The 115,343-nt window shown below is 46.2% G+C and carries 106 protein-coding genes and 3 tRNA genes (2 of these 109 cut by a window edge); 68 read left to right on the top strand and 41 right to left on the bottom strand.

Annotation, left to right across the window (positions count from 1 at the left end; all coding sequences use genetic code 11):
- Positions 1-880, top strand: the 3' portion of a protein-coding gene (locus tag H3S94_RS08640; protein ID WP_246786449.1) for a mechanosensitive ion channel family protein. Its footprint begins 1,490 nt before the window's first position; 880 of the gene's 2,370 nt are visible here — the last part of the coding sequence; its start codon lies off the left edge, out of view; its stop codon occupies positions 878-880.
- Positions 881-882: 2 nt separating this feature from the next.
- Positions 883-1,149 (top strand): hypothetical protein, encoded by a 267-nt coding sequence (locus tag H3S94_RS08635; RefSeq protein WP_198231267.1) that lies wholly within the window; start codon positions 883-885, stop codon positions 1,147-1,149.
- Positions 1,150-1,297: 148 nt separating this feature from the next.
- On the opposite strand, the gene H3S94_RS08630 is transcribed toward H3S94_RS08635, so the two are convergent.
- Positions 1,298-1,384 (bottom strand) — tRNA-Leu (locus tag H3S94_RS08630).
- Positions 1,385-2,517: 1,133 nt separating this feature from the next.
- Between H3S94_RS08630 and ilvA the strand changes: the two genes are divergently transcribed.
- The 5 genes from ilvA to H3S94_RS08605 all read left to right on the top strand — a co-directional run bounded on the left by ilvA (position 2,518) and on the right by H3S94_RS08605 (position 8,456).
- The gene (gene ilvA, locus H3S94_RS08625) at positions 2,518-3,786 is read left to right on the top strand and encodes a threonine ammonia-lyase IlvA (RefSeq protein WP_077992619.1); all 1,269 of its coding nucleotides are present in this window, start codon (positions 2,518-2,520) and stop codon (positions 3,784-3,786) included.
- A gap of 41 nt (positions 3,787-3,827) precedes the next feature.
- Complete coding sequence (locus H3S94_RS08620; protein ID WP_198231265.1) at positions 3,828-4,358, top strand: hypothetical protein; 531 nt, start codon at positions 3,828-3,830, stop codon at positions 4,356-4,358.
- Between the two features lie 766 nt (positions 4,359-5,124).
- Entirely contained in the window at positions 5,125-6,675 is a 1,551-nt protein-coding gene (locus tag H3S94_RS08615) for a DEAD/DEAH box helicase (protein WP_246786448.1), read from the top strand.
- Between the two features lie 397 nt (positions 6,676-7,072).
- Positions 7,073-7,933: a 3-mercaptopyruvate sulfurtransferase gene (gene sseA, locus H3S94_RS08610; RefSeq protein WP_198231263.1), complete on the top strand. Its 861-nt coding sequence runs from the start codon at positions 7,073-7,075 to the stop codon at positions 7,931-7,933.
- A 1-nt stretch (position 7,934) separates the two neighbouring features.
- Positions 7,935-8,456, top strand: a complete 522-nt coding sequence (locus tag H3S94_RS08605) for an N-acetyltransferase (protein WP_198240788.1) — start codon at positions 7,935-7,937, stop codon at positions 8,454-8,456.
- Between the two features lie 368 nt (positions 8,457-8,824).
- On the opposite strand, the gene H3S94_RS08600 is transcribed toward H3S94_RS08605, so the two are convergent.
- The 19 genes from H3S94_RS08600 to pcaD all read right to left on the bottom strand — a co-directional run bounded on the left by H3S94_RS08600 (position 8,825) and on the right by pcaD (position 27,462).
- On the bottom strand, positions 8,825-9,541 hold the full coding sequence (locus tag H3S94_RS08600; protein WP_198240787.1) for an ABC transporter ATP-binding protein: 717 nt from the start codon (positions 9,539-9,541) through the stop codon (positions 8,825-8,827).
- A complete protein-coding gene (locus H3S94_RS08595; RefSeq protein ID WP_077992609.1) occupies positions 9,538-10,287 on the bottom strand; it encodes an ABC transporter ATP-binding protein in 750 nt (249 codons plus the stop codon). The genes H3S94_RS08600 and H3S94_RS08595 overlap by 4 nt, the downstream gene beginning before the upstream one ends.
- A complete protein-coding gene (locus H3S94_RS08590) occupies positions 10,284-11,273 on the bottom strand; it encodes a branched-chain amino acid ABC transporter permease (RefSeq protein ID WP_198240786.1) in 990 nt (329 codons plus the stop codon). The genes H3S94_RS08595 and H3S94_RS08590 overlap by 4 nt, the downstream gene beginning before the upstream one ends.
- Entirely contained in the window at positions 11,274-12,137 is an 864-nt protein-coding gene (locus tag H3S94_RS08585; protein WP_198240785.1) for a branched-chain amino acid ABC transporter permease, read from the bottom strand.
- A gap of 23 nt (positions 12,138-12,160) precedes the next feature.
- A complete protein-coding gene (locus H3S94_RS08580) occupies positions 12,161-13,336 on the bottom strand; it encodes an ABC transporter substrate-binding protein (RefSeq protein ID WP_198240784.1) in 1,176 nt (391 codons plus the stop codon).
- Between the two features lie 43 nt (positions 13,337-13,379).
- The gene (gene pobA / locus H3S94_RS08575) at positions 13,380-14,552 is read right to left on the bottom strand and encodes a 4-hydroxybenzoate 3-monooxygenase (RefSeq protein ID WP_198240783.1); all 1,173 of its coding nucleotides are present in this window, start codon (positions 14,550-14,552) and stop codon (positions 13,380-13,382) included.
- 216 nt (positions 14,553-14,768) lie between these two features.
- Positions 14,769-15,812 (bottom strand): 3-carboxy-cis,cis-muconate cycloisomerase, encoded by a 1,044-nt coding sequence (locus tag H3S94_RS08570; RefSeq protein ID WP_198240782.1) that lies wholly within the window; start codon positions 15,810-15,812, stop codon positions 14,769-14,771.
- Between the two features lie 80 nt (positions 15,813-15,892).
- Positions 15,893-17,296: an MFS transporter gene (locus H3S94_RS08565; RefSeq protein ID WP_198240781.1), complete on the bottom strand. Its 1,404-nt coding sequence runs from the start codon at positions 17,294-17,296 to the stop codon at positions 15,893-15,895.
- Positions 17,297-17,317: 21 nt separating this feature from the next.
- The gene (locus tag H3S94_RS11995; protein ID WP_255520163.1) at positions 17,318-17,446 is read right to left on the bottom strand and encodes a hypothetical protein; all 129 of its coding nucleotides are present in this window, start codon (positions 17,444-17,446) and stop codon (positions 17,318-17,320) included.
- A gap of 432 nt (positions 17,447-17,878) precedes the next feature.
- Entirely contained in the window at positions 17,879-18,496 is a 618-nt protein-coding gene (locus H3S94_RS08560; protein ID WP_198240780.1) for an NIPSNAP family protein, read from the bottom strand.
- A 15-nt stretch (positions 18,497-18,511) separates the two neighbouring features.
- On the bottom strand, positions 18,512-20,245 hold the full coding sequence (locus H3S94_RS08555; RefSeq protein WP_198240779.1) for an FAD-binding protein: 1,734 nt from the start codon (positions 20,243-20,245) through the stop codon (positions 18,512-18,514).
- 2 nt (positions 20,246-20,247) lie between these two features.
- The gene (locus tag H3S94_RS08550) at positions 20,248-21,996 is read right to left on the bottom strand and encodes an FAD-dependent oxidoreductase (RefSeq protein WP_198240778.1); all 1,749 of its coding nucleotides are present in this window, start codon (positions 21,994-21,996) and stop codon (positions 20,248-20,250) included.
- 18 nt (positions 21,997-22,014) lie between these two features.
- The gene (locus H3S94_RS08545; protein WP_198240777.1) at positions 22,015-23,052 is read right to left on the bottom strand and encodes a Gfo/Idh/MocA family protein; all 1,038 of its coding nucleotides are present in this window, start codon (positions 23,050-23,052) and stop codon (positions 22,015-22,017) included.
- A gap of 45 nt (positions 23,053-23,097) precedes the next feature.
- The gene (locus H3S94_RS08540) at positions 23,098-23,931 is read right to left on the bottom strand and encodes a sugar phosphate isomerase/epimerase (RefSeq protein WP_198240776.1); all 834 of its coding nucleotides are present in this window, start codon (positions 23,929-23,931) and stop codon (positions 23,098-23,100) included.
- 34 nt (positions 23,932-23,965) lie between these two features.
- Positions 23,966-24,763 (bottom strand): shikimate dehydrogenase, encoded by a 798-nt coding sequence (locus H3S94_RS08535; protein WP_077992581.1) that lies wholly within the window; start codon positions 24,761-24,763, stop codon positions 23,966-23,968.
- 141 nt (positions 24,764-24,904) lie between these two features.
- Positions 24,905-25,531: a protocatechuate 3,4-dioxygenase subunit alpha gene (gene pcaG, locus H3S94_RS08530; RefSeq protein ID WP_077992579.1), complete on the bottom strand. Its 627-nt coding sequence runs from the start codon at positions 25,529-25,531 to the stop codon at positions 24,905-24,907.
- Position 25,532: 1 nt separating this feature from the next.
- Positions 25,533-26,252 carry a protocatechuate 3,4-dioxygenase subunit beta gene (gene pcaH / locus H3S94_RS08525; protein WP_077992577.1) on the bottom strand — a complete coding sequence of 240 codons (720 nt, stop codon included), beginning with the start codon at positions 26,250-26,252 and terminating at the stop codon, positions 25,533-25,535.
- A gap of 24 nt (positions 26,253-26,276) precedes the next feature.
- On the bottom strand, positions 26,277-26,672 hold the full coding sequence (gene pcaC / locus H3S94_RS08520) for a 4-carboxymuconolactone decarboxylase (RefSeq protein WP_077992575.1): 396 nt from the start codon (positions 26,670-26,672) through the stop codon (positions 26,277-26,279).
- Positions 26,665-27,462 carry a 3-oxoadipate enol-lactonase gene (pcaD, locus tag H3S94_RS08515; RefSeq protein WP_198240775.1) on the bottom strand — a complete coding sequence of 266 codons (798 nt, stop codon included), beginning with the start codon at positions 27,460-27,462 and terminating at the stop codon, positions 26,665-26,667. Before pcaD ends, pcaC begins: the two co-directional genes overlap by 8 nt.
- An 89-nt stretch (positions 27,463-27,551) precedes the next feature.
- On the opposite strand from pcaD, the gene pcaQ reads away from it, so the two are divergent.
- Positions 27,552-28,475: a pca operon transcription factor PcaQ gene (gene pcaQ, locus H3S94_RS08510; RefSeq protein WP_077992572.1), complete on the top strand. Its 924-nt coding sequence runs from the start codon at positions 27,552-27,554 to the stop codon at positions 28,473-28,475.
- 129 nt (positions 28,476-28,604) lie between these two features.
- Here the strand turns inward: pcaQ and pqqE are convergent, their stop codons facing one another.
- From pqqE to H3S94_RS08480, 6 genes are all read right to left on the bottom strand, one after another.
- Positions 28,605-29,699 (bottom strand): pyrroloquinoline quinone biosynthesis protein PqqE, encoded by a 1,095-nt coding sequence (gene pqqE, locus H3S94_RS08505; protein ID WP_077992571.1) that lies wholly within the window; start codon positions 29,697-29,699, stop codon positions 28,605-28,607.
- Positions 29,696-30,001 carry a pyrroloquinoline quinone biosynthesis peptide chaperone PqqD gene (pqqD, locus tag H3S94_RS08500; RefSeq protein WP_225868089.1) on the bottom strand — a complete coding sequence of 102 codons (306 nt, stop codon included), beginning with the start codon at positions 29,999-30,001 and terminating at the stop codon, positions 29,696-29,698. Before pqqD ends, pqqE begins: the two co-directional genes overlap by 4 nt.
- The gene (gene pqqC / locus H3S94_RS08495; RefSeq protein WP_149866650.1) at positions 29,998-30,756 is read right to left on the bottom strand and encodes a pyrroloquinoline-quinone synthase PqqC; all 759 of its coding nucleotides are present in this window, start codon (positions 30,754-30,756) and stop codon (positions 29,998-30,000) included. Before pqqC ends, pqqD begins: the two co-directional genes overlap by 4 nt.
- Positions 30,749-31,684 carry a pyrroloquinoline quinone biosynthesis protein PqqB gene (gene pqqB / locus H3S94_RS08490; RefSeq protein WP_198240774.1) on the bottom strand — a complete coding sequence of 312 codons (936 nt, stop codon included), beginning with the start codon at positions 31,682-31,684 and terminating at the stop codon, positions 30,749-30,751. The genes pqqC and pqqB overlap by 8 nt, the downstream gene beginning before the upstream one ends.
- A 389-nt stretch (positions 31,685-32,073) precedes the next feature.
- Entirely contained in the window at positions 32,074-34,521 is a 2,448-nt protein-coding gene (locus tag H3S94_RS08485; protein WP_198240773.1) for a membrane-bound PQQ-dependent dehydrogenase, glucose/quinate/shikimate family, read from the bottom strand.
- 286 nt (positions 34,522-34,807) lie between these two features.
- Positions 34,808-35,845: a LacI family DNA-binding transcriptional regulator gene (locus H3S94_RS08480; protein ID WP_198240772.1), complete on the bottom strand. Its 1,038-nt coding sequence runs from the start codon at positions 35,843-35,845 to the stop codon at positions 34,808-34,810.
- 1,386 nt (positions 35,846-37,231) lie between these two features.
- Here H3S94_RS08480 and H3S94_RS08475 point away from each other — a divergent pair.
- The 3 genes from H3S94_RS08475 (at position 37,232) to H3S94_RS08465 (ending at position 42,073) form a co-directional block, all read left to right on the top strand.
- The gene (locus H3S94_RS08475) at positions 37,232-39,259 is read left to right on the top strand and encodes a hypothetical protein (RefSeq protein ID WP_198240771.1); all 2,028 of its coding nucleotides are present in this window, start codon (positions 37,232-37,234) and stop codon (positions 39,257-39,259) included.
- Positions 39,243-40,847, top strand: a complete 1,605-nt coding sequence (locus tag H3S94_RS08470) for an autotransporter outer membrane beta-barrel domain-containing protein (protein ID WP_198240770.1) — start codon at positions 39,243-39,245, stop codon at positions 40,845-40,847. The genes H3S94_RS08475 and H3S94_RS08470 overlap by 17 nt, the downstream gene beginning before the upstream one ends.
- A 533-nt stretch (positions 40,848-41,380) precedes the next feature.
- Positions 41,381-42,073 (top strand): glutathione S-transferase family protein, encoded by a 693-nt coding sequence (locus tag H3S94_RS08465; RefSeq protein ID WP_198240769.1) that lies wholly within the window; start codon positions 41,381-41,383, stop codon positions 42,071-42,073.
- A 585-nt stretch (positions 42,074-42,658) separates the two neighbouring features.
- On the opposite strand, the gene H3S94_RS08460 is transcribed toward H3S94_RS08465, so the two are convergent.
- Positions 42,659-42,733 (bottom strand) — tRNA-Asn (locus tag H3S94_RS08460).
- Between the two features lie 599 nt (positions 42,734-43,332).
- Between H3S94_RS08460 and H3S94_RS08455 the strand changes: the two genes are divergently transcribed.
- The 3 genes from H3S94_RS08455 to H3S94_RS08445 all read left to right on the top strand — a co-directional run bounded on the left by H3S94_RS08455 (position 43,333) and on the right by H3S94_RS08445 (position 46,367).
- Positions 43,333-43,406 (top strand) — tRNA-Cys (locus tag H3S94_RS08455).
- 790 nt (positions 43,407-44,196) lie between these two features.
- Entirely contained in the window at positions 44,197-44,871 is a 675-nt protein-coding gene (locus H3S94_RS08450; protein WP_077992558.1) for a protein-L-isoaspartate O-methyltransferase, read from the top strand.
- Between the two features lie 104 nt (positions 44,872-44,975).
- The gene (locus tag H3S94_RS08445) at positions 44,976-46,367 is read left to right on the top strand and encodes a TolC family outer membrane protein (RefSeq protein ID WP_198231245.1); all 1,392 of its coding nucleotides are present in this window, start codon (positions 44,976-44,978) and stop codon (positions 46,365-46,367) included.
- An 894-nt stretch (positions 46,368-47,261) separates the two neighbouring features.
- Here the strand turns inward: H3S94_RS08445 and H3S94_RS08440 are convergent.
- Together H3S94_RS08440 and H3S94_RS08435 are read right to left on the bottom strand one after the other, a co-directional pair.
- On the bottom strand, positions 47,262-47,414 hold the full coding sequence (locus H3S94_RS08440; protein WP_198240768.1) for a hypothetical protein: 153 nt from the start codon (positions 47,412-47,414) through the stop codon (positions 47,262-47,264).
- A gap of 800 nt (positions 47,415-48,214) precedes the next feature.
- Positions 48,215-48,988, bottom strand: a complete 774-nt coding sequence (locus H3S94_RS08435; RefSeq protein ID WP_198240767.1) for a hypothetical protein — start codon at positions 48,986-48,988, stop codon at positions 48,215-48,217.
- A gap of 543 nt (positions 48,989-49,531) precedes the next feature.
- On the opposite strand from H3S94_RS08435, the gene H3S94_RS08430 reads away from it, so the two are divergent.
- Both H3S94_RS08430 and H3S94_RS08425 read left to right on the top strand, forming a co-directional pair.
- On the top strand, positions 49,532-50,302 hold the full coding sequence (locus tag H3S94_RS08430) for a DUF2497 domain-containing protein (protein WP_198240766.1): 771 nt from the start codon (positions 49,532-49,534) through the stop codon (positions 50,300-50,302).
- A gap of 384 nt (positions 50,303-50,686) precedes the next feature.
- Positions 50,687-53,410, top strand: a complete 2,724-nt coding sequence (locus H3S94_RS08425) for a valine--tRNA ligase (protein WP_198240765.1) — start codon at positions 50,687-50,689, stop codon at positions 53,408-53,410.
- Positions 53,411-53,470: 60 nt separating this feature from the next.
- Here H3S94_RS08425 and H3S94_RS08420 read toward each other — a convergent pair whose 3' ends face one another.
- On the bottom strand, positions 53,471-53,719 hold the full coding sequence (locus H3S94_RS08420; RefSeq protein ID WP_149866648.1) for a hypothetical protein: 249 nt from the start codon (positions 53,717-53,719) through the stop codon (positions 53,471-53,473).
- Between the two features lie 322 nt (positions 53,720-54,041).
- On the opposite strand from H3S94_RS08420, the gene H3S94_RS08415 reads away from it, so the two are divergent.
- The gene (locus H3S94_RS08415) at positions 54,042-54,836 is read left to right on the top strand and encodes a tetratricopeptide repeat protein (protein WP_077992548.1); all 795 of its coding nucleotides are present in this window, start codon (positions 54,042-54,044) and stop codon (positions 54,834-54,836) included.
- A gap of 706 nt (positions 54,837-55,542) precedes the next feature.
- Here H3S94_RS08415 and H3S94_RS08410 read toward each other — a convergent pair.
- The 5 genes from H3S94_RS08410 to xth form a co-directional block, all read right to left on the bottom strand.
- Positions 55,543-56,289: an amino acid ABC transporter ATP-binding protein gene (locus H3S94_RS08410; protein WP_077992546.1), complete on the bottom strand. Its 747-nt coding sequence runs from the start codon at positions 56,287-56,289 to the stop codon at positions 55,543-55,545.
- Between the two features lie 12 nt (positions 56,290-56,301).
- On the bottom strand, positions 56,302-57,015 hold the full coding sequence (locus tag H3S94_RS08405; protein ID WP_077992544.1) for an amino acid ABC transporter permease: 714 nt from the start codon (positions 57,013-57,015) through the stop codon (positions 56,302-56,304).
- 2 nt (positions 57,016-57,017) lie between these two features.
- Positions 57,018-57,770, bottom strand: coding sequence for an amino acid ABC transporter permease (locus H3S94_RS08400; RefSeq protein ID WP_077992543.1), 753 nt, complete (start codon positions 57,768-57,770; stop codon positions 57,018-57,020).
- Positions 57,771-57,900: 130 nt separating this feature from the next.
- Positions 57,901-58,806: a transporter substrate-binding domain-containing protein gene (locus H3S94_RS08395; protein WP_077992541.1), complete on the bottom strand. Its 906-nt coding sequence runs from the start codon at positions 58,804-58,806 to the stop codon at positions 57,901-57,903.
- Positions 58,807-58,950: 144 nt separating this feature from the next.
- The gene (gene xth, locus H3S94_RS08390; protein ID WP_198240870.1) at positions 58,951-59,727 is read right to left on the bottom strand and encodes an exodeoxyribonuclease III; all 777 of its coding nucleotides are present in this window, start codon (positions 59,725-59,727) and stop codon (positions 58,951-58,953) included.
- A 1,094-nt stretch (positions 59,728-60,821) separates the two neighbouring features.
- On the opposite strand from xth, the gene rpsL reads away from it, so the two are divergent.
- The 37 genes from rpsL (at position 60,822) to H3S94_RS08205 (ending at position 89,456) form a co-directional block, all read left to right on the top strand.
- Complete coding sequence (gene rpsL, locus H3S94_RS08385; RefSeq protein ID WP_002964366.1) at positions 60,822-61,193, top strand: 30S ribosomal protein S12; 372 nt, start codon at positions 60,822-60,824, stop codon at positions 61,191-61,193.
- 18 nt (positions 61,194-61,211) lie between these two features.
- Positions 61,212-61,682: a 30S ribosomal protein S7 gene (gene rpsG / locus H3S94_RS08380; protein ID WP_077992538.1), complete on the top strand. Its 471-nt coding sequence runs from the start codon at positions 61,212-61,214 to the stop codon at positions 61,680-61,682.
- 30 nt (positions 61,683-61,712) lie between these two features.
- Positions 61,713-63,797, top strand: a complete 2,085-nt coding sequence (gene fusA, locus H3S94_RS08375; protein WP_077992537.1) for an elongation factor G — start codon at positions 61,713-61,715, stop codon at positions 63,795-63,797.
- Between the two features lie 64 nt (positions 63,798-63,861).
- On the top strand, positions 63,862-65,037 hold the full coding sequence (gene tuf, locus H3S94_RS08370; RefSeq protein WP_077991855.1) for an elongation factor Tu: 1,176 nt from the start codon (positions 63,862-63,864) through the stop codon (positions 65,035-65,037).
- Positions 65,038-65,103: 66 nt separating this feature from the next.
- A complete protein-coding gene (rpsJ, locus tag H3S94_RS08365; RefSeq protein WP_075870855.1) occupies positions 65,104-65,412 on the top strand; it encodes a 30S ribosomal protein S10 in 309 nt (102 codons plus the stop codon).
- A gap of 27 nt (positions 65,413-65,439) precedes the next feature.
- Positions 65,440-66,177 carry a 50S ribosomal protein L3 gene (gene rplC / locus H3S94_RS08360; RefSeq protein WP_077992535.1) on the top strand — a complete coding sequence of 246 codons (738 nt, stop codon included), beginning with the start codon at positions 65,440-65,442 and terminating at the stop codon, positions 66,175-66,177.
- A 2-nt stretch (positions 66,178-66,179) separates the two neighbouring features.
- Positions 66,180-66,800 (top strand): 50S ribosomal protein L4, encoded by a 621-nt coding sequence (rplD, locus tag H3S94_RS08355; RefSeq protein ID WP_077992534.1) that lies wholly within the window; start codon positions 66,180-66,182, stop codon positions 66,798-66,800.
- Positions 66,797-67,090 carry a 50S ribosomal protein L23 gene (locus tag H3S94_RS08350; protein ID WP_077992532.1) on the top strand — a complete coding sequence of 98 codons (294 nt, stop codon included), beginning with the start codon at positions 66,797-66,799 and terminating at the stop codon, positions 67,088-67,090. The genes rplD and H3S94_RS08350 overlap by 4 nt, the downstream gene beginning before the upstream one ends.
- 20 nt (positions 67,091-67,110) lie before the next feature.
- Entirely contained in the window at positions 67,111-67,944 is an 834-nt protein-coding gene (gene rplB / locus H3S94_RS08345; RefSeq protein WP_077992531.1) for a 50S ribosomal protein L2, read from the top strand.
- 15 nt (positions 67,945-67,959) lie between these two features.
- Positions 67,960-68,238 (top strand): 30S ribosomal protein S19, encoded by a 279-nt coding sequence (rpsS, locus tag H3S94_RS08340; protein WP_075870482.1) that lies wholly within the window; start codon positions 67,960-67,962, stop codon positions 68,236-68,238.
- Between the two features lie 2 nt (positions 68,239-68,240).
- The gene (rplV, locus tag H3S94_RS08335; RefSeq protein ID WP_075870483.1) at positions 68,241-68,630 is read left to right on the top strand and encodes a 50S ribosomal protein L22; all 390 of its coding nucleotides are present in this window, start codon (positions 68,241-68,243) and stop codon (positions 68,628-68,630) included.
- On the top strand, positions 68,630-69,340 hold the full coding sequence (rpsC, locus tag H3S94_RS08330) for a 30S ribosomal protein S3 (RefSeq protein WP_077992529.1): 711 nt from the start codon (positions 68,630-68,632) through the stop codon (positions 69,338-69,340). Before rplV ends, rpsC begins: the two co-directional genes overlap by 1 nt.
- Positions 69,341-69,378: 38 nt before the next feature.
- Entirely contained in the window at positions 69,379-69,792 is a 414-nt protein-coding gene (rplP, locus tag H3S94_RS08325; RefSeq protein WP_077992527.1) for a 50S ribosomal protein L16, read from the top strand.
- A gap of 12 nt (positions 69,793-69,804) precedes the next feature.
- Positions 69,805-70,005, top strand: coding sequence for a 50S ribosomal protein L29 (gene rpmC / locus H3S94_RS08320; RefSeq protein WP_077992526.1), 201 nt, complete (start codon positions 69,805-69,807; stop codon positions 70,003-70,005).
- 12 nt (positions 70,006-70,017) lie between these two features.
- Positions 70,018-70,257 (top strand): 30S ribosomal protein S17, encoded by a 240-nt coding sequence (gene rpsQ / locus H3S94_RS08315; protein ID WP_077992524.1) that lies wholly within the window; start codon positions 70,018-70,020, stop codon positions 70,255-70,257.
- Positions 70,258-70,403: 146 nt separating this feature from the next.
- Complete coding sequence (gene rplN / locus H3S94_RS08310) at positions 70,404-70,772, top strand: 50S ribosomal protein L14 (RefSeq protein ID WP_008039971.1); 369 nt, start codon at positions 70,404-70,406, stop codon at positions 70,770-70,772.
- Between the two features lie 12 nt (positions 70,773-70,784).
- Positions 70,785-71,099, top strand: coding sequence for a 50S ribosomal protein L24 (rplX, locus tag H3S94_RS08305; protein ID WP_077992523.1), 315 nt, complete (start codon positions 70,785-70,787; stop codon positions 71,097-71,099).
- Positions 71,092-71,649, top strand: a complete 558-nt coding sequence (rplE, locus tag H3S94_RS08300) for a 50S ribosomal protein L5 (RefSeq protein WP_077992521.1) — start codon at positions 71,092-71,094, stop codon at positions 71,647-71,649. Before rplX ends, rplE begins: the two co-directional genes overlap by 8 nt.
- 24 nt (positions 71,650-71,673) lie before the next feature.
- Positions 71,674-71,979 (top strand): 30S ribosomal protein S14, encoded by a 306-nt coding sequence (rpsN, locus tag H3S94_RS08295; RefSeq protein WP_077992517.1) that lies wholly within the window; start codon positions 71,674-71,676, stop codon positions 71,977-71,979.
- Between the two features lie 14 nt (positions 71,980-71,993).
- Positions 71,994-72,392 (top strand): 30S ribosomal protein S8, encoded by a 399-nt coding sequence (rpsH, locus tag H3S94_RS08290; RefSeq protein ID WP_077992515.1) that lies wholly within the window; start codon positions 71,994-71,996, stop codon positions 72,390-72,392.
- 37 nt (positions 72,393-72,429) lie between these two features.
- On the top strand, positions 72,430-72,963 hold the full coding sequence (gene rplF, locus H3S94_RS08285; protein WP_077992513.1) for a 50S ribosomal protein L6: 534 nt from the start codon (positions 72,430-72,432) through the stop codon (positions 72,961-72,963).
- A 12-nt stretch (positions 72,964-72,975) separates the two neighbouring features.
- Positions 72,976-73,338, top strand: a complete 363-nt coding sequence (gene rplR / locus H3S94_RS08280; protein WP_077992511.1) for a 50S ribosomal protein L18 — start codon at positions 72,976-72,978, stop codon at positions 73,336-73,338.
- A 100-nt stretch (positions 73,339-73,438) separates the two neighbouring features.
- A complete protein-coding gene (gene rpsE / locus H3S94_RS08275) occupies positions 73,439-73,999 on the top strand; it encodes a 30S ribosomal protein S5 (protein WP_077992509.1) in 561 nt (186 codons plus the stop codon).
- A gap of 33 nt (positions 74,000-74,032) precedes the next feature.
- On the top strand, positions 74,033-74,239 hold the full coding sequence (gene rpmD / locus H3S94_RS08270) for a 50S ribosomal protein L30 (protein ID WP_077992507.1): 207 nt from the start codon (positions 74,033-74,035) through the stop codon (positions 74,237-74,239).
- 20 nt (positions 74,240-74,259) lie between these two features.
- Positions 74,260-74,727 (top strand): 50S ribosomal protein L15, encoded by a 468-nt coding sequence (rplO, locus tag H3S94_RS08265; RefSeq protein WP_198240764.1) that lies wholly within the window; start codon positions 74,260-74,262, stop codon positions 74,725-74,727.
- 228 nt (positions 74,728-74,955) lie between these two features.
- Positions 74,956-76,302, top strand: coding sequence for a preprotein translocase subunit SecY (secY, locus tag H3S94_RS08260; RefSeq protein WP_198240763.1), 1,347 nt, complete (start codon positions 74,956-74,958; stop codon positions 76,300-76,302).
- Positions 76,299-76,877 carry an adenylate kinase gene (locus tag H3S94_RS08255; RefSeq protein WP_077992500.1) on the top strand — a complete coding sequence of 193 codons (579 nt, stop codon included), beginning with the start codon at positions 76,299-76,301 and terminating at the stop codon, positions 76,875-76,877. Before secY ends, H3S94_RS08255 begins: the two co-directional genes overlap by 4 nt.
- 185 nt (positions 76,878-77,062) lie before the next feature.
- Complete coding sequence (gene rpsM / locus H3S94_RS08250; RefSeq protein ID WP_075870498.1) at positions 77,063-77,431, top strand: 30S ribosomal protein S13; 369 nt, start codon at positions 77,063-77,065, stop codon at positions 77,429-77,431.
- Between the two features lie 129 nt (positions 77,432-77,560).
- Positions 77,561-77,950 carry a 30S ribosomal protein S11 gene (rpsK, locus tag H3S94_RS08245; protein ID WP_075870499.1) on the top strand — a complete coding sequence of 130 codons (390 nt, stop codon included), beginning with the start codon at positions 77,561-77,563 and terminating at the stop codon, positions 77,948-77,950.
- A gap of 93 nt (positions 77,951-78,043) precedes the next feature.
- Complete coding sequence (locus H3S94_RS08240; protein WP_198231238.1) at positions 78,044-79,057, top strand: DNA-directed RNA polymerase subunit alpha; 1,014 nt, start codon at positions 78,044-78,046, stop codon at positions 79,055-79,057.
- Between the two features lie 23 nt (positions 79,058-79,080).
- Positions 79,081-79,506, top strand: a complete 426-nt coding sequence (rplQ, locus tag H3S94_RS08235; RefSeq protein ID WP_077992496.1) for a 50S ribosomal protein L17 — start codon at positions 79,081-79,083, stop codon at positions 79,504-79,506.
- 893 nt (positions 79,507-80,399) lie between these two features.
- Positions 80,400-81,794, top strand: coding sequence for a DegQ family serine endoprotease (locus H3S94_RS08230; RefSeq protein WP_198240762.1), 1,395 nt, complete (start codon positions 80,400-80,402; stop codon positions 81,792-81,794).
- 48 nt (positions 81,795-81,842) lie between these two features.
- Positions 81,843-83,123, top strand: a complete 1,281-nt coding sequence (locus tag H3S94_RS08225) for a replication-associated recombination protein A (protein ID WP_198240869.1) — start codon at positions 81,843-81,845, stop codon at positions 83,121-83,123.
- Between the two features lie 111 nt (positions 83,124-83,234).
- Entirely contained in the window at positions 83,235-83,906 is a 672-nt protein-coding gene (locus H3S94_RS08220; protein WP_077992493.1) for an OmpA family protein, read from the top strand.
- A 220-nt stretch (positions 83,907-84,126) separates the two neighbouring features.
- Entirely contained in the window at positions 84,127-85,209 is a 1,083-nt protein-coding gene (gene recA / locus H3S94_RS08215) for a recombinase RecA (protein WP_077992491.1), read from the top strand.
- A gap of 817 nt (positions 85,210-86,026) precedes the next feature.
- Entirely contained in the window at positions 86,027-88,693 is a 2,667-nt protein-coding gene (gene alaS, locus H3S94_RS08210; protein WP_198240761.1) for an alanine--tRNA ligase, read from the top strand.
- Positions 88,694-89,273: 580 nt separating this feature from the next.
- Complete coding sequence (locus H3S94_RS08205; protein WP_198240760.1) at positions 89,274-89,456, top strand: hypothetical protein; 183 nt, start codon at positions 89,274-89,276, stop codon at positions 89,454-89,456.
- A 217-nt stretch (positions 89,457-89,673) separates the two neighbouring features.
- On the opposite strand, the gene H3S94_RS08200 is transcribed toward H3S94_RS08205, so the two are convergent.
- Positions 89,674-91,491 carry a glucan ABC transporter ATP-binding protein/ permease gene (locus H3S94_RS08200; RefSeq protein ID WP_077992481.1) on the bottom strand — a complete coding sequence of 606 codons (1,818 nt, stop codon included), beginning with the start codon at positions 91,489-91,491 and terminating at the stop codon, positions 89,674-89,676.
- A gap of 209 nt (positions 91,492-91,700) precedes the next feature.
- On the opposite strand from H3S94_RS08200, the gene H3S94_RS08195 reads away from it, so the two are divergent.
- From H3S94_RS08195 to H3S94_RS08180, 4 genes are all read left to right on the top strand, one after another.
- The gene (locus H3S94_RS08195; protein ID WP_198240868.1) at positions 91,701-92,684 is read left to right on the top strand and encodes an RluA family pseudouridine synthase; all 984 of its coding nucleotides are present in this window, start codon (positions 91,701-91,703) and stop codon (positions 92,682-92,684) included.
- Positions 92,681-93,358 carry an HAD-IA family hydrolase gene (locus H3S94_RS08190; protein WP_198240759.1) on the top strand — a complete coding sequence of 226 codons (678 nt, stop codon included), beginning with the start codon at positions 92,681-92,683 and terminating at the stop codon, positions 93,356-93,358. Before H3S94_RS08195 ends, H3S94_RS08190 begins: the two co-directional genes overlap by 4 nt.
- A complete protein-coding gene (locus H3S94_RS08185) occupies positions 93,351-94,139 on the top strand; it encodes an ATP12 family chaperone protein (RefSeq protein WP_198240758.1) in 789 nt (262 codons plus the stop codon). The genes H3S94_RS08190 and H3S94_RS08185 overlap by 8 nt, the downstream gene beginning before the upstream one ends.
- 91 nt (positions 94,140-94,230) lie before the next feature.
- On the top strand, positions 94,231-94,659 hold the full coding sequence (locus tag H3S94_RS08180) for an organic hydroperoxide resistance protein (RefSeq protein WP_077992475.1): 429 nt from the start codon (positions 94,231-94,233) through the stop codon (positions 94,657-94,659).
- A gap of 927 nt (positions 94,660-95,586) precedes the next feature.
- Here the strand turns inward: H3S94_RS08180 and H3S94_RS08175 are convergent.
- The 3 genes from H3S94_RS08175 to H3S94_RS08165 all read right to left on the bottom strand — a co-directional run bounded on the left by H3S94_RS08175 (position 95,587) and on the right by H3S94_RS08165 (position 98,098).
- Positions 95,587-96,132, bottom strand: a complete 546-nt coding sequence (locus tag H3S94_RS08175; RefSeq protein WP_077992473.1) for a hypothetical protein — start codon at positions 96,130-96,132, stop codon at positions 95,587-95,589.
- 142 nt (positions 96,133-96,274) lie between these two features.
- Entirely contained in the window at positions 96,275-97,684 is a 1,410-nt protein-coding gene (gene glnA, locus H3S94_RS08170; RefSeq protein ID WP_198231227.1) for a type I glutamate--ammonia ligase, read from the bottom strand.
- A 75-nt stretch (positions 97,685-97,759) separates the two neighbouring features.
- Positions 97,760-98,098 carry a P-II family nitrogen regulator gene (locus tag H3S94_RS08165; RefSeq protein ID WP_198231226.1) on the bottom strand — a complete coding sequence of 113 codons (339 nt, stop codon included), beginning with the start codon at positions 98,096-98,098 and terminating at the stop codon, positions 97,760-97,762.
- Positions 98,099-98,322: 224 nt separating this feature from the next.
- Between H3S94_RS08165 and H3S94_RS08160 the strand changes: the two genes are divergently transcribed.
- Positions 98,323-99,867, top strand: a complete 1,545-nt coding sequence (locus H3S94_RS08160; protein ID WP_246786447.1) for an NAD(P)H-hydrate dehydratase — start codon at positions 98,323-98,325, stop codon at positions 99,865-99,867.
- Between the two features lie 130 nt (positions 99,868-99,997).
- On the top strand, positions 99,998-101,239 hold the full coding sequence (locus H3S94_RS08155) for a porin (RefSeq protein ID WP_077992466.1): 1,242 nt from the start codon (positions 99,998-100,000) through the stop codon (positions 101,237-101,239).
- A gap of 937 nt (positions 101,240-102,176) precedes the next feature.
- Here the strand turns inward: H3S94_RS08155 and uvrA are convergent.
- Complete coding sequence (gene uvrA / locus H3S94_RS08150; RefSeq protein ID WP_198231224.1) at positions 102,177-105,095, bottom strand: excinuclease ABC subunit UvrA; 2,919 nt, start codon at positions 105,093-105,095, stop codon at positions 102,177-102,179.
- A 236-nt stretch (positions 105,096-105,331) separates the two neighbouring features.
- Between uvrA and H3S94_RS08145 the strand changes: the two genes are divergently transcribed.
- Positions 105,332-105,829, top strand: a complete 498-nt coding sequence (locus H3S94_RS08145) for a single-stranded DNA-binding protein (RefSeq protein WP_077992462.1) — start codon at positions 105,332-105,334, stop codon at positions 105,827-105,829.
- A 431-nt stretch (positions 105,830-106,260) separates the two neighbouring features.
- Here H3S94_RS08145 and H3S94_RS08140 read toward each other — a convergent pair whose 3' ends face one another.
- Entirely contained in the window at positions 106,261-106,893 is a 633-nt protein-coding gene (locus H3S94_RS08140; RefSeq protein WP_198240757.1) for a MarC family protein, read from the bottom strand.
- A gap of 402 nt (positions 106,894-107,295) precedes the next feature.
- Here H3S94_RS08140 and gyrA point away from each other — a divergent pair, with 402 nt between their 5' ends.
- The 7 genes from gyrA to H3S94_RS08105 form a co-directional block, all read left to right on the top strand.
- On the top strand, positions 107,296-110,016 hold the full coding sequence (gene gyrA / locus H3S94_RS08135) for a DNA gyrase subunit A (RefSeq protein WP_198240866.1): 2,721 nt from the start codon (positions 107,296-107,298) through the stop codon (positions 110,014-110,016).
- Between the two features lie 41 nt (positions 110,017-110,057).
- Positions 110,058-110,552, top strand: coding sequence for a pantetheine-phosphate adenylyltransferase (coaD, locus tag H3S94_RS08130; protein ID WP_077992461.1), 495 nt, complete (start codon positions 110,058-110,060; stop codon positions 110,550-110,552).
- A gap of 37 nt (positions 110,553-110,589) precedes the next feature.
- Positions 110,590-111,147, top strand: coding sequence for a peptidylprolyl isomerase (locus tag H3S94_RS08125; RefSeq protein ID WP_077994567.1), 558 nt, complete (start codon positions 110,590-110,592; stop codon positions 111,145-111,147).
- 10 nt (positions 111,148-111,157) lie between these two features.
- Positions 111,158-111,670, top strand: coding sequence for a peptidylprolyl isomerase (locus H3S94_RS08120; RefSeq protein ID WP_198224406.1), 513 nt, complete (start codon positions 111,158-111,160; stop codon positions 111,668-111,670).
- 849 nt (positions 111,671-112,519) lie between these two features.
- Positions 112,520-113,596 (top strand): tRNA preQ1(34) S-adenosylmethionine ribosyltransferase-isomerase QueA, encoded by a 1,077-nt coding sequence (gene queA, locus H3S94_RS08115; RefSeq protein WP_198240756.1) that lies wholly within the window; start codon positions 112,520-112,522, stop codon positions 113,594-113,596.
- Positions 113,597-113,601: 5 nt separating this feature from the next.
- A complete protein-coding gene (gene tgt / locus H3S94_RS08110) occupies positions 113,602-114,729 on the top strand; it encodes a tRNA guanosine(34) transglycosylase Tgt (protein ID WP_198231221.1) in 1,128 nt (375 codons plus the stop codon).
- 67 nt (positions 114,730-114,796) lie between these two features.
- Positions 114,797-115,343, top strand: the 5' portion of a protein-coding gene (locus tag H3S94_RS08105) for an LLM class flavin-dependent oxidoreductase (protein ID WP_198240755.1). It continues 440 nt past the right edge of the window; only the first 547 of its 987 coding nucleotides appear in the window; the start codon lies at positions 114,797-114,799; the stop codon falls past the right edge of the window.

The raw sequence follows: 115,343 nt of genomic DNA, 5'->3' as shown, positions 1-115,343 counted from the left end.
TCTGGTTGCCGGTATCCTTCTCAACATCATTGTCATTGTCGTCTGCGTGCCGCCCATTATTATGCAATTGGGCTTTTCCGCTTCGGATATTTTTTCAGCCTTCGTCCATATCATGACCGGCTTCGAGATCGGAAACGTTTCCATTTCGCTCGTTGGCATTTCTATCGGCATCATTTTCTTCCTGATAAGCTGGTTTTTAATCCGCTGGTTTATCGGCTGGCTTGATGGAACGGTTCTCGCCCGCGGAAAAGTAGATTCGGGTGTAAGAAATTCCATTCGCACTGTTGTCGGTTATGGAGGTGTTGCACTTTCGGCTTTAATCGGCCTCTCGGCGGCGGGTTTCAACCTGAGCAGTCTGGCATTGATTGCCGGTGGTCTTTCACTTGGTATCGGCTTCGGACTTCAAAACATTGTCCAGAATTTTGTTTCAGGCCTTATCCTTCTGGCCGAACGCCCGTTCAAAGTCGGCGATTATGTCGAAACCGGTACAATTGTGGGAATTGTCAAACGTATCAGCGTTCGGGCGACAGAAGTTGAAACATTGAAGCGGCAAACCATAATCGTGCCGAATTCAAGCCTTATAAACAATAATGTCGGCAACTGGACACATCGCAATAAAATCGGTCGTGTTGATGTTACCTTTACTGTTCCTGCCATGTCGGATCCTGAACACATTGTTGAAGTATTGATGGATGTTGCCAATGCAACCGACGGAGTTTTGAAAAACCCTGGTCCATGGGTGAGCTTTTCAAGTTTCGATAGCAATAATTTCAACTTTACTTTGGCAATTTATGTGCCTGATATAACGTCGACAATCGGCGTTACAAACAAGGTTCGCTTTCAGGCCTATAAACGGTTTTCCGACGAGGGGATTACGTGATTATGAAAAAATATTTGCTTGCAATTATTGCTTTTGCCTCTTTCGCGTCGCATGAAGGTTTGGCGGCAACGATAAAAAATACAGATCAGAAAACACAATCTCTTGTGGTTGCCGAAGGAAGTTCGCGTCGCGATGTTTCATTGAAAGCCGATCAGACAGTCGATATTTGTCCGAAAGGATGTTTTGTGACCTTCCCGAATGGTGACAGGTTTGCGATCAAGGCAACAGATACGATTGAAATCAACGGAAGCCGGGCAAGTTTCAAATAACCTGTTCGGAGTTTCAGGCTGATAGTTTTGTAAATAGCTGTCATACTGTTTCCGCTGGCATAAGCGGCATTTTTCGCGAAATAAAATCGCGCAATAAAACCCGCAAAGCGATGTTCTAAACAATAGGAGCATAAGAACTTCAGGATAATGGTGCGGACGGCGGGACTTGAACCCGCATGATCTAAAGATCGAGGGATTTTAAGTCCCTAGCGTATACCAATTTCGCCACGTCCGCAGCACTTGCCCTTATAGGGAACGAATATTAAAAAGTGAAGCCAAAATTTTTATTAAAATCCGCTCATTCATGATAGCCACAACATTTTTCGTGCTAGCGCGATCATGCAATATTTTTTGTCTTCCGATCAAAAAAAGCATAAGACATGTTTATAATGTTTTATTCCTTTTACTAAAGGTGATCGCTCGCAATAAAACCTGATAAACAATAAATCCCGATAATATGTTTTATTAATAAAAGCGACAAATGACGTGGATGTTGAATTGCTCTTCTCTCTGTTGTCCGGCGTGAGCAAAGCGCTTTTATGAATGCGAGCTTCTTTATCAAGGAACTGGAAAAATAAAGTCATACAAGACCACTATTCCAAATTTATTCAGGTAAAGCCGCAAGCAATCGGGAATATTTATGCGGAATAATTGGGAAAAATAAAATGACGGGACAAATTCCCGTTCAATATTTTATCGGAAACATATTTTTGGGGGAATGAAAGGGGAAGATCATTCCAAAATGATTCCGTCTGACGGGAAAAGCACGAAAGATAGTTCAAAATAATAAATCGGTTATTTGATAAAGTTTTAACAATACAAGATAAGATTAACGCAGTTTCCATGACATTTTCAGGAAACTTTGCTGATCTTGACCGGATTTTCCGAACTTATCAGGAGCAAAGTTTACGTGTGTATAATTTTGAAAAACACGTCATTCGGTGCAAAGTATCAAAATGGTTTTTCTTTAAAAGGGGAGTGTGGCTTGTTGAAAGTGTTAGCGCAACGTTAAAATAGCTTGGGCTTTGCTGCGGCATAGCGAACAATTAATCTGATAAACGCGATCATATGAATTGTGACTTGGAGCAAGCCGGTTTTATGAGCTGTTGACGGTCGCGAAAAAAGCCATTCACGATCGCAGCCGCTCGGCACCGTTTATTTTCGACTTTGTTAACATGTCGCGGACGTTTTTATCGCGCCAATTTCAAACAGCGGGTTTCTGTTTTACGATAAACAATTTGTGTCTCCGGCCTATTGGACCGCGAATTTTTGTTGAATATAATTGTGTTTGTTCTAATCTGGCGCAATCGGCTTTTGGAGACAAATAAAGCCGGCTCGAATTATATGGAATAGAAAGCATTTTATATCATGAGTGAATTTGTTCAGGACGTGGCAAAAGCTGCGAAAGCTTTGCGCAGTCTTTTTGATGAGACCCCGCTTCAGCGGAACGAGTATCTAAGCCAAAAATATGATGCAGAAATTTACCTCAAGCGTGAGGATCTGACACCGGTTCGTTCCTATAAAATTCGTGGTGCTTTCAATTTCATTTCGCAAATGCTCGATAAGGTCGCACCGGAAGCAGCTTTTGTTTGCGCTTCTGCCGGCAATCACGCTCAAGGTTTGGCTTTTGCCTGCCACCATTTCAAACGCAAGGGCGTCATTTTTATGCCGGTGACAACCCCCCAACAGAAGATTGATAAAACACGCACATTCGGTGGCGAATTTATTGAAATTCGCATGATCGGTGACACATTCGATCAATGTTATGCAGCCGCACGAGCATTTGTTGCAGAAGGGGGCGGGGTTATGGCACCGCCTTTTGATGATATGCGGATCGTAACCGGACAAGCGACAGTCATGTATGAAGCTGCTAAACAATGGCAAGAGCTTGTCGGTGATGAAAAGCCGGATCTGGTCATTATTCCGGTCGGTGGCGGCGGGCTTGCCAGTGGTATCAGCCATTTCATCCATGAAAGCGGTTGGACAAAAACCCATATCCGTTTTGCAGAACCGGAAGGAGCAGCGAGCCTCTATACCAGCCTCAAAGAAGGTAAGCGCGTCAAACTGGAAGATGTTGATACATTTGTCGATGGCGCGGCTGTTGCGCAGATCGGTGAACTGAACTTCAAGATGCTGAAGAAGTTTTCGCCTTATGATGTGTTGATCGTTCCGGAAAACCGTTTAAGTGCAACAATGATTGAAATGCTCAATGTAGAAGGCATTGTGCTTGAACCGGCTGGCGGTCTTTCAATTGATGCATTGAAGAGTATTTCTCCGCAGGATTTGAAGGGCAAAAAAATTCTGCTTATCGTTTCGGGTGGCAATTTCGATTTTGAACGTTTGCCGGAAGTGAAAGAACGCGCCTTACGCTATCAAGGATTGAAAAAATATTTTATTTTCCGTTTTCCGCAACGCCCTGGGGCATTGCGCGGTTTTCTTGACCAGTTGGGGCCGGATGATGATGTTGCGCGCTTTGAATATTTGAAAAAATCGGCGCGTAACTTCGGTTCTGTTCTCATTGCTATCGAAACCAAGCGGTTCGAGAATTTTGCTGTTCTTGAAACAAAGTTCAAAGAGCTGGGCTGGGCCTATCGTGATATTACCAATGACCGGGTGTTGTTTGATTATATCATCTAGTTGAAAGCGACAATTATATCGAATCTTGAAGGTTGTTTCCAATGAAGTTTGTTTCTTTACTGTTTCTTGGTTTTGCTTTGTTTTTGTCAGGCACGGGAATGTCCGGTGCGGCAGAACCCAATTCTATCCAGAAAGCCGAACTTGATGGCCTTGTTGCGGAAATCAATAATGCAGCACAACGGAAAGATTTGAACTTCATTGCCAATAATATGCCTGAACGCCTTTTCAAGGAGATGGCGCTCAGGCTGAAGACCGATGAACAAACGCTCAAGCAAAATTTTGTCAAACAACTGGATAGCCAGTTTTCTAATCTTTCGGCTGGCGGCTATCGTCTTGACGGGGAAAAAATAGAATACCGGCAGACTGCAACCGGCATTCCTTATGCGCTCATACCAACGCATATCGAAACAAAAGATACTATTGCCGAATATCCTACACTGGCAATTCTTGATAACACCAAATGGCATCTCATCTATGGTGGTCAGAAGACGGTACAAAATCCGGTATTTCTGGAAATTTATCCGGACTATCAGGACGTAAACATTCCGCAGGAAAAAATTACCCGTAAATAGGAATTTTTCGCGCCTATTTCAAAACGTTCAAGGCGGGCGTTCCTCGCGTGTTGGTCATAAGCCAACTTTTTAAACTCGCTAATCAATATTGCCAGAATCCGGTTCGCATTGCCGACAAATACACTCAAAGTGAAGCCAAAGGCGACCGCGTTTGAAGAGCAAAAAGCCTTTACGCCTGCGGGCGAGTTCTATTTTCAATTCTTCGGCCATTGGATGCGCTTCAAGGTCAGCTCGACCTTCATCGGATTGACTGACTGAAACGCGGTAAACGCTTTATAAATCGGGCTGATAGCTGTTTGCGATAGGCAGCCGGCATAAATTGAACCCACTCCGTTTTCTGATAGGCAGTGAGCTGCTTATATGTATTTTTGTTCCCGTCGATGAAGCCCTCGTAAGTCATGCAGGTCTATGCAGGTCTATGCAAGGCATACGGGCTTCACAGGTCGTACATGTCTTCACAAATTATACAGGGCATCATAAGGCGCGAAGAAAAATGGTTTAACATCACGGAAACCGGTTGCATTTCAGACGGTATTGAACGATAAGGTCGCTCGTGATGCTTGGGTTGGATTGCCAACTTTCTATTTAAGGGACTTTGTAGCATCATTCATCCCGGTTCGGGGTGTTCATTGGTCGCGCAAGTCGCTGCGAGGTTTATCCCCAAGCGTTTCGTCCTTGGTTTTGATTGTTCTGATTTTCCTGTTGCGCGGAAGTTTCGGATTTTACATAGCCTGCCTGTGAAAAGCTGGCAGGGAAAGATTTTATTTTGAAAACACAAAATTCAAATGCCTTCGAGGCATTGGGTGTATCGCCTGTTCTTGCCAAAAATTTGCTGAAAGCCGGTATGACCGAGCCGAAACCTATTCAGGAACAGGCCATTCCTTCCATGCTTGCAGATTGTGACCTGTTGGGCATTGCCCAGACCGGTTCTGGCAAGACACTGGCTTTCGGCTTGCCGATTTTGACGAAGATTCTTGCGCTGGGCGACAAACGCCGCCCGAAAACCGCTCGTGCGTTGATCTTGGCTCCCACGCGTGAACTTGCTGTACAGATTGAAGAAGCCATTCACATGGTCGCCAAAGGTACACATCTTTCCACCGCTCTCATTCTTGGCGGTGTATCGAGAAATTCCCAGATCAGGCGCATGGCACAAGGCGTTGATGTTCTTATTGCAACGCCCGGCCGGCTTATGGATCTGGTGCGTGAAAAATGTGTCGATCTGTCGAAGACGGATTATCTCGTTCTGGATGAAGCTGACCGTATGTTGGATATGGGCTTTATCAAGGATGTGCGTGAAATCGCCAAGCTAGTCGCGAAAGGTCGCCAAACGGCACTATTTTCTGCGACAATGCCGAAAGAGATTGAAAAACTGGCAGAGACGCTTCTTCATGACCCCGTCCATGTAGAAGTCGCCCGACAGGGGACAACAGCGGCAGAAATCAATCAGGTTCTTCATAACGTCAACCGGCGCGACAAGAAAGATGTTCTCAATAAACTTCTGACCAATCCGGCCTTAAGTTCGGTGATTGTGTTTACACGCACTAAACACGGGGCAGATGCTGTGACAAGAAACCTTGCAAAAACCGGTTATTCGGTTGCTGCAATTCACGGAAACAAATCGCAAAATGCACGTCAAAAAGCATTAAAAGGTTTTCGTGATGGCACAGTGCGGGTACTTGTCGCGACCGATATTGCCGCGCGGGGCATTGATGTGCCCGGTATCAGCCATGTTATCAATTACGAGCTGCCGGATGAAGCGGAAAGCTATGTACACAGAATTGGCCGAACCGGTCGTAACGGTGCACATGGCGAAGCAATTACGCTTTACGATGAAGCGATCGAGAGTGCACGGCTGAAAGCGGTTGAACGTGTCATTCGTATGAAATTGCCGCGTGAAGATGTGCCGCCTCAATTCGGACCTTTACCGGAAAAACCGCACAACGACCATGGGCATAATGAACAGAACAGGGCTGATAATGCTGCCGACGGGCGTCGCGAAAACAACCGGACACATCGGCGCAAGCGCGTTTTGCGGAAAACTGCCGACGAGACGCGCATGTTCGCAAATGATTTCGATAACGGGGCTGGCGATAAGGAAGCAACAAGCAGAGAAGAGAGCCACAGATCCTTAAAAAGAAGCCGTAAAAATTTCGGCAGCAGGAATAATGCCAAGCGCAATCGCGACTTTGATGGCGCAAAAACCGGATCGGAAAAGTCGGATACGCGAAATAACAAACCGGCAAGCCCGAAAAGGAAAAAAACAGCCAGCCGTAAAAAGCCGGTGAGACTGAGAAAATCGGTAAGACGTGCAGCATGAGTTTGTCACGCAACTGTTGCCAAAACAGCCGCGCAAAAAGCTGATATTCTTAGCGTTTTAATCTGTTCAAAATGAAGCCCGAAGGCAAATTATAGCCTTTCGGGCTTTTTCATTTTCCTGAAAAAGTGAAAAAATAAAAGAATAAATGGATTTGATTGGCCGAACGGAACAGAGTTTCCTTGTCAGCAATATAGGGGAACACGTTTTAATGAATGGAAAAAACGGCCTGTCGGTTTTCGCGACATATAAAAATTAAAAAAAGCTATTTTTAAAACATTGAATTTCGGGAGATAGAACTTGCATAGGAGAAGGAGTCCGCTACTATATTCAGGAGTTTTTGAAAATATCGCTTTATGCGATGATCGTTTTTTAATATCAGGGAAGATCGAATTTTATTATGACTGACCATAGTGAATTTATTGTTTCGGACGATTGGTTGAAAGCGCGCCTCGGCGAACCGAACCTCTCGGTTCTGGATGCATCATGGTACTTGCCTGCCGCCAAGCGTAACGCACGCGAAGAATACGAGAAGTCGCATATACCGGGAGCCGTATTTTTCGATCATGATAAAGTCTGTGACGAAACATCGGGTCTTCCCCACACGCTACCAAGTCCGCAGAATTTTGCAGGCTTCGCTAGTGCGATGGGCGTCAATGCCGATGACATCATTGTCGTCTATGATAGTATCGGCTTTTTCTCGGCACCGCGGGCATGGTGGATGTTTCGGGTTATGGGGGCAAAAAATGTCTATGTCCTCGATGGTGGCTTCAGCAAATGGAAAGAAAAGCACTATCCTGTCACAAGTGAACCCACACAGGTCAAGAAAACCGTTTTCAAAGTTGATTTTGATGCGAATAAAGTTGTGCTCATTGACGAGATGCGCCAGCTTGTTGACGGTAAAACTTCCCAGATCGCCGACGCACGCAATCATAAAAGATTTTTGGGCGAAGAAGCCGAACCACGGCCGGGAATGCGTTCCGGTCATATGCCGGGTGCTCACAACATTCCTTTTTCGACTTTATCCGAAGATGGCAATTTCAAAGACTTGAGCAAGGTTAAAACAATTTTCAAGGATGCGGGCATTAACGTTGCCGCACCGGTTGTGACAACATGTGGTTCCGGTGTAACAGCAGCGGTATTGGCGTTGGCTCTTGAGTCATTAGGCAATCATAATGTAAGGCTTTACGATGGGTCATGGAGTGAATGGGGGTCTAAAAAAGATACGCCGGTTGTTACAGGCAATGATGGGGATAAATAATATGCCACATTTTCTCAATGCGCGCGTCACACATCTGGAAATGCACGAGCGACCGAACATAACCGTGCCGTCGCCGCTCAATATGCAGATTGCGATCATGCGTGCCTATCATATGCCGGTTCATTTCTATCGTTATCTTTATGAACAAATTGGCAAGGCGCATCACTGGAATGTACGCCGCAAGATGACCGATGATGCGTTGCGCGACCTCATACAGTCTGAAAATACCGTTATACATATTCTTTATGTTGATGGCTGTCCGGCAGGATTTGCAGAAACAAATCTGAAAGAATTGCCGAAATCCGCCGAAATTGTCTATTTCGGCCTTGTTCCGGATTATCAGGGTAGGGGGTTATCCTATTTCTTTTTCAATGAAATTTTGCTTTCTGTGTGGGAAAAAAATCCTGACAAGGTGATTATACAAACCAATACATTGGATAGCCCGCGAGCCTTGCAGCTTTACCAGAAATGCGGCTTCTCGCCGGTGAGCTATAATGACGTTATGATCGAACGTTGGGACTGAGCATCCGGTTAGATGCGTCCGACTGTTATCACTCGGCTACAGCCCTCTATGGTGATGCCTACAACAAAACGGATTCATCCTGTTACTGTAATTCTACACCAGCCGGTTTATTTCGCGATTTGCGGCCTGGAAACGGGGCTTATAAAGGTTCACTGGTCGAATGATTATAGTAAGAGTGTTGATACTCTTCCAACATATTGATTTTTGGAATTATTTTTCATCAATTCCACGCTTTTCCTGCAATGGCTTCTTCTTACAGAGGCGAGAAGTGTATTTTTCTTACATAACGCTGCATTCCGAAACTTTTATAACCACGGTTTTCTGAAACTCATAATCACAGTTTGTCAAAACCGGCAGCGGTGGCAGAACTAGTGCAAACTTCCGACACCAAGCAATTGTTCGATAACATCATGTTGACCGGATAATTCAACAGGTGTGCCGGACCAGGCAATTCTTCCCCGTTCAAGAATGATTGCATGTTCGGCAAACTCTAATGCCGGTTCGATGCGTTGTTCGACGAGTAACACTGTCATGTCATGGGTTTTCCCCATTTGTGCAAAAGCGTGCATCAATTCTTCGCAGATGACGGGAGCCAAACCTTCCAACGGTTCGTCAAGGAGAAGAACTTTCGGCTGCCCCAGCATAGTGCGGGCGGTTGAAAGCATTTGTTGCTCTCCTCCGGAGAGTTGTCCGCCGAGGTTTTTCCGCCTTTCTTTCAACCGCGGAAACATAGCGTAAGCTTCCTCGATTGCCGATACAGGACGTTTTTTCAAACCGGTCATGAGATTTTCTTCAACAGTCAGAGTTGGAAAAATATCACGCGTTTGTGGAACATATCCAAGACCCGCCATGGCTCTTTCCGAGGTCGAAAAGCGCGTCACATCGGTGTCACCCAACATGATGCGCCCGCCCAGATAGCGTGTGAGGCCCGCGATTGAGGCAAATAACGTTGTTTTCCCCACGCCATTTCTTCCCAAAATGGCAAGACGGGAGCCTTTGTCCACGCTAAAGCTGACGTTCTCTATGACTTTCGTTGGCCCGTAACCGGCTTCAAGCTGCTCTATTTTCAACGATAATGCCGTCATTGCGCATAACTCCCCAAATAGGCAACGCGCACACGCGCATTGTTGACAACATCTTCCGGTGAACCGTCAAATATCACTGCACCTGCGGCAAGGACTATGACGCGGCTTGCAAATCTGAACACAAGATCCATGTCATGCTCGATCATGAGAACAGAAAGATCTTCCGGTAAACTGGCAAGAGCATCTTCAATGCGTCCGGTTTCACTTTGCGGTACACCGGCGGCCGGTTCATCCAATAGTAAAACTTTGGGGCGCAAAGCCAAAGCCAAAGCGATTTCAAGCAAGCGTTGTTGCCCATAGGCCAGATTGGCAACCTTTATCCTTGCGAGCGTTTGCAAGCCGAGCGTGGAAAGGATTTCATAGATTTCGTCCATAATATGGGACATGCGACGATAATTGCCAAATATATAGCGGGCTTTTCCTTCCACTTGTAATAATGCAAGCGCAATATGTTCTTCCGGAGTCATATCGCGGAACAAGCGGGTAATCTGGAAACTTCGCACCAGTCCTTTCCGTACGCGTGAAATTGCGTTTACAGACGTGATATTTTCGTTATCGAGAAAAACGCCGCCACTGTCAGGCCTGAGGTGACCGGTTACCAGATTGACGAAAGTTGTTTTGCCTGCACCATTGGGGCCAATCAATGCGACGCGATCGCCTTTAGCCAACCCCATTGAAACATTGTCTGTTACTGTCAAACCGCCAAAACTCTTTTTCAGGTTCGAGACCTCGAAAATCTTGCTCATTTTTCACTTCCCCTTATGCGGTTTAGCCATCGGGTGAAAAGTCCGAAAAGGCCTTTTGGTGCAAAAAGGACAACAACAATCAACAATATTCCGACAATCGACATCCAGTAAAACGGATTGATAGCGGAGATAATATTTTCAAACCAGAGGTAAGCAGCCGAACCTATGAGCGCACCATAGAGTGTTCCGGTTCCTCCGATAACAAGCATAACCAATGCTTCTGCCGACATTGTGAAGCTCAGACTGTCCAAACCGACCACCTCGGTGGAAATTGCGTTTAACGCTCCGCCAATACCGGCAACAGCACCGGAGATGATAAACATAACCATTTCATTCGACCGGACAGACGCTCCCATGGCTTCGATGCGGACAGGGTCCTCTTTGATGCCGCGACACAACATACCGAAAGGCGACTGCACAATGAGGTTAAGCAAAACGAGAACCACGACCAGCAAAGTGGCGGCATAGAAGAATGCTGTCACGCCCCACAAATCGAACTCGAACATACCGAAGAGGGGGCTTACCGTAATCCCCGAAAGGCCATCACTGCCGCCTGTCCATGACGATGCTTTGTTGGCAAATTCGTGAAATAGGTGAACCACGGCAATAGAGAGAACCAATTGCGCCAGACCTTTCGCCCGAAGGATAATCATTGCAGAAAAAAATCCTGCTATGGCACCTGCAAAGAGGCCTATGATTGTCATTAAAATCGGATCTGTTATGGAAAAGCGCACCGAAGCGATGCCGGCAGCATATGCACCGGCACCAAAAAGTGCGGCGTGGCCAAGTGTGGCTATTCCACAATAACCGGTTACCAGATCCAATGACAGGACGAGCAAAGCAATAGAGATAATCCGCGTGAAAAGTGCAAGATTATCGGGAAAGAAGAAATAAACCGCAGCGGTAACTAGCGCAATAACACCAATAGCCGATAGTATAGAACGGTCGCGGTTCGGGGTTGCTTGTAATATGGTTATATTCGACATTTATTTCATCCTGCCGGCTAGTCCGCGAGGAAACAGTGTAACAATGAAAATAACAGCAAAATAAAAGAAAAATTCACCGAATTCCGGCGCGATATATCGTCCGGTTGTGTCAATGACACCAAGTAACAGGCTGGAAAAAAGTGCGCCGGGAATGGAACCGGCGCCGCCGATGGAAACAACCACCAGAAATACAACCATATAACGCATCGCATAATAGGGGTCGAGCGGAAGGAGCTCGGAACCGATGATTCCACCCATTGCAGCAAGGCCAATAGCAATGGCGAAGCTTACCGCATAAATGATTTGCGTTCTTATTCCCAGAACTTGAGCCATATTGGCATTATCGACAGCAGCGCGTAATTTTATTCCGAAATTGGTTTTTTCGATAAGAAACCATAAGCCTGCTGCAACAACCATGCCGATGACGATGAGAAACAGACGTTGTTTCGGCAATGCACGAAAACCGATGTCGACCGCTCCGGTTAGAAAATCGGGTAAGGGAATGGTCTTCAACGTCGGACCTGCGACATAATTTGTCACTCCGATGACAAGAAAGGTGATGCCGATTGTCATTAACACCTGTGTGAGTTCCGGCGCGCCATAAATTTTGCGATAGAGAAACCGTTCGGCGGGAATGGCAATAAGAATTGTCAGAACAATTGCAAGGATCATTGCAACAAAGTAATGGAGCCTCAGTTCGGTAACGCCGTAAGAGGCTAGGTATCCCCCGATCATCGCAAAAGCACCATGCGCGAGATTAACCACGCGCATGAGGCCGAGCGTGACAGAAAGCCCGATGGAAATAATAAAAAGAACTGTTCCATAGGCAAAAGCGTCAATCGCAATGCTCGCTAAAGTTTCCATGAGTTCCTCCCGCAAAAACGCGTTTAATCGGCGTTTTTCAAGCCCGGATCACCTTGATGTTCAAAGGTGCGGATTTCTTTATTATAATAGGTTCCGTCTTCCGCTTTCGTCACTTCACGTAAATAGATGTTTTGTGTGATGTGGCGGGTTTTCGGGTCGATAGTCACCGGACCGCGGGGGCTCATCCAACTCATTCCTTTGACTGCTTCAACAGCTTTTTCCGCGTCTTTCTTGCCATTGGTCGCTTCAATCATTTTGTAAATGACATGTATCGCGTCATAAGCACCGACAGCTGTGAAATTCAGCTCTTCCGGTTTGCCGATCGCTTTTCTGGCGTGTTCGACAAAGGTTCGGTTTTCAGCAGAGTCATGTGATGTCGTGTAATGGAAAGTTGTAAGTGTACCAACCGCGTTTTCTCCTAAAGCCGGTAAATCGGCATCCTGCACGAGATCGCCCGGAGCAAAAAACCGGATATTGGCCGCCTTTACGCCATTATCGACATATGACTTCATAAAACTCAAAGTTGTCGGGCCTGCCGGTAAAAACGTAAAAACGCCTTCTGCTCCTGAATCTTTTATGCGTTGCATAACCGGACTGAAGTCATTGGTTGTCAGAGGGACACGAAGCGACTGAACGATTTTTCCACCGGCTTTTTCGTAGGCTTCTTTAAATGCGGTTTCAGCGTCGATACCGGGACCATAATCGGCAACCACTGTTGTTATTTTCTTCACCCCTTTGTCAAAGGCAACCTGTCCCAAGGGATATGAGACCTGCCATTGGGTGAAAGAAGTGCGCACAATAAAGGGACTTTGTGTCATAATCGTCGAGGTGGCGGCGTTCATGATGACCAAAGGCACATTGCCCTGTTTCAATAAGGGTGTCACTGCCATAGCATTGGGTGTGAAGAAAAAGCCGCCAATATATTGGACTTTTTCTTTAACAATCAATTCCTGCGCCAGAGACTTCGATTGAGCGGGGTCGGTGAGCGGCAAATCGCGATAGACAAACTGGATTTCGTGGTCACCAATTTTGGAGCCATGGTCGGCAACATAGGTATCAATTCCGGCTTTAAAATTTTTCCCCTGCAAAGCATAAGGGCCGGAAAAGGGGCCGATAATCCCGACTTTGATCGTATCGGCCGCCGCGCCGGATAATAAAAATCCGAAAAGAATGAGAAATGTGGTGATAAGTTTATTCATAATACCTCCCGAAATTATGATTCACCCGTTGATTTGCAGATTTTTAAAATGCCAGACCGGTATAGTTTTCGGCAAATACTTTTTGAGCCGATTGCGAAGAAACAAGATAATCGTATTCCGTACGCTGCATACGCTGGTCGAATGCACTGTAATCGGGAAAGCGATGTAACATCATTGTTGTCGCCCAGGAAAAACGTTCGGCTTTCCAGATACGAGCCAAGGCTTTTTGTGAATAGTGATCGATCCCGGCAGTCGATTTTTCGGTATAAAATTCAATCAATGCATGGGAAAGATAACGCACATCGCTTGCTGCAAGGTTAAGCCCTTTGGCGCCTGTTGGCGGAACAATGTGTCCGGCATCGCCAGCAAGAAACAGACGATCGAAGCGTAGAGGTTCAGCTACAAACGAGCGCAGCGGTGCGATGCTTTTTTCAAGACTGGGCCCTGTTTTCAATTTATCGGAGAGCGATTGGGGAATGCGGCGACGCAATTCGTCATAAAAGGCTTCATCAGTCCAATCTTCGACATGATCTGTCAGGGGAACCTGAATATAATAACGGCTTCTTGTCAACGAACGTTGCGAGCATAATGCGAAACCGCGCGGTGAATTCGAGTAGATAAGCTCGTCGTAAACCGGCGGTTGGTCGACCATAAGTCCCAACCAGCCGAACGGGTAAACGCGCTCGTATTCTTTAACATATTGAGATACAGTACGTCGGCTTACGCCATGGAAACCGTCGCAACCGGCAATAAAATCACATTCGATAATGTGCTTCTTTCCACCTTTATGATAGCTGACGACAGCCTTATTGCCCTGATATTGGTCGATCGTGACATCTTCCGCTTCATAGACGCTGGGTGCGCCCGATTCTTTGCGTTTGTCCATAAGATCGCGGGTTACTTCGGTTTGCCCGTAAACCATGACCGAGCTTGAGACCAGCGATTTGAAATCTATTCTGTGGCTATGCCCGTCAAAGGCCAGCATAACCCCGTGATGGACAAGCCCTTCGCTTTCCATGCGCTTTCCTGCACCGGCTTCGTTGATGAGCTCGCGGGCACCATTTTCGAGAATACCGGCACGAATGCGGCCAAGAACATATTCGGGAGTTTTGCGTTCCAGAATAATCGTTTCAATCCCCTGATTATGCAGAAGTTGTCCTAACAACAAACCTGCGGGGCCTGAACCGATGATTACGACTTGTGTTTTTTCCACCATTTTTCTCCTCCATTTTATGACTGGATCGTCATCTTCATAAAAAATATCAATGCACAATAAGAACAGCAGGGGGCGGGCAGAGGGTTAGCCGACAATCTCCGCTGCTATTTCTTTATTCCTCTGCGCGATTCCTCGGCGCGCCGTATAATTGCCCACTCGTTTACTCGATTGATCGTAAGCAGTCGTTTTCCCGCAATCTCCGCGCGATAGCGGCTATTAGGTTCTGACCTCCTGAAATGACATTGTTTCCAATAGCTTCCCCGTCTCTAACAAAGCTCCCCCCGATGTCACCGCCATTTGCGGTAAAACCAGCCATTCCAAGCTCCAGGCAGCGCCGGATCTTTCATTTTCATGGATGAGCGATTGTGCAATTGTGCCGAGAAGTCCGGCTTGCAGCCGCGCTATAGACACGAGAATTTCTGCCTTAACAGGATTGTTTTTATGAGGCATTGCAGAAGATGTTCCGCTTTTTGCCAGCGCGATTGCGTGAACTTCGTTTTGCGCCATTAAAACAATATCCTGCCCGATTTTTCCGAGTGTTCCGGCAATCAGACAGAATGTTTCGGCAATGTCGATAATCCGGCTACGGTCCGTCTGCCAGCTAATTCCATAATCGAGATCAAGCCTTTCAGCCATCAAGCGAACAATATCCCGACTTTTCGTGCCGAAATCGAAATTGTTGCCGATTGCTCCGCCGGTCTGAACAGTAAAAAAAGTCGACTGCGCGTGGGAGAGCCTCGATTGATTGGCTAAAAGTGCATTCATCCAGGTGGAAAGCTTGTCGGAAACGGTCATCGGACGGGCAATTTGCATGCGTGTATGTGCAATATAAGTTTGCTTTCCATAGCGCTTTGCCAAATCTTCAACTTGCTGAAGAACTATGCTTAAAGATTGTTCCAATCTTTTAAACACACGTTTTAACCTCAACATAAGTGCCGTGTCGACAATATCCTGACTTGTTGAACCTTTGTGGATTGACGTATCAAATGGCGCTCCCGCTTTTTGGCGAAGTTGTTTGACGAGTTCGGGAACGGGAACACCATCACGTTGCATCGCCTGTTTTATGGCCGCCACATCGGGCTGGAAACCGGCGTAGAGTTTTTCAAGATAGGTTCCATGTGCTTCGGGAATAAATCCGGTTTCTTTCTGGGCAAATGCCAAAGCCGCTTCGACATCGATCATAGACTGCAATTCGGCGTCGATCGAAAACAGTTTTGAAATTTCGGGGTCTTCAACCAGACAATCAATCAGTTTTTCCAAAATTGCACACTCCAAATAACTCTGATTTTTAAATCGAATGTTACGTCATCCAAGCATCGAAAAGAATATGACACGACTATTCATTCGGTCGTTGCAATGGTATGGAGAACGGAATTCTTCCGCGAGCGATGATATTCGTCGAAAGGTACCGGATGCGCATCCGGCTTACCAAGATCTTCGACGCGAATTCGATAAGTCTCTCGCGATAGAAAGGCTGCACATGCCGCGATACAAGTCACTGCAAAACCTGCCAAACCGATGGTAAGAGGAATATTGTGGGCACCCGGAGGAGCAATAATAGCAAACACCGATGCCAGAAGTGACGAGATCGGAACGCCGATATTATTGGAAATAGCCACGGCTGTTACACGTACTTCAGCAGGAAATAATTCCGGATAATAACAAGGATAGACAGCGTTGAAGCATTGGAAGATGAGACCCCATCCGACAATAGCATATATGATTGCCATGAAAACGTCGTGCTGGCTGATTGCCACGAGAAAAAAATAGCACATCGCACCCGATCCCAACAATCCGAAGATCGCCACAGGACGTCGGCCGATCCGGTCGGAAAGCATTCCGACGAATGGACTGATGATGACAGCTACGACATTTGCCAATAATGTAATCCAGAGAAAGGATTGCTTCTCGATATTGATGCCATAGGCTGCCTGTGTAGCATAAGCGCCACCAAAAACCGTGATAACGACCGGAACCACATTGTTCAGCGACATCAAGCTGACTTTTACCATATCCTTCCAATGGTACCGGATAGCATTATGAATCGGTGCGCGAACTTTATGGTGTTCTTTTTCGGCTTCGGTGAAAATCTTTGTTTCACTGACATGGCGACGGATGAGCAAACCCGCAATAATGAGCAAGACAGAAAGAAGAAACGGTACGCGCCATCCCCATGACATGAAGGCATCATTTGAAAGGAACGAAGCGAAGGGAATAAATATACCGGCAGCCAATAATTGACCAAAGCTTATACCTTGTTGTGCAAAGCTTGCATAAAAGTTTCGTTGTCCCAGCGGAGCCTGTTCGAGAATGAGTGATCCGGCTCCCGACATTTCACCTGCAACCGCGAAACCTTGAACAAGTCTCAAGAATACAAGTAAAATAGGTGCGAGAATGCCGACCTGCTGATAGGTTGGTAGTAAACCGACACCGATAGTGGATATTCCCATTAAAAACATACAGAGAATGAGCACACTTTTCCGCCCGAAACGATCTCCCCATTGTCCAAGATAAAAAGCCCCGACAGGACGTGCTACATAGCCAACACCGTAAGTGGCCAATGACGCAATGATGCCGATTGTAGGATTTCCGGTAGGGAAAAAAAGTGTTGGAAATACGAAGGATGCAGCCATCGCATAAATAAAAAAATCATAATATTCAAGTGTCGAACCGATCCAACCGCTCGCTGCGGCCTTTCGGGATTCTTTTTTCTGATTTTCTCTGTGTTCGGCTATAACAACCATTATGGTCCTCCCGCCATCCTGTTACACAATAACCCCGTCAAACTTTACTTCCTCCAGAAGTTCTTGAATGAAGTTGACAGAAGTTGTTTCTCCCCCTGTTGCGACATATTTGCCCTTGACGCCTCCATCCAGCGTAAAGGATTCCTCCATCAAGTCGCCGCAAACAGTGCTAAAAAACATAACCAATAAAATAAATAAAGTCAAAAAATAATTATAATATATAACTGATAGGTTATATATTATAGAAATTTAGTTATATATTTTGTGTCAAGTCATGAGTTGATAGCGCCGGTCAAACCAGCCGGTTTATCGAAAGGCAATTGCAAACCGGTCGGATAATCTAAATTATGAAAAAACAATTGAATATAAGCTATGGAGAATTTGTTATATAATTCAATAATTTAAAATATATTTTTAAACGGGATACATGTTCATAATTTTCAGAAACAAAATAGTATTAATTGAAGGAAGATATGGGACATGAAAAGAATATATATTAATTATTTTTATAATATATCGATAAAGAAACTGCCGGAAACATTCCGACAGTTTGTGGCTTTGAAACGAAGTGATAAAAAGGCCTCAGGAGAGGGGGGAAATCGGCAGCGGAACAATTAACGAAGAGCGCATATCGGATGTTAGCCAATCGGGGCCGCCTTTCGGGGGCCAGACAGACTTTGCAACAGATTGGGCGCGTAGTTCAAAGCGTTCATTGGGGGTTTTATATGGCCATATATGGGTAATGCGTGGTCTTCCATCCAGACTATACAAAGCAATTGTCAAAGGTGAAATTTTTTCCCGTTCGGGCACAGCGTCTTCCCATGCTTTCAGAATATGAGGCAGCCCCCCGTGCTTATAGACGTAACTGCGCAATTCATAAATCGGACCGAATGCTCCGGTTTCAACCGGCTTTAAAAATGGAAACGGACTATAGGTTTCAAGGGTAAGCTCGCTCATCCATTCAGATGCACCGAACGGGTTGGATGAAGTCAGTGTACGCTTGCGCTCGGATGCGAGGTCGCTTTCATTGGCAAAGCCACGCAATAAAATAACCTGATTTAACGGTCCTACCTCTGTTGTGAAGGCGCCCAGAAGCTTACCTTTTGCGTCATTTTCGTTACAAAAAGCTTGAATTGCAGGAGCGGCTTTTCCGGCAGCTCCCATTGAAAGTTGTAAAGTGGCGATTTCGTAGCGTTGCATATTAAACCTTTCTTTTTAAGTCATTGATGAAGGTAGTTTTCCGGCAATATATTTTGCAATCCGCCAACCGAAAACGATTGCCGGACCTATTGTTGTTCCGGGACCCGGATAGGTCCCCCTGAATATCGAACTCGCATCGTTACCACATGCAAAAAGTCCATCAATCACGTTATTATGGTCGTCAATGACGCGGCCATATTCGTCGCAATCAAGGCCGGCGGAACTGGCGAGATCAAATGGCCGGACCTCGACCGCGTAAAAAGGTGCTTTTCCAATTGTGCCCATACAGGGATTGGGGGAATATGCGGCATCGCCGTTGAAACGGTTCATTGTGCTTGTTCCACGCCCGAAATCCGCATCATTGCCGGTTTCTGCAAATTTATTGTATCGTGCCACGGTTTTTTGCAAATTGTCGGCATTAATACCGAGTTTTTTAGCCAGACTTGCCAAATCATCCGCTTTTTTAATGTAGCCCTTTTTCAAATATGCATTAAGACCAACACCATTTGGTAAGACAAGGCCAAGACCATATTTATGAATGAAGTCATCATCAACAATGAGGAATGCCGGAATAGAGGGAACTTGCCCGCTGCTTTTTATCGCTCCCATGCAGAAGTCGTGATAACTGTTGGATTCATTAACAAATCTTTCGCCATCCCTGTTGACGGCAAGAAGGCCGGGCTTTGCTCTATCAAGAATGATGTGCGGCCATACGAGCAACTCCCCATTTACATCTTGATAAAAAGAGCAGGGCATCCATAGCGCCGGACTATCTCCGGATGCATTAAGTTTTGCCCCTATATCCATGGCCGAATGAACACCGTCACCGGTGTTGCTTCGGGGAGCAAGGCAATTCTCTTTTGTTCCTTCCGGATAAAGCAAGTCACGCAGATGCCGGTTCCACGCAATTCCTCCTGTTGCCAAAACAACACCTTTTCGGGCAAAGATTTTTCGTTTTCCCGAAGGGCTATCGACTTCCGCACCAATGATCTTTCCGTTGTCTATTATGAGTTTTGTCAATGGTGTGTCGAATTCGATATTCACATTATTCTTTTTCAAACTATAAAACAGTTGGCCAACCAAAGCGTTGCCCATCAGAATGCGCGTGCCACGCGCATAGGAAAGACGATCTTTAAAATAACGTAATACGATTTTCATTGTCGTGATGAAATTATTCAGGCTCGAAAACCGGTTCAGGATTTTCAATAATTCGTCGCGTCCGACCATCATTCCGCCAAGCCCCATGAAGACCGACCTTGGCGGTCGAATACGCTTGAAATCTTTACCGAGAAGGCGTCCGTCAAATGCCGTTGGTGATAGTGCCCGTCCACCAAAAGCACCGCCTTCGGCCTCTATATAGTCAGGGTGTGCTTTTGCAGCGACAAACCTGACATCGGTTTTTTTTGTCAATTCGTCAATAGCTGCCGGGCCGGACTTTAAAAATGCTTCCCGTTGGGCATTTCCGCCGCGATTGCCGACGACGTGATCTAAAAATTTCCGTGCATCTTCTACATGGTCAGGAACGCCTGCCTCGACGCTCAAACGGGTTCCCGGTACCCAGGTGGTACCACCGGACGTGGCTGTAATGCCGCCTACCTGACCGGTTTTCTCGCATAAAAGCACGTCGAGCCCTTCCAGTTTTGCTATGAGCGCGGCCGTCATTCCGGCAGCGCCAGCGCCAAAAACCAGAATATCGACGGTCTGTGGTGGCGTTGCGTTTCGGGTTTCGGGAAGAGAGTGATCGAGCATGTTTAATCTCCACGGAAACTATTTTTTTGATGTTGTTCTGCGGCATTTTTCCCGATGATATAACCGAAAGTCATAGCCGGCCCTAAAGTAATGCCACCACTCGGATAGGTGCCGCCGAAAATACTGTTCATATCGTTACCGGCAGCGAAAAGACCTTGGATAGGTTCTTCATGCGCATCAAGAACGCGGCCATCCTCATCACAGATGAGCCCGGCAAAAGTGCCAAGACTTCCAGGTACGATTTCAACTGCATAGAACGGAGCCTTGCAGAGTGGCGCTATGCATGGATTGGGTTTGTGATCGGGGTCGCCTTGTGCACGTTGATAAGCCGTTGAACCACGATGAAACTCGTTATCTTCACCACGAACCGCGTCTTCGTTGTAGCGACTGACTGTCTGTTCCAGTCCGATAGCGTCGATGCCGCAAAGTTTTGCGAGTTCGTTGAGCGAATTTGCACGTTTGAGATACCCGTTACGTAACCATTTTGTTAAAGGTACGGGAAATGGTTTGACAGCCCCCAATCCATAGCGGCGCACAAAGTGATGATCGGCTATGAGCCAAGCTTTGACAGGTTCGTTGTGTGGAGTTGCCTCGATAAGCGCGGCTATAAAATCGTAATAGGGACCGTCTTCGTAAACAAAGCGTTTTCCATTTTCACGGACGGAAATAATTCCCGGTTTGCCGCGCTCGACAAGATGCGGAAAACGTCCGACAGTTCCATCTTTTCGCGGTACGAGCGAGACTGGCGCCCATGCACCGGCAGAAAATTGTGTTCTGTCCACAATACCACCGGCCTGTTCTGCGATATTCAGGCCTTCACCGGTATTGCTTAAAGGGGCAGCCGAGTGGTGCGGAGTGCCGTGGGCGACATGAGGAAATAATGCCGCTTGCCTTAATGGATCGTGAGGAAATCCTCCCGTTGCCAATACAACACCATATCGGGCTTTAATGGTTTTTAACTGTCCATTATGGTGAAAAATTGCACCTTCAACGGATTGATTGTTTTTTATTAATGATTGCGCGGCATATTCCGTTAGCAACCGGACATGATGGATGTCGCAAGATTTGAGCAATCGGGCAACCAGTGCGTTGCCATTGACGATTTGCATGGAACGTCCGTATCGGCAAATATCGGCAATATGACGTAACAGGCGTTTTGTGACGTAACGAAAAGCCGCGAAAGAGCGAAAAACAGTCAAAAATGCCCGCATGTCGGCGCCGGCTGCTATTCCCATGCCCAACAAGGTTGTTTCGGGAATTGGTTTGGCGAGTTTGTTGATGAGAGAACCGAGTTCGCGTCCGTTGTAAGGAGCCGCAACAACCGAACGGCCACCTTTTGCAGCGTCTTTCAAATGACCGTGAAAATCAGGTACTGCACTTCCCGGATTAAATGATACCGCAGTCTTTCTCTCAAAGAAGTCGAGCATCTCCGGCGCAGTTTCGAGATACCGGTTGATTAATTTTTCATTATAACGATTGCCGACTATACTGCGGAGGTAACGTTTTGGTGCTTCCTCGTCTTCCGTTATGCCGTCTTTAATCACCTGAGGCGCATGAGGAATCCATAACCACCCGCCTGAATATGCGGTGGTGCCGCCGATTTCAGGTTCTTTTTCGGCTACAATGACGTCGAGACCTTTTGCAGCAGCGGTTACTGCGGTGGAAAGCCCGCCCGCACCGGATCCAATGACAAGCAGGTCACAAGTCAGATCAGAAGGTTTGTTGTATTCGACTGAAGGATCGTTAGGCACAATGAAAATCCTGCAACTTCAATTCAGATAAATGGTTTTAGCTGTTAAGGCCGCTTCTTTGACCGCGAGAGTTGCTCGCAAAGTCTCCAGACCTTCACGTCCGCTCACAAGAGGGACGGCAACATTGGCGATAACATCACGGAAGTTTCGTAACTGGACAATAAAAGGATCAATGCGCTGATATTCAAAACGATTACGAGCGAGTTCATTAAGCCAGCTACGTTCTCCGTTATAGGTCCAATATTCCAGACTTGGTAAAGCCAGACAGCCATGAGTACCGCCGATGAAATAGGCATTTTCCGGATATTGCGGGAAAGCCGCATTTTCTTGCGCGCTCATATCCCAACTCCAAGGTGCGGTGATAGAATCCGAGATTGACAAAGTTGCAATAATTCCGCTTTTAAACTGCAAAATAGCACCGCAATTTTCTTCATTTTCAAAGTTGCGTATCTTGCTGGTGGTAACGGCCTGAACGCTATCAACCTCTCCGAACAAATAACGAAGACAGTCAATATCGTGGATCATATTGACGACGACGGGACCAGCGCCTTTTGCCCGTCTCCAGGGCGTAGCGAAATAATCATCCGGCTTCATGACCCAAAACATGCAATGGACAGCCAGAATATTTCCGAGCTTGCCGGACGTAATTATTTCTTTAGCTTTTTGCAGCAAGGGATTATGGCGACGGTGATGGCCTATAAGGAGGGGAACATGGTTGTTTTCTGCTGCTTCAACCAGCTTCATTGCATCTTCGACATGGTCTGCTATCGGCTTTTCAAGCAAAATCGGTATTTTTGCGTTAACAGCCTCAAGAGCGTTTGAAACGTGATATTGGTTTGGTGTTGCAATGATAATGCCATCAGGCACCATATTTGCTAGCATGGACGAGAGATTATCAAACCAGGGTACGCCGACACTATTTGCATAAACGCGCGCGTCATCGGACGGATCGATAATTGCACAAACATCGACGTTCGGCTCCTTGCCAATAATATCCATATGACGTTTGCCGATAACTCCGGCGCCCATGATAGCTAGCTTTATGGCGTTGTTCATTGTTTTTCCCTTTTAAGGATAACGGCAGCGTCGAACCGGATTTAGTCATTCACGTAATGACCAGCCCCTTCCGGCCTGATCGAGAACCCTTTTGGCTCCTTCTATAGCCAGTCTCGCACAGGCTTCGGGACCTTGTTTTTCAAGAATATCGAGATTGGGAACTTCAAGGCTGATCGGCAAATCTTCGGGAATGGCTTTTACAAGTGAAACAAGATCTATATTGCCGCTGCCAGGCATTAATCGCGCACCCCGTGCGACGGCAATAAGACCGGCATCATCGTGCTTATAAGGTATCGGGCCGTCACAAAGCTGAACATAATGAAGGAATGATGAAGGCAAATTTTCAATGTCTTCCAGTGTCGAGTCACTACGGTCAAAATGCAGCGCATCTATGAGAATGCCAGCGTTTGGCGATTTTATCTTTTCAATGATTGCCCGCGCTTCTTTTATTGATTTGACTGCCGTCCATGGCATGAATTCAAGATCGGCGGTCAGATTGGCGGTGCCGGCCAGCTCGCAAAACTGAAGAAAATTATCGCACAAACGGTTGCGATCAAAATCGTCAGCGGCAACTAGAACGTGCTTGGCGGCAAGCGCATGCGCATTTTCGATAAAAGGTTTGAAACTCGCAACATCGGTTTTATCCTGAAGGCGAACAATTTCCACGTCACCGACTTTGATATTATAGTCTTCAAGTGCCGAGACTGTATCTTTCAAAAGCTGTTTGTCGGTTAACAGAGGATAGGCGGCTTCGGTTGGAGCTGCCGGCAGCATTCTCAATCCGACAGAAGTATATCCGAGCCGTGAAGCAATTTTTATTGTTTCGATCGGCGAAATATTACCGACAGTCAGAAAAGCAAGTGAAAATGTGTGAGCCATGTTGATTCCGTAAAATTGAAAAATATGTTCACGCTTAATCGGCGCGCGTCACGAGAAATTCTATCAGCAGATCTTTGACCTTGTTGAACATATCAAGTCCCACAACGACATTGGAGCCGCGGCTTTTTGCATATTTGATCCAGGCCGTTTCAACGGGTTTTGTGATGACATCTCCAGCCCAAAGCCCATCGGAAAAATTGTCGACCGCAAAGGGAAGCGGGTCGGTTTCTTTCATGCCGGTCGGTGTGGCATTGATGGCAATATCGAACCCTTCAAGATCTCTGGTGCCTGCTATAACCTTACATTTCCCGAGCGAGTTAAGACGATCAATCATTTTAGATTGTCTGTTCTGATCGAGATCAAATACGGCGAGTTCGCCTATTCCGTTGGTGGTAAGCGCATGAGCAATAGCGCTACCGGCGCCACCCAACCCGCATAACAAAGCGCGTTTGCCTTCCAGCGTGCACCCTTTTTCCTTGAGCGCCAAAACATAACCAAGGCCGTCAAGCATATCACCTTCATAGCCATTTTCCGTTACCTTGATAACGTTGACAGCACCGAGAAATTCCGAACGGGGGCTTAATTTGTCACAATAGGATGCAGACGGAATTTTATGAGGTATAGTGACAATTATGCTATCAAGGTTTTGCATAATGCGACAGGCTTTGAAAAATGTATCCAGATCCTTGCTTGCAATATGAGCTGGCACACAAATAGCATTTATGCCTTTATCCTGTAATGATTTGGAAATTCCCTCCGGTGATCGCACTTGCGCGATAGGGTCGCCAATAATAAAATGCAACCTTGTAGCGCCGTCCAGATACTTTATCATTCCGCTCTCCCGTTTTCAGACTGATTTCGTTTTGCGCTCTCCGGGTATTGCCAGGCGAGAAACATCGTTCATAAAATTTGCGTATTGTCGTTATGCCATTGCGGATTGTTAAATCTGCAATGGCAAATTTTGAAACTTGCTTCACATGTCCAGAAAGACAGTTTCATTTTCACCTTGAACGATAATATTGAAGGTGAAGACTGTGACATTATCGCGTTTGGACTTTTTTGCGATCAATGTATTGCGACGCTTTTCAGAATCAATCCGGTTGAGGAGCGGGTCCTGTTTGTTCAACTCCTCCATATCGGAAAAATACGCCCGCGTATGAAGGCCGATATTGATACCCCGTGCACCAACCCAGACCGTTATATGGGGAGCCTGTTTGCGTCCATCGGGGTAGGGGGTAACACCCGGCCGAATTGTTTCAAACCGGAAAAAGGCTTTATCGGCCGATGCCGGCTGTCGTCCCCATCCGGTGAAAGTCGGGTCGGCTTTGCCTCGCGTCTCGTTGACAGAATTGTAAAGCCCGTTGGCATCGGCCTGCCAGATTTCGACCAAAGCATCTTTAATCGGCTCGCCACCGCCGTCAAAAACCTGTCCTTCAAGAATGATGCGCTCGCCTTTTGTTTCATCTGTCAACATTGTCGAACCGAGATCATGGGGATAGACACCATGAATGCCGACATAATTGGGTGTTGCACCGATATGGATGTAGGGGCCAACGGTTTGCGAAGGAGATTCTTTAAGATAATGAAGTTCCTGAACCATATTAATTGCCCTCCATACGATTTTCAAACATTGTCGAACGACGCCCGCGAAGCACAATGTCGAACTTATAAGCCAAAGCATCCATCGGTATTGTTGCATTGCGATCGAGTTTGGCGATCAGCCGGCCGATTGCTTCCGGATCGGGAATCGTTTTGACAATCGGGCACTGCCAGATCATCGGATCACCTTCAAAATACATTTGGGTAATCAAACGCTGGGCAAATGCATGACCGAATAACGAAAAATGGATATGAGCAGGACGCCAATCATTCACACCGTTTGGCCACGGATATGCACCCGGCTTGATCGTGCGGAACATGTAAAAGCCGTTTTCATCAGTAATTGTGCGTCCGCATCCACCAAAATTCGGGTCAATTTCGGCAAGATAGGTTTCTTTTTTGTGCCTGTAACGGCCGCCGGCATTGGCTTGCCAGAATTCAAGTAAAGTACCCGGAACCCCGTTGCCATTTTCATCAAGAACACGCCCGTAAACCACAATGCGCTGGCCGATCGGCGAGCCTGTCTTGGCATAATTGCGGATAAGATCATTATCCAGCTCGCCAAGTATATCGTGGCCAAAAACCGGGCCGGTCATTTCCGAGATTGTCGGCCCCAAAGAAAGCAACGCATTGCGCGGTGACCGTAAAACACTGGTTTTGTATTGAGGTGTATATGCCGGTGGATGCCAATTTCTATCGCGTTGGATAAAACGTCCATTCATTTTTTCCTCCTCCTGTCATTTCAACTATTTCTGAACACCAAGTTTCTGTAATTCCCTCTTGGCTATCTTGATTGCGCTATTGGCACTGGGAACGCCGGCATAAACCGCTACATGCATTAACGCTTCAAGGATGTCCTGAGCGGTAGCACCGGTGTTTTGCGTGGCATTGACATGCATGGCAAATTCTTCCTCGTGGCCCAATGCTGCCAATAAAGCCAATGTCACAATCGAACGTTCCCGTTTGCTGAAGTGTGGGCGGGACCATAAACTGCCCCATGCGCCCTCGGTTATGAATGTCTGAAAATCGGTATCAAACGGCGTTGTATTGGCTACAGCCCTGTCAACATAGGAATCCCCAAGCACCTGTCGGCGCGTAAGCATACCTTTTTCATAACGCTCGTTTTTTCCATTTTCAGCCATGCAATTTCTCCGAAATAAAACTTCTCAATGCCTTTATTGTAAGCTCCGGCTGCTCTATACATGGCAGATGTCCGCAAGCAGCAATGGTTTGATAATCGGCATTGGTAATGAGATCAGCCGTCTGTTTGACCAATTGCGGTGGTGTCGACAGGTCATTCTCTCCGACAATGGCCAATGTTGGCACCTTCAGTTGAGCGGTCTGTGATGTGAGATCACTATCACGCAATGCAAAACAGGTGGCGCAGTAGGCTTTGGAACTGGTCCGTTCCAGCATATTGCGGTAACATGCATAAGCATCAGGTCTCTTCTGCTTGAAATCATGTGTTAGCCAGCGCGTCATGATATTTTTGCCGACAGCAGGAATTCCCCGTTCACGAATAATGGCTATCCGCTCGTTCCATGATTTGTCATCGCCAATTTTTGCAGCCGTGTCCATCAATACAAGTCCGGCAACTTTTTCCGGATGATGATAAGCAAAATTTTGTGCGATAAGCCCTCCGACAGATAGTCCCACAAGTATAATGTCGTCTTTCCATGAAACGGCATCGAGCAGTCGAGACAAATCCTCGGTCAAAAGATCAATCGAATAGGCTTCCTCTTCACCACCGGAAAGCCCATGCCCGCGCTTATCATAACAAAGACACCGGTAATCCCTTGAAAGATCGCTAACAACATCATCCCAAATGCGCAGATCTGTGCCCAGAGAATTGATAAAGACGATGTGTCGATTTTTGTCAGCCCCCCTTATGGAATAATTTACCGCTATATTATTTGCCAAACAAAATTTCATATCATCCTCTCCTATGGATACTCTAAAAGAATTGACAGTTTATGTAAAATGATAAATTATGCTTCTACTATAACTAATAGGTTATATAAATGATAGCTTTCCAACAAATCAGACTTCGTCACTTAAAGACATTCCAGGAAGTTGCGAGGCAGAAAAGCATAAATGCTGCTGCTGACGTATTGGCGATTACGCAACCCGGCGTTTCTAAAACCATTCGGGAACTGGAAACCATTCTTAACACCCAATTGTTCGACCGTAGTCATAGAACACTCCGTCTGACACCGGTTGGCAAGCGCTTTTTGACGCATATAGAAAATTCTATGTTGGCATTGCGTTTGGGCGTGGAAGAAATTGAAGAGACCCACTCGCCGGAAGCAAAGCCGCTTCATATCGGCGCATTGCCGACTGTATCAGCGCGACTGTTACCAAAAGCGATACAACGTTATATTGCTCGTAAAATAGGGGGTAGACCCGTTATCGTAACAGGGCCGAATAATTATTTGATTAATCAGTTACGCGAAGGACGGGTTGATATTGTCATAGGCCGCATGGGCGAACCATCAGAAATGATCGGATTGCATTTCGAGCATCTTTATTCGGAAAAAATCTGTTTTGCAGTACGACCCGAACATCCGCTTCTGAAGAGGGCCAATTTCGATATTGCAGCGATGGGGCAATTCGATTTCATTCTGCCAACCCAACAATCGATTATTCGTCCGGCAGTGGAAAAACTATTGCTGATTTCCGATATGCCTCGTCTCAATATTGTTGCAGAAACTGTTTCGACTGCTTTTGGTCGCTCTTACACGCGTTCGAGCGATACAATATGGGTAATTTCGGAAGGGGTAGTTCTCGAAGATATTCGTGCAGGCTCTTTGGTGGCTTTGCCGGTTGATACATCGGAAACTTTGGGGCCGGTGGGAATGACAATGCGAACGGAAAGCAAGGTTTCACCGGCTCTTGAATTTGTGATGAATGATATTCGTAGAGAAGCGAACAATTTCCATCCTTGATAGACGTTCAAGAAAAAGCTTTAACTATCTGTTTGTAAACTGTTTTTCGTTTACAAAGAAAAGAATGGAAAGCTATGGCGAATGCCTTTCACGACGGGATTTGGTAAATCCGGATAATATTGATTATGATTATTGAAAGAGACCTATGCGGCGGTATTGAAGCGGCGCATTGGCATGGCTTGCTTGCTCTCCCAACTGTTTGATTTTCTGGTGAAATGGTGACTTGATGCAAGCCGGATCCGTGGCCGATGCATCTCCAACCAGTGCCAAAGCCTGACAACGACAGCCACCAAAATCTATATCGCGCCTTTTGCAGGAACGGCATGGCTCCGGCATCCAGTCAAAGCCACGAAATGCATTGAATGCACTCGAATTGTGCCAGATTTCGGAAAGCGTTTTTTCACCGAACTTGTCAAAATGTAATGTTTTAATGGTTTTTGCAGCGTGACAGGGTAGAACTGTGCCGTCGGGAATGACGACAAAAGCATCGCGTGCCCATCCGCCCATACATGGTTTGGGGTAATCGGCAAAATAATCGGGAATAACATAGTCGATATTGATGATACCCCGTAGCTTTTCGCGATATTTTTCGACCTTTTCCATCTGTTTTTCAAAGTTTTCACGCTTGGGCATCAAAGCGTTGCGATTGAGTAATGCCCAGCCGGAATATTGAACATTGGCGATTTCAATGCGTTCGGCATCAAGTTCAAGGGCAAGCTCGAAATAGGCGTCAAGCTCGTCAATATTATACCGATGGATCGGTGCATTCAAAGTGAGTGGAAGCCCCAGTTTACGGACAAGTTTTGCCGTTGCAATTTTCTTCCCGAACGCGCCTTTATAGTGACCTATCAATTCGGTTGTTTGCGGAGTTGTCCCCTGTAACGACAATTGAACGTGATCGAGGCCTGCCTCTTTCAAAGCTTCCAATGTTCTTTCGGGCAAGGCAACACCGGCGGTAATCAGGTTGGAATAGATTGCACTGTCGTGAACGGCTGCAACAATTTCTACAAGATCTTTACGCAATGTCGGTTCGCCACCGGAAAGATGTGCTTGTAACACGCCAAGTTTTGCGGCTTCTTTAAAAAGCTTTTCCCAAAAGTTTTTATCCTGTTCCTGATCGGCTTTCATGAGTTCCAGAGGATTGGAACAATAGGGGCATTGAAGCGGACATCTATAAGTGAGTTCCGCCAGCATACTGATGGGAGGAAAAATTTCTACAGTCATATTTTCACGACAAGTTGGTCGGCCCAATCTTGTAAAAAGGAGTAAACATCATCAATGATTTCGTGAACCGGAGCGTCATAGGTTTCGGATAAAGAAAGAGCAATTTCGCGTGCAGTTTTTGTTCCGTCACAAAGCCGCAATATATCAAGTCCTATATCATTCGGCCAAAATACTTTTTCCGGTGAAAGCAGCGCATAAGCCTTTCTCACCGGCTCATATTGGATTCTCACGTGATGGAACAATTCGGGGCGACTTTCGTCGCTCAGAATTTTTCTATGTTTTGTCAACCGGTCCGTCATCATTCGTTCGAGGTTCCGCGGAATGCACCGGGCGGAATACGGCCGGCTTCCCCGTAAGCGTAATCCAACGCATCAAGCATTGACCAGAGAACGCCGGTTTTAAATATCAATGCATCTATGACAGCCTGTTGTTTTTCCGGCGTATTTGCGTGTTCACGGACATAGGCCAATGAAAAACTTGAATCTTTCGGAGCCTGCGTCAATCGCGGCTTGAAATAGGCCAATGTTTCTTCGCTCACATAAGGATATTTTGCCAAAATACCCGGAACACGCTCGGCGATGATTGTCGGTGAAAACAATTCCGTCAATGAAGAGGCAACACCTTCAAGAAGCGGTCTCTGGCGACAGAAATTGACATAGGCTTCAACGGCAAAACGCGTTGACCAAAGGGCTTGTCTTTCGCTTTTGACAACTTCTTCATCAAGTCCCAGACCGGTTGCGAGTTTTAACCAGCGCGCAACGCCGCCATCCAACCCGTTTGTGCCATCATGATCGGTAATCCGGCGACGCCATTCGGCGCGAAAAACCGGATCTGTGGAATTCATCAGAATTGCCGCATCTTTTCGCGGAATGGCCGCCTGATAACAATAGCGGTTCAATGCCCAGGCCTGAAGCTGCAATTTTGTCATTTTGCCAGCCATCATCATTTTATGATGGGGGTGATTGATGTGATAGCGTTCTTTGCCTATCTGGCGCAGTATTTTTTCAAGCTCGTCAGGTGTAAGGCCGTTACGCGCTATATTATGATAATCAGTCAAAGTTTAACTCCATTCCGTCAAATGCAACTTTCCAGCCCGATTGTTCGACTTTTTGACGTTCAGCCGAATGATCGTCAAGAACCGGATTACTATTATTGATATGGATAAATATTTTTTCAGGAATTGCCGTGTTGCGCCAGGCTTCAATGGCGCCATCTTCACCTGATATTGACATATGCCCCATGCGCTGTCCGGTTTTAGGGCCAAGACCGGCTTTTATCATTTCATCATCACAAAACAGCGTACCGTCAAAAAACAGACAATCACTATTTTCGACCTGACTTTTGACAAACGCGGTCACCTTGGCGCAGCCTGGAATATAGGAAACCGAACGGTTGTTCTTTTTGTCAAAAATTCTGATGCCGATCGTGTCTTCATCTTCGGATCCGAAATTTTTTTTCTTCTTGTCTTCAAGAAAAAGAGCAATTTTTCCGGGAACGGGAAAGGCCTTGATTTGTATGCCTGTCGGTTCATTTTCTACATTACAAATCTTTGTCAACTTATTGACAGACAAGGGTATTTTTTTAACAATTGCCGGATCAAGAATGTTAAATACCGGATTGTTTTCAAGCACATGAATCACACGTTCGGTAGCGTAGATGACAAAGGGCTGTCTCTCGCGCATGGTCAGGAGGCCTGCAATATGGTCAATATCGGCATTGGTGAGAACAACTGCCGAAATCGGGGTTGAACGCAACAGTCCATTCGGGTCGGGAAAAAGTTCCGGCGTTGAATTGATTTGCTGACGCAGATCCGGCGAGGCATTGAAGAGCACCCATTGTTTTTTATCGGTCGAGGCAATGATGCTTGATTGGGTGCGGGCTAAGAAACCGGATTGATGGTTGCGTGCATTGCGGCTCAGATAATAATTGCAATTCCATTGCGGAAAGCCACCGCCGGCTGCTGATCCTAAAACTTTAATATACATAACGAATTGTCTGATGTGGCGATCTGATTAAATTTCCATAATTGCCGGAATATTGAAATAGCTGCCATTTAAACGATCAGGGCAAATATCCGGCTATCGTTCATTTTCAAGATTTCCGGCTGTTCTTGTTACACAGATATGTGCAGGGCAAGTTCAAGCCGTTTTTTAAATGTAACGCCTGCAAAAAGCATGCAGGCGTCACCTTCAAATCAGCGTTTGTTTTTTACTTCCGCAGGTAAATAGCGGGAAATCTCCATTCCTGCAGCGACCTGACACATAGCGGGTTTTTTCCATGTCTTTTTCACAATTTTTCTCCTTCAATATTCGGGTTAGTTGCTCTTGCCGGATAGACCGGAAAGAGCTTTTTTCAAAAAGGAATGTTATCCTTTTTATTTATTATCCGGCAAGCTGTAGGCGATAACCAGATCGGAACGGTTCTTATTGGTTCCTGTACGCGTGGCACCACCCACAACAGCAACGATATACTGTTTGCCATCCTTACCGATATAAGACATTGGTGCACCTTGTCCGCCAACGGGTAGACGACCGCGCCAGAGTTCTTTTCCTGTATCGCTATCAAATGCACGGATGTAATAATCAAGCGAACCATGGAAGAAGGTCAACCCGCCACCGGTAACCAGTGGCCCGCCCATTGTCGGCATTCCGACCGGAATGTAAACGCCGGGAACAAATCCGTGAACCGGTGCATCCTGAATGGAACCAAGCGGTACCTGCCATTTGGTTTTTCCGGTAACAAGGTCGATAGCTGTCAAAGAGCCGAACGGCGGTTTAAAGCATGGTATGCCGAGTGGCGAAACAAACATTGACCTTTCAACACCCCAAGGAGTGCCGGTTTGCGTTGAATATTCGCCTTCTGTGGTCGGCTTCAAACCGATTTTCACAGCGACATCCTGTTTAATGAAACGGCCCCATTGTGCCATCCTTATATCGTTGACAATGAGCGTTCCGGTTGCTGCGTCAATGGCGCCGCCACCCCAGTTCATGCCACCGTAATAGCCGGGGAAGATAAGCGTACGTTTCTTATCCGACAATGGTGTCCATTCGCCTTCCCAACGCATCGACTTGAATGCGATACGGCAGACGAGCTGATCGAAAATGGTTGCACCCCACATATCGGATTCTTTAAGTCTTTCAGTACCAACCGAAAGAGCCGAGAAAGGTTGTGTCGGTGCAACATTCATGCCCGGCATTGCATCTGTGGCAACAGCGCGTTGTTCTACCGGATAGACCGGTTGGCCATTGCGGCGGTCAAGAACGAAAATCTCGCCACGTTTTGTCAACTGGATGACAACCGGTACAACCGAACCATCGGGCCTTGGAAGGTCATAAAGAATAGGTTGTGAGGAAACATCATAGTCGAACTGGTCTCTATTGGCAGTCCGGAAATGCCAGGCTTCCTTACCTGTTTTAATATCTACCGCGACGATAGAGTCGTTATATTCGTCCGAATATGGATGGCGATTGCCTGTCCAGAAATCCGGTGTCTGGTTACCTGTCGGGAAATAGACAAGGTGGAGTTTCGGATCATAAGCGGCAGTGCCCCAGAAATTCGGTGTTTCAGGTGCATAGGTTTGACCTGCAGGCAGTGGAGTGCTGTCTTTTGCACCACGTGCTGCATCCCATGCCCAGAGAATTTTACCGGTAATGGCATCAAAACCGCGAACAACGCCGGAAGGTTCACCAACCGTCAGGTTATCGTTCAAACGCCCGCCAACGACAATCACACCATCAGCAACAAGCGGAGCAGACGTGATATTGTATGAACCCTGATCGCTTGTAGGAGGCTCTTTTGTGAGGCCTACAGTCAGGTCAACAAAACCGTTGTCGCCGAAGCCTTCACAAAGCTTGCCGGTTTCTGCGTCAAGTGTGAAGAGACGTGCGTCGATAGTGGTCACAACAATGCGTTTGAGACAAGCGGAAGGAAGGGCAGCACTGTTATTGCTGCTGTTTCCGTTGTCATCATTTTGAACGGAATGGTTGGCAGAAGCTTGCTGATATTGTTCTGTCAGATCGGTATAGCCGACACCGCGGCATCTCTTCCAGCCTTTTGTACTCTGAAAGATTTGCGGCTTCGGATCATACCGCCATTTTTCGGTTCCGGTCGTCGCATCGAGCGCAATAACTTTATTGAGCGGTGTGCAAAGATAGACCGTGTCATCCACTTTCAGCGGGGTGACCTGATATTCTGCGCCATCAACGGCAAGATCACCTGTGTGATAAGTCCAGGCGACCTTCAAATCCTTGACATTGGATTTGTTGATCTGGTCGAATTGCGCATAACGATTGCCTTTTGTATTGCGTCCCCATGCAGGCCAGTCATTTCCGCTGTCCTTTCCGGCATCGCTATAAACAACCGGCGATTTTTCACCGCTTGCAGTTACCAATGCGTGCGGACGCGGCATATTGGCGAGAACTGCAATAACAGCAATGGCAAGCACAACAGAGCTGACCGTTGCGAACATTGCCGAAAATGATTTTTCACCATTTTTCTTGCGCAAGGCAGGTGAAACAATCGAAACCACCAAGGCAAAAACAAGAAATACCATAATTCTTGGCACAAGCTGCCAAAAATCGAAGCCGACTTCCCAGAATGACCACAAAAGATCAACGATGAGTAGCCCGTAGGCAACCCATAACGCCAATGACCGGCGCCTGAATACATCAAAGCCGATGACCATCATGGCTATGCCTGCAATGGCATAAAACCAGGAACCGCCCAGTGCAATGAGCCAGACACCGCCAATAGTGAGTGCCAGCCCTAATAATAGAGCAATGATCCCCAGGACGCGTAACGTCCAAATTTTCCAATTCGTCATTTATACTCCCAATCTTATTGGATGACCCAAGCCGTTCAACAAATTAAGAACAAAATTCCGGCATATTGCTTTGCTGGATTGTTGTTCGTCTGCTTTATCGACCAGCAATTTTTACGAGAAACAAAGGTTAGAAGCCTTTACAAATTGCGCATGGCTGAAAGTGTTTGTGGCTCGTTTCAGCCTGCGACATTTTGTCTCTAATTTTGTGTAGTCTGACAAGGGCATCGCGGCAAGGCGCGGGGCGTCACTAAAATGACGCAATTGCCGCAACAAAAAACTTGATCTTTCAAATATTTGTTTTGCAAAAAATTTTAAATTCCGGCTGCCTCAGATGTGTTCCATGATTTCCCGCCAGAATCGGGGCTGCGGCATTGGCTATAGCCCATGCAACCTGTGTGTCGGCATCCTGATCCAAAACGAAGTCAATCACGTCTTGTTGAAGAAGGCGTTTATGCTTTTCACTCAATTCGTGACTGATCCATTTTGGCCTTTCGGGCATTGTTTTCAAAATATTGCCAATGACATCGGGTGCATGGACGGTTGTATAAACGCCGACAATATGGTGGTTTTTGAATGCCTGAAGTGCGATTGCACGGGTCATTTCATCATTTTCGGTGGTTTCATTTATGATAACCGGATAGCGGTGGTCGATAATTTGTCGAAATCCGACGACGCGGTCGCGATGTTCCCGTCTTTTGGCAGACCCGTGTATGACAAGAATCTCCCCGTCATTCCTCAGTAACCCGTTCATCAGATGACCGGCAGTTTGTCCTTGAACGAAATTATCGACACCACCATAAAGATGATTGACTTCAACCGGTACGTCATTGACGATGGTTATGATATGTTGCCCGCGCGCCGAAATCTCGCGAAGTGCAGGGATGGCTGCATCGTCCGACTCCGCGGCGATAATAAGCGCATTGCGTTGAAAAGGCGGTTCCAGAATTGCTTTATAAAGGTTGTAGTGATCGCCTTCGGCAATAAGTGTGCGGTGTAACGAAATATATGACGGCAGATTGCGGGCGTGAATTTGCGCAAATGTGTCGATTTCTTTCCACAAAGGTGAATGATTGTGAGGCCCATTTTTAGGAATGATAAGTTCGATACGGTAAGTACCATGCCATATTTCCGGCAGAACGCGCCTCAAACCAAGTTCTCTTGCAGCCGCAATTACTTTTTTGCGTGTCGCTTCCGATACACTTCCACGTTCATTCAAAACCCGATCGACAGTGCTTCGGCTCATCCCCGTCAGTCGCGCTATATCGGATGTATTGACGCGTTTAATTGCTGCTTTTCCCAAGCTTGAATAGGCTATAGCGGACAAAAACTCTTCTCCTGAAACTATCTCTCGAAAACTGGCGTTAAAACACCTTTGAAAAACAGTTCATTTCAATTTCAAAGGCATACGGCTGCACCGAAGCTCGTTAAACGTGCCTTGAATTGGAAATGGCAAGAACACGAACATTTTTCGATTGACGCTTGACACCTCATACTTGGCACTTGATGAAAACGGGAGCGTGATAATAACATAAAGCGTGATTTAAAAATCTATTTTCCGGCACTGTAACAGTTTTTTGAAGAGGTAAAAGCGCGGTGAGAAATAAAACCATGTTGTAATATGACTATCCATTTAGTTAAATAAAAATGAATAATATATATTAATAAAAGATATAAATATAAAAAATAAGTTTTAATTATTATAATGTATTATTTATATATTTGAATTATTTTTTTTAAAGAATTTTATTTGTGATAATATTTGTTTCAGAAATTGAAAAAACTTGACAGTGCGCAGGGGTATTATTTAACTCTATGCATGCCAATAAGTGATAGTGCCGGACATGATGCTTGTTGGGCGAGTATCTGAAATTTTCGGAGACATATATTTTGTCGGGTTTTTTATAGATGCAGTGTTTATTTATATAAGGCTGCTTATCTGAACTCCTGTCATCACTTCCACCTGTCATTTTTAAAAATTCTACAAACACTATAATTTTTGTTCCCATTTCGCAGAACGCATTGGGCTTGATTTGGAAAGCGCTTTGTGAAGCACTTGAGATATGGTTTTTATGTGACTGTTAATCGGTTTCTGATGCGGGCAATTCGTGACCGGCAAACTATAAGGCGATAGAGGCTTTAAAAGCTTCAGTTCATTTTAATGGAGGTGCAATTCGATTTTTAATCGAGACACAATAGTTTTACACAAGGCAGCCTGCAGGATTGTACATTTCTATAAACGCATTCAATCACGCTCATCAAACCAATTAGGAATGACATTTTGAATCGCAGGATCAGCTTCGATACGCCTCCGAACATTGCTGATTTAGTCGATTAAGTATTGTTTGAAAGTATTACAGATTTGCTATGTGGTAATGACCACTCGATCTGAATAAGGACTATCAAAAGAATAACCTACTGTAAGTTGATTTAGCTGGTTGAACGCAAAAAATCTATAAAATAACAATTTTCCGTTATTTTACAGATAGTTAGTATATAAAGATAGAATTTTTTCAAATATAAATGAAAACAACTGTGATAAAATAACAAAAGAACAGCATAAAATTAACTAAAAATTTTTCCCTGCTTACTCTGCACTTGATTTTATAAGCGCGTTATGCTTCTAAATTTTAAAAGAAGCTGGTCTGTCGTTATCAGCAAATATTCTCAACGGGGCATTTTCATAATGAATAAAAAATATTTCAGTACAACGGTGTCCGCTGTGACATTGGCATTGACGGTTGCAGGGGCAAATATTTCCTCAGCATGGGCTGGAGAAATCACATATAATGGTACTCAGGCTGATTACGACAATTACCATAGTAAAGATAACGGAACTTACGTGAAACCTCACGGGAGTGCCGATGGCAATACAGTCACGATAGATAATACGAATAATTTGACAGAAGGTGACTATAAAGCTCCTGATACCGTTGCAGGAGCATCGGTAGCGAGTGGTAAAACTTCGGAAAATACCGTTATTATTCAGGGAAAAGTGAAAGTTACTGAGGATGTTTATGGAGCAATCATCGGGAACGGTGTTTCTGAGAAAAATAAAGTTATTATAAAAGATGGTCAAATTGATGGCCGGGTTATGGGCGGCATTTCCAAGGCCGGCAGTGCCGACAATAACAGCGTTGACTTTTCCGGAGGTAACGTTACCGGAATGATCTACGGTGGCTTTGGGACGACCGGTGCATCTTACAACACTGTGACACTAAATGGAGGAACAGCAGACGCATTTATTTTGGGTGGTGCTGCGTCAAGTGGAGATGTCAAAAATAATTCGGTTGTGGTCGAAAGTGGCAACTACGGAAAGGATATTTACGCTGGTTACACGGACGCTACAGGCTTAGTTGATAGTAACATATTAACCCTGCGTGGCGGTAAGACTACTGCTACGGTTGCCGGTGGCCGATCTTCCGGTGATGCATCTGTTTCCAATAATCAACTTATTATGGATGGCTCGGCAAATGCATCTGTCGTTGCAGGTGGGTATATTGATGGAACAGGTGACGCTATCGGAAATAGTATAACCATTTCAGGTACCAGCGTTGTAGATTACTGGGCTGTAGGCGGCGTTAACAGAGGTAATGGTTCAGCAAAAGATAATGTGACTACGATTTCGGGAGGTGCCAACGTTGTCGAAGCCGCGGGCGGCGCTACAAAATTTGGCACAGCAAAAGGAAACAAACTTGTCATTAAAGGGGGAACTGTTACACTTGGCCACGGCGGGGTATCTGAACAAGGCTCGGCATCAGACAATTCGGTTGAAATGTCGGGGGGCACAGTAAAGGATCAGATTATTGGCGGGCACTCGCAAAGTGGCACCGATCCGAATGCTGTCAGCGTGTCAGGTAATCAGGTTACCTTTACCGGTGGAACTGTCGAGAACGAAGTTGTTGGTGGCGCAGCCGACACAGCAGGTAATGTGACACGTAATAGTGTTACCATGAGTGGCGAGGGAACAAAGGTAAAGGGAAGTCTCAGCGGCGGTTTTAGTGAATTGGGCGATGTATCCGATAACACTGTCAATTTAAACGGCGGATCGGTCGAGAGATTTGTTATCGGGGGAAGAACAATGAATGGCCGTGCCGATCGTAACATAATAAATGTTACAGGAGGGTCTGTCGGCGGCGAAATTATTGGTGGACAAAGTAACAAGGGTACCAATAAAAATCAGGTTCATGTTTCTGACGCGATAATCAATATGAATAGGGGTATTACAGGGGGCTATTCAGAAGACAGTGCAAGCACAAATAACGTTGTCACGGTCAAGAATGTCACAGTTACAGGTGATATAATTTCCGGCTACGTTGCAATTAAGAAGAATACCGGAGTATCGGGTAACGCCGAAGGTAATTCGCTTACGATTTCTAGTGCGATTGTTAATATGGTTACCAGTGGTTATACACAAAATGGCTCGGCGTCAAACAATACTATGTTGGTGACCTCGAATGCCACAGTCAATACGTTCGCCGCGGCAGGTATTTCCGAAAATGGTAATGTAAGCGGAAATTCGCTCACTATTAATGGGGGAGCACGTTTAGTTAGTGATGGTATCGGTGGTAAAACACTTATTGGGGATGCGACAAATAACAGCGTGTCGATTGAAGATGCCACTGTTGGTGGAAGTGTTTACGGTGGTTTTACGTCAAATGGCAATGCCACGAATAATTTGATCACTTTAACTGGTGGAAATGTAAAAATCGGCGGCACTGTTTATGGTGGTTTTTTTTGATGGCAAGGCCGGATCGGACGGAGATGTCTTTACCGGCAATACACTGACTCTCGTTCACTTCCACGGTGATCTGGTGGGCATTGAAAATGTTCAAAATTACAACTGGGTTTTGCCAAAGGATGTTGTCAATAATGCAATACTGGTTCACATCACCGGCGACAACGCCGTTAATCTAGCTAATACGAAGCATACTGTTGCAATGGAAAGCGACGGTAGTCGCCTGTCCGTTGGCGACAAAATTACGCTTATTGATAAAGTTGCCAACGCGTCGGCGTCTAAAATGGAAGTCAAACAAGGCAATTTCCTGATCTATGACATGAAGGCAGAGCAATCCGGTAATGGTTATGTTCTAACAGCTCTAAATAGTCAGGATGTTAAAGAGGAACACTCTGGCGGTGGCAACAATGGAGGAACCAACGGCGGAAACAATACAGGAGATGACAGCAGCAATACCGGTGGTAACAATGGGGCCGATGCCAATCAAAACAATGGCAATTCCGGCGACACTTCCAATACCGGCAATTCGCATAATGGCAATATCGGTGGCAACGGAAGTGGTAGTGGCGAGCTTGCGGGTCGTCTTAACCCACAAACGAAAGCATTTTCGGAAGGGCGTGCAGCATCTCTGGGCTTCTTGAATCAGGGAGCGGATTTGATAGCCAATGCCGGTATTCGTTCAGCCAGAAGTTCTGTTGCCGAGGCTGGCAATAATCCATGGCAGATGAATTTGATGCCGATCTTTGTTATTGACGGTAGCTCGAACCGTTACAAGAGTGGAAGTCATGCAGATGTTGATGGTTTCAATATGGCTGTCGGCTTGGCAACCGGCTTTGAACTTGCAGACAAACATCCGGTAACACTCGGCGCATTCTTTGAATATGGCCGTGGTACGTATGACACCTATAACAGTTTTGCCAATTATGCATCTGTTCATGGTGACGGTGACACACACTATACAGGTGGCGGTGTTCTTGGCCGGATAGATTTTGCCGGTACAGGTTTGGGGCGGGTTAACAAGCTTGAAGCAGGTCAGGCAGACGGGCTTTATGCAGAAGCATCATTCCGTGCCGGTCATATAGATACCGATTTTGATACAGATGACATTTTGGGCGAATTCGGCGAGGGGAGTGATTACGACAGTGGTGCGGACTATTATGGTCTGCATGGTGGTGTCGGTTATGTCATGAATTTCGACGAACGTAATTCGCTGGATGTTTATGGTCGTTATTTCTGGACAAAGATTGATAGCGAAACAGTTGATGTCGGTCGGGATCGGTTGCGCTTTGACGATGCAGACAGTTCGCGGTTGCGCATCGGAACCAGATATACAATGATTTATAACCAACAACTCAAACCATATGTCGGCATTGCTTACGACCATGAATTTGATGGTGAAGTTGCAGCCCGTGCATATGGATTGAAACTGGACAAGCCGTCGCTTGAAGGTGACACAGGCATTGTGGAAGCAGGTATTTCGATGAAGCCGGTAAGCACGATTGATGCATTGAGTGTTGATGTGACCGGTCAGGGCTTCATTGGTAGACGCGAAGGCGGCGGTGGCGGCCTCAAGATCAAGTATCAATTCTGATGAATCGGTATCCCGGTCGTTCATAAAAGGATTGGTTTCTCGAAATTCGGGAATATCTTTCCGATATGACCTGCAAGCTTTTATACCTGCACTCTTTTTATAAGGGTGCAGGTTTTTATTTAACCGGATATATTTAAATTAACCCGGCATAACTATAAGAGTGCAGGTTTTTCATTTTACCCGGTGTATCTTATCGCGAGAACAAAATGATATAAATTGGCCTTAACGTTTATAACGGGGAGCTTTACCGAACCCGATTGGTTGGTAATGGGGATGGCGATCAATAAAGTATCCGTTAATCGGGGGGGTGTATACGCAGTCCCGATCCTTGATATTCAAACGAATGTTGGTCTGCATAAATTTAAACAGGATAGAGGATGACCAGCTTATAAAAGATCAGGAGACTGCCCGACGATGCTGCTTGTTGTGGATATGGTCAATGGATGATATTCGTTTTGATAATGTCCGAACAATTGTCGGCTGTCGGCTGATGGCGATTAACGCTATCAGAACGGGTATCGGAGTGTTTTTCAATGTATAAACTTCATATTGCCAATAAGAATTATTCCTCATGGTCGCTCCGTCCATGGGTGCTTATGAAAACGCTGGATATACCTTTCGAGGAAATAAAACATATTTTCAAAGAGGATAATTACGGGCAATTCAAAGCATTTTCACCATCTGCAAGAGTTCCGGTTCTCATTGATGGAAACACTGTCGTTTGGGATAGTTTGGCAATTACCGAATATTTATTTGAAAGTTACGACGTGGTTTGGCCGAAGAGGCGGGAAGCACGTGCCTGGGCGCGATCAGCCGCTGCCGAAATGCATTCATCCTTCCAGTCATTACGGGCTCAATGCCCGATGTCGGTTGGAATAGTCGCAAAATTGAAAAAACCGACGCCGGAACTTGAAAAAGATCTACGCCGGCTGGACGAACTGTTTCTGTCGGGACTTGAACAATTTGGCGGCATGTTCCTTGCTGGCGAAGCGTTTACAGGTGTGGATGCGTTCTTCTGTCCTGTGGCTTTCCGTATCAAAAACTACAATATCGAATTAAGCAGCAAGTCACTGGACTATGTTGAAAGATTGCTTGCTCTCCCTTCTATGCGGGAATGGTATCGTCAAGCTTTGGAGGAATGGGAGAGAGACCCGATGGAAGAAGCGCAACTCGACCGTTACGCTTACCGCATAAATGATTTTAGAAAAAATAACAAAATCGGCTGATGCCGGTTTTTATTTCGCCTGAAGAGGTTTTTATTGCGCCTGAAGAGTTCGATATGAAACCATATCACGAAAACCCTTGTGGCTCTTGTCGCTTGACCATAGGCTTCAAGTCGTTTCGTTGAAAATGTCCGAAACCGGTGTACCACTGGTGACCGCGATTCGATTGTCGCCTTCGCACTTGAGACGAATAGATTCTGCCTTTCGGGTTAATAACAGAAATCGAATGGCTATTTGCATTTAAAATGCCGCACCATTCAAGACTGTGTTTGTTGAAAAAGTGAACCGGAAAAACTGGCAGTAAATTTTTAACTCGATTTATTTATCGTCCATCAGCGTGGAACGGCAAATTTATCGTTCTTAGCGCGGAATGGGCAATTTTTAACAGTCCGGGTAGCGAAAAGCGATCACGATAATGATGGAGAGCCTTGTGAGACACCGAATCTCGAAGGTTCCGCAACTCACCTTATAACAATATGCTGAACAGAGCCTTGATTGGCTTTTAAAGCAAGTTGAAAAAAAGGACTTCAAGCGAGGCTTTTAGCAAGCTCAAAACGAATTTTTTAACAAATAATATGTGGGAAAAAGTGGCTCCCCGGGCCGGATTCGAACCAGCGACCAACCGGTTAACAGCCGGTTGCTCTACCACTGAGCTACCGGGGAATGGCGCTCACATGTGTGATGCAGCAGGGCTATAGCAAATGAATTTAGGTTTTGCAAATAGGGAAATGATAATTTTTTAAAAAAAATATCAACACCCCGCCGGTGATGCACTGTAGGTTGAAGAAAACTGCCGGAAAACGGCCGCGCAAAGGTCAATAATAGCAATTGATGTGTCAACGAAAAATGTCGCGTCTTGTAAGACTCAAGCATTTGGCGTGTTCTTTTTCTCAAGATGAGTCTTGCATGTCGGACAAAATCGGTGATCGAAGGTTTTTAGCGAAAAGTTTCAATCCGGTTCCGAGAAAATATTTCGTGCGGATTGAATGTAAACGTGTGAAGTTCGGTCTCTCCGGCAAGTTTTCACATTCTTTCGGTTATTGATTTGATTTGTTTGAGCAGGATAGGCGTCAATGCGTGAAAATCGGCGTGCCTCGAAGGTGAAACCCGATTTTAATCCATGGATAAGCCTGAACAGTATCAAGGCATGGGAACGCTATCCAGATTACGATGCGAGATTTAACAAAAAATACATATATTCGCTTGTTGTGTGTCTTGACGGAAGCCTTTGCTTAACTTAATGAGCTACTAACATTTTATGAGGCCTCGTGGCGGAACGGTTACGCAGAGGACTGCAAATCCTTGTAACCCGGTTCGACTCCGGGCGAGGCCTCCAATTTTCCGGTTGCACCCTTTGTGAGCCGTTATCCAATACTCCCTTCATTAAGGCCCCGATTTGCTGTGAATTGATTGTTCGGCAATTCCAACGAAGTGACACAGACCTCCGGTGAAAAGTTCTGTGCTATGATTTAAAGGTGAAGTTGGCTTCCTTAAATTGGTGTCCATTAGTTTGCGTCCGAGAGTTCAAGCCCATACGTTGGCGTCTAAGTGTTGGCGTCTAAGTGTTGGCATCTATGAGTTAGCGTCTATGAGTTGGCGCGTATAAGTTGGCGGCCACGAGTGCGGTGTCATGGTGCCGGTGTCATGAGTTCGGTGTCATGTGTCCGGTTTAACGAGGTTGTTTCATTCCATCGAAGGTATTTGTTTGTCATTGACGTCAATATGCTTGCCGATTGCAGCGATTTTCCCGTTATGACATTTTGGATAGGGATTATTCTTGAACAATTTTTATTCCGCTATGTCGAATGTAGATTTTGAAATGGGTAAAGAACCGAATGACGGGCAGAATTATAACAAAATTCAAAAATTAAGTGATTTTTGATGTATATCTAAAGAGTTTGATCTTCGATTTTTGCGCGGAGTCGGGTTTTGTGATAATTCTTGACGTGGTAAGCCGCATAAAAACGGTTCACAAAGGCCAGAAGACGTATTCCACTCATTTTCGAGGGTGAATGAGGCCTTTGCAAATCTTATGATTGACTGTAACTTTGTTTTTTGCGACACCTCACTAAATTATATATTTTCCCTACAGCGTGTTTCGTAGTGGATGAGAAGGAAGTTCGGTTATGGCAGCGGATTTTGCAATGCTTCGGCAGAGAATGGTAGATAGTCAGATTCGGACAGTGGATGTTACGAAGCTTGCGGTTCTGGCCGCATTTTTGACAGTTCCCCGCGAAAAGTTTGTACCTGAAAAAATTAAAGAATTGGCCTATACAGATGAAGCTATTCCCTTGACTGCTTCACGTGCTGGCGGGCGCGGACGTTATCTGATGAAACCGGCGGCATTGGCAAAATTGTTGCAAGCAGCCGATATAAAATTGGAAGATGTCGTGCTCGATATCGGGGCAGGAACAGGTTATAGCGCCGCACTTTTGTCAAAATTGGCAAGTTCCGTCATTGCGTTGGAACAGGATGAGAAGCTTGCCGCTGTCGCCAATGAAAATATGCAGAAGGGCGGTTATGATAATGTAGCCGTCGTCAGCGGACCTCTCGCAAAAGGTTATGCGGAAGAAGGGCCTTATGACGTTATTCTTCTCGAGGGTTCCGTTGATTTTATACCGGAAGGTCTTTTTGCACAGATGCGTGAAGGTGGTCGCCTTGTAGTGGCCGAGGGGCATGGCAATTCCGCTGTTGCTCGCGTCTATATGAAAGAAGACGGTGTCGTATCCGCCCGGCGCGTCTTTAACCTTGCAATCAACCCGTTAGAGGGCTTCCAGAAAACACCCGAATTTGTTTTCTAAGGAACCTCAAAGGGTTGCGGTTGTGCAACGGTTGGATTTTTAATGATCGGATGCATTGCATTTTTTTGACGGTCAGGTAAATAGTATCAACTTGTCCATTCAAGATGGGTTGTGTGATTTTTTTGAATAGAGGTGTAGCTGTGGTGAAAACAAAGAAAGCTCTTTTGTCGGCTTTATTGCTATCAGGCGTTGTTTTTGCATCGCAACCTGTGCATGCCGAAACGCTGATGGGGGCTCTCGCCAAGGCTTACACAAACAACGGCAATCTGAATAGTGAAAGAGCAAGTGCCCGCATTCTCGATGAAGATATTGCCATTGCGAAATCCAACTTCCGTCCTCAAATCGAGGGCTTCGGTTCGTATGCCCGCGGCCGCAGTGCTGCGACAACCTATTATACGACAACCGGTTCGTTGGGAGTGCAATTAAGCCAGAAAGTTTTTGACGGTTTCGTTACCAAGAATACAGTTGCTTCGGCCGAAGTTAAAGCACAGGCGCAACGCGAATATTTGCGCAATACCGAGCAGAATATGCTGGTTAATGCCGCAACAGCCTATGCCAATGTGTTCCAGTATCGGCAGATTGCCGAATTGCGCCGCCAAAACCTTGCAGCTTTGGAAGAGCAAGTACGAGCTGATAAAGCAAAACTTGATGTTGGCGAGGGAACCCGTACGGATTTGGCACAGTCGGAGGCTGCACGTTCCGTCGCAGTATCCGAACTCAGTCTGGCGCGTGCAGATGTCAAGTCGGCTGAAGCCGTTTATCGTCAGGTAATTGGTGCGGACCCAGACAAATTGGAGCGCCCGCCGGTTTCAAAAGCCCTGCCGGGGTCACCGGATGCGGGTTACAAGATTGGTGCGGCGACTCACCCCGCTATTCTTTATTCAAAATACCTGATTGATGCCAGCTCCTATAACGTCAAAGCCAAAGAGGGCGCTTTGCTTCCTCAGGTCGATTTATCGGCAAGTACATCTTACAACCAGATTTATAATGGTCCGGGGGATGGCGGCCGGTCGAATTCGGTTGGCGTATCAATCAATGTGCCAATTTACCAAGGCGGTCGTACTTCGGCTCAAATCCGGCAATCCAAGGAACAGCTGGGTCAGGCAAGGATACAGCTGGATCTTGCTCAGGATAGCGTTCGCGAGAACATGTCGTCTTCATGGTCTCAATTGGAAGGAGCACGCGCGTCGGTTATAGCCTATCGTGATAGTGTTCGTGCTGCAGAAATTGCTCTTGACGGTCGTGTTCAGGAAAACCGTGTTGGCCAAGCGACAACTCTGGACGTTTTGAATTCACGCACACAACTTATTGATGCGCAGATTTCATTGGTTACAGCAGAGCGTAATGTTGTGGTTGCAAGCTATAATGTCCAGTCGGCAATCGGTAAAATGACAGCCGATCAATTGGGGCTGCGCGTTGTCAAATATGATCCGGAAGAACATAACAAAGCTGTCAAAGATAAATGGATTGGCGTTCGCACACCGGACGGGCGGTGATTTGAAGGAGGCCTTAAATATAAATATATGATTTTATATTTTTCTTCATCCATTTAACGTCTTTGATTGTTTAGAGTTAAGTATCACCCCGATATAAATGAAATTGAAAAAGCACATTTTAAATTCAATGTGCTTTTTTGTTTTATCCGGACTTTCTATTTCGATTATTTTCGGCAATTTACGGGCTAATATGCTAGTGAAAATTTCATTGATCGGGAAATCATAGTTCAAGACTTGTACTTCCTATGATCGACGGATAGTTTCGATGGTTATTGACCTTCAGCATTGATAGGCAATATCAACGTTTCAACGCGTTGCAGATATGTCTTGGAATGAACGGACATATGTCAAACGGGCGGGATTGTGCTTGTGAAAGAAGTCGGGAGCGTGTCTTTGAAAAAAAGATACGGCTCTGTCCAAATGATAATGGCTGTAAAATCTGTCGTTATTCAATTTTGCTAAACGTTAAAGATCTATCGTTGAGAGATATTATTCCCGTCATAAGTAATTACTGCTTGGCCATCCGTTAAATTGAACGGATTAAAGCCTTTGATACAAAAATGAATAACGGCCTACTATATTGAATAGCGGCTTATGAATAAGTGTAGAAGTTTGGCCTTGATCGGATCCTTGCGGATAATTTTGCAGTGTCCGGCATTTTTCAATGTATTGCCAATCAAGATTTAGCCGGTTTTTCCCCTTCCGATTTTCTGCGACTTCTACCAAAATTTGCTTGGAAGTTCTGCCGCAACACATTTTTCAATGACGGATTCTTTGCTTGGTGGTAGGCATGAACGCTAAATCCGGTTCTTCTTGCAAAACGGCAATTGTATCAGAGACTTCGTTCCGGAATTTAACCTGCTGGAATTTTTGCGAGATGGTCTTCGGGCTGCGTTAAACAATGTTCTTTGTCTGCGGTGATTTTGCCTTGGTTTTCTTCTGTTCAATGTTATGGACGGCAAGATAGAGCTGATAATCATGCGCATCGCGTTTACCGCAATATTCTATCTCCCCTGTCAGTGGATATTTGCAGTATAGTTGGGTCATATTCCCGAAAGAACGACATTACAGGGTGATGGTGAGGTCGGTAGTGGTAATCGGGTTTTGGGGCAAGAGCTTGGCACAGCTTGCTTTTGAATAGAGATCGACAAAACTATGCTGATAAACATGTCCGACACCCTTTAATGTTCCGACATAGGACGTATCTTGATAAGCCGATTAAGCGGGAAGGGCGATTTCACCCACTCACCAAGCTTCATTATCGAGTTTCTTCTTTTTTAGAGAAACAATCTGCGCTTCCGGCGGGAAAATGCCATCATCGGCAACCGGTTTTCAAGGAAAGTCAACCGGAAGTGGAAGTTCACCAGATCATTGCTGCCATTTGGAAAGCAAGCCGGATGCAAAGACAAATACAACAAATATACGGAACTCGTGATTGTTCCAAACCTTTCGATCGACGGGTTATCGGGCGGCAAAGGGAAATATCGGTATTGCCAATCTCCTCATCAACGCGTTTTTTTAAATTTGGCTGCGGCGCATACGCTCGAACAGAGCCTTGCACCATCGTCATCAGCACAGATTTACTTCAATAGAAAGTGTCGGGGGGAAATTCCATAATCTCGCACAGTTTAGAGGCGTTTCCCAATTCATCAATAAAATTAAACAATCCGATCTTGTGTTAGATCATTCGTTCTTTGCAATCATGAGAGCTGCCGTTCTTTGAATGTTTGTTTTGTCACAACACGCAAAGAGGGCAACTCCCGCTTTGAAAAGTCCAAATTGTCAGATCGTGTCTAAACTTTTACAAATAATGATGACAGTCGTGTTTACCGATATTATCTGCTTTTTTAGAACACGATATTATAACGCCACCGACGAGCGTTTTTACCACTCAAGAAAAGATCGCCACTTGCAAGTGTTTTGCCACTTTCCCAAAGCTGTCTTGCCCGTTCGTTCGTGCCTGGAGCGAGTTGAGATTTGTCAACTTCAAGTTCGCTGACTTCGCCTCCCCCCTCTTTTCGCTTAAAAGCGTAGTTGACCCGGTCAAACATCGGATCGTCGACTTCGTCCCCCATATAGATTTGATAATCGCCTGAAACCAACTTATCCATAAGGCCGTGACGATCTTCTATTTTACCTTCACGAACACCGATTTTATAATATTCAACCACAATCTCTTTCATTTGATCTTGAGAGAGAGCATGAGGGTTGTCTTCTAAATAATCATATAAATTTTGATATATAACACTTGATAGGCTGCGCGACGATGAACCATCTTTTATTTCTGTAATATCAATAGCATCGCCTATGATTTTTTGTATTTTATCAACAGAAGCCTGATTTTCCCGATCAACAGCAACCTTAACTTTGTTATTATCTTTGACTTTATCTTGAGATTGCGCATTATTTGCTTTCAAGGCATTTTCAATCAATTTGGATCGAAAATCTGCTTGAGACTTATCCCGAATTTCACCTGCTTGTTTTACAAGTTCTTGAATATTGTTTTTAACGTCAGAGGGATTTGACTTGTTTGAATTGTTGGTCTTTGACGTTATCGATTGAATCAACTGAAGTGCTATTTCTCCACTTCGTCCAGTTAATGCGGTAGATGAGATGGTCATGTCGTATCCCCTCAAGAATACTGCAGCTTTTCAAGCTCTCATAGCTATTCCAGCGCTACCTCACATTCTTCATGAATGTATCATAACGGTACATTAAAAAGATCAATTGTCAATATCAACAATGCTATCAACAGGAAGAACTTTCAGATTCTATAATAACAACGTTTATAGTGAATGCGCCAATCACTACTGAAAGAGTTATCTTTTTACTATGAAAAATAAACTTAAGTGCCGGATTCTTAACCGGTATATTTAATTTCCGGAAGAACGCTTTGCTTGATGTGCAATTGGATAAATTTTCCTTTTCCTGAATGAATGCGACAACCTGAGGTAGAGAACACGTTTTTTTTAACAACGAAAGGTTTTTCGTAAATTAAACGTTAAAAGAGTATATTATGGTCGATTATATAATAATGGTTGAAAAAACAGAGAAATCTGTGTGTTGTCTATCTTAAACTTGGCCGTATGATTTTAGCGTGACAGTTGTTTTGCTAAACTCCAACCACGATTCTGGTTGTATTTCGGGTTGAGAGGTAAAAGAGTATGGCACAAAGTTCAAACGCGTTGAAGGAACCAAACACGGACGAGATACTTGCATCTATCCGCGAGATTATTGAAGAAAATACCGGACGCGTTAATCCCCGGTCTAATGAGATAAATGAAGCTGTTAACAGTGTCGGTGCTCGTGATACATCCCGCGTGAAAGCTGCAAGAACAGCCGCAACGGCTGAAACTGCCTCGCCGGACGAAACAGCCGCGCCGGCCGATAAGGACATTTCAGAGAATAATCCCGAAGCTCTGACAGTCGACGATGCAATGAAGGCACTTGCTGCGCGTATTGGCTTGGGCGGGCAGGAAGACCATGGTTCAGCCAACCAGAATCCGGAAAATGAAGGCTATGACGCAGGAACAGCCGACCAGCGCGTTCAAGCTGCTACAAGTGACGAAACATCCCAACAACAGGATTCCGAGCCATTAAACGGGGAACAACAGCCGGAAATGGCAGATAGCGCGGAAGCCGTTGAAAGTCGGAACCATTATCAGAATACTGAAAAGGCTGATCTTTCAGCCCGACAGGACGTAGACAATTCCGATGGGAGAAACTCAGAAAACGAGACCGATAACGAGATGCGTTATCCGGAACTTGAGTTTAACCCGAAACTCTGGGATGCCGTTGAAAGTTTGGCAGAACAGGTATTGCGTCCGGTTCTTCTGAAATGGTTGCAAAATCATTGGTCTTCACTGGTGGAAAGAATCCTTCAAGAGGAAATTATCAAAGCGTTCGAGAAAAAATTTCCGTCTGATCGGGACTGATGCACTTATCCTCTATTGTCCAGACGTTTTGAACCTTGTCTATTGCGTCGGCAATCTGGTCTATTGCGTCGGCAATCTTGTCTATTTCATCATATGTTTCGAATCTATCATATGTGTCGTGCTAAAGGATATTCGGTTTTGGATATTCTTAATTTGATGACGTTCGATCTTTAAAAAAACAGGATCGAAACAGGTTGAAATTGTCTTGAAATAAAGGAGTTTCGCATTTTATCGGGAAATTATATCAAATTATTTCATTATTTTTTGAAACCTGATACGAAGTCGGTTAAAACCGATTGGAAATATGTCTTCAAACGGAACTGGGATAGCTTTTTGCAATAGAGCAACAAGATTGCCGTCTACCGGTGAAAATTGGAAAAGAGAATGTTAGAAAAAACATATGATGCCGGCTCGACCGAGCCCCGTATAGAAAAACAATGGGAAGAAAACGGTGTCTTCAAGGCAGGAGCAGGATCAAAACCGGGAGCCGAGGCTTTCAGCATTGTCATTCCACCGCCTAATGTCACCGGTTCTTTGCATATGGGGCACGCGCTCAATAACACCATTCAGGATATTATGGTGCGATTTGAACGGATGAGGGGAAAGAATGTTTTATGGCAGCCGGGAATGGACCACGCCGGAATAGCCACACAAATGGTTGTCGAGCGCCAATTGGCTCAACGGAAAGAACCGACACGCCAAGAAATGGGACGCGAAAAATTTGTCGAACGCGTCTGGCAATGGCGCGAAGAATCGGGTGGCAAAATAGCCCATCAACTGCGGCGTCTCGGTGCTTCCTGCGATTGGTCGCGTGAGCGTTTTACGATGGATGAAGGGCTATCGCGCGCTGTACTGGAAGTTTTTGTTACTCTTTATAAGGAAGGTTTGATCTATAAAGACAAGCGCCTTGTCAATTGGGACCCGAAGCTTTTGACCGCGATTTCCGATCTTGAAGTCGAGCAGAAAGAAGTAAAAGGGCATCTTTGGCATTTTCGGTATCCGCTGGAAGGAAAAGTTTTCAATCCCGACGATCCGGATACTTTCATTGTTGTCGCCACCACGAGGCCTGAAACTATGCTTGGTGATACCGGTATAGCTGTCAATCCGAAGGATGAAAGATATAAGGCTCTCATAGGGCATCATGCAATATTGCCATTCGTTGGACGCAAGCTCGAAATTGTCGGCGATGATTATGCCGACCCCGAAGCAGGGACGGGTGCTGTTAAAATCACTCCGGCTCATGATTTCAATGACTTCGAGGTTGGGCGTCGGCACAATCTTAGAATTATCAATATCATGACGGAAAATGCGAAAATTTTCCTGCGTGATAATGAAGATTTCCTGAAAGATCTAGAAGAAACAGAGACACTCCAAAAGCTCGTTGAAGCATTCGACCGGTTGGATCGTTTTGACGCCCGACAAAAAATTGTCGAAATGATGGAAGAGGGCGGCTATCTCGCCGGTATTGAAGACCATACACATATGGTTCCCCATGGCGACCGTGGCGGCGTGCCGATCGAACCTTTGTTGACCGACCAATGGTATGTTAATGCAAAAAAGCTTGCAAAACCGGCCATTGATGCTGTTAAAACCGGAAAAACGGTGATTATCCCGAAGAATTGGGAAAAAACCTATTTCAACTGGATGGAAAATATCGAACCCTGGTGCATTTCCCGCCAGTTATGGTGGGGACACCAGATTCCGGCCTGGTACGGGCCTGACGGAAAGGTCTTCGTTGAAAAGTCGGCTGAAGAAGCGCAAAAATCGGCTGATGAATATTATGGTAAAACAGTCGAATTACGGCGTGACGAGGATGTACTTGATACCTGGTTTTCGTCAGCCTTATGGCCATTTTCGACGCTCGGTTGGCCGGATAAGACAAAAGAACTTGAAACCTACTACCCGACCAGCGTTGTGGTGACAGGCTTCGATATTCTATTTTTCTGGGTCGCGCGTATGATGATGATGGGGCTGCATTTCATGCATGATGTGCCGTTCCACAACATCTATATGCATGCGCTGGTTCGTGACAAGAACGGCGCCAAAATGTCGAAATCGAAGGGTAATGTCATTGATCCGCTCGATCTGATGGACGAATATGGTGCGGATGCATTGCGCTTTACACTTGCTATTATGGCAGCGCAGGGCAGGGATGTGAAACTCGACCCTGCACGTATTGCCGGCTATCGCAATTTTGGCACAAAACTTTGGAACGCAACGCGTTTTGCCGAAATGAACGGGGTTGCTTATGATCCCTCTTTCAAACCCGAAACCGTCAAACTGTCACTCAATCGCTGGATTTTGACAGAGCTTTCAAAAACAATTGAAGCTGTAACATCGGGAATTGAAACCTATCGTTTCAATGATGCAGCCGCAGCAGTTTATCGCTTTATCTGGAATACTTTGTGTGATTGGTATCTCGAATTGTTGAAGCCGATTTTTCAGGGCGAAGACGAAAGCGAGAAAAAAGAAGCGCAGGCTTGTGTCGCGTGGGTTCTCGAACAGGTTTATAAAATTCTGCACCCGTTCATGCCTTATATGACGGAAGAATTATGGGCGCTAACGGCAACCGACCAGCATAAAAGAACGACGATGCTGGCACTCGCAAGCTGGCCGGATATCAATTTCCGTGATGAAAAGGCGGCGGAAGATATAAACTGGCTCATTGATGTTGTCGGCGGAATCCGCTCTGCGCGCGCAGAAATGAATGTTCCGGCGGGTGCAATGGCGCCTTTGGTCATTGTCGAAGCAGGAAATACAACAAAAGAACGTGTCGAACGTCATGAAGCAGCGATCAAGCGTCTGGCACGTATCGAAACGATCGACTTTGCAAATAAAGTTCCGGATGCAGCTGCCCAGATTATCCTTGGCGAAGCAACATTTTGTATGCCGTTAGGCAAATTGATTGATTTTGAAGCCGAACGGGCACGGCTGCACAAAGAAATGGGCAAGATTGATCTTGACATCGAAAAGGTCGAAAAAAAGCTTGATAACCCCAAGTTTGTTGCAAATGCCAAGCCGGAAATTGTCGAGGCTGAACGCGAACGCCTGACCGAGCTTGAAGCGGCTAAAGAAAAACTGGCTATTGCTCTGAAGCGGCTTGGATAAGTTTTTGATGATGTTGAAATTTAAAAACCGCCTGTACCAATTATCAGGCGGTTTTTACTTTTAGCCGCGTCCGCTGCCATTTCCCATGGCTGAAGCGTAATTTTTACGCACTGCCGGGGCGGGTGCAGGAATGTCGGCAGGGTTCAATGTTCGCCACTGGCGTTCGCCATTATCGCCAAGATACCAATAGCCTGTCGTTGTTGCGGAGGTTGCATTTGTCACGGCACTTTCAGGCTTGGTGGTTGTCGAACAACCTGATATTACCACTGTGAAAAGCGCGAACGCTACAAGACCCGTTTTACTCATCATTGTTCCGACTCATACAAATAAGGCCAAACCGGCTAAGAATGCGAAATGTTTTCGCACAGATTTATTGGTGCTTGTTTAGCAATACAGGAGGCTATCTTACATAATTATAGCTATGATGCAATTTTAAAAAATTCATGGCTTTCGACCGGTTAACTATAATAGAGTGATCTTCCGGTGTTGCTTTCAGGCAACACACTTTTGAAAGTTGATATGCTAACATCAGGAACAAATTTGATGCCTCATTCCCACCACAAAGCAAGAGCATTTTATTCAACATAAAAGCCATTGCTCGTTGAAATCGGGCTAGATAGGAAAATTTCATATGAACAGATGCAAAGAAGGTTGGTTGGCCAGTGTGACTGCGCTCACATTGGGAATCTGTCTTTCTACCGCATCTGCGCTTGATGTAAACCAGACTAAAAGCCAATCGGATAGCCCGTTCGAGTTTTTCAAGAGCGGTATTTCAGCTTATAAAAATGGTGATAAGGGGCAGGCTGTCAAGGCACTGAAATATGCTGCCGATATGGGGCACCCCGGTGCCAATTGGAAGCTGGCACGCATGTATGCGGATGGTGATGGCGTCGCCGAGAATGATTATGCGGCCTATCAATTTTACGTTCGTATTGTTCAGGAAGGTGCCGATCCCGGTTCGGAAGACGAAAGCTATCTTTCCGATGCTCTGGTAGAGATAGCGACTTATCTCGTAACGGGGATTCCTAATTCGCCTGTCAAACAGGATATGCCGCAAGCACGCAGTCTTTATTTGCAGGCGGCAACCAATTTCGGTAATCCTGAAGCGCAATATCGTTTGGGAAAAATGCTGTTGAATGGCGATGGGGGAGAAAAAAATCCCGTTCAGGCTGCTCGCTGGTTCCAGCTTGCGGCAAGAAAAGGCAATCCGGCAGCGCAAGCAATGTTGGGCAATATGTTGTTTCAAGCAGGCAAAACAGTGCGGGGGCTTGCAATGATGACGGCAGCTTATGAAAAAGCCGGTCCACACGACCAGACATGGATTCGGCAATTGCAAGAACGTGCTTTCGCGGTTTCGGGCGAAGCCGATCGGCGCACGGCTATTTCTCTTGCAAGCGACATCGTCAGGAACGATAACGGTTTTTAACTTTCAATTTTATAAATTTTCAATAGGCGTTGGTATTCATCAGTCGATCTATTCCGGTAAGAGTTCCATTCAATCGCGTGTTTTTATAGGGCCGCCGTTTTATAGGGTCGCCGTTTTATAGGGCCGCTGTTTTATAAGGCCCCCGTTTCATAGATCCCCGTTTTATAGCGCCACTCAATCACCATTTTGTTGTGAAGAGTGATAATGTGTCGAAAGTCGGGTGCGGCACTGTTGCCGCGCCACGGGCTACTATTGGGGCACACCAAGGTTTTTGGGTAGGCGGGCAGGTTGCTTTTAAACCGGATGCTTTTTGATGACTGTGTTATGCTGTTGGCTTTCAGCCATTTCGTGAACGGTATAACGAAGAGGTTTTTGTAGCGATTGATTGTTAGCCTGACATTCCGGCGACCAATGCGGCAAGTCTATCCCGCAAACGTCTGTCGCAATTAGCTGACGTGTCCACATTGATGATATGAATGTTTGCTAAGACAGGATTGCGCCAATTAGCGAAAGAAAAATTTCGCAAAGCCGGATAGAAGCCAACGATGATTGGGTCAATCATTGTCGGCTATTTACCAAATCCGGAAATAACCACAAGGATAATATCTGGCTTGTTTTCAATCTTCGGGCAACAAGACATAGCACCGGATGTTGAACCAGCCAATCGCCTCTTCATTACGTGAACTGCTTGTTGCCGCTTGTCGGATTAATGGCTCAAAATCTTCGACAGAAAATCGCGGGCTCTCGGCGTTCTCAAATCAGGTGATGCAAAGAATTCTTCCGATGTACAATCTTCCAATATTGCTCCGGCATCCATGAAAATGACACGGTCTGATACTTTATGTGCAAAGCCCATTTCGTGGGTTACGCATATCATCGTCATTCCATCCTGTGCGAGTCCTACCATGACATCAAGCACTTCACCCACCATTTCAGGGTCGAGTGCAGACGTTGGTTCATCGAACAACATAACAACAGGATCCATTGTCAAAGCGCGCGCAATGGCAACGCGCTGTTGTTGACCACCCGAAAGTTGCCCCGGATATTTATCCTTATGGTCGATCAGACCGACGCGTTTGAGATATTTCAGCCCGCTTTCGATTGCATCTTTCTTTGAACGATGCAGAACTTTGGTCTGCGCAATCGTCAAATTTTCCATCACCGATAAATGCGGAAAAAGCTCGAAATGTTGGAAAACCATACCAACGCGGCTACGTAATTTGGGTAAATCGGTTTTCGGAGAATGAACGGGAACACCGTCGACCCAAATCTGCCCTTCCTGAAACGGTTCAAGTGCATTAATGGTCTTGATAAAGGTCGATTTACCAGAACCGGAAGGACCACATACAACGACAACTTCGCCTTTGCTTATATTGGTCGAACAATTCTTCAAAACGTTGAATTTTCCATACCATTTGGAAACGTTTTTTACTTCAATCATATGTTCGGGCATAAAACTTTCCTATCAGCGAATAATAGCGACTTTTTTCTGCAGATACATGACAGCCTGCGAGAGCGTGAAACAGATCACAAAATAGAACACGGCGGCAAGAATATAAGCTTCCTGTTTGACACCGAAATTGTTTGCCACAATGTCGAAACCTTTGAGAAGATCATTGCCGCTAATTGCATAGACAAGCGATGTATCCTGAAACAGGATAATGACCTGCGTAAGAAGAACGGGAAGCATATTTCGTAATGCTTGAGGTAAAATGACGATCAGCATGGATTGCCAATAAGTCATGCCGAGAGCTTCGCTGGCAAATTTTTGCCCCTGCGGAACCGACCTTATGCCGGCGCGCATAATTTCTGCGAAATAGGCTGCTTCAAAGGCTGTGAACGTAATGAATGCGGAATTGTTTGCGCCGATCGAATGTCCGGTGACAAAAGGCAGCAAGACGAAAAACCAGAGAATTACCATCACCAAAGGGATGGAGCGCATGGCAGTAACGTAAATGGTGGCTATCCATGATAAAGGCTTTATTGATGAAAGCCGCATCATTGCCAAAAGTGTTCCGAAGATCACTCCAAGGACGGTGGCAACAATTGTTAATACGACACTGAAAATAAGGCCGGATAAAATGTAGGTTTTGAATACATCGAAAGTGAAGAAGGAAAAATCCATCCACGAAAAGTCGAACGTCAGATAATAGGATAGGGTAGAGCCGGGATTCGACATGATTATCTCCCCTCCGTCTGGAATCCGGGAATTTTGACCGTTCGTTCAATGATTGACATAACGACAAAAATAACCAGAGAAATAATGACGTAAAGAACTGTCACAACCATGTAGTTTTCATAGACATGGCTGACTTCTTCAATGGCCTGAAACTGGAATTGCATCAATTCATGGATTGAAACCGCAAAAGCGACGGCCGAGTTTTTCACGATTCCCATGGATTCGGAAATAAGCGGTGGCAAAATGGTTCGCATCGCCCGCGGTAAAATGACGTAGCGATAGGTTTGATAGGTGGTAAAACCCATTGCCATGGAAGCATAACGTTGACCGGTTGGAATAGCTTCAATTCCCGAACGAACCTGTTCGGCAATTCGGGCCGAGGTAAAAAATCCCAATGCACAAATGACAAGGATCATTGGCGGGAAGCCCATTGCGGGCGGGTAAATCTTCGGAACAACAAAATACCAAAGAAATATCTGGACGAGCAGTGGAATATTGCGTGTTATTTCCACCCATATCCGGGCAATTGCGCGTAATATACGGTTGAAGAGCGATGTGCGAGGCAGAGTTCGCATTGTGCCGATAATCACACCGACAATAATCGCTAAAATTAAACTTGAAATTGAAAGGAGAGCTGTATTCAAAAATGCATTGAGCAGTGTATCGAGATAGGTATGACTCACACCCGCTTTACCGAAACAACCGGCAACATGGGTATGATCTATATCATCCATACAGAGGAATGAGAAATCCATTGTAGAGTATTCCCGAAAATCTGGCACGAGTACGCACGCACTCTGTTTTTTCCAAGCCGCATTGGCTTGTAACGCCATAAATAGGCTGCATGCAACTTCAAAAACATGCAGCCTTGTTTCTCACAAGTTATTATTTGTTTTCCTGATAATCTTCCATAGGCTTGTTGTTGGGGTGTTCCCAAGCATATTTTGTTGTATCGGAAAGCGGTAATCCGACGACCGTATTTGAAGGAGGCACCGGCTGCATAAACCATTTATTATATAGAGTTTCGAGAGATCCGTCTTTTACTTGCCGTACAATACTGTCATCAATTGCCTGTTCCAAATTCTTGTCGTCAAGACGCAACATGCAGGCAATAGGTTCAACAGAAAGAACATCATTGAGAATGACATAATCCGACGGATTCTTCGATTTTGAGATATTTCCTGCAAGAATTGATCTGTCCATAACAAAAGCATCAGCTCTTCCCGATTCCAGAAGCAGGAAACTATCGGCGTGATCTTTCCCGTTTACCTCTTTAAAATCAATATTTTGTGCACGTTTGTTCTTGCGGATAAGCTGCACCGAAGTTGTGCCGGTGGTCGTCGCAACAGTTTTCCCGTTGAGATCGGCAATAGATTTTATGCCGGAATCCTTTTTGGTGGCAATGCGTACTTCTTCGACATAAGTCGTATAGGCAAAAGCTGCTTCTTTACCTCTTGCAGCATTATTGGTTGTCGAACCACATTCAAAATCATAAGTTCCATTTTGTAAAAGCGGAATGCGGTTCTGAGAAGTAATCGGCAGATAATTGATCTTGATCGGTTTGCCAATTTTTTTGGAAATATCGTCGATAATGCGCTCTGCCATTTCGGTATGGAAACCAACATATTTTCCGTTACCGAGCGCATAGGCCAAACCCGATGATTCGCGCACACCCAATGTGATCGACCCGCTATCCTTTATTTTTTCAAGCGTGTCTTTCTGCTGGCCCATTGCGGTGCCAGTCAGTCCCAAGATTGCCAAAGCGGCAAAAGCCATGAGAGCTCTTTTCATGAATGTTCTCCTATTTGATTATTTCCGCAACAAAATTGCCTACGATCGCGAGTTTAACACATTTTTTTTTATGAATATAAATTTTCTGTGTTTTTTAAAGGATTCTTTATATTTTATAAAACTTTGATGCAAATAAAAGGGAAATTACTTCAGCTTAATGACAACGGGAACGTGATCGGATGGTTTTTCCCATCCACGCACAACGCTTTGTACCGAACTGCTTTCGAGCTTGTCGGCGGCTTCAGGGGAAATAAGAAAATGATCTATTCTTATTCCATCGTTTTTTGTCCATGCGCCTGATTTGAAATCCCAAAAACTATAGTCCGGATTGTCGGAAGTCGAACGGATTGCGTCATAAAAACCGAGATTCCTGATTCCCCACAGGGCTTGACGACTTTGTGGAAGGTAAAGTGCATCGCCAATCCATTCTTGCGGGTTTTTGGCGTCGTAATCTGAACCGATTACATTATAATCACCCGCAAATACCAGCGGTTCTTCCAAAGCAAGAAGAGAAGCGGCGTGTTTTTGAAAGCGTTCGTACCAACGCAATTTGTAAGGGTATTTTTCGCTATCTACCGGATTACCATTGGGCACATAAAGTGATGCAACCCGTATGACGCCTTTTTGGGTCGAATATACAGCTTCGATGTAGCGGGCCTGTTCGTCACTATCATCGCCAGGCAAGCCCCGAACGACTTCATCGGGACTTGTTTTTGAAAGCAGTGCGACGCCGTTGAAACCTTTCTGCCCGTGTGCCTCGATATGGTAGCCAAGAGCTTCAATCTCGGTACGAGGAAAATTTGCATCTATCGTTTTGGTTTCTTGCAGGCAGACAATATCAGGCTCACACCATTTTAGCCACTTTATCAGCGTATCATGTCTGGCTCTGATACCTGCCACATTCCAGGTTGCTATTTTCATACCCGTCACTTTAACCAATCTTATCCTGAAGCTTCAAGCGTTAGTTGATGTTTTAATGTTATTTATCGGAATAAAAATATAATGGATAGCTTTTCTAATGATAGCTCTTTCAAAAATCCCGTTTTTGTCAAAACAATCCGGCTTTTATTGATAGAGCTTACCGGGAAGAAGATTATGCAACTATCCTGAGGCCAAGCCATTATCCGGAAGGTTGTTCGGGAAAAGCGGAATGATTCAAACACCATTCAATGCTTCAATCACTATTCAATGAAAAATTGGTCGCGCTTTTATTCAAGGACTAAAGAGGTGCGAATATATCATTCGACACGGTTTCATATATTAATAAAGTAAAGGATGTGACATTTTATAAGATAAGATCTGATGGTGTTTGGCCGATTGTTTTATAAAAGCGAACGGAAAGCCGACATCAGGAAAAGCTCTTATTTTGTATTGAAAGCTTTTTAATTGGTTCTTACGGTTCGGAATTTTTAAACTATATAAAAGAGCCGAACAGGGGCAAAAGCACCGCATCAATTCAAGGGAACGTTTTTTTAATGATTCCGTTCAGACTCATGCTTCGATTCTCTTGATAGAGGAAATCGGGTGCACATGCGCAGTGCGTCAAAATTCGGAATATTCATAAATTACCGGATTTATCGGAATTTTTGCGGCGTATGATTTCTCCTGAAATGGTCTCAATCGACAATCTGCCTGTTATAAACTGTCGATTGGTCGTCCAAACGCCGTAAAAATCGCGATTTCATTGTTTTTCTCGGCTATAGGACTTGACGCAACACTTGTTTATCGTTAATAAACCGCCATCGGAGCCGATGTGAGGTTAGCTACATTTTCAAAACGACACGTTTTGGAGTTCGCCTCAAACAGGGTTCGTTTTACGGTTTTGAAACGCAAATGCCGGATGCATGAGGCTTTTACGGTCTCCTCTGCTTATAGTCGGGTGATCTGCACGATAGCGGTGAAGCCCGGTTTTTTGTGCATGCGTTTACTGTTGTCGCCAGTTTTTGCTGGCAACTGAATAAAGTGAAGCGGCCCAGATTGGGCGAGACAAAAGAGATTGAAAAGAGGAAGGTTGAATGCCTACCGTAAACCAGTTGATCCGCAAGCCGCGTACAGCGCCGGTCAAGCGTAATAAGGTTCCTGCATTGCAGGCAAACCCGCAAAAGCGTGGCGTGTGCACACGCGTTTATACAACGACACCAAAGAAACCGAATTCGGCTCTCCGTAAGGTTGCCAAGGTTCGTTTGACCAATGGTTTTGAAGTTATTGGTTATATTCCCGGTGAAGGTCACAACCTTCAGGAACACTCCGTTGTCATGATTCGTGGCGGACGTGTTAAGGATTTGCCTGGTGTTCGTTATCACATCATTCGTGGTGTGCTCGATACGCAAGGTGTCAAGAATCGTAAGCAGCGCCGTTCCAAATACGGTGCCAAACGTCCTAAATAAGTTTGAGAGACGAAGCCAATGTCCCGTCGCCATAGAGCAGAAAAACGTGAGATTAATCCAGATCCGAAGTTCGGTGATCTTGTGATTACAAAATTTATGAATGCCATCATGTTTGATGGTAAGAAGTCGGTTGCAGAGCGCATTGTTTATGGTGCGCTTGATGTAGTTGGTGATAAAGCAAAAACGGAGCCGGTTGCTCTGTTTCATCAGGCATTAGAGAATGTTGCTCCTCATGTTGAAGTCCGTTCTCGTCGTGTTGGTGGTGCAACTTATCAGGTTCCTGTTGATGTACGTCCCGATCGCCGTCAGGCATTGGCCATTCGTTGGCTTATTGCAGCGGCACGTAACCGTAACGAGACAACCATGGTTGATCGTTTGTCGGGCGAATTGATGGATGCAGCGAATAATCGTGGTTCGGCTGTCAAGAAACGCGAAGATACGCACCGTATGGCTGAAGCCAACCGCGCATTCTCGCATTATCGTTGGTAAGTGAACTCTTTTTAATCGAAAGCAAAAAATATGGCTCGCGAGTATAAAATCGAAGATTATCGTAATTTTGGTATTATGGCTCATATTGACGCCGGTAAGACCACAATGACCGAGCGTATTCTTTACTATACCGGTAAGAATCATAAAATCGGCGAAACGCATGACGGCGCTTCAACAATGGACTGGATGGAGCAGGAGCAGGAACGCGGTATTACCATTACTTCCGCTGCTACGACGACGTTCTGGAAGGGGCGTAACGGTGAAAAATGCCGGTTCAATATTATCGACACTCCCGGACACGTTGATTTCACAATTGAAGTCGAGCGTTCATTGCGTGTGCTTGATGGTGCGATAGCTCTTCTTGATGCGAATGCCGGTGTTGAGCCGCAGACTGAAACTGTCTGGCGTCAGGCTGAAAAATACCATGTACCGCGTATGGTTTTTGTCAATAAAATGGACAAGATCGGTGCGGATTTCTATCGCAGTGTTGAAATGGTCGGCTCGCGTCTTGGTGCGAATGCACTGGTTCTCCAGTTGCCGATTGGTGCCGAGAACGATTTCGAGGGCGTCATTGATCTTATCGATATGAAAGCCCTTACATGGGATGGTTCTATTGGTGGTCACACTGTAAGCAGTGAAATTCCGGCAGATATGAAGGCTAAAGCCGAAGAATATCGTGAAAAGCTGGTAGAGGCTGCTGTTGAAGTTGATGAGGCGGCTACCGAGGCCTATCTCGAAGGCAAAATGCCAACCAATGAAGAGCTGATTTCACTGATCCGTAAAGGTACTTGTGAAGTGCTTTTCCATCCGGTTCTTTGTGGTTCTGCCTTTAAAAATAAAGGTATCCAGCCATTGTTGGATGCTGTTGTTTCTTATCTTCCTTCGCCGGTTGATGTTCCTGCTATTCAGGGCATCGACGTTAAGACGGGTGAAGAAACAACACGTGAATCGTCGGATGCAGCACCTTTGTCAATGTTGGCATTCAAGATTATGAACGATCCGTTTGTCGGTTCGTTGACCTTCTGCCGCATCTATTCAGGTGAGCTTCACAAGGGTGTCTCTCTTGAAAACACCGTAAAGGGTAAAAAAGAGCGTATCGGCCGTATGTTGTTGATGCATTCCAATGCCCGTACCGATATTGAAGAGGCTTACGCAGGTGATATTGTTGCATTGGCCGGTTTGAAAGAAACCACCACGGGCGATACTCTTTGCGATCCGCTTCATCCGGTTATTCTGGAACGTATGGAGTTTCCGGAACCGGTTATCGAAATTGCAATCGAACCTAAGACCAAGGCCGATCAGGAAAAAATGGGCATTGCCCTTAATCGTTTGGCGGCTGAAGATCCTTCATTCCGTGTAAAATCGGACGAAGAATCAGGGCAGACAATTATTGCCGGTATGGGTGAGCTTCACCTCGACATCATTGTTGATCGTATGCGTCGCGAATTTAAAGTCGAGGCAAATGTCGGTCAGCCGCAGGTTGCTTATCGTGAAACGATTACAAAGCCCGCTGAAATTGATTATACCCATAAGAAGCAGTCCGGTGGTTCGGGTCAGTTTGCACGTGTGAAGATTCTTTTTGAACCTTATGACGGCGACGGCTTGCTGTTTGAATCGAAAATCGTCGGTGGTGCGGTTCCGAAGGAATATATCCCCGGTGTCCAGAAAGGTCTTGAAAGCGTTATGGGTTCCGGCCCACTTGCTGGCTTTCCTATGCAGGGTGTCAAAGCAACATTGCTTGATGGTGCTTATCATGATGTTGACTCCTCCGTACTGGCATTCGAGATTGCTGCTCGTGCTGCTTTCCGTGAGGGAGCCCAGAAGGCCGGCGCACAACTTCTTGAACCTATCATGAAGGTCGAGGTTGTTACACCGGAAGACTATGTTGGTGATGTTATCGGTGATTTGAACTCCCGTCGCGGTCAAATCTCCGGCACAGAGCCAAGAGGTATTGCTACTGTGGTGGATGCCATGGTTCCGCTCGCAAACATGTTTGGCTATGTCAATAGTTTGCGTTCGATGAGTCAGGGGCGTGCCCAATATACAATGCAATTCGATCACTATGAACCAGTGCCTACGGCGGTGGCTCAGGAAATTCAGAAAAAATTCGCGTAATCAGGCGGTTACGTATTAACTTTCAACTCAGCCCCGAACGGGGCAGAAAATGGAGAGAGCTCAGATGGCAAAGTCCAAATATGAACGTACGAAGCCGCATGTAAATATCGGCACGATTGGTCACGTTGACCATGGTAAAACAACGCTGACGGCAGCGATTACAAAGTATTTTGGCGAGTTCAAGGCGTATGACCAGATTGATGCTGCGCCGGAAGAACGCGCTCGTGGTATCACGATTTCTACAGCACACGTAGAATACGAGACAGAGAAGCGTCACTACGCCCATGTCGATTGCCCCGGACACGCTGACTATGTCAAGAACATGATTACCGGTGCTGCCCAGATGGACGGTGCAATTCTTGTTGTTTCTGCTGCTGATGGCCCGATGCCCCAGACACGCGAACACATTCTTCTTGCCCGTCAGGTTGGTGTTCCTGCTATTGTTGTTTTCCTGAATAAAGTCGATCAGGTAGACGACGAAGAGCTGTTGGAACTGGTTGAACTTGAAGTTCGCGAACTTCTTTCAAAATATGATTTCCCCGGCGACGAGATTCCGATTGTTAAGGGTTCGGCATTAGCTGCTCTTGAAGGCACCAACAAGGAAATCGGTGAAGATGCTGTTCGTCTTTTGATGCACGAAGTTGATGAATATATCCCGACTCCGAAGCGTCCGATCGACCAGCCTTTCCTGATGCCGATTGAAGACGTGTTTTCGATTTCCGGTCGTGGTACAGTTGTGACCGGCCGTGTTGAACGCGGTATTGTCAAGGTTGGTGACGAAGTAGAAATCGTTGGTATCCGTCCGACGACAAAGACCACAGTGACCGGCGTTGAAATGTTCCGCAAACTTCTTGATGAAGGTGAAGCAGGCGACAATATCGGTGCTCTTCTTCGTGGTATTGAACGTGAAGGTGTCGAACGCGGACAGGTATTGGCAAAGCCTGGTACTGTTACACCGCACACCAAGTTCAAGGCAGAAGCCTATATTTTGACAAAGGATGAAGGTGGTCGTCACACACCATTTTTCACCAATTACCGTCCGCAGTTCTATTTCCGTACAACAGACGTTACCGGTATTGTAACATTGCCGGAAGGTACAGAAATGGTTATGCCGGGTGATAACGTTACGATGGATGTTACACTGATTGTTCCGGTTGCTATGGAAGAGAAGCTCCGCTTCGCTATCCGTGAAGGTGGCCACACAGTTGGTGCCGGTATCGTTTCCAAAATCATTGAATAATCGAATTTTAATTGTTAAGGAGCGTCTTTGTGAAAAGACGTTCCGATTGACAGGGATAAAAAGAGTATGAACGGTCAGAACATCCGCATTCGCTTAAAAGCGTTTGATCACCGGATTCTTGACGCATCGACACGTGAGATTGTGTCGACCGCCAAGCGTACTGGCGCCAATATCCGTGGACCGATTCCGCTTCCGACGCGAATCGAGAAGTTCACGGTTAATCGTGGGCCGCACATCGATAAGAAGAGCCGTGAGCAGTTTGAGATGCGCACACACAAGCGTCTTCTTGATATTGTTGATCCGACGCCGCAGACAGTGGACGCGCTTATGAAGCTCGACCTTTCTGCTGGTGTTGATGTCGAGATCAAGCTTTAAGGCTTGGGGACGGAAGGAACGAACCCGATGCGTTCAGGTGTAATAGCACAAAAGCTGGGCATGACCCGCGTCTATAATGATGCCGGTGAACATGTGCCTGTTACAGTTCTTCGTTTGGAGAATTGTCAGGTCGTTGCACAGCGTACAGTTGAGAAGAATGGCTATACTGCTGTTCAGTTAGGCGTAGGGCTTGCCAAGGTAAAGAATACCTCTCAAGCATTACGTGGTCATTTTGCAAAAGCTTCGGTAGAGCCGAAAGCAAAAATTGCAGAATTTCGTGTAAGTCCCGATAATCTTTTGGAAGTTGGGGCTGAAATCACTGCGGAACATTTTGTTCCCGGTCAATTGGTTGACGTGACTGGTACGTCGATCGGTAAAGGTTTCGCCGGTGTTATGAAACGTCATAACTTTGGTGGACATCGTGCTTCGCACGGTAACTCCATTACACACCGTGCCCACGGTTCGACAGGCCAACGCCAGGATCCGGGCAAAGTGTTTAAGGGTAAGAAAATGGCTGGCCATATGGGGCAGACCAGAATAACGACTTTGAATATTGAAGTTGTATCAACAGATGCCGATCGCGGGTTGATTCTGGTTCGTGGTGCTGTTCCGGGGTCGAAGGGTGCCTGGATTTTGGTACGGGATGCTGTCAAGAAGAGCGTTCCTGAAAATGCGCCGAAGCCTGCCGCCTTGCGTCAGTCAAAGAATGCAAAAACAGATGCTGCTGCCCCGAAGGCGGAAGCTACAGTCGCTGAGGGAGCCTGATAATGGATCTCATCGTAACAACTCTTGACGGTAAGGATGCTGGCAAGTTGAAGGTTTCGGAAGAAGTCTTCGGTTTGGATCCTCGTGAAGATATTCTACAACGTGTTGTCCGTTGGCAGCTCGCCCGTCGTCAGCAAGGTACGCATCAAAGCCAGACACGTGCCGATGTATCGCGGACCGGTGCAAAGATGTATAAGCAGAAGGGTACTGGTCGTGCCCGTCACTCATCTGCACGTGTTCCGCAATTCCGTGGTGGTGGTAAGGCTCATGGGCCGGTTGTTCGCAGCCACGCTCACGAATTGCCGAAGAAAGTCCGTGCTTTGGGCTTGCGTCATGCGCTGTCTGCAAAAGTGAAATCGCAAGATCTGATTATTGTTGACGAATTGAACGTCAAGGAAGCCAAAACCAAGGTATTGGCGAAGGATTTTGCCAAACTCGGTTTTTCGGATGCACTGCTCATCGGTGGTAAGGAAATTGATTTGAAGTTTTCCCGTGCCGCATCGAACATTCCAAATGTTGATGTTTTGCCGGTTCAGGGGATCAACGTTTATGACATTCTGCGTCGTGGCAAACTGGTTTTGTCCAAGGCAGCCGTCGAAGCCCTTGAGGAGCGGTTCAAATGACAGATCTTCGCCACTATGATGTCGTCGTAAGTCCGGTTATTACCGAAAAATCGACGATGCTATCGGAAAATAATCAAGTCGTGTTCAAGGTTGCACCGAAGGCGACAAAATCAGAAATCAAAGCGGCTGTTGAAGCTTTGTTCGGTGTCAAAGTTACAGCAGTGAATACAACAACCCGCAAGGGTAAGGTGAAACGTTTTAAAGGCGTTGTCGGTCGACAGAGTGATGTCAAAAAAGCGATCGTGACGCTGGCTGAAGGTCAGTCAATCGACGTTTCGACTGGTCTTTAAGAGGCTCGGAGTTAGGAATAATGGCACTCAAGCACTTTAATCCGACCACGCCAGGGCAGCGTCAGCTTGTCATTGTAGATCGTTCAGGTCTTTACAAAGGCAAGCCTGTGAAAGCGCTGACCGAAGGTCTGTCGTCGAAAGGCGGTCGTAATAATCACGGTCGCGTAACTGCCCGTTATCAGGGTGGTGGTCATAAGAGAACTTATCGCTTTGTGGACTTCAAGCGTTTGAAACGCGATATGCCTGCTAAAGTGGAACGTTTGGAATATGATCCGAACCGCACAGCGTTTATTGCGCTTATTCGTTATGAAGACGGTCATCTGAGCTACATTCTCGCTCCGCAACGTCTGGGCGTCGGCGACACAGTTGTTGCCGGTTTGAATGTTGACGTTAAGCCCGGTAACTCGATGCCTCTCGGCAATATGCCTGTTGGAACGATTATCCACAATGTCGAGATGAAGCCTGGTAAAGGTGGGCAAATTGCCCGTTCAGCCGGTACTTATGCCCAGCTCGTCGGTCGCGATCAGGGAATGGCTATTCTGCGTCTCAATTCGGGTGAACAGCGTCTGGTTGCCAGTGGTTGTTACGCAACGGTTGGTGCAGTTTCTAACTCGGATCATGGTAATATCAATGATGGTAAAGCGGGTCGTGCCCGTTGGCGCGGTAAACGTCCGCACGTTCGTGGTGTTGCGATGAACCCGGTAGATCACCCGCATGGTGGTGGTGAAGGCCGTACTTCAGGTGGTCGTCATCCGGTATCGCCTTGGGGCAAGCCTACAAAGGGCAAGCGTACGCGCTCGAACAAAGCGACCGATAAATTCATTATGCGCTCACGTCATCAACGCAAGAAGTAAGAGAGGTAGTCTGAAGTGGCTCGTTCAGTATGGAAAGGACCGTTTGTTGACGGCTATCTTCTCAAGAAAGCTGAGAAGGTACGTGCCGGCGGTCGTAACGAGGTTATAAAAATGTGGAGCCGCCGCTCCACGATTTTGCCGCAGTTTGTTGGCCTGACCTTTGGTGTTTACAACGGAAACAAGCATGTTCCTGTTTCTGTTTCGGAAGAAATGGTCGGACATAAGTTCGGTGAGTTCGCTCCCACCCGCAGCTATTATGGTCACGGTGCGGACAAGAAAGCGAAGAGGAAGTAATAATGGGCAAAGCTAAGGCTCCGCGCCAGCTTAAAGATAATGAAGCAAAGGCAGTCGCTCGCACAATTCGTGTAAGCCCGCAAAAGCTTAATCTTGTAGCGGCAATGATTCGCGGTAAAAAGGTTAATACAGCTCTTGCAGATTTGACGTTTTCTCGTAAGCGCATTGCCGATACGGTGAAAAAGACGTTGGAATCTGCGATTGCGAACGCAGAAAACAATCACGATCTGGATGTCGATTCGCTTATCGTAGCGGAAGCTTCTGTCGGTAAATCAATTGTTATGAAGCGGTTTCATGTGCGTGGCCGTGGTCGCGCAAGCAGAATTTTGCGTCCGTTCTCTCATCTTACAATTGTTGTTCGTGAAGTGTCCGATAAAGAGGAGGCCGCATAATGGGTCAGAAGATCAATCCAATCGGGCTTCGTCTCGGTATCAACCGCACATGGGATTCTCGCTGGTATGCTGATACAGGCGAATATGGTCGGCTGTTGCATGAGGATTTGAAAATCCGCAAATATGTTATGGACGAATTGAAACAGGCTGCGATTTCGGAAGTTGTTATCGAACGTCCGCACAAGAAATGCCGTGTGACCATTCATTCGGCTCGTCCTGGTCTTATCATTGGCAAGAAGGGTGCCGACATCGAGAAGTTGCGTCGCAAATTGTCTGAAATGACACATGCCGATACGGCTTTGAACATTGTCGAAGTCCGTAAGCCGGAAATTGATGCCGAATTGATTGCCCAGTCGATTGCACAACAATTGGAACGCCGTGTGGCTTTCCGTCGTGCTATGAAGCGTGCTGTCCAGTCAGCTATGCGTCTTGGTGCCGAAGGTATCCGTATCAATTGTGGTGGTCGTTTGGGCGGTGCTGAAATTGCCCGTATGGAATGGTATCGTGAAGGACGTGTTCCGCTTCATACCTTGCGTGCGGATATTGATTACGGTACAGCCGAAGCCAATACTGCCTATGGTATTTGCGGTGTGAAAGTCTGGGTATTCAAGGGTGAAATTCTTGAGCATGACCCGATGGCTTCCGAACGCCGTGCTATGGAAGGCGATAATCAAGGTTCAAACACGAACCGCCGTCGTGAAAACGCCTGATTTTTAGACGGGCAAAACAGGATTTGGAGTAGAGAACAATGTTGCAGCCAAAGCGCACAAAGTTCCGTAAGCAGTTTAAAGGCCGTATTCATGGCGTTTCTAAAGGCGGTACGGAACTTAATTTTGGTGCTTACGGCCTTAAGGCCATGGAGCCCGAACGTGTTACTGCACGTCAGATCGAGGCGGCTCGTCGTGCTATCACACGTCAGATGAAGCGTGCCGGTCGTGTGTGGATTCGCGTTTTTCCGGATGTTCCGGTATCATCGAAGCCTACCGAAGTCCGTATGGGTAAAGGTAAAGGCGCAGTAGAATATTGGGCAACACGTGTTGCACCAGGACGTATCATGTTTGAGCTTGACGGCGTACCTGAAGATGTGGCACGTGAAGCGTTACGATTGGGTGCATCAAAGCTTCCGATTAAAACACGTTTTGTCCAGCGTATAGCTGAATAAAGGGACTAAGCGATGAAAGCCGCAGAAGTACGGGCTCAGACGCTCGATCAGATGAATGATGAGTTGGCCAAGCTGAAGAAAGAGCAGTTCAATCTGCGTTTCCAGAAAGCAACCGGTCAGTTGGAAAAAACAGCGCGCGTTAAACAGGTTCGCCGTGATATCGCACGCATAAAAACAATCGCCCGCCAGAAGGCGGCCGAAAGCAAGGCTTAAGGAAGTTAAGACATGCCTAAACGCATTCTGCAAGGCGTTGTCGTCAGCGATAAGAACGACAAGACTGTTGTAGTCAAAGTAGAGCGGCGCTATTCGCATCCGCTGTTACAGAAGACTGTCAGCCAGTCGAAGAAGTACAAAGCGCATGACGAAAACAACGAGTTCAAAGTTGGTGACGAGGTTTTTATTCAGGAATCCAAGCCAATTTCCAAAGATAAACGCTGGGTCGTTGTAAAAGACGGCGCTGCTTAATCAATCGGATTTTTTTACAGACAGAAGGTTGGGTATTTTTGTGCCCAACATTTTGTTTTGAAAAAGTCTTAATCATAATTTGACAGGCAAGTCCGAATGTGTCAAATGCACTGCCGGACGTAAACATTAAGAGAAGGCGGCCAGTCATGATTCAGATGCAAACAAACCTCGACGTCGCGGATAATTCCGGCGCCCGTCGTGTCATGTGCATCAAGGTGCTGGGCGGCTCGAAACGGAAATATGCTTCTGTCGGCGACATTATTGTTGTCTCGGTCAAAGAAGCTATCCCTCGTGGCCGCGTAAAAAAAGGTGATGTGATGAAAGCTGTGGTGGTACGTACTGCCAAGGATATTCGTCGCGCAGATGGTAGTGTTATTCGTTTTGATAAAAACGCTGCTGTTTTGGTTGATAATAAGAAAGAGCCGATCGGTACTCGTATCTTCGGACCGGTTCCCCGTGAACTTCGCGGTAAGAATCACATGAAGATTATTTCGCTCGCGCCAGAAGTTTTATAGGGAGCCGTTGCGATGAATAAAATTCGTAAAGGCGATAAAGTCGTCATCCTTTCCGGTAAGGATAAAGGGCGTAACGGTGAAGTAATCAAGGTTAATCCTGAAGAAAATACTGCCATTGTTCGCGGTATCAATATGGTCAAGCGCCACCAGCGTCAGACCCAAACTCAGGAAGCCGGTATTATTTCCAAAGAAGCTCCACTTCATATTTCAAAATTGGCTATTGCTGATCCTAAGGACGGAAAGCCTACACGTGTCGGCTTTCGTATCGAAGAAGGCGGCAAGAAGGTTCGCGTTGCCAAGCGTTCGGGAGATCTGATCGATGGCTGATAAGATTCAAGCGCCGCGTTTGAAAACGCATTATGTCGAAGTTGTTCGCAAAGCCCTGCAAGAAAAGTTCAAATACGAAAACAGTATGCAGGTTCCTTGTGTCGAGAAAGTTGTTCTCAACATGGGTGTTGGCGAAGCAACTGCGGATTCCAAGAAACCTGCCAGAGCAGCCGAGGATTTGAGCCTTATTGCCGGGCAGAAAGCTATTGTTACACATGCACGTAATTCTGTTGCGACGTTTAAAGTTCGCGAAGGAATGCCTCTCGGAGCAAAAGTAACATTGCGTAGAGACCGTATGTACGAATTTCTGGATCGTCTGGTAACGATTGCTTTGCCACGCGTTCGCGATTTTCGTGGTCTTAATCCTAAAAGTTTTGACGGTCGTGGCAATTTTGCCATGGGTATCAAAGAACACATTGTGTTCCCGGAAATTAACTACGATCAGGTAGATCAGATCTGGGGTATGGATATCATCGTTTGTACGACAGCGAAAACGGATGATGAAGCACGTGAATTGTTGCGTGGTTTCAATTTTCCGTTCCGTGCGTAACGGCAAGCGTAGCGAGGTAAAATTATGGCCAAAACAAGTGCCGTTGAGAAGAACAATCATCGTCGTGCGATGGTTAAGCAATATGCCGCACGTCGTGCGCGTCTGAAAGCAATTATAATGGATCAGAAGGTTCCGCTTGAAGAGCGGTTCCGCGCATCTATTCAACTTGCAGAGTTGCCTCGTAACTCTGCAAAGGTTCGTATTCGCAACCGCTGTGAAGTAACCGGTCGTCCGCGTGGTTATTATCGCAAGCTTAAAATGTCGCGTATTGCATTGCGTGATCTTGGTTCGTTCGGTCATATTCCGGGCGTTGTCAAATCAAGCTGGTAAGAGGAGTTTTGTAAATGTCTATGTCAGATCCTCTTGGAGATATGCTTACCCGCATTCGTAACGCGCTCGGACGTAAAAAAACCAGAGTTTCGACTCCTGCGTCCCGGTTGCGTGCGCGTGTTCTCGACGTTCTTCAGACAGAAGGTTATATCCGCGGATATAGCCAGATCGATTTCGAGAACGGAAAATCGGAACTTGAAATTGAATTGAAATATTTCGATGGTGCACCGGTTATTCGGGAAATTTCCCGTGTTTCAAAGCCCGGTCGCCGCGTTTATGTTTCAGTGAAGTCTATTCCACAAGTTGCAAACGGTCTCGGCATTTCGATCCTTTCAACTCCGAAAGGTGTGATGGCCGATCACGAGGCTCGTGAGCAGAATGTTGGTGGGGAGCTTCTTTGCCGCATCTTCTAATGGATGTCGGAGAAAGCTAGAAAGATAGGTTATAACAATGTCACGTATTGGAAAAAAACCGATTCATGTCCCGGCTGGCATTACTGCTTCAGTTGACGGGCAGGCGATCAAGGTCAAGGGGCCGAAGGGAGAGTTGAGTTTTGTCGCTGATGATGAAGTTCATCTCAAATTGGAAGATAATGTGGTTCATGTCACGCCACGTGACCAAACCAAGGAAGCACGTTCTAAATGGGGCATGTCCCGTTCGATGATTGAAAATATCATTGAAGGTGTTAAGAGCGGCTTCGAGAAAAAGCTTGAAATAAACGGTGTCGGTTATCGTGCTGCGATGCAAGGCAAGAATGTTCAGCTTTCTTTGGGTTTTAGTCATGATGTGGTTTATCATGTTCCTGAAGGCATTACAGTTGCCGTGCCCAAGCCTACTGAAATTCTGGTTTCAGGTATTGATAAGCAGAAAGTAGGGCAGGTTGCTGCGGAAATTCGCGAATATCGCGGACCAGAACCTTATAAAGGTAAGGGTGTCAAATATGCGAACGAGCGTATTGTTCGCAAAGAAGGCAAGAAGAAATAAGGAACTTGGGTCATGGCTTCGCCTAAAGAAATACTTCAGCGCCGCGCACAGCGCGTTCGCCGGCAAGTTAAAGCAGTCGCTAACGGCCGCTTGAGATTGAGCGTTCATCGCTCGAATATGAATATCTATGTTCAGATCATTGATGATCTTCACAGTCGTACAGTCGCATCGGCTTCAACTTTGGATAAGGAACTTCGTTCCTCGCTTAAAGGTGGCGCCAATGTGGAAGCTGCAACAGCAGTTGGCAAGCTTATTGCCGAACGGGCAAAAGCTGCCGGTGTCAAGGACGTTGTGTTTGATCGTGGTGCCTATATTTATCACGGTCGTATCAAGGCTCTTGCCGATGCGGCCCGCGAAGGTGGTTTGAGCTTCTAAGTTGTCGGCCCGGATTTTTCGGGCCTTTCGCCCAGGAATTCCTCTTTTTGGAGGAATTCTTTTTTGATAAGTGCTTCCGGAAAAGAAAAAGGAATTAGGAATGGCACAAAAAGAACGTAACAATCGTGATGAGCGTCATGAGGAACGTGATAGCGAGTTTGTTGACAGACTCGTCCATATTAATCGCGTCGCCAAAGTCGTAAAGGGTGGTCGTCGCTTCGGCTTTGCTGCTCTTGTTGTTGTTGGTGACCAGAAGGGTCGTGTCGGTTTCGGTCACGGCAAAGCTCGCGAAGTGCCTGAAGCAATTCGTAAAGCGACGGAAGCAGCCAAGCATGAAATGATTTATGTGCCGCTGCGTTCGGGACGTACACTTCATCATGATGTTGAAGGGCGTCATGGTGCCGGACGTGTATTGTTGAGATCGGCTGCTGCCGGTACCGGTATCATTGCCGGTGGTCCGATGCGTGCTGTTTTTGAAACACTCGGTATGCAGGATGTTGTTGCAAAATCGCTCGGTTCATCGAACCCTTACAACATGATTCGCGCGACATTCGATGCGTTGAAACGTCAGGTTCATCCGAAGGATATTGCTGCCCAGCGCGGCATTAAATATTCGACGTTGCAGGCCCGTCGTCAAAGCTTGATCGGCAATGAAGAGTAATTCGTGGAACTTGCGATATAGAGGAATTTGAAAATGGTTGGGAAAAAAACCCATAATGGCAAAAAGGTTACTGTCGAGCAAATCGGCAGCCCGATTCGTCGTCCGCAAGTTCAACGTGCCACGTTGAAGGGGCTTGGACTTAACAAAATGCATCGCCGCAGCACATTGAACGATACCCCGGCTGTGCGTGGTATGATTGCAAAAGTAGAGCATCTCGTCCGCGTTGTGGATGAAGGCTGAGGATTGTAGGAGTAAAGAACATGAAACTCAATCAACTGCGCGATCAAGAAGGCGCTACAAAGAATCGCAAAAGAGTAGGACGCGGCATCGGTTCCGGAATGGGTAAGACTGCCGGACGCGGTGTTAAAGGCCAGAAAGCACGTTCAGGTGTGGCTATTAACGGTTTTGAAGGCGGGCAAATGCCTGTTTACCGTCGCCTGCCGAAACGCGGTTTTAACAATATTTTTTCAAAAAGCTTCAATGAAGTATCGGTTGGCCGTATTCAGGCTGCTATCGACGCTGGCAAATTGGATGCCGCAAAGCCGGTAGATGGTGCAGCGTTGAAGGCTGCAGGCATTATCCGTCGCGAAAAAGATGGCATTCGGCTTCTCTCGGATGGTGAATTGAAAGCCAAAGTGACATTTGACATTGCCGGCGCTTCCAAAGCCGCGATTGAAAAAGTTAGCAAGGCCGGTGGCGTTGTTAATCTTCGTGGCTCTGCCGAATAATTCATTCGCTTGTACAGTTCCGGTCTGGTGTGACGTGATAAACGTTCATTCCAGACCTTTTTTTATGAATTATTTCATGTTGCAAAAACTATTTTTATCAGGCAAAACGGCCTTGAGTTAAAATAGCTTTAACAGGCGTTGTTTCTCTTTGCGTTTTTTTGCGCAGGGGGGTAAAGCATGTGTTGATTTTCACGGTATCTTGCCGTGAATTAAAACCGGAGAGATTTTATGGCATCTGCCGCAGAACAACTGGCTTCCAATCTTAATTTTGGCGCATTTTCGCGCGCTACCGAACTGAAGAAACGTATCTGGTTTACTTTGGGTGCATTGCTTGTCTATCGTTTCGGTACTTACATTCCCATGCCGGGAATCGATGTTGATGCATTAAGACAGACATTTGCCCAGCACGCATCCGGCGTTTTGGGTCTATTCAATATGTTTGCCGGTGGTGCTGTCGGGCGTATGGCGATTTTTGCACTCGGCATTATGCCATATATTTCAGCCTCGATCATCGTGCAGTTGATGACTTCCGTGATCCCTTCGCTTGAAGCTTTGAAGAAGGAAGGCGAGACGGGGCGAAAGATTATTAATCAATATACCCGTTATGGAACTGTTTTTCTGGCGTTGATCCAGGCTTATGGTATTGCTATAGCGCTTGAGAGCGGAATGGGAACGGGTCTGCAGATTGTGACCGAACCCGGAATGATGTTCAGAATCAGTGCTGTTATTACGCTGACCGGCGGCACGATCTTTTTGATGTGGCTGGGCGAGCAGATCACCTCTCGCGGAATTGGTAACGGTATATCGCTCATTATTTTTGCAGGTATTGTTGCAAATCTTCCCTCGGCGATTGCGCAGCTTTTGACAGCTCATGCGCAAGCCGATCTTTCAACATTCATGTTGCTTCTTATTATTGTTATTTGTATTGCGGTTATTGCTGTTATCGTTTTTGTGGAACGGGCGCAACGCCGGATAATTATTCAATATCCCAATCGTCAGATGGGTAACCGGATGTTCAAAGGCGATACATCGAATTTGCCGTTGAAGCTTAACACTGCCGGTGTCATTCCTCCCATTTTTGCTTCGTCACTTTTGATGCTGCCGGCAACGATAAATAATTTTTCGCAAAACATGCCTCATTGGCTGCAGACGATTTCGTTTTCGTTAAGCCATGGGCAGCCGCTTTATATGGTGGTTTATGCGGGGCTTATGGCATTTTTCTGTTTCTTTTACACGGCCATCGTTTTCAATCCGAAAGACACAGCCGACCAGTTGAAAAAACATTCAGGCTTTATTCCCGGAATAAGACCTGGCGAACGGACAGCGCAATATATTGATTATGTGCTTACACGCATTACCGTTGTAGGGGCTATCTATATTATTCTAGTTTGCCTGTTGCCGGAATTTTTAATGTCGACCTTGCATGTTCCGTTCTATCTTGGTGGTACGTCGCTTTTGATCGTTGTGACTGTTACACTTGATACAATTGCACAAATTCAGGGGCATCTCGTCGCTCACCAATATGAAGGCTTGCTTAAGAAATCAAAACTCAGAAGCGGGAAAAGAAATAGATGAAACTGATCTTTTTAGGACCGCCCGGTGCCGGTAAGGGTACTCAGGCAAAGATTTTGACCGAAAAATACGGCATACCGCAACTATCAACTGGTGACATGTTGCGTGCGGCTGTTGCTGCCGGAACAGAAGTCGGTAAACGTGCAAAGTCGATTATGGATGCCGGCGGGCTGGTTTCCGACGAGATTGTGAACCAGATTGTTTCGGAGCGGATTGACGAGCCGGACTGTTCAAAAGGCTTTATCCTTGACGGGTATCCGAGAACGGTAGGGCAGGCAGAGGCTTTGCAGGAAATTCTGAATAGCAAACATACGAAACTGGACGCAGTGATCGAGCTTGTTGTTGATCGGAATGCACTTGTTGATCGTATGAAGACCCGCGTTGCAGAAACCATTGCCGCAGGTGGCAAGGTGCGCTCCGATGATAATCCGGAAGCATTTGCGAAGCGGCTCGTAGAATATAGTGATAAAACTGCTCCCTTGTCGCAGTTTTATGAAAAAACCGGACTGTTGAAGAAAATTGATGGTATGGCTTCTGTCAAGGATGTCACACTTGCAATCGAAAAAGCACTTCACTGATAACAGTCTGTCATATAAGTGAAAGAGGAGTTGACTTTTCCGGCGAAATCCGTCAAAGACAGCACAATTTCATTTTTTTGAGAGATGATTGGAATCGGCATTGTGTGCGGTTCTGGTCGTTTTGTGCTTTAGTTCAGTGTTGACTAAAGTGCAAATGGTTGAAATTTAATTTAAGGAGAACAGGCGTGGCTCGTATTGCTGGCGTCAACATCCCGACGAATAAGCGCGTTATTATCGCTCTTCAGTACATTCACGGGATTGGACCGAAATTTGCTAAAGAAATCGTTGATAAAGTCGGTATTCCTGCTGAGCGCCGTGTGAGTGAACTTTCGGATGCTGAAGTTCTTCAAATCCGTGAAGCTATCGATCACGATTATCAGGTGGAAGGTGACCTTCGCCGCGAAGTTTCGATGAATATCAAGCGTCTCATGGATCTTGGTTGCTATCGTGGTTTGCGTCATCGTCGTTCGTTGCCGGTTCGCGGTCAACGTACACATACCAATGCGCGTACCCGCAAAGGCCCGGCACGGGCTATTGCCGGTAAGAAGAAATAATAGATAAAATAATTTTTGCCCCAATCAGCGTCATAGAACGAATAATAGTTTTTTTTATTATGTTGGTCGGGGTCAATAAGGTGTAGCCGCTGGAAATACGGCGGTGCAGAGATCAGTGAAAGGAAAATTATGGCCAAAGAGCCTACGCGTATTCGCCGTCGCGAACGTAAAAATATTTCGTCGGGCGTTGCCCATGTCAATTCGACATTCAATAACACGCTCATAACAATTACCGATGCCCAAGGAAATACGATTTCCTGGTCGTCTGCCGGTGCACAGGGCTTTAAAGGCTCGCGTAAATCGACACCTTTCGCCGCTCAGGTAGCAGCAGAAGATTGTGCAAAAAAGGCGCAAGATCACGGTATGCGGTCTCTCGAAGTAGAAGTTTGCGGACCGGGTTCCGGTCGTGAATCAGCTTTGAGAGCACTTCAGGCTGCAGGTTTTATTATTACATCTATTCGTGATGTGACACCCATTCCGCATAATGGTTGCCGTCCGCGTAAGAAACGCCGCGTTTAATCCGGTTGTTTTTCGGTGTCAGAGCTTGGCTCTGGCGTTCAAGCTGGCCGTCACGGCTGAATGGTGACGGAAGTAAAGGACAGGAATAGGAATATGATCCAGAAAAACTGGCAGGAACTGATTAAGCCTAACAAAGTCGAGTTTCAGACGCAGGGTGGTTCTAACAAAGCTGTTGTGATCGCCGAGCCGCTGGAGCGTGGTTTTGGTTTGACATTAGGTAACGCTTTACGGCGTGTATTACTGTCTTCTTTGCGCGGTGCGGCAATTACTGCTGTGCAGATTGATGGTGTGTTGCACGAATTTTCGTCGATACCCGGTGTGCGGGAAGACGTTACAGATATTATTCTGAATATCAAGGAAATCGCCATCCGCATGGAAGGCGAAGGTCCGAAACGGATGGTCGTTCGCAAAGAAGGTCCGGGTGTTGTCACAGCAGGCGATATCCAGACAGTCGGCGATGTCGAGATTCTCAATCCGGAACATGTGATTTGCACGCTCGATCAGGGTGCCGAGATCAGAATGGAATTTACGGTCAACACCGGTAAGGGCTACGTTCCTGCCGATCGCAATCGTAATGAAGATGCTCCAATCGGGCTTATTCCCGTTGATAGCCTCTATTCTCCCATTCGCAAAGTTTCGTACAAGATCGAGAACACACGCGAAGGTCAAGTTCTCGACTACGACAAGTTGATCCTGACTGTCGAGACGAACGGTGCGGTTAGTGCGGAAGACGCTGTAGCTTTTGCTGCCCGTATCCTGCAAGACCAGCTTTCTGTCTTCGTCAATTTTGAAGAACCGCAGAAAGAAGCTCCGCAAGAGCAGGTTTCCGAGCTTGCATTCAACCCCGCATTGCTCAAGAAAGTGGATGAACTGGAGCTTTCGGTTCGTTCGGCCAATTGTCTTAAAAACGACAATATCGTTTATATTGGTGACCTTATCCAGAAAACGGAAGCAGAAATGCTGCGTACGCCGAATTTTGGTCGTAAGTCACTTAATGAAATCAAGGAAGTTCTCGCGTCAATGGGGCTTCATCTTGGTATGGAAATCCCCGCTTGGCCGCCAGAGAATATCGACGACCTCGCAAAACGTTATGAAGATCAATACTGAGTTAGAAATTAAGGAGAAGGCTCATGCGCCATGGTAAATCAGGCCGCAAGCTGAACCGCACTGCTAGTCACCGTAAGGCGATGTTTGCCAATATGGCAACGTCACTGATCGAGCATGAGCAGATCGTGACGACGCTTCCAAAGGCAAAAGAAATCCGCCCGATTGTCGAGAAATTGGTAACATTAGGCAAACGTGGAGGTCTCCATGCTCGCCGTCAAGCCATTTCGGCAATTCGCGATGCAAAGCAGGTAGCAAAGCTTTTTGATACTTTGGCTCCCCGTTACGCAAATCGCAATGGTGGTTACCTTCGTATTATGAAAGCAGGGTTCCGTCAGGGTGATAATGCTCCGTTGGCTGTCGTCGAATTTGTAGAACGCGACGTAAATGCCAAAGGTGCGGCTGACAAAGCACGTGTTGAAGCTGCTGCCAAGGAAACAGAAGCAGCTTGATTGGCTATCATTTGAAAAAATGATTGATAATTAAAAGAAACCCGCTGTCAAAGCGGGTTTTTTGTTTTTCTGCTTTTTTGCGTTGAAATCGGAATTTTCGCGTTTTGGTTCGATTCCGGTTGCCGCGTTTTTTCATTGGAATGAATTGGCATTTTATGATTTTTGTTGATGACAGTGTGGGGAATTGTTGCCCGGCAAACGAGCTCGCACTTGGTTGCTAACAGCCGCAGTGCAGAAAGTTGGCGTTCCATTGTGTTGATTGAAATCGGGGCATAAGCCTGCTTCACGATTGAAGAAGTAATCCGCATTGTTGCAGCCATTTATAATAGTTTGCAGATGAATGGTGTTCTGTTTATAAAATAGCCCGCCGGTTGAATTTCAATATCCATTAATACTTGCACCAAAACCCGATCAGATCGCCATTTGTCTTGCCGGCGTTTCCTTCCCCCGTCTTATCAATATGATCGTTTGGAGAGTGAAAGAAGGTATCGGCGTCGGGCGGAGTGAGGATAATCTGATATGAAATAGATGATAATCGGGTAAATTAAAGCTCCCGAAGATCAATGTTGAATTACCCTCGATGTCACGCAAGCTTTACATATGTTATGCGAAGTTTTTGATAACTGTCGGATGGGCTGAAAAGGTGTGCAGCGGGGGGGGCTGTGAAGCGATTGATCGTAAAATCATACGGATTTACGGGTGCATCGAGACGTGCAACTGCTGACAGACAGAATAATAAAGTCCATTCAATTTCGTTCTTTTGACAAAATCATAAATAAAATGCGAATCTGTTAAAGGCTGTCGAATAAAGGTCGTTTCTTTTGATGAAACGCTTATAGATTGAAAACTGCCCGAACTGTTACAGGAATAAAGTCATTTGTAAGGAAACAAGAATGAAAACGACTTTCAAGGCCATTGTTCTCTTCAGCTTATTGACAGCCTTTCTACCTCAAGCCGGTCTTGCAGAAGTTCCGCAGTCGCAAGCAGAGATCAAATTGAGTTTCGCGCCTCTGGTTAAAAAGACCGCACCGTCGGTTGTGAATGTCTATGCTGCAAGAATCGTTCGTGCGCGGTCACCTTTTGCCAATGATCCGTTTTTTGAACAGTTTTTCGGACAATCGTTCAAAAATTCACCTTCGCGCAAACAGTCATCTCTGGGGTCGGGCGTGATAGTCGATGAGAGCGGTCTGATTGTCACGAACTATCATGTTATTCGTGATGCTGACGAAATCAAGGTTGCTTTGTCGGATGGCCGCGAATTTGAAAGTAAAGTTATGCTTAAAGATGAAGCGACCGATATAGCTGTCCTGAAAATTACGCCCAAGGGCGCACCTTTTCCGGTATTGCCGCTCGGTGATTCAGATGCGGTTGAGGTCGGCGATCTCGTTTTGGCAATCGGCGACCCCTTTGGCGTCGGGCAAACTGTTACAAGCGGCATCGTATCGGCGCAGGCACGCACCCGCGTGGGAATATCCGATTTCGACTTTTTTATCCAGACAGATGCTCCGATCAATCCCGGTAATTCGGGCGGCGCGCTTATTGATATGAAAGGCGAGCTGATTGGCATCAATACGGCCATCTATTCCCAATCGGGAGGGTCGGTCGGGATTGGTTTTGCAATTCCGGCAAATCTTGTAAAAACCGTTCTTGATGCGGTAAAAAGAGGCGAGCAGACATTTGAACCTCCCTATATCGGTGCTTCTTTTCAAAATGTAACGGCAGATGTTGCCGAAGGTTTGGGAATGGCTCAACCTTATGGCGCCATTATTATTGATGTTGCAAAGGGAAGCCCTGCTGAAAAAGCCGGTCTTAAAATCGGTGATGTTATTTTGAAGGCACAAAATGTGCGTATTGATAATCCGGACAGCCTTGGTTACCGCCTGATGACAACGGGAATCGGTCATACGCTCGATATTGAGTATCTGAGAAACGGCGAGACCGGAAAGACCTCTATTTCTCTCACTTCGGTTCCCGAAAACGAGGTTTCACGTCCGGAAAAATTGACAGGAAATACTCCTTTTACCGGTGCCGAAGTTATGAATTTGACGCCAATGAATGCACGCCGGTTTCATGTAGCACCAGATGCGGCAGGTGTTGTAATCAACAATGTCGACGATAATAGCAATGCCGCCGGTCTCTTTCAGCGCGGAGACATTATCCATGGTCTCAATGGCAAGGAAGTCAAGACAGTTGCCGATTTGAAAAAAATTCTTTCAGGCGGTCAACCGCGTATCTGGCAGCTTGAATATGAACGGAACGGCATGTTGGTTCGGCAATTCGTACGTTGAGGTATTTTTTTGGCTAACGATCTTTTTTCCGCTACGACCGATTTGCAGATGGACAAGACCAAACCGCTTGCCGAGCGTATGCGGCCTCAACATCTGTCAGAAGTTATCGGGCAAGAACATATCACCGGTCCGGAAGGCGCATTAAGCAGAATGATCGCCTCCGGTTCGATGGGGTCAATGATTTTCTGGGGACCACCCGGTACAGGCAAAACAACTGTTGCAAGATTACTTGCAAATGAAACGGAACTCGCTTTCGAGCAGATTTCGGCAATTTTTTCCGGTGTGAGCGAACTTAAAAAAGTATTTGAAAGTGCGCGCGCAAGACGGATGTCCGGCAGGCAGACGTTGCTGTTTGTCGACGAAATACACCGGTTCAATCGTGCACAACAGGATAGTTTTTTGCCGGTTATGGAAGATGGTACGGTTATTCTTGTGGGGGCAACAACGGAAAATCCGTCTTTCGAGCTTAATGCGGCGTTACTTTCGCGCGCACGTGTGCTGACATTCCATTCACTTGATGAAAAGAGTCTGGCAACAATTCTTGAAAGAGCCGAAAAAATAGAAGGCAAGCCACTTCCTGTCGACGAGGGGGCCCGTGATATGCTGGTACGTATGGCCGATGGAGATGGTCGCGCCGTACTTACAATGGCAGAAGAACTATGGAGGGCTGCACGGTCAGGCGAGGTGTTCAATGAAACAACCTTGCAGGAGATTGTCCAGCAACGTGCGGCGATCTATGACAAAGGGCAGGATGGGCATTATAATCTCATATCTGCTCTTCATAAGTCGGTACGCGGTTCGGACCCAGATGCAGCCCTTTACTATCTCTCGCGTATGCTGGATGCAGGCGAAAACCCGCATTATATCGGAAGGCGGCTCGTGCGTATGGCGGTTGAAGATATAGGATTGGCAGATCCGCAGGCTCTCGTCATTGCCAATGCCGCGAAAGATGCCTACGATTATCTTGGCTCACCCGAAGGCGAACTGGCATTTGCCCAAGCCTGTATTTATCTCGCAACCGCTCCCAAATCCAATGCCGGTTATGTGGCATTCAATAAGGCTATGCGTTCGGCGCGCCAGAACGGTTCGTTAATGCCGCCCAAATATATTCTTAATGCGCCGACAAAACTTATGAAACAGGAAGGTTATAACGAAGGTTATCATTATGACCATGATGAGCCTGACGCATTTTCAGGACAGGAATATTTTCCTGAAAAAATGGGACATCAGCATTATTATGATCCGCCTGAACGTGGCTTTGAACGTGAAATAAAAAAGCGCTTGGAATGGTGGGAAAGACTACGTAAAGAACGTAACAGACAAAAATAAACTTGGTATAAGCAGGTAAAATTCAAACTCGTGCGATGAAAATTGCTAAATCCCCCCTATAATCTCCGTCAGGAGATTTAAATGAATCCTTTTAAACGGAGATTATCAAATATGTTGAAAAAGTTGGGCATCCTTTTTCTATCGGCCAGTTTTTTGACCGCATGTGAAACAACGAATCCCTATACCGGTGAAAGTCAGGTATCAAAAACTGCAACTGGCGCAACAATCGGTGCCGTAGCTGGTGCTCTCGGCGGGCTGATGGTGGGTGGTTCAAGCCACGCCCAAAGAAATGCGGTGTTGATCGGTGCAGGCGTCGGCGCACTCGGTGGTGGACTTATTGGTAATTATATGGACCGTCAGGAAGCCGAGCTTCGTCAACAATTGCAGGGAACCGGTGTGTCTGTTACCCGTTATGGCGACCAAATACGCCTGAATATGCCTGGAAATATCACCTTCAATACCGATCAGGATTCAGTCAAAGGGCAATTTTATCCGGTGTTGAACTCTGTCGCTATCGTCTTAAAGAAATATAACAAATCGCTTGTCGATGTTTTCGGTTTTACCGATTCGACCGGAAGTCTTGCACACAATCAGGACCTCTCGCAACGGCGCGCGCTCGCAGTTGCCAATTATCTTAATAGTCAAGGTATTGATGGCCGACGCCTTGCAGTTCAAGGCTACGGGCCATCAAACCCGATTGCGTCGAACGATACTGTCGAGGGCCGTTCACAAAACCGCCGTGTAGAAATCCAGATTGCTCCCCTGCGTCAGGACGGTTATTGATTTTAACAGTTGGAACATCGTCTTTTGAAAACCGCCGCCTTATGCGGCGGTTTTGTTTTATTGAAGCTTGTTTGTCGTGAGAACATTATTAGAACAAAAATATATAATAATGTAAAAACAACAGGTTGTCCCACTTGTAAAATGAGAACAAATGGTGTACAAAAAGATCACGAAATAAATGAGTGCTCTAGCTTCATATAATAGAAAAGGTTAGTGTAAGATGGCACAAAATACATTGCGACTCGTTGAGGATAAAACAGTGGATAAATCGAAAGCTCTGGATGCCGCACTATCCCAGATAGAACGTTCATTTGGCAAAGGCTCTATTATGCGCCTTGGCGATAACAAGCATATTGTAGAAATCGAAACAGTTCCGACAGGCTCGTTATCGCTGGATATTGCCCTCGGAGTGGGGGGGCTTCCCAAAGGGCGTATCGTGGAAATTTACGGTCCTGAAAGTTCCGGTAAAACGACTTTGGCTCTTCATACAATTGCCGAAGCTCAAAAGCGCGGTGGAATTTGTGCATTTATTGATGCCGAACATGCGCTTGATCCGGTCTATGCCCGCAAGCTTGGTGTTGATATTGAAAACCTTCTGATTTCCCAGCCTGATACCGGCGAACAAGCATTGGAAATCACCGATACGCTGGTTCGCTCCGGTGCTGTGGATGTTCTGGTTGTTGACTCTGTCGCGGCTTTGACACCTCGTGCAGAAATCGAAGGCGAAATGGGGGATTCACTTCCCGGTCTGCAAGCACGGTTGATGAGTCAGGCTCTGCGTAAACTGACAGCGTCGATTTCCCGCTCGAATTGTATGGTCATCTTTATCAACCAGATCCGTATGAAGATCGGTGTCATGTTCGGTTCCCCCGAAACGACGACAGGTGGCAATGCTTTGAAATTTTATGCTTCCGTCCGTCTTGATATTCGGCGCATCGGTTCGATCAAGGATCGTGATGAGGTTGTAGGTAACCAGACACGCGTTAAAGTGGTCAAAAACAAACTCGCTCCTCCGTTCAAGCAAGTAGAATTCGACATTATGTATGGCGAAGGCATTTCCAAACTTGGCGAGCTTATCGATCTCGGTGTTAAAGTCGGAATTGTTGAAAAGTCCGGTGCATGGTTCTCTTATAATTCGCAACGTTTGGGGCAAGGGCGCGAAAATGCAAAGCAGTTTTTGCGTGAGAATAAGGAAGTTGCTGATGAAATTGAAGCAGCCCTGCGGCAAAACGCCGGTTTGATTGCAACAGAATTGCTGGAAAATGGCGGTCCGGAATCAGATGGTGAAAGCGAAGCGGTTTGATATTTTGGTTTCTACAATATGAAATTGAAATATAAATTCGGTAAAAGCTTTATCACTCGTCATTAGTTCATCACGAATAAACAAACGGCGTCAGAATATAGGTCGTTTGTTTTTGTCGCGTAAAAAACCGGTTTAAATTCTGTCAGATGAAATGTCGGTTTAAATTTTGTTAGATAAAACGTCGGTTTAAATTTTGTCAGATGAAACCGCGGTTTGAAAGTTGGCTTTATAAAGCAAAAATAACAATTTGAAATTATAAACTATTTGATTGATAGGGAGCCGTGCAAAATTTGCTACGGCTCCTTTCTTATAAAATATCAGGCAAAATATCCGGTAGCAAAAGCGCATTGACGAGCGGTCGTTAAGGGGAAATAGAATGGCTATCGTTCGTTTTCGGATAATGTAAAATCCCGTTGGCCGAAGACAAATTGCATTATCGGAATTAGATCGGGCGTTCACGGCGCGTCATCGCCAGTGATGGGGCTTGAAGAACCGGAATAGAGCTATGTCGAATGTAGACATTGCATCAAGCTTTAAAAATATTTCCTGTTATAGAAATCATTTTCCGGTTTTGGCGGAACGCACTTAGTATGCTGTTTATCTCAAGAGCGGTTACAGTTATTGGACATATTCATAAAGGTCACATTGTGCGTTACGAAACAGATGCCCATGTAAAAAGCGAATAATAAATCACATTGGTAAAGTGGCGTTAAAAAGTGGTTTCCAGATCAATGAATATGCTCTAAAAGGCAGACAATATAGTTTTAAAAAATCCTAAAAGCGCAACAGCGCTTTATGGCCAGTACAGGTGTCAGTTATGAATAGTGTTAACGAGATCCGGTCAACTTTTCTGGATTATTTCCACAGAAACGGGCATGAGATTGTTCCCTCAAGTCCGCTTGTGCCCAGAAATGATCCGACATTGATGTTTACCAATGCAGGAATGGTACAATTCAAGAATGTTTTTACCGGTCTTGAGCAGCGCCCTTATAAAAGAGCGACAACAGCACAAAAATGTGTTCGTGCCGGTGGTAAACACAATGATCTCGACAATGTCGGTTACACTGCACGCCACCACACGTTTTTCGAGATGCTCGGCAACTTTTCTTTCGGCGATTATTTCAAGGAACAGGCGATTTATTTTGCGTGGAATTTGTTGACCAAAGAATTTTGTTTGCCGAAAGAAAAGCTGTTGGTCACTGTTTATCACGAAGACGATGTGGCCGCTGATCTTTGGAAAAAGATTGCCGGGCTTTCTGACGACAAGATCATCAGGATTTCAACCAATGACAATTTCTGGGCCATGGGTGATACCGGCCCGTGCGGCCCCTGTTCCGAAATATTCTACGACCATGGTGATAAAATTTGGGGTGGAGTTCCGGGAAGTGCCGAAGAAGATGGTGACCGGTATATCGAAATCTGGAACCTTGTTTTCATGCAATACGAGCAGGTTACAAAAGACCAGCGTAATGATTTGCCGCGGCCATCCATTGATACCGGCATGGGATTGGAACGTATTGCGGCTGTCTTGCAGGGTGTTCATGACAATTATGATATTGACCTTTTCAAAACGTTGATCCGCGCTTCGGAAGAAGCAACAGGTGTCAAAGCAGAAGGTGAATTTGTTGCAAGTCACCGCGTTATTGCCGATCATTTGCGCTCATCCGCATTCCTCATTGCCGACGGTGTTTTGCCGTCAAACGAGGGGCGCGGCTATGTATTGCGCCGGATTATGCGTCGCGCCATGCGTCATGCCGAATTGCTTGGCGCTAAGGAACCTTTGATGTGGCGCCTTCTGCCGACATTGATACGCGAAATGGGTCAAGCCTATCCCGAACTTATACGGGCAGAGGCACTTATTTCGGAAACTTTGCGGTTGGAAGAAACACGCTTCCGCAAGACTTTGGAGCGCGGCCTCAATCTGTTGAACGAGGCAAGCCATAATCTGCAATCGGGGGATCATCTTGATGGCGAAACCGCATTCAAACTGTATGACACCTATGGTTTTCCGCTTGATCTTACTCAGGATGCGCTTCGTCGCCGCAATATAACGGTTGATGTCGAGGCTTTCGACAAGGCCATGGAACGGCAAAAAGCCGAAGCCCGTGCCAATTGGGCGGGTTCGGGTGAAGAAGCAACCGAAACCGTCTGGTTTGCTGTCAGAGATCGCGTCGGTTCGACCGAATTTCTTGGCTATGAGACAGAAAAAGCTGAAGCAGTGATTACTGCCATTGTCAAAGATGGAAAGATCGTCGACGAGCTTAAGGAAGGTGAAGAAGGGGCATTGGTGGTTAACCAGACGCCTTTCTATGGTGAATCGGGCGGACAGGTCGGGGACACCGGCACAATTTCCGGCGAAAAATTTACTTTCGATGTCACGGATACACAGAAAAAAGCCAATGGTGTGTTCATCCACATCGGAAGCTCGAAAAAAGGGTCAATCAAAACCGGTGACGTGGTCGAGCTTGATGTAGACCAAAAAAGACGCCGTAAAATCCGCGCCAATCATTCGGCAACACATCTTCTCCATGAAGCTCTTCGCGAAACACTTGGAACCCATGTCGCCCAGAAAGGGTCATTGGTAACACCGGAGCGCTTGCGTTTCGACTTTTCTCATCCGAAACCCATGACTGCCGAAGAAATCAAACAGGTTGAGGATTTGGCGAACGAAATCGTTTTGCAAAATAGCCCTGTCACCACACGGTTGATGAGCGTCGATGATGCGATTGCAGAAGGAGCTATGGCTCTGTTTGGCGAAAAATATGGTGACGAGGTTCGTGTTGTTTCTATGGGGCAAAGGGTTGACCCGACGAAGGTCGGAAATCGACCTTGGTCGCTCGAACTTTGTGGTGGTACGCATGTGAAACGTACCGGTGATATAGGACTTATCCGTATTGTATCGGAAAGTGCTGTTGCTGCGGGAGTTCGCCGTATCGAAGCATTGACCGGCGATGCCGCCCGTCATTATCTTGACGGTCAGGATCAACGCGTTCACGAAATTGCCAATGTGTTGAAAACAACGCCGCAGGAAGCACTGGAACGCGTCCATATTCTGGTCGAGGAACGTCGTAAACTTGAAAAAGAATTGAACGAAGCCAGAAAACAGTTGGCCTTGACTGGCGGCACAGCCAACCATTCAGAACCGGATATTGAAGAGATTAACGGTGTATCGTTTATGGGGCGCGTTGTTCATGGCGTTTCTCCAAAAGATTTGAAGCCATTGGCAGATGCCGGAAAGAACAAGATCGGAAGCGGTATTGTCGCTTTCATCGGCGTTTCGGAAGATGGCAAGGCAAGTGCCGTCGTTGGCGTTACCGATGATTTGACGAGCCGTTACAATGCGGTGGTTCTGGTCAAAGCCTTATCGGAAGTCCTTGGCGGCAAAGGCGGCGGCGGTCGGCCGGATATGGCGCAAGCCGGTGGACCGGACGGTCAAAAAGCCGACGATGCGCTCAAAGCTTTGCGGCAGAACCTGATAAAATAAGTTTAAAAAGCGGGCAAGTCCCGCTTTTTTATTGTTATCTTGCACAATTACACAATTGGCCGTTTCTGGTTTCAGGCAGCCGGATTTATGAATTTTATCGTTTTTGAACCTTTTGTCGAGCAGAAGCCGGTTGCTCTATGTTTTTTGTGAGATTTTATATTTTCATAAGAATTTATATCGCTTATTTAGTATAATTTTCACGATATTTTGTATTGTTAATATTCTTAACAAGATAACTTTTATATAGTTTTCTGAAAATAGATTGTTTCTTACGATTGAAGATCATCAAGTTTTGAGATGCTCTTTTGAAAAGTTAATTTTATTGACTTAAATTTAAAAGAAAAACGGTTTTTGATAGGCCAAGAAGACAGTGCGACCAATAGCTATTGTTTCAAAAATATTGATAAAGAGATCAGATGCCGATTTGATTTTGTAAGGCGATAATCCATTTCCCCGTCTTCCATTTCCCCGTCTTCCATTTCCTTGTCTTCCATCTCCGTGTTTTGCATTTCGGTGTCTAATGCCACGAAGAAATTAAGCTGTTGCCTATGTTCGTTCTTTATATCGGGGCGTTAGCGGAATGGAGCGAAGTGTCAAAAGCGATGAAACCGGATTGGCTTTTCGCCAGATTTATCTTTATCATTCGAGTGAAAAGACCTGTCAATGTGTCAATGAATGCAATACAGCACTCGCCGTTTCAGTGCTATTTTTCAGATTATTTGTCTCGAAATGTGTCGGCACTTCAAAATCATCTATCACATGAGATAGGCGACAGGAGAGTTTGAAGGAGGGCGTTTACGTTTCAGCTCCTGTTTTTTGCAGTGATGAATGCTATCGTTATGCATATGTGGGGTTCGATAGTCGACTTGCTTATGCGGCTACAGGGATAATGTCCGGCAGTTTTACAATGCCGGTTCTGCGATATTCATCACTTGACTGCCGGAACGAATGTTCAAGGCCAATTATTTTAGATAGGCGATCTAATGTTGGGCAACATTATCGTGGTTGAGTGCATGGGGTGAATGGTCGATCGTCAAGCCACCCGCTTTGAGAAGCGCTGTAAAGCGGCCACCTTTTTCAGCAAGTTCGTCAAAACTTCCTTGTTCGACAATGTGTCCACGATCCATAAACAAGACCAGATCGGCGTTACGGACTGTCGATAGGCGATGAGCAATGATAATCGTTGTGCGGTTCCGGCTTACTGTGTCGATTGCTTCTTTAACACGAGCTTCTGTTTCAACATCCAATGCACTTGTTGCTTCATCAAGAACGAAGATAGGGGAATTTTTCAATACGGCTCTTGCGATTGCGAGCCTCTGGCGTTCACCACCGGAAAGGAGAGAACCGCGTTCTCCCACCCTTGTGTCGTAACCATTGGTTTTTGCACGAATAAAATCATTGGCTGCCGCGATCTTGGCGGCTTCATATATCTCTTCGTCGGTTGCTTCAGGCCGGCCGATGCTGATATTTTCCTTGATCGTCCGGTTGAATAAACCGGAATCCTGAAACACGGTCGCCATGGCATGACGAAGTGATGCGCGATTGACCGTCCGTGTATCGACACCATCTATCGTTATCACGCCCGATTCAGGGTCATAGATGCGCTGCAAGAGATTAATCAGTGTTGTTTTACCGGCACCGGTAGGGCCGACAATAGCCGCCGTCTGGCCGGGCTTGATTTCAAAACTGATGTCATAGACACCTTGTAACGTGTTGGAGAATTCATGCGTTACATGGTCGAAACGAATGTCGCCTTTAACATTGGTCAAAGACGGTAAACCTTCCGGTTCGGCAGCAGCAATTGTTGAATCCATCATGTCGTAGAATGCATCAAGTTTTGCACGGTTGGAACCGATAAGATTGATAAAATTGCTGATTTGGTCGAGCTGTCCGATCATCATCTGTGAAAAGAAAACAAAAGCAACCACATCACCAATATTGAGAATGCCTTTTGAAACAAGATAGGCACCAAGAACAATGACAACGATGACTGTAATTGTCGAGGCCATGCGGTTAAGTCCGGCAGCCAATGCCCACCAGTTCAAAACCGGATATTGGGCTTTAAGAACATTTTGTGCGTTCTGTTTGACCCGCGCACTCTCTTCATCCCCGCGGTTATAGCTTTGAACAACCGAGACATTGGAAATGGAATCCGTGACATGTTCAAAGAGGGCAAGGTGGTATTTTTCGACCGATTCCTGACCGGTTTTGGTCTTGGTCATGACCAGTCGTGCAATCATAATGTAAATAATGCCAAGTGAAATCAGCACGATCGACAACCGGTAATCGGTCCAGATTGCGACACTCAACAAAATGACAAGCTGGATCATGGATGCCAAATGCTGACGCATGAATTCGAGCCACATGGTAAACATGGATTCACATGCGCGCAGCATGGTATGAAGTGCGTTGGATGTGCCTATCTTCTGGTGCCAGGCAAGCGGCATATTGATAATGCGCTGGTAGGATTCAGCCAATACTCCCAAGCGCCTGCGATGGGCGAGGCGGTCGGCACCGCGATCAACCATGACTGTTGCAATAATGGAAAACATGCCAAGTGCTGTCCACAGTGCAAGATAGGGAATCACCGCGGTAAATGTGTCACCGGCAGAAAAAGCAGTGCCGCTTGATACGGCTTGTGCAGTCAATGAAAGCTCGTCAATAATCCATCCGAAAATTTTCGGTATGAAAACTTGTACTGCCGCCATGGCAATATTGGCTGCACATATAATGATGACAGTTCTCTTTTCTGTCATCAAATAGCTGACTGCGCGCGTATAAGTTTTAAAAAGCGACAAGCTTATTCTCCAATGACGGCTTGCCCCGATAGCCGTCTGTTAAAAAATACGGTCAACTGTTTATAGCGTTTATGTAAGATGCGCTACCGTTCAATTTACGATCAGCGAAACCACTTTTAGCAACACAATGTAACGCTGCGTGATCGCGATGATAAATCATGTCGCTATTGTTGTCCGATGATGCTAGAGAGGGCGACAAGGAGATAATGATGGCCGGTGTAGAAATAAAACAAGTAGATGAAGATGAAAACGGCATGCGCGTCGACCGTTGGTTCAAGGCACACTATCCGGGGCTTGGATTTGGTCACTTGCAGAAGCTGTTGCGGTCGGGGCAGATTCGCGTTGATGGCGGTCGGGTCAAGTCGGATACAAGACTTCAAACCGGACAATCTGTCCGTGTTCCGCCGTTACCTGTTGATGAAAAGGGTACTCTACCGCTCACCGGCAAAACCATTCGCGGGCAGGACGACGGCGATGTTTTGAAGCAGATGCTGCTTTATGAAGACAAGAAGCTTTATGTGTTTAACAAACCGGCTGGTCTCGCCGTTCAGGGCGGCTCGGGTGTCACCCGTCATGTCGACGGAATGCTTGAAGCCTGGCGCAACCAAAAAGGCGAAAAACCGCGCCTCGTCCATCGTCTTGATCGTGATACATCGGGCGTACTGGTTGTTGCCAAAACACGCTCGGCCGCTCAAGCTTTGGCAGCAGCCTTTCGTGCACGTGAAACCAAGAAAACCTACTGGGCTTTGGTAAGGGGCGTTCCCAAAAAACGCGAAGACAAGATTTCAACTTGGCTCGTAAAAGAATCAACACCCGATGGCGATAAAATGCGGGTATGTCCCCATGGCGAACCGGATTCCGACCATGCGGTTTCGCATTATCGTGTTATTGATACACGTGGACAGATTTTGTCATGGCTCGAAATGGAACCTTATACCGGTCGTACTCACCAATTACGCGTTCATGCCGCCTATATTGGACACCCCATTATTGGCGACCCGAAATATTTTTATGCAGACCAGAATTGGGAACTACCCGGTGGCATCCAGAACCGGCTACATCTTCATGCACGGCGCATAAGAATTCCTAATCCGTCGGGCGGGATATTGGACGTAACAGCACCGCTGCCACCCCACATGGTTCAAAGTTTCAATCTTCTCGCTTTTGATGAAAATGACGGAGATACCGATTGAGCGACACGCCGCTTCGCCTTGCGCTTTTTGATTGTGATGGAACACTGGTTGATAGTGCATTCACTATCCAGCATGTGATGACCACGGTGTTCCAACAATTTTCATATAAAGAGCCAAGCCTTGATGAAACCGAAAGGGTCATAGGCCTTTCGCTTGAAGTTGCAATAGCAGAGCTGCTGAAACGTCCGGTGGATGATGAAATTCTTGAAATGGCAACGGCCTATAAGCAGAATTTCGCAAAATTCAGGGGGGATATTTCTTTTACCGAACCACTTTTCCCCGGAATTATGGAAACCTTGACGACGCTTGAACAGAACGATGATATTTTGTTGGGGCTTGTTACCGGAAAGACGCGATTGGCCGTCGATAAAATCTGTGAAGCATACAAACTTCATTGTTTTATCACCATCAAAACAGCCGATGATTGCCCTTCAAAACCCAATCCCGCCATGGTTCTGGAAAGCTGTAAACAGACTGGTGTTTCACCCGATAATACATTTGTAATTGGCGATTCGATTTACGACATGCAAATGGCCAAACTCGCCCATGCGAATGCAATCGGCGTTTCATGGGGTTATCATACGCCCGAAGCACTGAAAGAGGCGGGAGCGGGAACAATTGTCCGCGAACCGGAAGAGTTAATTCCGATATTGGAAAGAAAAAGCAATGCGTGAATTTCTTGAAGAATTGAATGATGAAGCCGAAAAGTCCGATCCGGTAAAACAGGCACAGCTCCTATCCAGACGCGAATTGCCGAAACGTTTTTATAAAAACGCAGCAGTCGAACAGGAAGGCGGCACATTTGCGGTGGTGCTTGACGGTAAAACCGTCAAAACTCCGGCGCGGAATAAATTGGTTTTGCCCAATGAAGCTCTTGCCCGCATGGTTGCATGCGAATTCAATGCCCAAAAACAGACAATTGATCCTGCAAAAATGCCGATTACACGTCTTGTCAATTCCATTATTGATGGCGTCATCGACCATATGGAAGCCGTACGCGATGAAATATTGGAATTTGCAGGCAATGATATGCTCTTTTATCGTGCCGATTCACCAAAGGAACTTGCTGAAAGACAACATCTTCATTGGGACCCCGTATTGGACTGGATCCACCAGAATTATGGTGCGCGCTTCATGCTGACTGAAGGGGTCATGTTTGTAAAACAGCCCGATGAATCAATTCTGGCAATAGAAAATGCGCTCAAGGCTGTAGATTCGCCTTATGTGCTTGCGGCCTTACATTCCATCACCACACTTTGTGGCTCGGCTTTGCTCGCGCTTGCTGTCTGGAAAGGAAAAATAAATCTTTCACAAGCCTGGCAACTTGCCCATCTTGACGAGGATTGGACGATTGAACATTGGGGGGAAGATCAGGAAGCTGCTACCAAACGCGCCTATCACCAAGCCGAATATGAAGCGGCTGTTTCTGTCATCGCGGCAATCGAAAACCAATAATTTTCAGAACTAGCCCGCTCGATTATTGCTTCTCTATAAAAAAACACTAGGTTAAAGCCTTGAGTTTGTTTTACCAATGAGTGAAAGCACCATGTTATCGAATATCGTTTATAGGACAACAGCTATTGCCGAAGGCGGACGGGAAGGGCATGTACATTCGGAAGATGGGGCGCTTGACATCGATCTGGTAAAACCCAAAGAAATGGGTGGAGACGGTAAAGTCGGTTTAAACCCCGAAACGCTTTTTGCCGCCGGATATGCCGCATGTTTTGAATCGGCTACACGTTTTGCAGCACAAAAAGCGGGTTTCAAAGTTGAACCCGGCAGTTATGTCAAAGCCGAAGTCGGCATTGGCCCACGCAAAACCACCGGTTTTGAACTATCTGTTATTTTGACAGTGCATCTTGAAGGGCTGGACAAACAGCAGGCTGAAATGGCGGCTCACACAGCGCATAACGAGATTTGTCCCTATTCAAACGCAACACGTAATAATATCAGTGTGCAGATCAAAGTGGTTTGATCGATCTTTAAAAACTTTGCGTTTTTTATGCTTGCTGATCGAAATTTACAAAACGGTCAATGAAAACAGTAAGTATGGAAAAGAACGCCTGAGACGGATAACAGCATTGATGCGGGAGCCACGCATTCCAGAAATGTTTGGACTTAAATTCCGGAATTATTTTGGCCTCCACATCAAGGCTTGAAAAGGGTAGGGGAAGCCCGTTCGATTTCCATTTTGACAACGCCAAAACTCGGTCTCGAAGCGGTTTCCCGGCTTCAAGGCTTGATAAACAGAGGGGACAGCCGCCACGATTTCTGTTTTGGCAACGCCAAAACTCGGTGTTGAAGCGGTTTCCCGGCTTCAAGGCTTGATAAATAGCGGGGACAGCCGCCACTATTTCTGTTTTGGCAACGCCAAAATCAATAGTGATGCAGTTTTAATCTGTTGAATGAAATCTTTATGAACAGGCCGTGTCGAGATTCTTTAAGCGACCGGTTTTGCGCTGCATTCCGCTCAGAGTTGTTTATGATGACAACCATCCTTGTTGTCAAAGGCATTCTGCCCCCCCCAGATTTATCCTTGATAAACAGAAAGTTGAAGGGCTATCAAGTGTAATGCTGGCATGTTGAGCAGAATAGCCGTTATAAACGCCTATTCCGGATAGCTTGATCTTTAAGAACAATCGCTTTGCGACAGCTATTTCAACCGCCACGTTTTTTAAACTGCAATCGGGAAAGGCATATTATCAAGGGCAACAAAAGCACTTTCCGGCCTTGTCCGGAGAGTTTATGACACCGTCTAACCATTTGGAAATCATGTTCAACACGCAACAATAAGGCGCTTGGCCGGTTGAAAAACCTTGCATATTTTTCAACGGATATTGGCTACCAACACCCTTACAGTTACTTTACGATTCCTAAGGTTCCGGCCGACAGATGCAAAGGATTATTTTATCTTCTTTACTTCCGGTGCACTGAGTTTGATTTTTTCAAACCCCGGAAAGGCAGCGCTCATCGTTGAAAGCGTTGTTGCATCATCGCCGCGAACAAAATACCATTGATTATTATCAAGGATAGCGACGAGTTCGCCTTTAATCTGGTTTTTCTCGCTCCCGTTGGTTGTTATCACAAAGTCGGTCGGAATGATATAATAGGGCGTTCCATCTTCAAACTCGCCGGCGCGCTTTTTCGATTGGCCTATTGTTATCTTGTCAACTTTATAGGTTTCGGCGAGCTGCTTCATCTGGCTTACCATGATTTGCCGAAATTGTTCCTGATCGACTTTCGATTGGGCCGCAAGTGTCTGGATAATGCGCGGCGGAATCGCGTTTAAAACCGCATCGAAATTGGATGTCTGTAACGCTGTCGCATAATTATTCGTGGCATCGGTCAACATTTTAATTTCTTCATCAGTGGCGGAGCGCGCATGAGCCGCGAAAGTGCCGCTGAAAAGGAGTGAAAAACCAACGATAATTGGGAGGATACGGCGCATAACTTACCTTCGATACTAGTTACTCATAAATCCTTTATAAGGAACTCCCAGTTTAAAGGCAAAGCGTGACAGGAAAAAGGCAGCGATTGTTACAAAAACGGAGGCCGAAGCCCCCGTTTTCAATGATCTTGGTTAATGAAAATCAGACAGAATAATACATATCGAATTCGATCGGATGAGGTGTCATCTCGAAACGCAGAACCTCTTCCATCTTCAATTCGATAAACGAATCGATCTGGTCGTCATCGAATACATCACCGGCTTTAAGGAAGGCACGGTCTTTATCGAGACATTGCAGTGCCTCACGCAAGCTTCCCGAAACAGTCGGGATTTTTTTCAGTTCTTTTGGAGGCAGATCATAAAGATCCTTATCCATAGCCTGTCCGGGATGGATCTTGTTTTTAATGCCGTCGAGGCCGGCCATCAAAATTGCCGAGAAAGCCAGATAAGGATTGGCTGTCGCATCAGGAAAACGGATTTCCACGCGTTTTGAGTTCGGCGAAGAACCGAAAGGAATACGGCAGGAAGCCGAACGGTTACGTGCCGAATAGGCGAGCAGAACCGGAGCTTCATAGCCGGGAACAAGACGCTTGTACGAGTTGGTCGACGGGTTGGTGAAAGCGTTGATCGCTTTTGCGTGTTTGATGATACCGCCGATGAAGAACAGGCAGGATTCCGAAAGACCGGCATATTCATTGCCGGCAAATGTCGGCTTGCCATCTTTCCAGATCGACATGTGAACGTGCATGCCCGAACCGTTGTCGCCAAAGATCGGTTTCGGCATAAATGTGGCCGATTTTCCGTATGTGTTGGCGACTTGATGCACGACATATTTGAATATCTGCATTTTGTCGGCTTCACGCACCAATGTGTCGAAGCGGATACCCAATTCATGCTGGGCGGCTGCAACTTCATGGTGATGTTTCTCAACACGAACGCCCATATCGGTAAGCGCAGTCAACATTTCCGAACGGATATCCTGACAGGAATCAATCGGAGGAACTGGAAAATAACCGCCCTTGACGCGTGGACGGTGACCGAGGTTGCCCATCTCGTATTCGGTGTCGTCATTTGACGGGAACTCGTTTGAATCAAGCTTGAAACCGGTGTTGTAGGGGTCGTTTTTGAAGCGTACATCGTCAAAGATGAAAAATTCTGCTTCAGGACCAACATTGACCGTGTCGCCAATGCCCAGAGATTTCAAATAGGCTTCGGCTTTCTTTGCTGTCGAACGCGGATCACGGTTATAGGATTCACCCGATACCGGATCGAGAACATCGCAAAGAATAACCATTGTGGATTGGGCAAAAAACGGGTCCATATGGGCGGTGGTTGGATCCGGCATCAATACCATATCCGACTCATTGATTGCTTTCCATCCGCTGATCGAAGATCCGTCAAACATAACACCATCAGCAAATGTGTCTTCACTGATTTCAGCTATATCCATGGTTACATGTTGCAGCTTGCCTTTAGGATCACTAAAACGCAAATCTACAAAGCGAATGTCATTATCCTTAATTTGTTTAAGGACATCAGATGCAGTCGTCATATTACATTCCTTATTTAAAAGTAATAAAGGGTTGATCGGACATGCCCCTATGCGGGGCATGATTTTACTTATGGCTTAGATTGCGTCTACGCCCGTCTCTCCTGTACGAATGCGGATAACCTCTTCTACAGAAGAAACGAAAATTTTTCCGTCGCCGATGCGACCGGTCTGGGCTGCCTTGCGTATTGCTTCAATTGCAGATTCTACAGTTTCATCGGCAACAACAATTTCAACTTTGACCTTGGGAAGAAAATCAACAACATATTCGGCACCGCGATAAAGTTCGGTGTGGCCTTTCTGACGCCCGAAACCCTTGGCTTCGGTAACGGTTATGCCTTGTAAACCGACGTCTTGAAGAGCTTCCTTCACTTCATCAAGCTTGAATGGCTTAATGATAGCTTCGATTTTTTTCATATTGATCTTGCCTCCAACGTTAAAATTTAGCTTCGGTAACCGCTTTATTTTGATTTGTTGCATTCACTAATATTTTATAAGCATGTTTTATGCCAAGTTGAAAAAATATCCGCTATCTCAACAAGATTTTGCCAGACAAAGCAATTCATACATTGTTAACCGTGGCAAATGCAGGGGAACCGGTTATACTGTGTTCGGGAATTTACGTGTGAGGTGAATAAAAAATGGGCGAACTGACTAAAAAACATGCAATGGCTAGGATTGAAGCGCATAAATTTCCGATAGAACTTTTAACCCCTAAAGAAATGGGCGAGGCGGATCATCTCGCTGCAAGCTTGAATGGCGGGGATAGTTTCAAGCTCATGGAACGTGCCGGAAAGGCTGTTGCCGACATTATTCTCGATGACTATCGTCATGTTCGCAAAATTGCTGTCTTGTGTGGTCCCGGAAATAACGGTGGTGACGGTTATATGGCCGCACATATTCTAAAAGCCCATGGTTTCGAGCCTTATATATTTTCATTGGCAAAACCAAGAGCAGGAAGTGACGCAGAAAAAGCAGCCGCTTTGTGGAAAGGTGACTGTCTGGCGTTTGATTCATTTTCGTCTCCGGAAGATTTCGATGTCATTATAGATGCATTATATGGGGCAGGACTTGATAGACCGTTGGATAAGCCGCTTCAGGCAAGTTTAAAAAAGATCAATGAAAGTGGTGTTCCCGTTATTGCAATTGATTTGCCTTCCGGCGTTTTCGGGCGCACCGGCGCTTTAAATGGCGAAGCGATCAAGGCAACGAAGACCGTAACATTCTTCCGGTTGAAGCCGGGACATGTTTGTTATCCCGGACGCGCCTGTTGCGGCGAAATCAAGCTTGCCGATATAGGAATTCCCGCGAGCGTTCTTCAAACAATAAAACCGGAAAACTATATCAATTTTCCGTCGCTCTGGCTGCAAGATTGGCCGACACTTGATTATGATACGCATAAATATCGGCGCGGTCATGCGGTGGTTTTTTCCGGTCATCAGTCGTCAACCGGTGCTGCAAGACTTGCCGCTCATGCCGCAGCCAGAAGCGGAGCGGGGCTTGTTACAATCCTCTCGCCGGAAGATGCACTTGCCGTTCATGCAATGCATCTCACCAGTATCATGCTCGACAAAATGGGCAGCGACACGGAAATTCTCGCATTTTTGGAAAATAGAAAAGTGCGATCGGTTATCTTGGGGCCTGCATTCGGTTCACTGGAACGGGCATTATCAATCACCCGATCAATATTGACAAAGAGCGGGATTTTCACACTTGTTCTCGATGCGGATGCATTAACGGCCATAGCAGGAAAGAGCGAAGACATATTTCCACTTATCAAAAAGTCGCCGGTCAATGTGATATTGACGCCGCATGAAGGCGAGTTTCAGCGTGTTTTCCCCTCTGTTGCAAAGATGGACGGCCTGTCGCGTATCGAGAAAGCCGCGAAAGCAGCAACCGATTGCGGCGCTGTTGTTGTCTATAAAGGTGCCGATACAATCATTGCTTCTCCTGAAGGCCGTCTGGCAGTCAACGTCAACGGAACTCCCTATCTCGCCACTGCCGGTTCGGGAGATGTGCTTTCCGGCGTTGTCGGCGGCTTGAGCGCGCAAAAAATGCTGCCTTTCGAGGCGGCTTGTGCCGGTGTTTTTATTCATGCACGCTGCGCGGAACATTTTGGTATCGGTATGATTGCGGAAGATATTGTTTCGGCAATTCCCCTCGTTCTGGGTGAATTCGTTATGTGACTAATTTATCACAATTTAACTATAGATATGAATATTGAAAGATTTTGACTTTAAATTGCAGCGACACTGCCGCATAACACATCCATCATATTCTGATTAACAAACCTACCGAGCAGAGGGAGAATTCCTTATGAAAATAAAAGCACTATTGGCCGGTTCTGCTGCTGCCGTGGTCATATCGAGTGCATCTTATGCTGCCGATGTTGTTGTAGCCGAACCTGAACCCGTCGAATTTGTGCGTGTTTGTGATGCTTATGGGCAGGGTTATTTCTATATTCCCGGAACCGATACTTGTATGCGTGTTGGCGGGTATATGCGCGCCGACATAAAAGGTGGCGACAATGTCTATGCATATAAGGGCAAAAAAGACCGCGATACATATGCATGGCGTGCTCGTGGTGAATTGCGCTTCCAGACAGCAAGCGAAACCGAGCTTGGTACATTGCGCACTATGGTTGAGCTACGTAACCAATGGGACGATGGCAATGATACTTTGAGTGGGCAGGCTCACTTTGCTTATATCGAATTGGGCGGCTTGCGCGTTGGTGTTGACGAATCGATTTTCTGGCATTGGACGGGTTATCTCGGCAAGGTCTTGAACGATGATGTCGTCGATCCCGGCATGTTCCAGCGTACGAATGTCTTGAGCTATACGTTTTCGGCTGATAACGGGTTTTCGGCAATCATCGGTGTTGAACAGGGGACTGATGGTGGCAGCGACAATGCTGGCGACAACTACTATCTGAAGGGCATGGGTAGACGTGTTGCAACAAATGCTGGAAAAGCCTACCGCAATGATCCCGATGCACGTCATTTCTATAGCGGTAGCAGTATCGATGATTACACACCCAATGTTCTCCTCGGTGCGAAATTCGTACAGGGCTGGGGCTCTATCGCTGCTATTGGCGCTTATGATGCGCAATGGGAAGAATGGGCTGCCAAGCTGCGCGTTAACTTGAACGTCACCGATCAATTGTCGGTTTGGGTCATGGGCGGCTACAAGAGCAATGACGACTATTACGCCTATGACGATGTTTATAACGATGATCGCCCCCACAGAAAGCATGATTACTATTATCGCATGCACACCAGCCAATATGGTGATTGGGGTGGCGATTGGGCCGTTTGGGGTGGTACAACCTATAAAGCTACCAAAAAGGCTTCTTTCAATTCGCAGTTGACCTATGATGACACAGACGTTTTCAGCGCATCGGTCAATATGGCTTATGAACTTGTTCCGGGTCTCGTTGTAACACCTGAAGTTTCCTATCTGAACTACGGTAATGACAAGAAGTGGGACGATGGTTCACGCGTTACATTCCATGGCGACAATGCCGTTCAGGGAATGTTGCGTATGCAGCGCAATTTCTAAAATCCTATCCAATAATATTTTTAAATGGCGGCTTTGGCCGCCATTTTTTTATTCTCCATCATCTTATTCGCTTTGCCGAATATGAGGGCGCATCATCATTGCGCACATTTGGATGTTGAAGTCTTCCAGATCTTTGATTTTCAATGATGTTGAATACGAAATTGCGTATTTTGTGTCTGTCCACAAAGGCTTTATTTAATAAATTAAAAAAAACCTATAAGGCATTGTTTTAATTTTATTATTATATTCGTTTTTCGTCTTTTTTGAGCCAAATGAAGCTTTTTTAAAACTCGTTTATGCGGCCTCTATCGGCATTTTCGACAAATAAATTGAAAGGCACACATAGAACTTACGGGATTTATGTCTCCGCACGAAATCACATTACTGCAATTTGGTTTCAGTAACTTGTCCGCGATTCACCCATTACCTTGCGGGTATAACAATCCATACAAAAATAGGCAGCGGATGTAGCGCAAGAAAAGAGAACTGAAACGTAACGCACAAAAGGAGGATCGGAGACATAGCCCACCAAGAGCAGACCATGGATCAGACAGACAAAAACGTCTTGAACGAGGGGCAAGAAACGAGAACCGAAACGTAACGCACAAAAGGAGAGCTGGAGACGTAGTCCACCAAGAGCAGGCTATGAACCCGACAAACAAAAAACGTTATGAACGAGGTGCACGAAAAGCGAACCATGGATGTAGAGTGCCGGAGACGTAGTCCATAAAAAAACAAGCCTAGGATGTGCCGCATGAAAAGCGGGCTATGGATGTGGCGCACGAAAAGCGAGACGTGAATAAAGAGAGCCGGAGACTTGCCGAAAAGCAAGTAAAGGATGTGGACACATAAAAAGCAAATAAAGGATGAATCAAATAAAAAGCGGGCTGTGAATGTGCCCGCTTTAATCTTCCTTGAAGTGTCGCTTTTCCTTCAATTATTGCGATAGCGCTTTTTTCGTTGGCCGACGTTCCAGAAGTTCTTTCAGGAACTGTCCGGTGTAAGAGCGTTCCACTTTCACAATATCTTCAGGACGGCCGACAGCAACAATTTCGCCGCCGCCATCGCCACCTTCGGGGCCAAGGTCGATGATCCAGTCGGCAGTTTTGATGACTTCAAGATTATGCTCGATAACGGCAACAGTATTTCCCTGATCGACCAGTTCATGCAGAACTTCAAGAAGTTTCGCAACATCGTGGAAGTGCAGGCCTGTCGTCGGCTCGTCAAGAATATAGAGTGTCCGGCCGGTTGCCTTGCGAGCCAGTTCCTTGGCAAGCTTTACGCGTTGTGCTTCACCGCCGGAAAGGGTGGTCGCCTGTTGCCCGACCTTGATGTAGCCAAGTCCAACCTTGACCAATGTATCCATTTTGTCGCGAATGGCCGGTACTGCCTGGAAAAACTCCGCCGCTTCATCCACCGTCATATCAAGAACATCGGCAATGGATTTACCCTTATAGGTAACCTCCAGCGTTTCCCGATTATAGCGTTTGCCGTGGCAGACATCGCAGGTCACATAGACATCCGGTAAAAAATGCATTTCGATTTTTATGACGCCGTCGCCTTGACAGGCTTCACAGCGCCCGCCCTTGACGTTGAATGAAAAACGTCCTGGCTGATAACCGCGGGCTTTTGCTTCCGGCAAACCGGCAAACCAGTCACGTATCGGGGTAAATGCACCGGTATAGGTTGCCGGATTCGAGCGCGGAGTGCGCCCAATCGGGGATTGGTCAATGTCGATAACTTTGTCGAGATATTCAAGCCCCTCGATTCGATCATGTTCGGCCGGATGTTCACGGCTTCCCATGATGCGCCGCGAGGCTGCTTTGAACAGTGTTTCGATAAGGAACGTCGATTTGCCGCCACCCGAAACACCGGTGACGCAAGTAAAAGTTCCGAGCGGAATATCGGCAGTAATGTTCTTTAAATTGTTGCCTCTCGCTCCGACAACGCGCAATTTCTTTGTCTTGGAAATTTTGCGGCGCTCGGCCGGTACGGGAACAAACATTTTGCCTGAAAGATATTGGCCGGTGAGCGATGCCGGATCATCCATAATATCTTTTGGCGTTCCTTGAGCGACAACTTTACCACCGTTAACACCCGCAGCCGGACCGATGTCGACGACATAATCGGCAGTCAGAATGGCATCTTCATCATGTTCGACAACAATCACCGTATTGCCGAGATCACGTAGATGTTTAAGTGTTTCAAGAAGACGTGCGTTATCGCGCTGGTGCAATCCGATAGACGGCTCATCAAGAACATAGAGAACGCCTGTTAATCCTGAACCGATTTGCGAAGCAAGCCGGATGCGCTGGCTTTCACCGCCCGATAATGTGCCTGAAGCGCGTGCCAGTGTGAGATATTCAAGCCCGACATCATTCAGAAATTTCAAACGGTCGCGAATTTCTTTCAAAATACGTGAAGCAATATTCTTCTGTTTTTCATTGAAAGTTTTATCCACTTCCTGAAACCATTTATCGGCTTTGGAAATCGACATTTCGGACACTTCGCCAATGTGAAGCTTGTTGATTTTTACAGCCAGTGCTTCCGGCTTCAACCGATAGCCTTTACATGCCGGACAAGGGGAAGACGACATATAACGTTCAATCTCCTCGCGTGACCAGGCCGAATCGGTTTCTTTCCAGCGCCGTTCCATATTGGGAATGACACCTTCAAAACTTTTTGTCGCAGAATAGGAACGCATCCCGTCGTGATAGGTAAAGGTGACTTCTTTCTTGCCCGTGCCGTAAAGAATCGCGTGACGGGCTTCTTCGGAAAGGTCTTTCCATTTGTCTGTGAGCTTGAAATGATAAGCCTTCCCAAGCGCTTCAAGTGTTTGATTGTAATAGGGTGAAGAGGATTTCGACCACGGAGCAATAGCACCTGCTTTCAACGACAAATTCTCGTCAGGAACCACCATGGCCGGATCAATTGCCTGTAGCGACCCCAAGCCGTCACAGGTCGGGCAAGCACCGAACGGATTGTTAAAAGAAAAAAGCCGTGGCTCTATTTCGGGAATCGTAAAGCCCGAAACAGGACAGGCAAACTTTTCGGAAAAGAGTAAACGTTCGTGCGTATCATTTTTCGATTTATTGGCCGAACCTCCGGCTGTCTGTTCTTTCGGAAGCGGCTTGTCGGCAAGTTCGGCAACAGCCAATCCGTCAGCCAGATGAAGGCAGGTTTCAAGACTATCGGCAAGACGGGCTGAAATGTCGGGTTTCACAACGAGACGATCGACGACAACATCAATATCATGTTTGTATTTTTTATCGAGTTCCGGAACATCGGCTATTTCATAAAAAACGCCGTCGATTTTGACACGCTGGAAACCTTTTTTAAGAAGGTCGGCCATTTCCTTTTTATATTCGCCTTTGCGCCCGCGCACGAGCGGAGCCAGAATATAAAGTCTCGTTCCTTCCGGGAGTGCCAGAATGCGATCAACCATCTGGCTCACAGTCTGGCTTTCAATCGGTAATCCTGTCACCGGTGAATAGGGCACACCGACCCGCGCAAACAACAAGCGCATATAATCGTGAATTTCCGTGACCGTACCGACAGTTGAACGCGGGTTACGACTCGTGGTCTTTTGTTCAATGGAAATAGCCGGAGAGAGACCGTCAATCTGGTCTACATCCGGTTTTTGCATCATTTCCAGAAACTGTCTGGCATAGGCTGAAAGACTTTCCACATATCGCCTTTGCCCTTCGGCATAGATCGTATCGAAAGCAAGAGAGGATTTACCGGATCCGGAAAGACCTGTCATGACAATCAGTTTGTCTCTTGGCAGATCAAGATCTATGTTCTTTAAATTATGTTGGCGGGCACCACGTATTGAAATATATTTCTGATCGGACATATTTGGCCTTGCGGGGAAAGAACAAAAATGGAACACTCGCTCTCAAATAGGTGAGACTATCAGAAATTGCAATGGTAAGAATTCAACTTAAAAAATAACTGAAAAAGAAGTTCTGTGGAAATTGCACGAATAAACCGGCCTTTTTTGCCTCAAGCTTGAAAATAGATTATATGGTGGCAAATTGAGCTTTAGCATTTAATTTTCGGCTTTTTGCCGCGTGGTTTGGAGTTTTGATAATGGCAGGCAGTGTTAACAAGGTCATTCTGATTGGTAATCTCGGTGCAGATCCGGAAATTCGCAGAATGAATTCTGGCGATCAAGTGGCAAGTTTACGCATTGCAACGTCGGATACGTGGCGTGACCGTAATACAGGCGAGCGTCGCGAACGGACAGAATGGCACAGTGTGGTTATTTTTAACGAAAATCTGGTCAAAGTTGTCGAGCAATATCTTAAAAAAGGCGCGAAGGTTTATATCGAGGGGCAGTTACAAACCCGCAAATGGCAGGATCAGAACGGTAACGACCGTTATACAACCGAGATTGTTTTGCAAAAATATCGCGGTGAATTGCAAATGCTTGATAGCCGCGGCGAAGGTGGTGGCAGCCGTCAGCAGGTGAGCGATCAATCCGGTTCCGGCGGTTTTGGCGGCGGCTACGGCAATTCCGATCAGGGCGGAAACAATCAGTCAGGAAGCAATTTTTCGCGCCAGCTTGATGACGATGTTCCGTTTTGAGGCTCCCGTATTTTAACGGTTATCATAAATTGCGATTGCCGTTTAATGCGTTGAATTGAGATTCCTGCACGATGCGGTGTCGTGATCTTCCTGGAACCTTATTTGCATCATTCAGAAATTTTAAACAGCTCCCCGTTTCCATTGTTTTCAGGCGAATCGCAGCTTTTAGAAAAAGCGGAGCAGGGAGCGTTTATCAAGCTGCAACTTTTATTTCTAAGATTTTTTGCCATACCAAACGCAGCCCATATTTGAGTATGCAAGATTTGCTGGACAGAAGCAGGATATTCGGGAACTGTTTTGCCCGATTGTCACCCGTATTGTCCGAAGTGTTTTGAACATTTCGTCGTTGTGTCCTTGTCCTGCAGTATTTCATGAAAATTGGAGCTGCAACGCTTCATATGCACAACAATCCTGAAATGATGCGTGCCGGTTCAGGCTATGTGAAACAAAGCCAGAATGCCGTTGGCGACGAATTGAACCGCCAATGCTGCAAGAATGACACCGAAGAGGCGGGTAAGTATCGTTCTACCCGTTTCACCAAGAAGTCGGTCAATCGGGTGGGCGAGAAGCATAAAGCCGTAGCAGACAATCACTGAAATCAGAATAACAAAACAGGAAACGGCAGTGCCGATAAAACCCGGATTCTTGCTCGCCATCAAAATGGTGGCGGAAATAGCGCCGGGGCCGGCAATCATCGGTATAGCAAGGGGAAAAGCTGCGATATTGTGAATATGGTCTTTTGTTACAGCCGTTTTCACAGATTTCTGTTTTCTTGCCGAGCGTTTTTCAAAAATCATCTCGAATGCAATGGCAAATAATAGGATACCACCGGCAATCTCGAATGCACCGAGCGAAATCCCCAGCCCTTCCAATATCGACCCGCCGATAAGTGCGAAAGCGAGCAGAATAATATAGGAAATAACAGATGCAGCCATCGCGGTGGATTTGCGTTGCATATTGGTCATGTCACGCGTCAGCCCCAAGAAAATTGGCACCAATCCCACGGGATCAATCGTGACCAGTAATGTGATAAACGCGTTCAGCAACAAACCTGCATCAAACATGATTGTTACTCCTTGAGTTTTCCTGCATTCGGCAAGATAGTCGGGTTCGGGGCAGTCGGATTCCGGATGCATTATTATTTCCGGATATATTATTATTCGATGAATGCCAAAGATAGAAATAAAGTCAAAAATCGCGATTTATAAAAATTCTTCAATTGCGCTCTCATGGCACAAAATTTCCTTAAAGTCATCCACCGATTTTTCGACCGGCTAGATAACACACTGAAAAGAAAAGCCAAATCCACACATAGATGGGCAAGAGAAATTAGCTTTTCAAGCCGTTTTTCGTTATAAAGGAAGGGCTGATTCTATTAAGGAAGTTGTGTAGCCGTGAACGATCAAATTATACCACCAGATTCAGGAAATCCGAACGGTATTGAGCCGGTCAATATTGTGGAGGAAATGGAGCGCTCCTACCTCGATTACGCCATGAGCGTGATTGTATCGCGTGCGCTGCCTGATGTTCGTGATGGTATGAAGCCGGTTCATCGACGCATTCTCTATGCGATGAACCAGATGGGGCTTTCTTATAACAAGCCTTATCGTAAATCTGCCGGTGTTGTCGGCGAGGTGATGGGTAAATTCCACCCGCATGGCGATTTATCTATCTATGATGCGCTGGTGCGCATGGCACAGGATTTTTCGCTGCGCGTTCCGCTTATTGACGGGCAGGGGAACTTCGGGTCGATTGATGGTGATCCGCCGGCAGCTATGCGTTACACCGAATGCCGTCTGGAAAAAGTTTCCGATAGTCTGCTTTTTGACATCGACAAGGAAACGGTCGATTTTCAGGATAATTATGATGGCCGCGAGCAGGAACCGATTGTTCTTCCCGCACGTTTTCCCAATCTTCTGGTGAATGGTTCGGGTGGTATTGCGGTCGGTATGGCTACCAATATTCCGCCGCACAATCTTGGTGAAATTGTTGATGGTTGCGTCGCTCTCATTGATAATCCGGCCATAACACTCGACGAAATGCTCAAGATCATACCGGGGCCGGATTTTCCGACCGGCGGGATTATCCTTGGCCGCGCCGGTATTCGTTCGGCTTATGAAACCGGACGTGGCTCGCTCATTATGCGTGCCAAGGTTGAAGTTGAAGATATTCGTAATGACCGTCAGGCCATCGTTGTTACTGAAATTCCCTATCAGGTGAATAAAGCGACAATGGTCGAAAAAATTGCCGAGCTTGTACGCGAAAAACGGATTGAAGGCATTTCGGACTTACGCGATGAATCCGATCGTGAAGGCTATCGCGTTGTGATCGAGCTGAAGCGCGATGCCGTTGCCGATGTTGTTTTGAACCAGCTTTATCGCTACACACCTTTGCAAACCTCTTTCGGCTGCAATATGGTGGCCTTGAATGGCGGCAAGCCTGAACAAATGACACTCCTTGACATGCTCAAGGCGTTTGTTCTGTTCCGTGAAGAGGTTGTTACCCGGCGTACCAAGTTTTTGCTGCGCAAAGCACGTGAACGTGCCCATGTCTTGGTTGGTCTGGCAATTGCTGTTGCCAATATTGACGAAGTCATCCAGCTTATCCGTAATGCACCGGACCCGCAAACCGCGCGTGACCAGTTGATGACGCGCCGTTGGCCGGCAGCAGAAGTGCGCCATCTGATCGAACTGATTGATGACCCACGTCACATTATTCACGAAGATAACACCTATAATCTTTCGGAAGAGCAGGCGCGTGCCATTCTTGATTTGCGCTTGCAACGCCTGACAGCTTTGGGGCGCGACGAGATTGCCGACGAACTCAATAAAATTGGCGCAGAAATTACCGATTATCTTGATATTCTGGGTTCTCGTTTGCGTGTCTTGACGATTGTCAAAGACGAATTGATGGCCGTTCGCAATGAATTTGCCACACCCCGTCTCACATCATTCGGCTCCGGTGGTGCCGAAATGGATGATGAAGACCTGATTGCGCGTGAGGAAATGGTCGTCACTGTAAGCCATAGCGGCTATATCAAGCGGGTTCCGCTCAATACTTATCGGGCGCAACATCGCGGTGGTAAAGGCCGCTCCGGTATGACAACAAAAGACGAGGATTTTGTAACCCGCCTGTTTGTCGCCAATACACATGCGCCGGTTCTGTTCTTCTCTTCACGCGGCATTGTTTACAAGGAGAAAGTGTGGCGTTTGCCGGTCGGAACACCCCAATCGCGTGGCAAAGCGCTTATCAATCTTCTGCCATTGCAGCAAGGCGAACGCATCACCACAATCATGCCTTTGCCAGAGGATGAGGAAAGCTGGAGCGAACTCGACGTGATGTTTGCAACAACACGCGGCACTGTGCGGCGCAACAAGCTTTCCGACTTTGTGCAGGTTAACCGCAACGGCAAAATTGCGATGAAATTCGACGATGATGAAGATGAAATTCTATCTGTCGATACATGTACAGAAAATGACGATGTGGTTCTGACCACTGCCGATGGTCAATGTATCCGTTTTGCTGTTTCCGATGTTCGTGTCTTTGCCGGTAGAAATTCCATCGGTGTGCGCGGTATCAATCTCGGTGAGGGTGATAAAGTCATCTCGATGGCTATTCTGGAGCATGTCGAAGCAACACCGGCCGAACGCTCGGCCTATCTCAAACGCGCCGTTGCCGAACGCCGTTTAGCCGGTAACGATAGCGATGATGTGACAATTACTGACGAGGAAGAAGCAACAGGCGATGCCGAGCTTAGCGACGCACGTTATAATGAACTTTCTCAACATGAACAGATGTTGTTGACGGTAAGTCAATTCGGTTATGGCAAACGTTCTTCATCCTACGAGTTCAGAATTTCCGGTCGCGGTGGCAAGGGGATAAGAGCGACTGATCCTTCAAAGACTGCCGAAATCGGTAAACTGGTTGCAGCTTTCCCTGTCGAGGAAAAAGACCAGATCATGCTTGTTTCGGATGGCGGAAAACTCATCCGTGTTCCGGTGGCAGGAATTCGTATTGCAGGCCGGTCGACAAAAGGTGTCACGATTTTCGATACAGCCGAGAACGAGAAAGTTGTTTCAGTTGAACGTATTTCTGAATCGGAAGAGGAAGACGACGATTCAAATGACAACAATACGAATGAGAATAACAACGTTACAGATCAGGCAGATACGCAATCGGATGTCTGAATAATCGGACAGGTTCAGGATGGCTTAACGGGAGGTGAAAGATGAAAGTGGCAATTTTTGCTGGTTCGTTTGACCCGATTACCAATGGTCATCTTGACGTTTTGCGGGGGGCATTTGCAGTGGCTGACAAAGTTGTTGTTGCTATTGGAATCCATCCGAGCAAAGCTCCGCTTTTTACGTTTGAAGAACGCAAGAAACTGATCGAAACCATTGCAAAGAATGTTTTGAAAGATACAGAAAAGCGTTTGGAAGTTATTTCATTCGACAATTTGCTGGTTGATAAAGCACGCGAGATCGGCGCAAATTTTATCATACGTGGTTTGCGCGATAGCACGGATTTCAACTATGAAATGCAACTTGCCGGCATGAATAGGGCGTTGGCACCCGGAATACAGACATTGTTCTTGCCGGCAGCGGATAAGGTTCGTTCAATCTCCGCAACGCTCGTTCGGCAAATTGCTTTGATGAGGGGGGATGTTTCGCCCTTTGTTCCCGAAAATGTTGCATTGGCGTTAACAAAAAAATTCAAATCATAAATGGAGAAAAACCTTGGTTCGTAAACTTTTGGGCATTATGGCCGTTTTGTTTGCACTTTTTTCGCTTGCCCCCGTGGCATTTGCTGCAGGCGGAGAAAATCTTGTTTTAACATTGAAAGATGGTGATGTAACAATCCGGTTGCGTCCGGATATTGCTCCCAAACATGTCGCACAAATCGAGAAGCTCACCAAAGAAGGTGCTTACGATAATGTTGTCTTCCATCGGGTTATTCCGGGCTTTATGGCGCAGACCGGCGATGTAAAATTCGGCAAAAAAGGAAGCCCCGAATTCAATATTCGGCGTGCCGGTATGGGTGGTTCACAATATCCCGACCTTGCTGCGGAATTTTCCCAAGTACCATTCAAACGTGGAACGGTCGGAATGGCACGTTCGCAAGACCCGAATTCAGCCAATTCCCAGTTCTTCATCTGTTTTGATGATGCCTCTTTCCTCAACGGCCAGTACACGGTTGTTGGTGAAGTGGTAAAAGGCATGGATGTCGTTGATAAAATCAAAAAAGGGCGTGCCGATAATAACGGTTCGGTTGCTGATCCCGACGTCATTATAAAAGCGCGTATCGAAGCTACAAAATAAAGGAAAAGAAATGGCTGAAATTAAAGATCCGGAAAATACGTTGATTTTGGAAACGACAAAGGGTGATGTGGTTATAGAATTATTGCCTGACGTTGCACCCGAACACGTCAAGAGAATTAAAGAATTAACCCGCGAAGGCGCTTATGACAATGTGGTTTTTCACCGCGTGATAGACGGCTTTATGGCACAGACCGGCGATGTCGAATTTGGCAAAAAAGGCGGCAAGAAGTTTAACGCATCACGCGCAGGCATGGGTGGATCCGATAAACCCGATCTTAAAGCCGAATTTTCCAATGTGCCACATAAGCGCGGTACTGCCTCTATGGCACGCAGTCAAAACCCGAATTCGGCAAATTCCCAGTTCTTTATCTGTTTCGAGGATGCTCCGTGGCTCAATCGTCAATATACGGTTTGGGGACAGGTCATTGAAGGCATGGAAAATGTCGACAAGCTCAAAAAAGGCGAGCCTGTCAGTGATCCTGACAGCATTGTCAAAGCAACAATTGCTGCCGATAAAAAATAATTTTCAAAGCTCGACATAGTTGTTCGGAAGCTTTGATTTATAAAACTTGAAAAAGGTGTTTTGAATAAAATTCGGAGCACCTTTTGTTTTTTAAACTTGAAATTCCGGCAGATTGCAGTTTTTGCTTTTTATAAAAATAAGGGCAAAATAATCTTCATAAAATGATTCAGTGTTTATCTTTAAAACGCTGATTTTTAACGTAAAATATTTTATTTCTATTTATTTATATCGTTCGTCTCTCTCTTGAATAGGATATTTCGTATCGGCAAGGAACGCGTAACGATCACCAAAAAGCTTAAATGTAAAAATGAATTTTCACCTTGCTAAAAATCTGATTTCCAATATTTTTCTTATGCAAAATATCCGGACATTTATTCGATTTCTCGCAAGAAAAACTCCAGAATGCCCCGACCGGAATATATTCGGCTTCAATACATTTCCAGATGTTTTCCGAAAGTCCCTGCCATTCTTCATTTTAATCGGAAGTTGACGCTAATCTACCTACAGATCGTCAAACTGCCCATTCTGTGTTTTGAACGAAACACTTGATAAAAACACGATTTTTAGCCCGAAAAATCGCATTACACCCCAGTCCTTTTTAAAGATAATCTTTGCTGAAATGACGCATTTACTCGCCGCCGAAAACCGCTTCACAGTTTCCGGAAAATAGGTTTTTAGTGGCGCATTTTAATCCCGAAAACCGCTTCACACTTTTCGGAAAATGCTTTAGTAAAAAACCATTACCAAGTATCCTTGGCAAGGCCTCCTTAAAGGTTGGTCTTTTAATCTGATATAACAGTGCGACAAGCGTTATCCGCTTGTCCGATTTATGAATGTGCGTGCGCTCTTATGCAAGTTGATCTTTTTGATTTCGAGTTACCTGAAAAACAAATCGCTTTGCGACCTGCTGTGCCGCGGGAAAGTGCTCGTCTTTTACATGTCGGAAAAGGCGGGGTTCTCGAAGATTTACATGTGCGCGATTTACCCTCGCTTCTCAAAAAAGGTGATGCGCTGGTTTTCAATGATACCAAGGTTATAAAAGCCCAACTTCAGGGGGAACGGCGGCGCGGTGCAGCTATAGCCCATATTGGTGCAACACTTCATAAACGCGTAAGCCCTAATGAGTGGCTTGCTTTTGTTCGTCCGGCAAAACGTTTGAAAATTGGCGAAACAATTGTTTTCAACAAGCAGGATAGAAGTCTTGGCGATAATGACAAGCTTGTTGCCACGGTTCGTGAAAAAGGCGAAAACGGCGAGATGCTGTTGGAATTTGATAAATCGGGTGCCGAGCTTGATCGTGAAATCGCGCTTATCGGCCACATGCCCTTGCCACCCTATATTGCTTTGAAACGCGGCGAGGACAAGCGTGACGAAACCGATTACCAGACCGTTTATGCACGCGAAGAGGGGGCCGTCGCGGCGCCAACAGCCGGTCTTCATTTTACCAAGGATTTGATGCAACAGATCAAAGATCGGGGTGTTGAAGAATATTTTGTAACGCTCCATGTCGGCGCAGGCACATTTTTACCTGTCAAGGTTGACGATACAAAAGACCATAAAATGCATTCTGAAATTGGCCATATAGACCAACAAACGGCAGATGCATTAATGGCTGTAAAAAAACGCGGTAACAGGGTTATTGCTGTCGGTACAACGGCGATGCGACTTCTTGAAAGTGCTGCGGATGAAAACGGTCAACTCGATGCATGGGCAGGTTCAACCGATATTTTTATAACACCGGGTTATCATTTCCGGTTTGTCGATTGCCTGATGACCAATTTCCACTTGCCGCGCTCGACATTATTCATGCTTGTATCGGCTTTTAGTGGGCTTGATACAATGAAACACGCTTATCAACATGCTATTGAAACGGGCTATCGTTTTTATTCTTATGGCGATACAAGTTTTCTGGAACGAAAAGATTAGGAACAATGAGCGAAACCTTCACCTTCAAAAAAATTACTGAAGATGGTCACGCGCGGCGTGGCGAAATTACAATGCCGCGTGGCAAAGTCCGCACACCGGCTTTTATGCCGGTAGGCACTGCCGGTTCGGTGAAGGCAATGTATATGGAGCAGGTTGAAGAGCTCGGTGCCGATATTATACTCGGCAATACCTATCATTTGATGTTGCGCCCTGGTGCCGAACGTATTGCAAGATTGGGCGGCCTTCATGTTTTTGCACGTTGGCCGAAGCCCATTTTGACTGACTCCGGCGGTTTTCAGGTTATGTCGCTTGCAGGTCTTAGAAAATTGACAGAGAAGGGCGTGACCTTCCAATCGCATATTGATGGCGCGCGTTATGAGCTGACACCGGAACGGTCGATCGAAATACAGTGCCTTCTTGATTCCGACATCCAGATGCAACTTGACCAATGCGTTGCCTTGCCTGCCTCATTCAAAGAAATGGAAAAGGCAATGGAATTGTCTTTACGCTGGGCAGAACGTTGCAAAACGGCTTTCGGAAACCAGCCGGGCAAGGCCATGTTCGGTATCGTTCAGGGTGGTGATAATGCAAGTTTGCGGGAACGCTCGGCAAATGCTTTGAAAGATCTTGATTTGAAAGGCTATTCCATTGGAGGCTTGGCGGTGGGTGAGCCGCAAAATGTGATGATGGATATGCTTGATGTGACCTGTTCGATTTTGCCGGAAGATAAACCGCGTTATTTGATGGGCGTTGGCACACCTGATGATATTTTGAAAAGTGTGGCACATGGCGTTGATATGTTCGATTGTGTCATGCCGACAAGGGCAGGCCGACATGGTTTGGCTTTCACAAGATTTGGTAAAATCAATTTGAGAAATGCAAAACATGCCGAAGACCCGCGCCCGTTAGACCCTGAATCGCCCTGTCCGGCAGCACGGGATTATAGCCGCGCTTATCTTCACCATCTCGTAAAAGCGGGTGAACCATTGGCCGGAATGGTGATTACGTGGAATAATCTCGCTTTTTATCAGCAATTGATGCAAGGCATAAGAGACGCGATCGAAGCACATCGTTATGCCGATTTCGTAGCCGAAGTCACAGAAGAGTGGAATAGGGGCGATAGAGCGGATTGATTAAAAAAGCCGCGCTTGATTGAATTTCTCTCGTTGTATTCATTTTGAGAGTTCCTATATTAAAAAAATGAAAATATCTGTCCTTGATCTATGTCCCGTGCCTGAGGGAAGTTCGGTTGCTCAGGCGTTAAAAAATTCTATAGCTCTTGCCAAACATGTGGATGAGCTTGGGTTTCCTCGTATCTGGTATGCCGAACATCACAATATGACCGGCATTGCAAGTGCTGCAACGGCGGTTGTAATGGGGCAGATTCTTGCCTCGACCAATAAAATCGTTGTCGGTGCGGGCGGCGTTATGCTTCCTAACCATTCACCGCTGGTTATTGCCGAACAATTCGGCACTCTTGAAGCTCTCTATCCGAACAGGGTTGAACTCGGATTAGGTCGTGCTCCCGGTACTGACCAGATGACAGCGAGAGCCTTGAGACGTTCGCTTGATAGCAACCCGAATGATTACCCCCGCGATGTCGTCGAATTGCTTGACTATTTTAAAGATGCCGAACCTCAACAACAATTGCGGGCAGTTCCGGGGGCAGGTTTGCACGTGCCGGTCTGGATTTTGGGGTCAAGCCTTTATGGGGCGCAGCTTGCGGCAGTTCTGGGCTTGCCTTATT

It is taken from the genome of Bartonella sp. B10834G3, assembly GCF_016102505.1.
Classification (GTDB): Bacteria; Pseudomonadota; Alphaproteobacteria; order Rhizobiales; family Rhizobiaceae; genus Bartonella; species Bartonella choladocola.
The sequence above is the reverse complement of the archived record's forward strand: the minus strand, read 5'-3'. Positions and strand labels throughout refer to the sequence as shown.

Bases quoted from the DNA above. Each gene is read 5' to 3' on its own strand.
- H3S94_RS08635 (WP_198231267.1), top strand. From the start codon at position 883: ATGAAAAAATATTTGCTTGCAATTATTGCTTTTGCCTCTTTCGCGTCG.
- ilvA (WP_077992619.1), top strand. From the start codon at position 2,518: ATGAGTGAATTTGTTCAGGACGTGGCAAAAGCTGCGAAAGCTTTGCGC.
- H3S94_RS08620 (WP_198231265.1), top strand. From the start codon at position 3,828: ATGAAGTTTGTTTCTTTACTGTTTCTTGGTTTTGCTTTGTTTTTGTCA.
- sseA (WP_198231263.1), top strand. From the start codon at position 7,073: ATGACTGACCATAGTGAATTTATTGTTTCGGACGATTGGTTGAAAGCG.
- H3S94_RS08605 (WP_198240788.1), top strand. From the start codon at position 7,935: ATGCCACATTTTCTCAATGCGCGCGTCACACATCTGGAAATGCACGAG.
- H3S94_RS08600 (WP_198240787.1), bottom strand. From the start codon at position 9,541: ATGACGGCATTATCGTTGAAAATAGAGCAGCTTGAAGCCGGTTACGGG.
- H3S94_RS08595 (WP_077992609.1), bottom strand. From the start codon at position 10,287: ATGAGCAAGATTTTCGAGGTCTCGAACCTGAAAAAGAGTTTTGGCGGT.
- H3S94_RS08590 (WP_198240786.1), bottom strand. From the start codon at position 11,273: ATGTCGAATATAACCATATTACAAGCAACCCCGAACCGCGACCGTTCT.
- H3S94_RS08585 (WP_198240785.1), bottom strand. From the start codon at position 12,137: ATGGAAACTTTAGCGAGCATTGCGATTGACGCTTTTGCCTATGGAACA.
- H3S94_RS08580 (WP_198240784.1), bottom strand. From the start codon at position 13,336: ATGAATAAACTTATCACCACATTTCTCATTCTTTTCGGATTTTTATTA.
- pobA (WP_198240783.1), bottom strand. From the start codon at position 14,552: ATGGTGGAAAAAACACAAGTCGTAATCATCGGTTCAGGCCCCGCAGGT.
- H3S94_RS08565 (WP_198240781.1), bottom strand. From the start codon at position 17,296: ATGGTTGTTATAGCCGAACACAGAGAAAATCAGAAAAAAGAATCCCGA.
- H3S94_RS11995 (WP_255520163.1), bottom strand. From the start codon at position 17,446: ATGGAGGAATCCTTTACGCTGGATGGAGGCGTCAAGGGCAAATATGTC.
- H3S94_RS08560 (WP_198240780.1), bottom strand. From the start codon at position 18,496: ATGCAACGCTACGAAATCGCCACTTTACAACTTTCAATGGGAGCTGCC.
- H3S94_RS08555 (WP_198240779.1), bottom strand. From the start codon at position 20,245: ATGCTCGATCACTCTCTTCCCGAAACCCGAAACGCAACGCCACCACAG.
- H3S94_RS08545 (WP_198240777.1), bottom strand. From the start codon at position 23,052: ATGAACAACGCCATAAAGCTAGCTATCATGGGCGCCGGAGTTATCGGC.
- H3S94_RS08540 (WP_198240776.1), bottom strand. From the start codon at position 23,931: ATGGCTCACACATTTTCACTTGCTTTTCTGACTGTCGGTAATATTTCG.
- H3S94_RS08535 (WP_077992581.1), bottom strand. From the start codon at position 24,763: ATGATAAAGTATCTGGACGGCGCTACAAGGTTGCATTTTATTATTGGC.
- pcaG (WP_077992579.1), bottom strand. From the start codon at position 25,531: ATGGTTCAGGAACTTCATTATCTTAAAGAATCTCCTTCGCAAACCGTT.
- pcaH (WP_077992577.1), bottom strand. From the start codon at position 26,252: ATGAATGGACGTTTTATCCAACGCGATAGAAATTGGCATCCACCGGCA.
- pcaC (WP_077992575.1), bottom strand. From the start codon at position 26,672: ATGGCTGAAAATGGAAAAAACGAGCGTTATGAAAAAGGTATGCTTACG.
- pcaD (WP_198240775.1), bottom strand. From the start codon at position 27,462: ATGAAATTTTGTTTGGCAAATAATATAGCGGTAAATTATTCCATAAGG.
- pcaQ (WP_077992572.1), top strand. From the start codon at position 27,552: ATGATAGCTTTCCAACAAATCAGACTTCGTCACTTAAAGACATTCCAG.
- pqqE (WP_077992571.1), bottom strand. From the start codon at position 29,699: ATGACTGTAGAAATTTTTCCTCCCATCAGTATGCTGGCGGAACTCACT.
- pqqD (WP_225868089.1), bottom strand. From the start codon at position 30,001: ATGATGACGGACCGGTTGACAAAACATAGAAAAATTCTGAGCGACGAA.
- pqqB (WP_198240774.1), bottom strand. From the start codon at position 31,684: ATGTATATTAAAGTTTTAGGATCAGCAGCCGGCGGTGGCTTTCCGCAA.
- H3S94_RS08485 (WP_198240773.1), bottom strand. From the start codon at position 34,521: ATGACGAATTGGAAAATTTGGACGTTACGCGTCCTGGGGATCATTGCT.
- H3S94_RS08470 (WP_198240770.1), top strand. From the start codon at position 39,243: ATGGTGGTTTTTTTTGATGGCAAGGCCGGATCGGACGGAGATGTCTTT.
- H3S94_RS08465 (WP_198240769.1), top strand. From the start codon at position 41,381: ATGTATAAACTTCATATTGCCAATAAGAATTATTCCTCATGGTCGCTC.
- H3S94_RS08450 (WP_077992558.1), top strand. From the start codon at position 44,197: ATGGCAGCGGATTTTGCAATGCTTCGGCAGAGAATGGTAGATAGTCAG.
- H3S94_RS08445 (WP_198231245.1), top strand. From the start codon at position 44,976: ATGGGTTGTGTGATTTTTTTGAATAGAGGTGTAGCTGTGGTGAAAACA.
- H3S94_RS08440 (WP_198240768.1), bottom strand. From the start codon at position 47,414: ATGACCCAACTATACTGCAAATATCCACTGACAGGGGAGATAGAATAT.
- H3S94_RS08435 (WP_198240767.1), bottom strand. From the start codon at position 48,988: ATGACCATCTCATCTACCGCATTAACTGGACGAAGTGGAGAAATAGCA.
- H3S94_RS08430 (WP_198240766.1), top strand. From the start codon at position 49,532: ATGGCACAAAGTTCAAACGCGTTGAAGGAACCAAACACGGACGAGATA.
- H3S94_RS08425 (WP_198240765.1), top strand. From the start codon at position 50,687: ATGTTAGAAAAAACATATGATGCCGGCTCGACCGAGCCCCGTATAGAA.
- H3S94_RS08420 (WP_149866648.1), bottom strand. From the start codon at position 53,719: ATGATGAGTAAAACGGGTCTTGTAGCGTTCGCGCTTTTCACAGTGGTA.
- H3S94_RS08415 (WP_077992548.1), top strand. From the start codon at position 54,042: ATGAACAGATGCAAAGAAGGTTGGTTGGCCAGTGTGACTGCGCTCACA.
- H3S94_RS08410 (WP_077992546.1), bottom strand. From the start codon at position 56,289: ATGCCCGAACATATGATTGAAGTAAAAAACGTTTCCAAATGGTATGGA.
- H3S94_RS08405 (WP_077992544.1), bottom strand. From the start codon at position 57,015: ATGTCGAATCCCGGCTCTACCCTATCCTATTATCTGACGTTCGACTTT.
- H3S94_RS08400 (WP_077992543.1), bottom strand. From the start codon at position 57,770: ATGGATTTCTCATTCCTCTGTATGGATGATATAGATCATACCCATGTT.
- H3S94_RS08395 (WP_077992541.1), bottom strand. From the start codon at position 58,806: ATGAAAAGAGCTCTCATGGCTTTTGCCGCTTTGGCAATCTTGGGACTG.
- xth (WP_198240870.1), bottom strand. From the start codon at position 59,727: ATGAAAATAGCAACCTGGAATGTGGCAGGTATCAGAGCCAGACATGAT.
- rpsL (WP_002964366.1), top strand. From the start codon at position 60,822: ATGCCTACCGTAAACCAGTTGATCCGCAAGCCGCGTACAGCGCCGGTC.
- rpsG (WP_077992538.1), top strand. From the start codon at position 61,212: ATGTCCCGTCGCCATAGAGCAGAAAAACGTGAGATTAATCCAGATCCG.
- fusA (WP_077992537.1), top strand. From the start codon at position 61,713: ATGGCTCGCGAGTATAAAATCGAAGATTATCGTAATTTTGGTATTATG.
- tuf (WP_077991855.1), top strand. From the start codon at position 63,862: ATGGCAAAGTCCAAATATGAACGTACGAAGCCGCATGTAAATATCGGC.
- rpsJ (WP_075870855.1), top strand. From the start codon at position 65,104: ATGAACGGTCAGAACATCCGCATTCGCTTAAAAGCGTTTGATCACCGG.
- rplC (WP_077992535.1), top strand. From the start codon at position 65,440: ATGCGTTCAGGTGTAATAGCACAAAAGCTGGGCATGACCCGCGTCTAT.
- rplD (WP_077992534.1), top strand. From the start codon at position 66,180: ATGGATCTCATCGTAACAACTCTTGACGGTAAGGATGCTGGCAAGTTG.
- H3S94_RS08350 (WP_077992532.1), top strand. From the start codon at position 66,797: ATGACAGATCTTCGCCACTATGATGTCGTCGTAAGTCCGGTTATTACC.
- rplB (WP_077992531.1), top strand. From the start codon at position 67,111: ATGGCACTCAAGCACTTTAATCCGACCACGCCAGGGCAGCGTCAGCTT.
- rplV (WP_075870483.1), top strand. From the start codon at position 68,241: ATGGGCAAAGCTAAGGCTCCGCGCCAGCTTAAAGATAATGAAGCAAAG.
- rpsC (WP_077992529.1), top strand. From the start codon at position 68,630: ATGGGTCAGAAGATCAATCCAATCGGGCTTCGTCTCGGTATCAACCGC.
- rplP (WP_077992527.1), top strand. From the start codon at position 69,379: ATGTTGCAGCCAAAGCGCACAAAGTTCCGTAAGCAGTTTAAAGGCCGT.
- rpmC (WP_077992526.1), top strand. From the start codon at position 69,805: ATGAAAGCCGCAGAAGTACGGGCTCAGACGCTCGATCAGATGAATGAT.
- rpsQ (WP_077992524.1), top strand. From the start codon at position 70,018: ATGCCTAAACGCATTCTGCAAGGCGTTGTCGTCAGCGATAAGAACGAC.
- rplN (WP_008039971.1), top strand. From the start codon at position 70,404: ATGATTCAGATGCAAACAAACCTCGACGTCGCGGATAATTCCGGCGCC.
- rplX (WP_077992523.1), top strand. From the start codon at position 70,785: ATGAATAAAATTCGTAAAGGCGATAAAGTCGTCATCCTTTCCGGTAAG.
- rplE (WP_077992521.1), top strand. From the start codon at position 71,092: ATGGCTGATAAGATTCAAGCGCCGCGTTTGAAAACGCATTATGTCGAA.
- rpsN (WP_077992517.1), top strand. From the start codon at position 71,674: ATGGCCAAAACAAGTGCCGTTGAGAAGAACAATCATCGTCGTGCGATG.
- rpsH (WP_077992515.1), top strand. From the start codon at position 71,994: ATGTCTATGTCAGATCCTCTTGGAGATATGCTTACCCGCATTCGTAAC.
- rplF (WP_077992513.1), top strand. From the start codon at position 72,430: ATGTCACGTATTGGAAAAAAACCGATTCATGTCCCGGCTGGCATTACT.
- rplR (WP_077992511.1), top strand. From the start codon at position 72,976: ATGGCTTCGCCTAAAGAAATACTTCAGCGCCGCGCACAGCGCGTTCGC.
- rpsE (WP_077992509.1), top strand. From the start codon at position 73,439: ATGGCACAAAAAGAACGTAACAATCGTGATGAGCGTCATGAGGAACGT.
- rpmD (WP_077992507.1), top strand. From the start codon at position 74,033: ATGGTTGGGAAAAAAACCCATAATGGCAAAAAGGTTACTGTCGAGCAA.
- rplO (WP_198240764.1), top strand. From the start codon at position 74,260: ATGAAACTCAATCAACTGCGCGATCAAGAAGGCGCTACAAAGAATCGC.
- secY (WP_198240763.1), top strand. From the start codon at position 74,956: ATGGCATCTGCCGCAGAACAACTGGCTTCCAATCTTAATTTTGGCGCA.
- H3S94_RS08255 (WP_077992500.1), top strand. From the start codon at position 76,299: ATGAAACTGATCTTTTTAGGACCGCCCGGTGCCGGTAAGGGTACTCAG.
- rpsK (WP_075870499.1), top strand. From the start codon at position 77,561: ATGGCCAAAGAGCCTACGCGTATTCGCCGTCGCGAACGTAAAAATATT.
- H3S94_RS08240 (WP_198231238.1), top strand. From the start codon at position 78,044: ATGATCCAGAAAAACTGGCAGGAACTGATTAAGCCTAACAAAGTCGAG.
- rplQ (WP_077992496.1), top strand. From the start codon at position 79,081: ATGCGCCATGGTAAATCAGGCCGCAAGCTGAACCGCACTGCTAGTCAC.
- H3S94_RS08230 (WP_198240762.1), top strand. From the start codon at position 80,400: ATGAAAACGACTTTCAAGGCCATTGTTCTCTTCAGCTTATTGACAGCC.
- H3S94_RS08225 (WP_198240869.1), top strand. From the start codon at position 81,843: ATGGACAAGACCAAACCGCTTGCCGAGCGTATGCGGCCTCAACATCTG.
- H3S94_RS08220 (WP_077992493.1), top strand. From the start codon at position 83,235: ATGTTGAAAAAGTTGGGCATCCTTTTTCTATCGGCCAGTTTTTTGACC.
- recA (WP_077992491.1), top strand. From the start codon at position 84,127: ATGGCACAAAATACATTGCGACTCGTTGAGGATAAAACAGTGGATAAA.
- alaS (WP_198240761.1), top strand. From the start codon at position 86,027: ATGAATAGTGTTAACGAGATCCGGTCAACTTTTCTGGATTATTTCCAC.
- H3S94_RS08205 (WP_198240760.1), top strand. From the start codon at position 89,274: ATGGAGCGAAGTGTCAAAAGCGATGAAACCGGATTGGCTTTTCGCCAG.
- H3S94_RS08195 (WP_198240868.1), top strand. From the start codon at position 91,701: ATGGCCGGTGTAGAAATAAAACAAGTAGATGAAGATGAAAACGGCATG.
- H3S94_RS08185 (WP_198240758.1), top strand. From the start codon at position 93,351: ATGCGTGAATTTCTTGAAGAATTGAATGATGAAGCCGAAAAGTCCGAT.
- H3S94_RS08180 (WP_077992475.1), top strand. From the start codon at position 94,231: ATGTTATCGAATATCGTTTATAGGACAACAGCTATTGCCGAAGGCGGA.
- H3S94_RS08175 (WP_077992473.1), bottom strand. From the start codon at position 96,132: ATGCGCCGTATCCTCCCAATTATCGTTGGTTTTTCACTCCTTTTCAGC.
- glnA (WP_198231227.1), bottom strand. From the start codon at position 97,684: ATGACGACTGCATCTGATGTCCTTAAACAAATTAAGGATAATGACATT.
- H3S94_RS08165 (WP_198231226.1), bottom strand. From the start codon at position 98,098: ATGAAAAAAATCGAAGCTATCATTAAGCCATTCAAGCTTGATGAAGTG.
- H3S94_RS08160 (WP_246786447.1), top strand. From the start codon at position 98,323: ATGGGCGAACTGACTAAAAAACATGCAATGGCTAGGATTGAAGCGCAT.
- H3S94_RS08155 (WP_077992466.1), top strand. From the start codon at position 99,998: ATGAAAATAAAAGCACTATTGGCCGGTTCTGCTGCTGCCGTGGTCATA.
- uvrA (WP_198231224.1), bottom strand. From the start codon at position 105,095: ATGTCCGATCAGAAATATATTTCAATACGTGGTGCCCGCCAACATAAT.
- H3S94_RS08145 (WP_077992462.1), top strand. From the start codon at position 105,332: ATGGCAGGCAGTGTTAACAAGGTCATTCTGATTGGTAATCTCGGTGCA.
- H3S94_RS08140 (WP_198240757.1), bottom strand. From the start codon at position 106,893: ATGTTTGATGCAGGTTTGTTGCTGAACGCGTTTATCACATTACTGGTC.
- gyrA (WP_198240866.1), top strand. From the start codon at position 107,296: ATGGAGCGCTCCTACCTCGATTACGCCATGAGCGTGATTGTATCGCGT.
- coaD (WP_077992461.1), top strand. From the start codon at position 110,058: ATGAAAGTGGCAATTTTTGCTGGTTCGTTTGACCCGATTACCAATGGT.
- H3S94_RS08125 (WP_077994567.1), top strand. From the start codon at position 110,590: ATGGCCGTTTTGTTTGCACTTTTTTCGCTTGCCCCCGTGGCATTTGCT.
- H3S94_RS08120 (WP_198224406.1), top strand. From the start codon at position 111,158: ATGGCTGAAATTAAAGATCCGGAAAATACGTTGATTTTGGAAACGACA.
- queA (WP_198240756.1), top strand. From the start codon at position 112,520: ATGCAAGTTGATCTTTTTGATTTCGAGTTACCTGAAAAACAAATCGCT.
- tgt (WP_198231221.1), top strand. From the start codon at position 113,602: ATGAGCGAAACCTTCACCTTCAAAAAAATTACTGAAGATGGTCACGCG.